The sequence below is a fragment of the Vreelandella nanhaiensis genome (assembly GCF_003990185.1).
GTDB lineage: Bacteria > Pseudomonadota > Gammaproteobacteria > Pseudomonadales > Halomonadaceae > Vreelandella > Vreelandella nanhaiensis.
In genome coordinates this window covers 56,175-171,517 of the sequence record NZ_RZHF01000015.1, presented here as the reverse complement: position 1 = coordinate 171,517, position 115,343 = coordinate 56,175, and the positions used below count along the sequence as shown (strand labels likewise).

110 protein-coding genes and 1 pseudogene (2 of these 111 cut by a window edge) are annotated in these 115,343 nt (G+C 53.7%); 50 read left to right on the top strand and 61 right to left on the bottom strand.

Features of this window, described 5'->3' with window-relative positions:
- Window positions 1-273, top strand: partial view of a sodium-dependent transporter gene (locus ELY38_RS11120; protein WP_127062237.1) — the 3' portion only. It extends 1,071 nt beyond the left edge of the window; the window shows 273 of its 1,344 coding nt (coding positions 1,072-1,344); its start codon lies off the left edge, out of view; it ends in the stop codon at window positions 271-273.
- Window positions 274-339: 66 nt separating this feature from the next.
- Here the strand turns inward: ELY38_RS11120 and ELY38_RS11115 are convergent, their stop codons facing one another.
- The gene (locus ELY38_RS11115) at window positions 340-558 is read right to left on the bottom strand and encodes a PA3496 family putative envelope integrity protein (RefSeq protein WP_126952443.1); all 219 of its coding nucleotides are present in this window, start codon (window positions 556-558) and stop codon (window positions 340-342) included.
- 271 nt (window positions 559-829) lie between these two features.
- On the opposite strand from ELY38_RS11115, the gene hexR reads away from it, so the two are divergent.
- The 3 genes from hexR to ELY38_RS11100 all read left to right on the top strand — a co-directional run bounded on the left by hexR (window position 830) and on the right by ELY38_RS11100 (window position 5,179).
- Window positions 830-1,684 (top strand): transcriptional regulator HexR, encoded by an 855-nt coding sequence (gene hexR / locus ELY38_RS11110; RefSeq protein WP_127062236.1) that lies wholly within the window; start codon window positions 830-832, stop codon window positions 1,682-1,684.
- Between the two features lie 84 nt (window positions 1,685-1,768).
- Entirely contained in the window at window positions 1,769-3,967 is a 2,199-nt protein-coding gene (gene uvrD, locus ELY38_RS11105) for a DNA helicase II (RefSeq protein WP_127062234.1), read from the top strand.
- Between the two features lie 123 nt (window positions 3,968-4,090).
- Window positions 4,091-5,179 (top strand): TRAP transporter substrate-binding protein, encoded by a 1,089-nt coding sequence (locus tag ELY38_RS11100; RefSeq protein WP_127062232.1) that lies wholly within the window; start codon window positions 4,091-4,093, stop codon window positions 5,177-5,179.
- A 95-nt stretch (window positions 5,180-5,274) separates the two neighbouring features.
- On the opposite strand, the gene ELY38_RS11095 is transcribed toward ELY38_RS11100, so the two are convergent.
- The gene (locus ELY38_RS11095; RefSeq protein WP_127062230.1) at window positions 5,275-5,688 is read right to left on the bottom strand and encodes an acyl-CoA thioesterase; all 414 of its coding nucleotides are present in this window, start codon (window positions 5,686-5,688) and stop codon (window positions 5,275-5,277) included.
- An 84-nt stretch (window positions 5,689-5,772) separates the two neighbouring features.
- On the opposite strand from ELY38_RS11095, the gene ELY38_RS11090 reads away from it, so the two are divergent.
- The 6 genes from ELY38_RS11090 (at window position 5,773) to cysZ (ending at window position 11,738) form a co-directional block, all read left to right on the top strand.
- Window positions 5,773-6,723, top strand: a complete 951-nt coding sequence (locus tag ELY38_RS11090; protein ID WP_246009129.1) for a PstS family phosphate ABC transporter substrate-binding protein — start codon at window positions 5,773-5,775, stop codon at window positions 6,721-6,723.
- A gap of 97 nt (window positions 6,724-6,820) precedes the next feature.
- Window positions 6,821-7,936, top strand: a complete 1,116-nt coding sequence (locus ELY38_RS11085; protein WP_127062229.1) for an ABC transporter permease subunit — start codon at window positions 6,821-6,823, stop codon at window positions 7,934-7,936.
- On the top strand, window positions 7,936-9,342 hold the full coding sequence (gene pstA / locus ELY38_RS11080) for a phosphate ABC transporter permease PstA (RefSeq protein WP_127062227.1): 1,407 nt from the start codon (window positions 7,936-7,938) through the stop codon (window positions 9,340-9,342). The genes ELY38_RS11085 and pstA overlap by 1 nt, the downstream gene beginning before the upstream one ends.
- The gene (pstB, locus tag ELY38_RS11075) at window positions 9,336-10,151 is read left to right on the top strand and encodes a phosphate ABC transporter ATP-binding protein PstB (RefSeq protein ID WP_127062225.1); all 816 of its coding nucleotides are present in this window, start codon (window positions 9,336-9,338) and stop codon (window positions 10,149-10,151) included. Before pstA ends, pstB begins: the two co-directional genes overlap by 7 nt.
- Before the next feature lie 45 nt (window positions 10,152-10,196).
- Window positions 10,197-10,922 carry a phosphate signaling complex protein PhoU gene (phoU, locus tag ELY38_RS11070; RefSeq protein ID WP_127062223.1) on the top strand — a complete coding sequence of 242 codons (726 nt, stop codon included), beginning with the start codon at window positions 10,197-10,199 and terminating at the stop codon, window positions 10,920-10,922.
- A 75-nt stretch (window positions 10,923-10,997) separates the two neighbouring features.
- Window positions 10,998-11,738 (top strand): sulfate transporter CysZ, encoded by a 741-nt coding sequence (gene cysZ, locus ELY38_RS11065; RefSeq protein ID WP_127062569.1) that lies wholly within the window; start codon window positions 10,998-11,000, stop codon window positions 11,736-11,738.
- Window positions 11,739-11,832: 94 nt separating this feature from the next.
- Here the strand turns inward: cysZ and ELY38_RS11060 are convergent, their stop codons facing one another.
- The 6 genes from ELY38_RS11060 to ELY38_RS11035 form a co-directional block, all read right to left on the bottom strand.
- Window positions 11,833-12,162, bottom strand: a complete 330-nt coding sequence (locus ELY38_RS11060; protein WP_127062221.1) for a hypothetical protein — start codon at window positions 12,160-12,162, stop codon at window positions 11,833-11,835.
- Window positions 12,163-12,705: 543 nt separating this feature from the next.
- Window positions 12,706-13,074, bottom strand: a complete 369-nt coding sequence (locus ELY38_RS11055; protein WP_185858965.1) for a hypothetical protein — start codon at window positions 13,072-13,074, stop codon at window positions 12,706-12,708.
- 300 nt (window positions 13,075-13,374) lie between these two features.
- Entirely contained in the window at window positions 13,375-14,667 is a 1,293-nt protein-coding gene (gene phoR / locus ELY38_RS11050) for a phosphate regulon sensor histidine kinase PhoR (RefSeq protein WP_127062220.1), read from the bottom strand.
- Between the two features lie 2 nt (window positions 14,668-14,669).
- Window positions 14,670-15,359, bottom strand: a complete 690-nt coding sequence (gene phoB, locus ELY38_RS11045; RefSeq protein WP_127062218.1) for a phosphate regulon transcriptional regulator PhoB — start codon at window positions 15,357-15,359, stop codon at window positions 14,670-14,672.
- A gap of 128 nt (window positions 15,360-15,487) precedes the next feature.
- Window positions 15,488-16,378, bottom strand: coding sequence for a 4-hydroxybenzoate octaprenyltransferase (gene ubiA / locus ELY38_RS11040; RefSeq protein WP_127062216.1), 891 nt, complete (start codon window positions 16,376-16,378; stop codon window positions 15,488-15,490).
- 35 nt (window positions 16,379-16,413) lie between these two features.
- Window positions 16,414-17,064 carry a chorismate--pyruvate lyase family protein gene (locus ELY38_RS11035; protein WP_127062214.1) on the bottom strand — a complete coding sequence of 217 codons (651 nt, stop codon included), beginning with the start codon at window positions 17,062-17,064 and terminating at the stop codon, window positions 16,414-16,416.
- Between ELY38_RS11035 and ELY38_RS11030 the strand changes: the two genes are divergently transcribed.
- The 5 genes from ELY38_RS11030 (at window position 17,063) to yccS (ending at window position 22,398) form a co-directional block, all read left to right on the top strand.
- Window positions 17,063-18,256, top strand: a complete 1,194-nt coding sequence (locus tag ELY38_RS11030) for an NAD(P)/FAD-dependent oxidoreductase (protein WP_127062212.1) — start codon at window positions 17,063-17,065, stop codon at window positions 18,254-18,256. The genes ELY38_RS11035 and ELY38_RS11030 overlap by 2 nt on opposite strands.
- A 106-nt stretch (window positions 18,257-18,362) precedes the next feature.
- A complete protein-coding gene (locus ELY38_RS11025; RefSeq protein WP_018918476.1) occupies window positions 18,363-18,635 on the top strand; it encodes an HU family DNA-binding protein in 273 nt (90 codons plus the stop codon).
- Window positions 18,635-18,991: a hypothetical protein gene (locus ELY38_RS11020; RefSeq protein WP_127062210.1), complete on the top strand. Its 357-nt coding sequence runs from the start codon at window positions 18,635-18,637 to the stop codon at window positions 18,989-18,991. The genes ELY38_RS11025 and ELY38_RS11020 overlap by 1 nt, the downstream gene beginning before the upstream one ends.
- A gap of 124 nt (window positions 18,992-19,115) precedes the next feature.
- Complete coding sequence (locus ELY38_RS11015; protein ID WP_127062209.1) at window positions 19,116-20,120, top strand: MDR family NADP-dependent oxidoreductase; 1,005 nt, start codon at window positions 19,116-19,118, stop codon at window positions 20,118-20,120.
- 91 nt (window positions 20,121-20,211) lie between these two features.
- Window positions 20,212-22,398: a YccS family putative transporter gene (yccS, locus tag ELY38_RS11010; RefSeq protein ID WP_127062207.1), complete on the top strand. Its 2,187-nt coding sequence runs from the start codon at window positions 20,212-20,214 to the stop codon at window positions 22,396-22,398.
- A gap of 17 nt (window positions 22,399-22,415) precedes the next feature.
- Here the strand turns inward: yccS and recG are convergent, their stop codons facing one another.
- Window positions 22,416-24,494, bottom strand: coding sequence for an ATP-dependent DNA helicase RecG (gene recG / locus ELY38_RS11005; protein WP_127062206.1), 2,079 nt, complete (start codon window positions 24,492-24,494; stop codon window positions 22,416-22,418).
- On the bottom strand, window positions 24,491-25,420 hold the full coding sequence (locus ELY38_RS11000) for a hydrogen peroxide-inducible genes activator (RefSeq protein ID WP_127062204.1): 930 nt from the start codon (window positions 25,418-25,420) through the stop codon (window positions 24,491-24,493). The genes recG and ELY38_RS11000 overlap by 4 nt, the downstream gene beginning before the upstream one ends.
- A 154-nt stretch (window positions 25,421-25,574) precedes the next feature.
- On the opposite strand from ELY38_RS11000, the gene ELY38_RS10995 reads away from it, so the two are divergent.
- The gene (locus ELY38_RS10995; protein WP_127062203.1) at window positions 25,575-26,456 is read left to right on the top strand and encodes an SDR family oxidoreductase; all 882 of its coding nucleotides are present in this window, start codon (window positions 25,575-25,577) and stop codon (window positions 26,454-26,456) included.
- Between the two features lie 117 nt (window positions 26,457-26,573).
- Here the strand turns inward: ELY38_RS10995 and ELY38_RS10990 are convergent, their stop codons facing one another.
- From ELY38_RS10990 to gmk, 4 genes are all read right to left on the bottom strand, one after another.
- Window positions 26,574-26,963, bottom strand: coding sequence for a RidA family protein (locus ELY38_RS10990; RefSeq protein WP_127062201.1), 390 nt, complete (start codon window positions 26,961-26,963; stop codon window positions 26,574-26,576).
- A gap of 160 nt (window positions 26,964-27,123) precedes the next feature.
- A complete protein-coding gene (locus ELY38_RS10985; RefSeq protein WP_127062199.1) occupies window positions 27,124-29,256 on the bottom strand; it encodes a RelA/SpoT family protein in 2,133 nt (710 codons plus the stop codon).
- A 25-nt stretch (window positions 29,257-29,281) separates the two neighbouring features.
- A complete protein-coding gene (rpoZ, locus tag ELY38_RS10980) occupies window positions 29,282-29,542 on the bottom strand; it encodes a DNA-directed RNA polymerase subunit omega (protein ID WP_127062198.1) in 261 nt (86 codons plus the stop codon).
- Between the two features lie 90 nt (window positions 29,543-29,632).
- Complete coding sequence (gene gmk / locus ELY38_RS10975) at window positions 29,633-30,265, bottom strand: guanylate kinase (protein ID WP_127062196.1); 633 nt, start codon at window positions 30,263-30,265, stop codon at window positions 29,633-29,635.
- Between the two features lie 158 nt (window positions 30,266-30,423).
- On the opposite strand from gmk, the gene ELY38_RS10970 reads away from it, so the two are divergent.
- A complete protein-coding gene (locus ELY38_RS10970) occupies window positions 30,424-31,119 on the top strand; it encodes an extensin-like domain-containing protein (RefSeq protein WP_127062195.1) in 696 nt (231 codons plus the stop codon).
- A 45-nt stretch (window positions 31,120-31,164) separates the two neighbouring features.
- Here ELY38_RS10970 and ELY38_RS10965 read toward each other — a convergent pair whose 3' ends face one another.
- Window positions 31,165-31,416: a hypothetical protein gene (locus tag ELY38_RS10965; protein WP_127062193.1), complete on the bottom strand. Its 252-nt coding sequence runs from the start codon at window positions 31,414-31,416 to the stop codon at window positions 31,165-31,167.
- 69 nt (window positions 31,417-31,485) lie between these two features.
- The gene (locus ELY38_RS10960; RefSeq protein ID WP_127062191.1) at window positions 31,486-32,688 is read right to left on the bottom strand and encodes an MFS transporter; all 1,203 of its coding nucleotides are present in this window, start codon (window positions 32,686-32,688) and stop codon (window positions 31,486-31,488) included.
- Window positions 32,689-32,897: 209 nt separating this feature from the next.
- Between ELY38_RS10960 and ELY38_RS10955 the strand changes: the two genes are divergently transcribed.
- Window positions 32,898-33,509 (top strand): DNA-3-methyladenine glycosylase family protein, encoded by a 612-nt coding sequence (locus ELY38_RS10955; protein WP_127062189.1) that lies wholly within the window; start codon window positions 32,898-32,900, stop codon window positions 33,507-33,509.
- On the opposite strand, the gene ELY38_RS10950 is transcribed toward ELY38_RS10955, so the two are convergent.
- The 3 genes from ELY38_RS10950 to ELY38_RS10940 all read right to left on the bottom strand — a co-directional run bounded on the left by ELY38_RS10950 (window position 33,506) and on the right by ELY38_RS10940 (window position 36,714).
- Complete coding sequence (locus tag ELY38_RS10950; protein ID WP_127062187.1) at window positions 33,506-34,381, bottom strand: pirin family protein; 876 nt, start codon at window positions 34,379-34,381, stop codon at window positions 33,506-33,508. The genes ELY38_RS10955 and ELY38_RS10950 overlap by 4 nt on opposite strands.
- A 317-nt stretch (window positions 34,382-34,698) precedes the next feature.
- Entirely contained in the window at window positions 34,699-35,433 is a 735-nt protein-coding gene (locus ELY38_RS10945; RefSeq protein ID WP_222845151.1) for a protein NO VEIN domain-containing protein, read from the bottom strand.
- A gap of 528 nt (window positions 35,434-35,961) precedes the next feature.
- A complete protein-coding gene (locus tag ELY38_RS10940) occupies window positions 35,962-36,714 on the bottom strand; it encodes a hypothetical protein (RefSeq protein WP_127062185.1) in 753 nt (250 codons plus the stop codon).
- 288 nt (window positions 36,715-37,002) lie between these two features.
- Here ELY38_RS10940 and ELY38_RS10935 point away from each other — a divergent pair, with 288 nt between their 5' ends.
- The 4 genes from ELY38_RS10935 to ELY38_RS10920 all read left to right on the top strand — a co-directional run bounded on the left by ELY38_RS10935 (window position 37,003) and on the right by ELY38_RS10920 (window position 40,500).
- Window positions 37,003-38,523 carry a hypothetical protein gene (locus tag ELY38_RS10935; RefSeq protein WP_127062183.1) on the top strand — a complete coding sequence of 507 codons (1,521 nt, stop codon included), beginning with the start codon at window positions 37,003-37,005 and terminating at the stop codon, window positions 38,521-38,523.
- Between the two features lie 475 nt (window positions 38,524-38,998).
- Complete coding sequence (locus tag ELY38_RS10930) at window positions 38,999-39,196, top strand: helix-turn-helix transcriptional regulator (protein WP_127062181.1); 198 nt, start codon at window positions 38,999-39,001, stop codon at window positions 39,194-39,196.
- Between the two features lie 317 nt (window positions 39,197-39,513).
- Window positions 39,514-40,173, top strand: a complete 660-nt coding sequence (locus ELY38_RS10925) for an inovirus Gp2 family protein (protein WP_127062179.1) — start codon at window positions 39,514-39,516, stop codon at window positions 40,171-40,173.
- A gap of 126 nt (window positions 40,174-40,299) precedes the next feature.
- A complete protein-coding gene (locus tag ELY38_RS10920; protein ID WP_222845150.1) occupies window positions 40,300-40,500 on the top strand; it encodes a type I restriction-modification system subunit M N-terminal domain-containing protein in 201 nt (66 codons plus the stop codon).
- A gap of 73 nt (window positions 40,501-40,573) precedes the next feature.
- Here the strand turns inward: ELY38_RS10920 and ELY38_RS10915 are convergent, their stop codons facing one another.
- Together ELY38_RS10915 and ELY38_RS10910 are read right to left on the bottom strand one after the other, a co-directional pair.
- Complete coding sequence (locus ELY38_RS10915) at window positions 40,574-43,096, bottom strand: S8 family peptidase (protein ID WP_127062177.1); 2,523 nt, start codon at window positions 43,094-43,096, stop codon at window positions 40,574-40,576.
- Between the two features lie 16 nt (window positions 43,097-43,112).
- Entirely contained in the window at window positions 43,113-44,099 is a 987-nt protein-coding gene (locus ELY38_RS10910) for an AAA family ATPase (RefSeq protein WP_127062176.1), read from the bottom strand.
- Window positions 44,100-44,288: 189 nt separating this feature from the next.
- On the opposite strand from ELY38_RS10910, the gene ELY38_RS10905 reads away from it, so the two are divergent.
- The 5 genes from ELY38_RS10905 to ELY38_RS10885 all read left to right on the top strand — a co-directional run bounded on the left by ELY38_RS10905 (window position 44,289) and on the right by ELY38_RS10885 (window position 52,548).
- Window positions 44,289-44,480, top strand: coding sequence for a hypothetical protein (locus ELY38_RS10905; RefSeq protein ID WP_127062174.1), 192 nt, complete (start codon window positions 44,289-44,291; stop codon window positions 44,478-44,480).
- A gap of 180 nt (window positions 44,481-44,660) precedes the next feature.
- Complete coding sequence (locus ELY38_RS10900; protein ID WP_127062172.1) at window positions 44,661-46,586, top strand: ATP-dependent nuclease; 1,926 nt, start codon at window positions 44,661-44,663, stop codon at window positions 46,584-46,586.
- Window positions 46,583-48,256, top strand: coding sequence for a UvrD-helicase domain-containing protein (locus tag ELY38_RS10895; RefSeq protein WP_127062170.1), 1,674 nt, complete (start codon window positions 46,583-46,585; stop codon window positions 48,254-48,256). The genes ELY38_RS10900 and ELY38_RS10895 overlap by 4 nt, the downstream gene beginning before the upstream one ends.
- 183 nt (window positions 48,257-48,439) lie before the next feature.
- Window positions 48,440-49,903: a site-specific DNA-methyltransferase gene (locus ELY38_RS10890; RefSeq protein ID WP_246009128.1), complete on the top strand. Its 1,464-nt coding sequence runs from the start codon at window positions 48,440-48,442 to the stop codon at window positions 49,901-49,903.
- Window positions 49,900-52,548 (top strand): DEAD/DEAH box helicase, encoded by a 2,649-nt coding sequence (locus ELY38_RS10885; protein ID WP_127062166.1) that lies wholly within the window; start codon window positions 49,900-49,902, stop codon window positions 52,546-52,548. Before ELY38_RS10890 ends, ELY38_RS10885 begins: the two co-directional genes overlap by 4 nt.
- Before the next feature lie 177 nt (window positions 52,549-52,725).
- Here the strand turns inward: ELY38_RS10885 and ELY38_RS10880 are convergent, their stop codons facing one another.
- The 8 genes from ELY38_RS10880 to ELY38_RS10850 form a co-directional block, all read right to left on the bottom strand.
- Complete coding sequence (locus ELY38_RS10880) at window positions 52,726-53,592, bottom strand: HNH endonuclease (RefSeq protein ID WP_127062164.1); 867 nt, start codon at window positions 53,590-53,592, stop codon at window positions 52,726-52,728.
- Window positions 53,585-55,246 carry an AAA family ATPase gene (locus ELY38_RS10875; RefSeq protein WP_127062163.1) on the bottom strand — a complete coding sequence of 554 codons (1,662 nt, stop codon included), beginning with the start codon at window positions 55,244-55,246 and terminating at the stop codon, window positions 53,585-53,587. Before ELY38_RS10875 ends, ELY38_RS10880 begins: the two co-directional genes overlap by 8 nt.
- A gap of 113 nt (window positions 55,247-55,359) precedes the next feature.
- Window positions 55,360-55,863 (bottom strand): RadC family protein, encoded by a 504-nt coding sequence (radC, locus tag ELY38_RS10870; RefSeq protein WP_127062161.1) that lies wholly within the window; start codon window positions 55,861-55,863, stop codon window positions 55,360-55,362.
- A 91-nt stretch (window positions 55,864-55,954) separates the two neighbouring features.
- The gene (locus tag ELY38_RS10865) at window positions 55,955-56,566 is read right to left on the bottom strand and encodes a lambda exonuclease family protein (RefSeq protein WP_127062160.1); all 612 of its coding nucleotides are present in this window, start codon (window positions 56,564-56,566) and stop codon (window positions 55,955-55,957) included.
- A 33-nt stretch (window positions 56,567-56,599) separates the two neighbouring features.
- Window positions 56,600-57,355: an ERF family protein gene (locus tag ELY38_RS10860; protein ID WP_127062158.1), complete on the bottom strand. Its 756-nt coding sequence runs from the start codon at window positions 57,353-57,355 to the stop codon at window positions 56,600-56,602.
- Between the two features lie 22 nt (window positions 57,356-57,377).
- Window positions 57,378-57,548 carry a hypothetical protein gene (locus tag ELY38_RS19085; protein WP_185858964.1) on the bottom strand — a complete coding sequence of 57 codons (171 nt, stop codon included), beginning with the start codon at window positions 57,546-57,548 and terminating at the stop codon, window positions 57,378-57,380.
- Between the two features lie 121 nt (window positions 57,549-57,669).
- A complete protein-coding gene (locus tag ELY38_RS10855; protein ID WP_127062157.1) occupies window positions 57,670-58,638 on the bottom strand; it encodes a DUF932 domain-containing protein in 969 nt (322 codons plus the stop codon).
- A gap of 114 nt (window positions 58,639-58,752) precedes the next feature.
- Complete coding sequence (locus ELY38_RS10850; protein WP_127062155.1) at window positions 58,753-59,061, bottom strand: hypothetical protein; 309 nt, start codon at window positions 59,059-59,061, stop codon at window positions 58,753-58,755.
- A gap of 113 nt (window positions 59,062-59,174) precedes the next feature.
- Here ELY38_RS10850 and ELY38_RS19080 point away from each other — a divergent pair, with 113 nt between their 5' ends.
- The 12 genes and pseudogenes from ELY38_RS19080 to dsbG all read left to right on the top strand — a co-directional run bounded on the left by ELY38_RS19080 (window position 59,175) and on the right by dsbG (window position 70,263).
- Window positions 59,175-59,339, top strand: coding sequence for a hypothetical protein (locus tag ELY38_RS19080; protein WP_185858963.1), 165 nt, complete (start codon window positions 59,175-59,177; stop codon window positions 59,337-59,339).
- 390 nt (window positions 59,340-59,729) lie between these two features.
- Window positions 59,730-60,152: pseudogene (locus ELY38_RS10840) on the top strand (pyridine nucleotide-disulfide oxidoreductase); the annotation flags it as partial.
- A 52-nt stretch (window positions 60,153-60,204) separates the two neighbouring features.
- Window positions 60,205-60,822: a CDP-alcohol phosphatidyltransferase family protein gene (locus ELY38_RS10835; protein WP_127062154.1), complete on the top strand. Its 618-nt coding sequence runs from the start codon at window positions 60,205-60,207 to the stop codon at window positions 60,820-60,822.
- A gap of 380 nt (window positions 60,823-61,202) precedes the next feature.
- Window positions 61,203-62,111, top strand: a complete 909-nt coding sequence (locus tag ELY38_RS10830; protein ID WP_127062152.1) for an MBL fold metallo-hydrolase — start codon at window positions 61,203-61,205, stop codon at window positions 62,109-62,111.
- A 32-nt stretch (window positions 62,112-62,143) separates the two neighbouring features.
- Entirely contained in the window at window positions 62,144-62,572 is a 429-nt protein-coding gene (locus ELY38_RS19410; RefSeq protein WP_246009127.1) for a protein tyrosine phosphatase family protein, read from the top strand.
- Between the two features lie 90 nt (window positions 62,573-62,662).
- Window positions 62,663-63,886 (top strand): NAD(P)/FAD-dependent oxidoreductase, encoded by a 1,224-nt coding sequence (locus tag ELY38_RS10825; protein ID WP_246009126.1) that lies wholly within the window; start codon window positions 62,663-62,665, stop codon window positions 63,884-63,886.
- A gap of 2 nt (window positions 63,887-63,888) precedes the next feature.
- Window positions 63,889-65,709 (top strand): SulP family inorganic anion transporter, encoded by a 1,821-nt coding sequence (locus ELY38_RS10820; RefSeq protein ID WP_127062150.1) that lies wholly within the window; start codon window positions 63,889-63,891, stop codon window positions 65,707-65,709.
- Between the two features lie 42 nt (window positions 65,710-65,751).
- Entirely contained in the window at window positions 65,752-66,210 is a 459-nt protein-coding gene (locus ELY38_RS10815; RefSeq protein ID WP_127062149.1) for a YeeE/YedE family protein, read from the top strand.
- Window positions 66,207-66,623: a DUF6691 family protein gene (locus ELY38_RS10810; protein WP_127062147.1), complete on the top strand. Its 417-nt coding sequence runs from the start codon at window positions 66,207-66,209 to the stop codon at window positions 66,621-66,623. The genes ELY38_RS10815 and ELY38_RS10810 overlap by 4 nt, the downstream gene beginning before the upstream one ends.
- Window positions 66,624-66,759: 136 nt before the next feature.
- A complete protein-coding gene (dsbD, locus tag ELY38_RS10805) occupies window positions 66,760-68,634 on the top strand; it encodes a protein-disulfide reductase DsbD (protein ID WP_246009125.1) in 1,875 nt (624 codons plus the stop codon).
- Window positions 68,631-69,455, top strand: coding sequence for a TlpA disulfide reductase family protein (locus ELY38_RS10800; RefSeq protein ID WP_127062144.1), 825 nt, complete (start codon window positions 68,631-68,633; stop codon window positions 69,453-69,455). The genes dsbD and ELY38_RS10800 overlap by 4 nt, the downstream gene beginning before the upstream one ends.
- Before the next feature lie 25 nt (window positions 69,456-69,480).
- Window positions 69,481-70,263 (top strand): thiol:disulfide interchange protein DsbG, encoded by a 783-nt coding sequence (gene dsbG / locus ELY38_RS10795; protein ID WP_246009124.1) that lies wholly within the window; start codon window positions 69,481-69,483, stop codon window positions 70,261-70,263.
- An 11-nt stretch (window positions 70,264-70,274) separates the two neighbouring features.
- On the opposite strand, the gene ELY38_RS10790 is transcribed toward dsbG, so the two are convergent.
- Window positions 70,275-71,582 (bottom strand): ATP-binding protein, encoded by a 1,308-nt coding sequence (locus ELY38_RS10790; protein WP_127062142.1) that lies wholly within the window; start codon window positions 71,580-71,582, stop codon window positions 70,275-70,277.
- On the bottom strand, window positions 71,579-72,256 hold the full coding sequence (locus ELY38_RS10785) for a response regulator (RefSeq protein ID WP_127062141.1): 678 nt from the start codon (window positions 72,254-72,256) through the stop codon (window positions 71,579-71,581). The genes ELY38_RS10790 and ELY38_RS10785 overlap by 4 nt, the downstream gene beginning before the upstream one ends.
- Before the next feature lie 255 nt (window positions 72,257-72,511).
- Between ELY38_RS10785 and ELY38_RS10780 the strand changes: the two genes are divergently transcribed.
- Complete coding sequence (locus tag ELY38_RS10780; RefSeq protein ID WP_422822330.1) at window positions 72,512-73,216, top strand: L,D-transpeptidase family protein; 705 nt, start codon at window positions 72,512-72,514, stop codon at window positions 73,214-73,216.
- 593 nt (window positions 73,217-73,809) lie between these two features.
- On the opposite strand, the gene ELY38_RS10775 is transcribed toward ELY38_RS10780, so the two are convergent.
- Together ELY38_RS10775 and ELY38_RS10770 are read right to left on the bottom strand one after the other, a co-directional pair.
- Window positions 73,810-75,048, bottom strand: a complete 1,239-nt coding sequence (locus ELY38_RS10775) for a tyrosine-type recombinase/integrase (RefSeq protein ID WP_127062566.1) — start codon at window positions 75,046-75,048, stop codon at window positions 73,810-73,812.
- Window positions 75,049-75,282: 234 nt separating this feature from the next.
- Complete coding sequence (locus tag ELY38_RS10770) at window positions 75,283-76,161, bottom strand: YicC/YloC family endoribonuclease (protein WP_127062139.1); 879 nt, start codon at window positions 76,159-76,161, stop codon at window positions 75,283-75,285.
- A gap of 128 nt (window positions 76,162-76,289) precedes the next feature.
- Here ELY38_RS10770 and rph point away from each other — a divergent pair, with 128 nt between their 5' ends.
- Entirely contained in the window at window positions 76,290-77,027 is a 738-nt protein-coding gene (rph, locus tag ELY38_RS10765; protein WP_127062138.1) for a ribonuclease PH, read from the top strand.
- A 71-nt stretch (window positions 77,028-77,098) separates the two neighbouring features.
- Here rph and ELY38_RS10760 read toward each other — a convergent pair whose 3' ends face one another.
- Window positions 77,099-77,866, bottom strand: a complete 768-nt coding sequence (locus tag ELY38_RS10760; protein WP_127062136.1) for an exodeoxyribonuclease III — start codon at window positions 77,864-77,866, stop codon at window positions 77,099-77,101.
- A gap of 141 nt (window positions 77,867-78,007) precedes the next feature.
- Between ELY38_RS10760 and pyrE the strand changes: the two genes are divergently transcribed.
- Window positions 78,008-78,673, top strand: a complete 666-nt coding sequence (gene pyrE, locus ELY38_RS10755; protein WP_127062134.1) for an orotate phosphoribosyltransferase — start codon at window positions 78,008-78,010, stop codon at window positions 78,671-78,673.
- Window positions 78,674-78,676: 3 nt separating this feature from the next.
- Here pyrE and ELY38_RS10750 read toward each other — a convergent pair whose 3' ends face one another.
- A complete protein-coding gene (locus ELY38_RS10750; RefSeq protein WP_127062133.1) occupies window positions 78,677-79,147 on the bottom strand; it encodes a tRNA (cytidine(34)-2'-O)-methyltransferase in 471 nt (156 codons plus the stop codon).
- A gap of 76 nt (window positions 79,148-79,223) precedes the next feature.
- Between ELY38_RS10750 and rep the strand changes: the two genes are divergently transcribed.
- The gene (gene rep / locus ELY38_RS10745) at window positions 79,224-81,293 is read left to right on the top strand and encodes a DNA helicase Rep (RefSeq protein WP_127062131.1); all 2,070 of its coding nucleotides are present in this window, start codon (window positions 79,224-79,226) and stop codon (window positions 81,291-81,293) included.
- Window positions 81,294-81,342: 49 nt separating this feature from the next.
- Here the strand turns inward: rep and ELY38_RS10740 are convergent, their stop codons facing one another.
- Complete coding sequence (locus tag ELY38_RS10740; RefSeq protein WP_127062129.1) at window positions 81,343-81,813, bottom strand: c-type cytochrome; 471 nt, start codon at window positions 81,811-81,813, stop codon at window positions 81,343-81,345.
- A gap of 418 nt (window positions 81,814-82,231) precedes the next feature.
- Window positions 82,232-83,158, bottom strand: a complete 927-nt coding sequence (locus ELY38_RS10735) for a GNAT family N-acetyltransferase (protein WP_127062127.1) — start codon at window positions 83,156-83,158, stop codon at window positions 82,232-82,234.
- 111 nt (window positions 83,159-83,269) lie between these two features.
- On the opposite strand from ELY38_RS10735, the gene ELY38_RS10730 reads away from it, so the two are divergent.
- The 3 genes from ELY38_RS10730 to ELY38_RS10720 all read left to right on the top strand — a co-directional run bounded on the left by ELY38_RS10730 (window position 83,270) and on the right by ELY38_RS10720 (window position 86,031).
- A complete protein-coding gene (locus tag ELY38_RS10730; protein ID WP_127062126.1) occupies window positions 83,270-83,950 on the top strand; it encodes a response regulator in 681 nt (226 codons plus the stop codon).
- Window positions 83,947-85,326 carry an ATP-binding protein gene (locus ELY38_RS10725; protein WP_127062124.1) on the top strand — a complete coding sequence of 460 codons (1,380 nt, stop codon included), beginning with the start codon at window positions 83,947-83,949 and terminating at the stop codon, window positions 85,324-85,326. Before ELY38_RS10730 ends, ELY38_RS10725 begins: the two co-directional genes overlap by 4 nt.
- A 102-nt stretch (window positions 85,327-85,428) precedes the next feature.
- Complete coding sequence (locus ELY38_RS10720) at window positions 85,429-86,031, top strand: CBS domain-containing protein (RefSeq protein WP_127062122.1); 603 nt, start codon at window positions 85,429-85,431, stop codon at window positions 86,029-86,031.
- A 117-nt stretch (window positions 86,032-86,148) separates the two neighbouring features.
- On the opposite strand, the gene nhaD is transcribed toward ELY38_RS10720, so the two are convergent.
- From nhaD to ELY38_RS10695, 5 genes are all read right to left on the bottom strand, one after another.
- The gene (gene nhaD, locus ELY38_RS10715) at window positions 86,149-87,615 is read right to left on the bottom strand and encodes a sodium:proton antiporter NhaD (RefSeq protein WP_127062121.1); all 1,467 of its coding nucleotides are present in this window, start codon (window positions 87,613-87,615) and stop codon (window positions 86,149-86,151) included.
- Window positions 87,616-87,769: 154 nt separating this feature from the next.
- Complete coding sequence (gene glmS, locus ELY38_RS10710) at window positions 87,770-89,599, bottom strand: glutamine--fructose-6-phosphate transaminase (isomerizing) (RefSeq protein ID WP_127062119.1); 1,830 nt, start codon at window positions 89,597-89,599, stop codon at window positions 87,770-87,772.
- 47 nt (window positions 89,600-89,646) lie between these two features.
- Window positions 89,647-91,017, bottom strand: a complete 1,371-nt coding sequence (gene glmU, locus ELY38_RS10705) for a bifunctional UDP-N-acetylglucosamine diphosphorylase/glucosamine-1-phosphate N-acetyltransferase GlmU (RefSeq protein WP_127062117.1) — start codon at window positions 91,015-91,017, stop codon at window positions 89,647-89,649.
- Window position 91,018: 1 nt separating this feature from the next.
- Window positions 91,019-92,140 carry an FAD:protein FMN transferase gene (locus tag ELY38_RS10700; protein ID WP_422822329.1) on the bottom strand — a complete coding sequence of 374 codons (1,122 nt, stop codon included), beginning with the start codon at window positions 92,138-92,140 and terminating at the stop codon, window positions 91,019-91,021.
- 9 nt (window positions 92,141-92,149) lie between these two features.
- A complete protein-coding gene (locus ELY38_RS10695) occupies window positions 92,150-92,950 on the bottom strand; it encodes an undecaprenyl-diphosphate phosphatase (RefSeq protein ID WP_127062115.1) in 801 nt (266 codons plus the stop codon).
- 199 nt (window positions 92,951-93,149) lie between these two features.
- On the opposite strand from ELY38_RS10695, the gene ELY38_RS10690 reads away from it, so the two are divergent.
- On the top strand, window positions 93,150-94,343 hold the full coding sequence (locus tag ELY38_RS10690; protein WP_127062114.1) for a cation diffusion facilitator family transporter: 1,194 nt from the start codon (window positions 93,150-93,152) through the stop codon (window positions 94,341-94,343).
- A 147-nt stretch (window positions 94,344-94,490) separates the two neighbouring features.
- Here the strand turns inward: ELY38_RS10690 and mgtE are convergent, their stop codons facing one another.
- From mgtE to argC, 19 genes are all read right to left on the bottom strand, one after another.
- Window positions 94,491-95,873: a magnesium transporter gene (gene mgtE / locus ELY38_RS10680; protein WP_127062112.1), complete on the bottom strand. Its 1,383-nt coding sequence runs from the start codon at window positions 95,871-95,873 to the stop codon at window positions 94,491-94,493.
- A gap of 262 nt (window positions 95,874-96,135) precedes the next feature.
- Window positions 96,136-96,564: a F0F1 ATP synthase subunit epsilon gene (locus ELY38_RS10675; RefSeq protein WP_127062110.1), complete on the bottom strand. Its 429-nt coding sequence runs from the start codon at window positions 96,562-96,564 to the stop codon at window positions 96,136-96,138.
- Window positions 96,565-96,588: 24 nt separating this feature from the next.
- The gene (gene atpD / locus ELY38_RS10670; RefSeq protein ID WP_127062108.1) at window positions 96,589-97,968 is read right to left on the bottom strand and encodes a F0F1 ATP synthase subunit beta; all 1,380 of its coding nucleotides are present in this window, start codon (window positions 97,966-97,968) and stop codon (window positions 96,589-96,591) included.
- 72 nt (window positions 97,969-98,040) lie between these two features.
- On the bottom strand, window positions 98,041-98,925 hold the full coding sequence (atpG, locus tag ELY38_RS10665) for a F0F1 ATP synthase subunit gamma (protein ID WP_127062106.1): 885 nt from the start codon (window positions 98,923-98,925) through the stop codon (window positions 98,041-98,043).
- A 67-nt stretch (window positions 98,926-98,992) separates the two neighbouring features.
- Window positions 98,993-100,537, bottom strand: coding sequence for a F0F1 ATP synthase subunit alpha (atpA, locus tag ELY38_RS10660; RefSeq protein ID WP_127062104.1), 1,545 nt, complete (start codon window positions 100,535-100,537; stop codon window positions 98,993-98,995).
- Window positions 100,538-100,553: 16 nt separating this feature from the next.
- Window positions 100,554-101,090 (bottom strand): F0F1 ATP synthase subunit delta, encoded by a 537-nt coding sequence (locus tag ELY38_RS10655; RefSeq protein ID WP_127062102.1) that lies wholly within the window; start codon window positions 101,088-101,090, stop codon window positions 100,554-100,556.
- Window positions 101,091-101,101: 11 nt separating this feature from the next.
- Window positions 101,102-101,572, bottom strand: a complete 471-nt coding sequence (locus ELY38_RS10650) for a F0F1 ATP synthase subunit B (protein WP_127062100.1) — start codon at window positions 101,570-101,572, stop codon at window positions 101,102-101,104.
- Between the two features lie 77 nt (window positions 101,573-101,649).
- A complete protein-coding gene (atpE, locus tag ELY38_RS10645) occupies window positions 101,650-101,877 on the bottom strand; it encodes a F0F1 ATP synthase subunit C (protein ID WP_018918432.1) in 228 nt (75 codons plus the stop codon).
- Between the two features lie 87 nt (window positions 101,878-101,964).
- Complete coding sequence (gene atpB, locus ELY38_RS10640; protein WP_127062099.1) at window positions 101,965-102,792, bottom strand: F0F1 ATP synthase subunit A; 828 nt, start codon at window positions 102,790-102,792, stop codon at window positions 101,965-101,967.
- 12 nt (window positions 102,793-102,804) lie between these two features.
- A complete protein-coding gene (locus ELY38_RS10635; RefSeq protein ID WP_127062097.1) occupies window positions 102,805-103,203 on the bottom strand; it encodes an ATP synthase subunit I in 399 nt (132 codons plus the stop codon).
- A gap of 193 nt (window positions 103,204-103,396) precedes the next feature.
- A complete protein-coding gene (locus ELY38_RS10630; protein WP_127062095.1) occupies window positions 103,397-104,326 on the bottom strand; it encodes a ParB/RepB/Spo0J family partition protein in 930 nt (309 codons plus the stop codon).
- 27 nt (window positions 104,327-104,353) lie between these two features.
- Window positions 104,354-105,121, bottom strand: coding sequence for a ParA family protein (locus ELY38_RS10625; protein WP_127062093.1), 768 nt, complete (start codon window positions 105,119-105,121; stop codon window positions 104,354-104,356).
- The gene (rsmG, locus tag ELY38_RS10620; RefSeq protein WP_127062092.1) at window positions 105,122-105,802 is read right to left on the bottom strand and encodes a 16S rRNA (guanine(527)-N(7))-methyltransferase RsmG; all 681 of its coding nucleotides are present in this window, start codon (window positions 105,800-105,802) and stop codon (window positions 105,122-105,124) included.
- Window positions 105,799-107,703, bottom strand: coding sequence for a tRNA uridine-5-carboxymethylaminomethyl(34) synthesis enzyme MnmG (gene mnmG / locus ELY38_RS10615; protein ID WP_127062090.1), 1,905 nt, complete (start codon window positions 107,701-107,703; stop codon window positions 105,799-105,801). The genes rsmG and mnmG overlap by 4 nt, the downstream gene beginning before the upstream one ends.
- 554 nt (window positions 107,704-108,257) lie before the next feature.
- The gene (locus ELY38_RS10610; protein ID WP_281274338.1) at window positions 108,258-109,028 is read right to left on the bottom strand and encodes an amino acid ABC transporter ATP-binding protein; all 771 of its coding nucleotides are present in this window, start codon (window positions 109,026-109,028) and stop codon (window positions 108,258-108,260) included.
- 11 nt (window positions 109,029-109,039) lie between these two features.
- Window positions 109,040-109,711, bottom strand: coding sequence for an amino acid ABC transporter permease (locus ELY38_RS10605; protein ID WP_127062088.1), 672 nt, complete (start codon window positions 109,709-109,711; stop codon window positions 109,040-109,042).
- Between the two features lie 109 nt (window positions 109,712-109,820).
- Entirely contained in the window at window positions 109,821-110,618 is a 798-nt protein-coding gene (locus tag ELY38_RS10600) for a transporter substrate-binding domain-containing protein (RefSeq protein WP_127062087.1), read from the bottom strand.
- A gap of 161 nt (window positions 110,619-110,779) precedes the next feature.
- Window positions 110,780-111,133 carry an iron-sulfur cluster insertion protein ErpA gene (erpA, locus tag ELY38_RS10595; protein ID WP_127062085.1) on the bottom strand — a complete coding sequence of 118 codons (354 nt, stop codon included), beginning with the start codon at window positions 111,131-111,133 and terminating at the stop codon, window positions 110,780-110,782.
- A gap of 158 nt (window positions 111,134-111,291) precedes the next feature.
- Window positions 111,292-112,326: an N-acetyl-gamma-glutamyl-phosphate reductase gene (gene argC, locus ELY38_RS10590; RefSeq protein WP_127062083.1), complete on the bottom strand. Its 1,035-nt coding sequence runs from the start codon at window positions 112,324-112,326 to the stop codon at window positions 111,292-111,294.
- 134 nt (window positions 112,327-112,460) lie between these two features.
- Here argC and ELY38_RS10585 point away from each other — a divergent pair, with 134 nt between their 5' ends.
- The 3 genes in view from ELY38_RS10585 to thiD are tightly spaced (at most 14 nt apart) and all read left to right on the top strand, a layout consistent with a single transcriptional unit that may run on beyond the window.
- The gene (locus tag ELY38_RS10585) at window positions 112,461-114,251 is read left to right on the top strand and encodes a chloride channel protein (protein WP_127062082.1); all 1,791 of its coding nucleotides are present in this window, start codon (window positions 112,461-112,463) and stop codon (window positions 114,249-114,251) included.
- 14 nt (window positions 114,252-114,265) lie between these two features.
- A complete protein-coding gene (gene hemJ, locus ELY38_RS10580; protein ID WP_127062081.1) occupies window positions 114,266-114,697 on the top strand; it encodes a protoporphyrinogen oxidase HemJ in 432 nt (143 codons plus the stop codon).
- Window positions 114,697-115,343 carry the 5' portion of a bifunctional hydroxymethylpyrimidine kinase/phosphomethylpyrimidine kinase gene (gene thiD / locus ELY38_RS10575; protein ID WP_127062079.1) on the top strand. 163 nt of this gene lie beyond the right edge of the window, so 647 of the gene's 810 nt are visible here — the first part of the coding sequence; its start codon is at window positions 114,697-114,699; its stop codon lies beyond the right edge, outside the window. Before hemJ ends, thiD begins: the two co-directional genes overlap by 1 nt.

Below are 115,343 nucleotides of genomic sequence, written 5' to 3'. Positions count from 1 at the left end.
CTTGGCGTGGCGGCGCTACTGTCGTTTAACGTGTGGTCCGAGGTACTGTTCTTCGGCCTTAATATCTTTGATTTCCTGGACACCTTCACCAGCAAGATTTTGCTGCCGCTGACGGGCCTGGGTGCAATTGTCTTTTATGCATTCTGTCTGGATAAGGAAGAGGCGCGCAAAGAACTGCGGCTGGATATCTACGACTTCACCTTGTGGAATCTTCTTGCCAAATACGTGGCACCACTTGGCGTGATCGTTGTTTTCCTGACCGGCCTGATCTAAGCCGATCTTTGCCCTGCCAAGCGGCAGGGCTGAATGTTTGTAAAGATAGCGAAACGACATATCAAGTTAGTGCAATTCGCTCTCTTGCCGTTCGTCATCGTCTGGCAAGGGGGCGATATCCCGATATAACTTCTGAAATTCCCGATGTAATTCAATCCCTCGACGTGCGCGCAAGTTGCGTTGAGCGGCACTCCTTTGGCGCTGAGCATGTTCATCGACTTCCATGCTCATGAAGATATCCAGCAGTTCGCTTTTAACTGAGGTGATTCGTTCGACGTTTCTCATGATCGACGTGCCTCTAGGTGAATATGCCTTTGTCCACCTGCATCCGTGACGACTGTTAAATGATGCAGTGCGACACTTCACTTCTTACTATAACCTACTTGACAAAATGATGACAAAGCGTGAACAAGTGCTTAAACGCGCTTTAAACGTATGAAGCAGGTTGCGTTTCATTGTTCATTTTTGTCGCCCCTCAGGCATACTGAGGGAAACGCCGTGGTGGACGGCAACGCGCCTTTATAAACAGGCGCATTGAATAACCGAGGAGCTGAACGTGAGTCGCGCCCTGTTCGATGAAATGAGACGCCGCATGGAGCACTTTCGCCGCTCCGAACAAAAGGTAGCGCGGTTTGTGCTGCGCAACCCCGATGAAGTCATTCATATGCGGATCGTTGATCTGGCGACGGAAGCCAAAGTCAGCGAACCTACCGTGGTGCGCTTCTGTCGTGCTCTGGGTTGCAACGGCTTTCAGGATTTCAAGCTGCAGTTGGCACAGATGCTCGCCTCTGGTAGCCAGTTCGCGCAGTTTTCGATGAACGATAGCGACTCCGTTGCCGAGTTCTCCCACAGTATCTTCGATTCCACCGTCGGCACGCTGCTCTCCGTGCGCGACCGGCTGGATAACGACGCCCTGGGCCAGGCGGTGAACGCGCTGACCATGGCCAACCGGGTCGAATTCTACGGCTTTGGCGCCTCAGGTGCGGTAGCGTTTGATGCCCAGCACAAGTTCTTCCGCCTGCAGATCTCCACCTCTGCCTATGCTGACCCGCATATGCAGAACATGTCGGCAGTAACCCTCAAGGAAGGTGATGTGGTGGTCGCCATTTCACAAACGGGGCGCACCAAAGCCCTGGTGGCCAGCGTGCGTCTGGCCCGTGAAGCGGGCGCCACGGTCATTGGCCTGTGCCCCAGCGGCTCGCCCTTGGCAGAAGAAGTCAGCCTGCCGCTGTATATCGACGTTCACGAAGATACCGAAATCTATACACCGCTCAGCTCGCGTATTGCCCACCTGGTATTGATCGATGTATTGGCCGTGGGCGTCGCCAAAACCCGGGGGCCCAAACTGGCAGAGCAGCTTAAAGCCGTGAAGAAAAGTCTCAATACGCTGCGCTACCCTGAAGAAAACTAATTCTTAAAGCTAACGCCTGTATGCACAGCCAGTTTACTGGCTGTGCTAGACTAAGCGCCCATTTTCGATCCGGCAGCGGCTTTTATGGACGACGTCACGGCGATACTCGATCAGCTCAACACTGCCCAGCGCGAGGCAGTCAGCGCCCCGCAGGGTAATCTTCTCGTGCTGGCCGGTGCCGGTTCCGGCAAGACCCGGGTACTGGTACACCGCATCGCCTGGCTAATGCACGCCGAAGGCCTCTCGCCCTATGCGCTGCTGGCGGTCACCTTCACCAACAAGGCCGCCCGCGAAATGCGCACGCGCCTTGAAGCGCTTCTGGGTCTGTCGCTACGCCATGTTTGGGTGGGCACCTTTCACTCGATTGCCCATCGCCTGCTGCGCACCCACTGGCAGGATGCGAGGCTTCCGCAGAACTTTCAGATCATTGATTCCGATGATCAGCTCCGGCTGATCAAGCGGCTACTCAAGGATTACTCCATCGACGATGAGCGATTCCCGCCACGCCAGGTGCAGGGTTTTATCGGCGGCTGCAAGGAGGAGGGCCTGCGCCCTCACCAGGTCAATGTGGATGGCGACGGCTACATGGCGCAAATGGTCGAGCTTTACGAGCGTTACCAGCTGACCTGCGAGCGCGGCGGCCTGGTGGATTTCGGCGAGCTGCTGTTAAGAAGTCTGGAGCTTTTGCGCGATAATCCGCCGCTTCTGAACCACTACCGCGAGCGTTTTGGCCACGTGCTGGTAGATGAATTTCAGGATACCAATACGCTGCAGTACGCCTGGCTAAAGCTGCTCACTGGACTACAAACGCCCATGACCGCCGTGGGCGACGATGACCAGTCGATTTACGGCTGGCGAGGCGCCAAGGTCGAGAACATCCGCCGCTTTGAAGAGGAGTTCCCGCAAACCCATACGGTGCGCCTGGAGCAGAACTACCGCTCAACCAGTGCCATTCTGGATGCGGCCAATGCCTTGATCAGCCATAACAGCGAGCGGTTGGGCAAGAATTTGTGGACTGACGGCGTCGAAGGTGAGCCTATTTCGGTCTACGCGGGTTTCAACGACTTGGAAGAAGCACGTTATATCGTCGATACCATCAAGGAGAAGGTCGACGAAGGCTTCAACCGGCGCGATATCGCGATTCTTTACCGTTCCAACGCCCAATCTCGGCTACTTGAGGAAACCTTGATTCGCCAAGGCATGCCCTACCGTATTTACGGCGGGCATCGCTTCTACGAGCGTCTGGAAATCAAGAACGCTTTAGCCTATCTGCGCCTATTGCTTAACCGCGACGACGACGCCTCTCTTGAGCGTGTGATCAATGTACCCACTCGCGGTATCGGCACCCGCACCGTGGAGATTCTCCGCCTGCGCGCCCGCGAACAGAGTATTTCACTATGGCAGGCGCTCCACGATGCGCTGCAGGACGGCACGCTGAAAGGTCGCGCCGCCAACGCCGTGCAGACCTTCGCCAACCTGATCGAGCAGTTGGACAATGACGCAGCCGGCCTGACGCTTTACGAAATTATCGACCACGTCACCGAACATACCGGGCTGATCGAGCACCATAAAAGCGAGCGCGGTGAGAAAGGCCAAGCGCGGGTCGAAAACTTGGAAGAATTGGTTACCGCCGCCCGGGCCTTTACCCAGGGCGATGCGTTTGAACTCCCAGAGGCTGGCGAGGGCATGGTCGCTCTAGAAGCCTTTCTTTCCGAGGCGGCGCTTAACGCAGGAGACCATGAAGCCGAGGAGTTCGAGGACAGCGTGCAGCTGATGACGCTTCACTCGGCCAAGGGCCTGGAGTTTCCGGTGGTGTTTATTGCCGGCGTGGAGGAGGGTCTGTTTCCGCATAAAATGTCGATTGAAGAGCCGGGGCGGCTCGAAGAAGAGCGCAGGCTTTGCTATGTGGGCGTCACCCGGGCCATGCAGAAGCTCTACCTGACCCATGCGGAAACCCGCCGCCTGCACGGCAAGGAAGTTTTTCCCCGCCCTTCACGCTTCTTGCGTGAATTACCGCCTCACCTGCTTGAAGAAGTGCGTCTGCGCGGACATATCTCGCGACCAGTGACCGCCGCGCGTACAAGTTTTGCTCAGCAGAGTATCGAGAGCGATGGCGACCTACCTGCCTTGCATGTGGGCCAGCGCGTTGGCCATCCAGTATTCGGCGAAGGGGTTATTCTTAACGCCGAAGGCGAAGGCGCGCGCGCTCGCGTACAGGTGAGCTTTGAAGGCGAAGGGGTCAAATGGCTGGTGCTGGGATTTGCCAAGCTGACGCCGCTGTAGGCAGGGCTTGGCCAGTAGGCGGTAGCTTGCCCAATAAAACATGATTAGCGCATACTGACGGGCGGACACTTGCGCTCACGTGCAATTACACAAAAAACATACTTTTTCGGAGTTATGCCCGCCATGCAACGCCGCCAATTTCTGAAAACCGCCGGTCTGGGTGCCGCCGGTGTCGCCGCCGCGCCTTTCGTAAGCAGTGCCCACGCGCAAGAAACCTACACCTGGGACATGGTCACGTCCTGGCCGAAAAACTTCCCGGCGCTGGGCACAGGTGCTAACGACTTCGCGCGCCGCGTTGAGCAGCTCTCTCACGGTCGTATGCAAATTCGGGTTCACGGTGCAGGTGAGCTGGTGCCTGCCTTGGAAGTTTTCGATGCAGTTGCCGCCGGAACCGCTGAAATGGGTCACTCCACGCCTTACTACTGGCGTGGCAAAGTGGCTGCTGCACAGTTCTTCACCGCCGTGCCTTTTGGCATGACCACTACCGAGATGAACGCATGGCTTTATCACGGCGGCGGCCAGGAACTGTGGGACGAAATCTACGCCAAGCATAATCTCAAGCCGTTTGCCGTGGGCAATACCGGCCCCCAAATGGCGGGCTGGTTCAAGAAAGAGATCAACTCTCTTGCCGATATGCAGGGCCTCAAGCTGCGCCTGCCAGGCCTTGCCGGTGAAGCCATGAACGGCATCGGGGTCAGCACCGTTAACCTGCCGGGCTCTGAAATATTTACCTCGTTGCAAACCGGCGTCCTGGATGCCGCCGACTGGGTAGGTCCCTACAACGACATGGCGTTTGGCCTGCATCAGGTGGCTGACTATTACTACACCACGGTGTGGAACGAACCGACTGCCGCCGTCGAGACGATGATCAACCTGGATGCCTGGAACTCCCTGCCGGAAGATCTGCAGGATGTCATCCGTGAAGCAGCACGTGCCTCCAACCTGGCCATGTTCACCGAGTTCGCCTATCGCAACGCTCAGGCGCTTGAAACCCTGGTAGATGAGCACGGCGTTCAGCTGCGCGAGCTTCCCGAAGATGTGATTCAGGCGCTTTATGAGTCGTCGCAGGAAGTGATTCAGCGTCAGGTGGAGAACGATGAAGACTCCCGCCGCGTTTATGAATCCTACTCGGCCTTCCAGAAGATGATGCGCCCGTTCAGCGATATTGGCGAATATGCATACTTTAAAGGTCGCGAGCAGGCAGGCAATTAAGAGTTATCAATTATCGATCACGTTTTAATTAGCATGTTAAACAACAGGGGCGCTTAGGCGCCCCTGTTGTTACCGTAGATATCGCAGGGCAGGCATCAGCTGTGAACGGCACGAATACGTCCATTATCGTCCAGTGCTACCCTCACGAACCGCGCTTCGGTCACCTTTTGGCGCTCTTCAAGGCGCCGGCCATGGGGCGGTCGAACCCAAACCTCAACGGTGATCCGGATTGAGCTATGACCAATTTCCTGCACCTGCGTGTAAAAACTTACTACTGAACCCACACGCACCGGGCTCAGGAAATCCATCGACTCAATAGCAACGGTCGCTGTTCGCCCACCGGCCTCACGTCCAGCAGCCAGTTCTGCGGCCTGATCCATATAATTGACCAGCCATCCACCCGGAATATCACCGTAAAGGTTGGTATCCTGTCGTGAAGCCAGTAGTTTTAGGGTGAGCTGACCCTGAGGTGCTGGTACGTCATCCAAATCGGTTTCCAGAAGTGTCATAAGTCGGTCGCTTAAGGAGGTTATTGTTGTGACATTGCTGCATCGCAATATAAAGGCGCTAGTTAATCACAAGAGGAAAGACGTTTGAAGCGTATAGGCTTACTGAAAAACAAGACATATCGCCTGCGTTTTACTCTCGTTATGGCGCTAATGCTATGCGCACCAGTGACCTGGGGGCAACCACAACCGGTCAGCGGCACCTTGAGCGCCATTGGCTCGGACACCATGGCCGGCCTTACGTTACGCTGGGCAGAAGCGCTAACCAACCGCTATCCCGAGATAAACGTGCAGTTTCAAGCTACCGGTTCTGCCAGCGTGCCGCCCGCCCTGACCGCTGGAACCACGCGTCTGGGGCCTATGTCGCGCCCTATGGATGATCAAGAACGCCAGGCGTTCATTGACCGCTATGGCTATCCGCCGCTGGCGCTTAAAGTGGCCAAGGATGCGCTTATTCTGGTGGTACATCGTCATAACCCTTTGCAAGCCATTACCCGCCAGCAGGCCGATGCCATCTTCTCCACCGGGCAGGCGTGCGGTGCAGAAACGCCTATCCGGCACTGGCATGAACTGCCCGCAACGCGCGACTGGCCCTATGGGCATATTGCTTTGCATGGACGTAACCTGGCTTCCGGCACTCATGGGCTTTTTCAGGCCAAAGTACTATGTGGGGGTAATTTCCGGTCTGACATCAGCGAACACCCCGGCTCATCTGCGGTAATCGCCGCCGTTGGCGAATCGCCCAATGCCATGGGGTATGCGGGCTACAACCATTTGACGCCGATGGTTCATGCCCTGCGCCTTATTACTCAGGAAGGGACTGAGATCGCCCCTACAGAGCAGACGATTCAGCGCAACGAGTATCCCCTTTCACGCGACCTTTACCTGTACGTTAATTTACCTCCAGGCGAGTCGTTGCCCCCTGCCGATCAGGCATTACTGACGCTCATTCTGTCTGAAGAGGGCCAGCAAATTGCCCGCGCTGCCGGTTTTGTGCCGTTGTCTGAAAATGATTTAAAAACCCAGCACACCTGGTAGGCCACTATCATCTAACTGTCATAAAAATGACGTAAAGTAAGGAGAATGTTTATGCAGACGGTATTTGCAACGCCCGTGACCCTTCTATGATGTTGACATGATCCCACCCCGTGCGTCTGTTGCTCACCAGCCGCTACGCCAGCTTAAAAACCGTGTAGCCACCAGCCTTATTACCGCTGGAGGTATTGGCGTGTTGCTGGCCATTCTGGCTATTGGTGTATTTCTATTCTGGGAGACCCTGCCGCTACTAGCGCGGGATGAGACATTGGCTTTCGCCAAACTCTCGCCGCTGGCCTGGGGCACATTAAAGGCCGCCCTTGCCGCCATGCTGTTTGCCCTGCCGATTGCGCTGGGGGCCGCCATGTATTCGGCCCTGTTCATGTCAGCGCGCCTGCGCAGCCGCATTAAACCAGCCCTTGAGATGATGGAAGCTATCCCCGGCGTGGTGGTGGGGTTTATTGCAGGCCTGATACTAGCCCCCTGGGTTGAGCGCAACCTGGCCAGTACGCTGGTGCTGCTGGTGTGGTTACCGCTTAGCGCAGGCCTGGCTGGCCTCCTCTGGCATCTGCTAGCGGCACGCTGGCGCCAGCGCCTGCCGCTCTCTTGGGCCGGTTTATGGCTTCTGCCGTGGCTTGCCAGCATGGTGCTGTTAGCGCTGTGGCTGACACCCCAGATGGAAGAGTTGTTCCTCGGTGGAGATTTGCGCCGCCTGCTGGAACGACACTGGGGACTGGATTACGCCACGCGCAATGCGCTTATTGTTGGCATTGCCATGGGATTTGCCGTTATCCCCAGCATCTATGCGCTTGCGGAAGATGCGCTTGCCGATGTGCCGACTGCCTTGATGGAAGGGGCTCAGGCGCTCGGCGCCAGCCGCTGGCAGGCGCTCTGGAAAGTCGCCCTGCCAGCGGCCGGGCCCGGCATTTTTTCTGCGGTGATGATTGGCGCTGGGCGCGCGGTAGGTGAAACCATGATCGTACTGATGGTCAGCGGCAATACCGCGCTGTTGAGCGCAAGCCCCTTTGAAGGCATGCGCTCCATGGCTGCCGCCATTGCCATCGAGCTGCCTGAAACATCTCCTGGAGAGCTTACCTACCACTATCTGATACTCGCAGCCTTGGTGCTGTTTATCTTTACGTTCCTGGTCAATACACTGGCCGAGGTGGTTCGCTTGCGCATACGCCGCCGCTACCATAAAGCAGGGCAGCGCTGATGAGCTTTTTCGCCGCCACTCGCAGGCGTCTGATGGACAGGCTCTGGCCCTGGTTATGTGCCGCCAGCGTCGCCCTGTCGCTACTCATGTTGACGGCCTTGCTTACGCTGTTACTGGTACGCGGGCTGGGGCACTTCTGGCCTGCCACCCTTGAGGAGATCACTCTGCGCTCTGGTGACGTGGTGGCGGGTCAGGCGATCCGCGAAACCCCACTACCCCAAAAGGCAGGCAATGAGCGTCTCTATTTCACAGGCAACCGCGATATCGATGGTGCCAGTTGGCGCTGGGTCGATGTGGACAACATTACTGCGCGTACCACGCCTGCTGATCTCATCCGTCTGGAACGCGCGCCCTGGGGTGACTTTATAGGCCGGCTGGAAAGCTTGGAAGTTGACGGGCAACGGTTAACAGGCCAGGCCGCCTGGGACCGCTTAACCGCAGCCTTGGCGTTGCCTGCCGACCGGCGCCCGGCAGGGCAGCTGCTGCTGATAACGGCCGAAGGCCAGACGCTGAGCCAGCCGTTAAGCACGATCAGCAAGGCACTGGCACCTAACGCCATGTTGTGGTGGCAGAAAACACGCCTCTGGGGTAGCAGTGTCTGGCAGTTTTTAAGCGAAGGTCCGCGTGCAGCCAACACCAGCGGCGGCGTCTGGCCTGCCATCTTTGGCACAGTGCTGATGGTGATTCTGATGTCGGTGATTGTGACGCCCTTCGGCGTACTGGCCGCCATTTATCTCAATGAAATTGCCCATCAGAACCGCCTCACCCGACTGGTACGCATTGGCGTGCGCAATCTGGCGGGCGTGCCTTCGATTGTCTACGGCGTTTTCGGCCTTGGCGTGTTTGTTTACGGCATCGGTGGGACGCTAGACACCTGGTTCTTCAGCGCTACGCTGCCTTCGCCTACCTTCGGCACAGGCGGCCTGCTGTGGGCTTCATTGACGCTTGCGCTGCTAACCCTTCCCGTGGTGATTGTGGCCACCGAAGAGGGGCTTGCCCGGATTCCCGACGCTCAGCGCGAAGGCGCCATGGCGCTGGGAGCCACGCGCCTGGAAATGCTTACCCGCGTCGTGCTACCCATGACGGTGCCTGCCATGTTGACCGGGGTCATACTCGCGGTTGCCCGCGCCGCAGGTGAAGTGGCCCCGCTCATGCTGGTAGGCGTTGCCAAGCTTGCTCCCCAGATGCCGGTCGATGGCGAATTTCCCTATTTGCACCTGGAGCGCAAGTTCATGCATCTTGGCTATCATCTGTTTGATACCGCCTTTCACGGTGAAGACGTCCAGGCCGCCATGCCATTGGTGTATGCCACGGCACTTCTTTTAGTCTTGATTGTGCTGGTGCTTAATCTAACTGCCATATTTCTGCGTCATTATTTCAGGCGCCAACGAGGAAACGAATGCTAGCGTCATTTGATTCAGCCCCTGCCTCACAGGCGCCGGTGACGCACTTTTCGCCCGAGCACTGCGCCCTGAGTATCGACCGATTCAACCTCGCCTATGCGGGGAAACCGGCGTTGCGTGAGCTTACACTGAGCGTGCCGCGCCACCGGGTGACCGCCTTTATCGGTCCTTCAGGCTGCGGAAAGTCGACTCTCTTGCGTGCCATCAACCGGCTGCACGACCTTAATGAAAGCGTTGAACACAGCGGGAATATCGAGCTTGAGGGGCAGGATATCTACGCACCCCAGACAAACGTGACCGAGCTTCGCCGTCGGGTCGGGATGGTGTTTCAAACGCCCAATCCTTTTCCTATGTCGATCTATGAAAACGTGGCGTTTGGCTTGCGCTTGCAGCAACGCCTGCCCAAGCGACAGCGCGACGACATCATTGAATGGGCGCTGACCTCGGCGGCCTTGTGGGATGAGGTGAAGGATCGTCTGCACCGTTCAGCCTGGCAGCTATCGGGCGGGCAGCAGCAGCGTCTGGTCATTGCTCGAACGCTCGCCGTTCAGCCTGACGTACTGCTGCTGGATGAACCGGCATCGGCATTGGACCCCATTTCAACCCTAAAAATCGAAGAGCTGATTCGCAATCTTAAATCGCAGCTAACCCTGGTTCTGGTGACACACAACATGCAACAGGCGGCGCGCGTGTCAGATTACACTGCCTTCTTGCAGGATGGTGAGCTTGTTGAATATGGCCCGACCGATCAGGTGTTCACCAACCCGCACTTGCAACGCACTGAAAACTACATCACCGGCCGCATGACTTAAGCCTACATAGTCCAGGCCTAACTAACCCAACACCAGGAGCGCTCAATGGATATTACGAGCAACACCCACAGCCAGCATATCTCGCGCCAGTTCAACCAAGAACTGGAAGAGCTAAAAACCCACCTGATGGCCATGGGTGGCCTGGTGGAAAAGCAGGTTCAGGACGCCGTGCATGCCTTGCTGGAAGGGGATACCCGCCTGGCCGAGAAAGTGCGCGATAGCGATCGTCAGGTGAATGAACTACAGCTGCAGATCGATGAAGAGTGTACGCGCGTATTGGCACGCCGCCAGCCTGCCGCTTCTGACCTGCGCTTGGTACTTGCAGTCATTCGCGCCACCTCAGACCTTGAGCGCATCGGCGATGAAGCCAGCAAAATTGCCCGTAATGCTCTACTGCTGAGCGAAAACACCAGCTCGGTGCGCGGCTTGATCGAGGTTCGTCATATCAGCGAGCACGTGCGCAAGATGTTGCGCGACGCACTGACGGCCTTTGCCCGCTTCGACACCGAACTTGCCATGCAGGTTGTCCATGAAGATGAGCTGGTTGATGACGAGTATGGCAGTGCCATGCGCTCGCTGATGACCTTCATGATGGAAGATTCACGCGCTATCAGCTCGGTGTTAAGCATCATGTGGGTACTGCGTGCGCTGGAGCGTGTAGGCGATCACTCCAATAACCTGGCCGAATACGTAGTGTACTTGGTGAAAGGCCTGGATATCCGCCATAGCGACCCGGGCACCGTGGATCAAAAGGTACTCAAAAAGCCTTGACCTGTAGGGTATTTCCTCTTGCAATACGTCTGGGCTGATATCAGCCTGGACGTCTGTTTATGAGGAAATATGGCTATGTTGGATGCGGTGACAGCGCTTAGCCGGGGGACGCGCCTGGTATATCAGAAGGGGTTGAGGCGGTATATTTTTCTTCCCATCCTCGTCAATGCCATTGTTTATGCCACCATGCTAAGCGTCGTGGTTAGCCGCTTTTCGGGCTGGCTGGATCATTGGATGGGGTTAGTGCCTGGATGGCTCGACTGGCTCTCCTGGCTGATCTGGCCGCTGTTCATGGTTAGCCTGCTGGCCGTGATATTTTTTACATTTACGCTGATTACCCATCTGATTGCCGCCCCTTTTTATGGGTTTTTGGCCGCCAAGGTGGAAATTCAGGCAACCGGTCGAATCCCGCTGGATGATCGCGGGCTCGCCAAGACCGCTTTAGATGCCGTAGGCAGGGAATTGATCAAGCTAGCCTATATAGCTCCTCGTGCCATTGCGCTCTTTATCGTCAGCTGGATTCCAGGGCTGAATCTTTTTGCTCCCCTGCTATGGGGGCTGTTTTCAGCTTGGGTAATGGCCATTACCTATCTGGATTACCCCATGGACAATAACAAGGTGGCGTTTAAAGACATGCGTAAGCGACTATCCAAACGCTGGTGGCAAAGCCTAAGCTACGGCGGCTTGGTAACACTGGTTACCTGGATACCGCTCGCCAACCTTTTTTTGATTCCAGGGGCAGTAGCCGGCGCCGTATTGATGTGGGATCAACATTACCGCACGGCACGCGAACTCACTCATCAAAGCCACTCGTGACCTAGCGTCTTATAACGAGCTAACGCTATAAAACCCAAAGGCCCCGCATATGCGGGGCCTTTTACGTTGGATCGTACGCTTGTGCTATCAGCACTTACCAATCAGTGCCGTCACCTTCATCACGCGTCAGGTCAGAGGTCTGATACGAATTAGTATTATGGCGGCGGCCACCATTTTGGTCTTGATGACTGGTCGGCGTGTAGTTGGTGTTCATACGATCACGCTCTCCATGGTTAAGCTCACTAGCGGAATAGCGGGCACTGGATGTAGCGCTGGAATGCGGTTTATCAATTACGTCGCTACCCACTGCACGATCTTTGTTAAGCTCGATTGAGTCATGAGCGAAGGCTAGCGGGCTTGAAATCAGGCCAATAGAAACACCTAAAATACCTGCTTTTTTTACCATGTCTTTAAATAACATCATTCTATCTCCTTAAAATATCGGCGCTGCTTGAGATGACAACTGACTTTTCAAGTGCAAATTTAAGCGGCCATTGCCTTCGACTTTAGTACTGCACACTCAATGCCAACAGTAAAAAAAATAACAAAATCTAATATTAATCATTAGCTTAAAAAAATAATGGACGCAAAATATCTTCAATTTAAATGATAGCGCGCTAATATCTTGTGTAAAAATGACACATGTGCCATTTTTTATGAGTTGAAATAGCTCATTGATAAATTACTGGCTGCAGTGCGTGAAAATACCGTATGTGCGAATTCTGTACCCACAAAAAATCAGACCCCGCCGAAGCAGGGTCTTGATCAGTCATACTCTGGACAATATCTAACGCTAGCTTCCTCTCCTTATGCGGGACGCCAACCTTGGCATTTACCCTGACTAACGCTGTGACTGTCGCTTGATTCGTTCCTTGAATCGTTGAGCATCCATACTATAGGACATCCATGCCCCAATTTCGCTCAATCCTTAAGCTCAAATCTTTCATCAATTAGTCTTAACTAATATTTACTGATCGGTAGTTACTGAACTGTTTTCCTTGGGCAGGTCATCAGACTCGAATGATGTATCACCGCCTGAGGTTTCACCTGTTGGACCAGAATTCATTGAGTCATTCTGTGTGGCAGATGAACTGGTTGAGTTCATGGAGCCCTGCGTATCGGTTGCTGCATCGCCTTCTTCGTGGATCAATTCATTTTGATCATAAGTGGCTGATCCTGCACCAGAATTCGTAGAATTTGTCTCCATCGGCTCTTGATCGGGAGAAATATTGCCGCTTGGGTCAGCTGGCTCTTGAGCAAAGGCAAAAGGGCTTGCCACAAGACCAAATGTTACACCTAAAATGCCAGCTTTCTTGAGTAGTTCCTTGGACATCATGTTCCGTCTCCTAGATCGCTGTGAATACCGCTTAATTCAAGGAAGTGCCATCCTGGCTTACCAATTCCTGCGGTAATCTTCCTTGTCTAGTGTATTGCAGATGCAATGCCAGAAAATGCCATGATTATATATATATTTTTAAAAACAGAAGCTTATGGTTAACACCCGTGTACCAAAACGTGTGATAAGCGATGGTTTAAGCCATCATTGAGTGGCTATAAATGACACATGAGCAGCCCTTGACCATAATTAACTGTCAGAGTGACACACTTATACAACAGTTATTATGCAGGATCTGCTTCAAGCTTGTATTAGCCGGTTGGCGGGAAAGATACAGCGGAATAGTGCGCCCTCTTCGGGGTGGGACTCCACCTGAAGCTGTGCCTCATGACGCAGTAACACATGTTTGACGATCGCAAGCCCCAACCCTGTACCACCGGTCGCGGTACTGCGCCCTTTATCGACGCGATAAAAACGCTCGGTCAGACGCGGAATATGTACAGGATCGATACCGTCGCCGTCATCTTCTACCTCAATGCAGGCGCCACCATCGACCATGGCAGCCCACCGCAAGGTGATCTGGCTGCCCGTAGGAGTGTAACGCACGGCATTGAATGCCAGATTGGAGATAGCGCTACGCATTTCCTGTTCGCTGCCCAGTAGCTGGGCATCGCTTTCGATAACCACATGCACAGCATGCTTACCGTGTGACAGAGCCAGCGCATCCTGGCGTATGCTGTTTAACAATTGCTCAACCGATAGCGGCTGATGGTCCTGGCCACCCTGATCAATCTCCAGCCGAGACAGTAGTAGCAGATCATTGACCAGATTCTGCATTCGCTGCGTCTGATCCTGCATCTGTTCAATGCCACGTCCCAACCGGGGCGGTAGCTGATCAGCCAGATCACCATAGGTTTCCAGATAGCCCGAAAGCACGGTAAGCGGCGTACGCAGCTCATGGGACACATTGGCCACGAAGTCACGTCTCATCTGCTCAAGGCGGTGCAGACGGGTAATATCCCGGGCCATTACTAAGCGCTCGTCATCGCCATAGAGGGTAATCTGGTATTGCAGAATGCTGCGCTCGTCGATAGGTGAGGGCAGCGTGAGCGGCTCACTATAGTCGCGTGCATTGAAGTAGCTGATAAAGCCCGGGTCGCGCAATAAGTTGGTGATATGCTGGCCACGGTCATGGGCTGTCTGCAATCCTAGCATCTCGGTGGCCGCGCTGTTCCACCATTCAAGGTCACCATGGCGGTCAAGCATTACGACGCTATCACGCATGGCCTCAGAGGACTCTTGAATACGCGCTAACGTAGCCCGTAAACGACCTTGGGTAATACGCTGGCTTTTTTGATACCGATAAAGGCGATCTAGCAGCTCACCCCACATACCGCTGGCTGCCGGTGGTTCATCGTTTGGATTAAGCGTTAACCATTGAAACAGCGCGCGCAGCTGGCGTAGATGATGAAACAGGCATACGCCCAATCCCGCCGCCAGCCCCAGCCCTGCCGAACCTAATAACCAGCCCAGGCAAACTCCAATAGTCGCTAACCAGGCGATACGCCACAGCTCACGACTCCACAGGCGCATGGTTAGACCCGGGCGGAGAAACGATAACCGGTACCCCGTACCGTCTGAATAAGGTTTTGATGCATTTCACCCAACGCTTTACGCAGGCGACGGATATGTACATCCACCGTGCGCTCCTCGACATAGACATTGCCGCCCCATACCTGGTCCAATAATTGGCTGCGGGTATAAGCACGTTCCTGATGGGTCATGAAAAACTGCAGCAGGCGGTATTCCGTCGGGCCCATTTCCAGGGCTTTGCCGTGGGCACTGACCCGGTGGCTGACCGGGTCGAGGAGCAGACCGTTGATCTCAATTGGATCTTCAACGCCACGCGGCGTTGCGCGACGCAATACCGCTTTCAGACGGGCGACCAGCTCGCGGGGGGAAAAAGGCTTTGTGATATAGTCATCCGCGCCCGATTCAAGCCCTTGGATCTTGTTATCTTCCTCGCCTTTTGCCGTCAGCATGATGATGGGCAATTCGGCAGTCGCCTCTTCGCGTTTTAGTCGTCTTGCAAGCTCAATACCGCTAGTCCCTGGCATCATCCAGTCAAGCAGCAGTAAATCAGGCTGATGGTCGACTATCATGGCATGAGCATCCTGGGCGTTATCCGCTTCAAGCACGCGATAGTCAGCCATTTCCAGCGCCACGGCGATCATTTCGCGGATAGGCGCTTCGTCATCGACAATCAAAACGGTCTTGGCGGTCATCCCAGGGCCTCACGGTGTTCAATGAAAGATAATTCCATGACATAACTGTGACAATAACACCATGACTTGATGACACTTCCATGACAAGCGCTACTATATCACCAAGCCCTTTCCCCGCCCTGTTTTGACTATCCAGCAACCGGCCACCAGCTTAGCCCAATACCGGCAAAGATCAGCAGGCCCGACCAGTGATTATTTAAAAAGGCCTGGAAGCACGGGTCGCGCTCACGGTGGCGAATCAGACGCTGCTGATGAATAAAAGTAGCCGCCATACCGGCAAGCCCTAACCAGAAGAAGCCGCCCAGTTCCACGCGCAGGCCCACCCAGGCCAATAGGCCAAGCGTTGCCAGCTGCAGCAAGCCAATGATCAAACGATCGGCATTGCCAAACAGCACCGCGGTCGATTTAATGCCAATTTTCAGATCGTCATCGCGGTCAACCATGGCGTACTGGGTATCGTAGGCCACGGTCCACAACACGTTGGCTAAAAACAGAATCCATGCATCAAGTGGGACATAGCCAAGCACCGCACCAAAGGCCATGGGAATGGCCCAGGAAAATGCCGCCCCCAGCACCACCTGCGGGAAGTGAGTGTAGCGTTTCATGAACGGATAAATAAACGCCAGCACCACACCGCCTAGCGATAGAAACACCGTAAACCAGTTCGTTAGCAACACCAGAATAAAGGCAATGGCGACCAGCCCGATAAACAGCAACTGTGCTTCGGTTTCACTGATGCGCCCGGTAGCTAGCGGGCGGCTTTTAGTACGCTTCACATGGCCATCAAAGTGCCGATCGGCATAATCATTGACCACGCAACCCGCCGCACGCATGACGTAAACGCCTGCCACGAAAATCAGCAATACGTTACGGCCCGGCACGCCTTCAGTGGCGATCCACAGCGCCCATAGGGTCGGCCACATTAAAAGCCAGGTGCCAATTGGCCGGTCCAGGCGCATCAGCTGCAAGAAGTCGGCGACCCGCGCCCACCCGGTTGGCCGCAACAAAGAACGATCCATGTTTACCTCACGAAAAGAAGAGATGCCGAGCAAGCCTAACGCGAAGGCAAGCGAAGATCATCTGCCATGGTGGTTAAAAAGTACTCCTGCACCAGCAATGAAAGCCCGCCATGCTGAAACACCGAGCGCCGCCCCCAAAGGCTCTGCGCGTTGGTACACGTCGGATACACAAAGCGCGGCGCGCAGACACTCGCCTCAAGCGGGCTACGCGCCAGGTCGGGCTGCTGAAACAGCCAACTACCCAGCGAGCGCTCACCCAACCGATCCAGGTGCTGACCCTGCAGCTGCGTTAATGGCGCAACCGAACGTGCAACTACCCAGGGAGACTCGCCCACACAAAGAGCCACCTCTCGCAACCAGGCATAACGGCGGTATCCAATATTTAGCGCCTGGGCTTCATCTTTCCAAGGCATGCCCACCCCTTGGCGTAGTAAGCGCACGCGAAATGGCTGCTCGCCCCCGGCCGCCACCAAACGAGCGGTCAACGAATCGGTAGAGGCTACCCACTGCCACCAGGGGGCGCTCATAGCCGGTCGCACTGCCGCTATGGGTCGCCAGACAGGAAAAGCGAGCGTTTGCCGAAAAGATGAGGTCGCCACCGGGTACTCCTGGGCAAAAAACGGGAAGGCTAGTGTAACATGACGGTCTTTCAGGCTTTTATTGAACCGACAATTTGGGGATGGCATGCCCGCATCACATTCGCTTGACGCCACAGCCGATCACGCCGACCTGATTATTGTAGGCACGGGCATGGCAGGCACAGGACTTGCTCGTGCGCTACGCCGCGCAGGCGACAGCCGTTCAATCATCCTGATCAGCGCAGATAGCGGTGATGATTACAGCAAGCCGCTACTTTCAACCGGCGTCGCCAAAAGGTTGTCGCCAGACAGGCTTGCCCAGCGCTCAGCCACCGCCCTTGCCGACGAGCTGAACGCCCGGGTAATCACCCGTATGCATGTTGAGCAGATAGCGCCCGATGCACAAACGGTTAGCTTGAGCAATGGCCAAACACTTCACTACGCAACGCTGGTACTGGCCACTGGAGCTGCCCCTCAGACCCCGTTTTCCATTCCGGAAAGTGCTTCCCAGCACTTTTTTACCGTTAATAATCTAGACGACTACCGCCTGCTGCGTACCACGCTAGACAAGCGGACCACCCGTGTGGCTATTATTGGCGCAGGGCTGGTGGGCTGTGAATTTGCCAATGACCTCCACGCAGGTGGTCATCAGGTGAGTCTTGTAGCACCAGAAGCCACACCGTTAAGCAGACTTTTACCCGAGCCGCTCGGCACCGCCTTGAGCCGTGCGTTTCAAGACGCCGGTATAACGCTTGCGCTTAACCGCACGATAGCCGGTATCGCCCCAGGCAGCGATAGCCACGTTCGGCTCACGCTGGATAATCACGCCACGCTGGACGCGGACCTTGTTCTGCTGGCAACCGGCCTTGTGCCCAGGACCGCACTTGCAAGCTCAGCAGGGCTTGCCGTATCCCGTCACGGCATCCAGGTAGACCGTCACTTGCGCACTTCTAACCCGCACATCTATGCACTCGGTGATGCAGCCTGCATAGCGGGCATCAACGCCATGTATGTACAACCCCTGCAGGCCAGTGCCAAAGCACTGGCCGCAACGCTTATGGGAACTCCCACCCCGGTCAGCTTCGGCGCCTGGCCGATCATCGTCAAAACGCCCCTGCTGCCGGTCGTGGCTTACCCACCCGCAACTTCCCCCGCGCATTGGCGAATTGAAGGAGAAGACGGTGATATGAGCGCTCTTGCAGAAGATAAACACGGGAATTTAGTCGGTTTTGCGTTGACAGGGGGCTGCGTGAGACGGAAAGTGGAGCTTTCTAGAGCAGCACCTGCACTGCTAGGCTGATTTTCACCGCGTTCACGACTAGGCTAGATAAGCTAACTCAGCCTGGGTGACGCATTTAATAACACTGTTATGCATTACGCTTAATATTTCACTAGGGGAATTCCTTATGCGCAAACCTGAACTCGCTGCCGCTATTGCTGAAAGTGCAGACCTGTCCAAGGACAAAGCTGGCCAAGTCCTGAATGTAATTCTGGATGAAATCACCAACAGCGTTGCCAAGGGCGAAGATGTGGCTCTGATTGGTTTTGGCACCTTTACCGTACGTGAGCGTGCAGCGCGCACCGGCAAGAACCCGCAAACGGGCGCTCCTCTGCAGATTCCGGCCAGCAAGAACGTCGCCTTCAAGCCGGGTAAAGCGCTTAAGGATGCCGTTTCCTAATGAAGCTAAAGCTTGCGCTGTGGCTGTTGAGCCTTATGCTCAAGCGCGCCCTGCGCCGCAAGCCGCGCTTTCGTGAGCAGTTAGAGCGAATGCGCAGTCTCGACTGGGGCATTGCCACAGAAGACCTGAAAGTTGCCCGTTACTATCGAATGACGCCGAAAGGCATCACCTCAGCTGCCGGTTTACCGGTCGATCTGGATCTTGAGCTACGTTTTCGCGATCAAGACACCGCGTTACGTATTCTCAGGAAGCCGACGCAGCAGGCTTTACTCGATGGAATGATCAACGGCGAGGTTCGTCTGGTAGGTGACTCCGCCGATATGAACAAGCTGCAAAAGCTGTTGAAGTACCTGTAGAAGTAACCATACAGGTACTGACTAATGACAGCTTGCCCGTCACCCTAAGGTGACGGGCCCCCTTCCGATTTTCCTCTTTTATTCGCGGTAATGTTCATGCTGTGAATACAGCGAAAAGATAGCCATGACCGCATGCATAACGACGTTAGGTTTAAGACTTTCATGCCAGCCAAAGGGCAAACTACGCCCTGAGCATATAGAAAAGGCGTTCGTTCAACTGCCAGCAAGAGCGCAATTACTGCTAAAACCCCGCTATATCAGTGTTGACCCCTATATGCGCACCCGCATGCAGCCTGAGGGCTATGATTATATTGAACGCTGGAATGCGGGCAGCCCGCTATCGGGTTGGACATTAGCCGAGGTTATTGCCAGCAATATCCCCGCTTTTAAGCCGGGCGACTTGGTTGTGGGGCATCTTCCTATGCAGGAGATTATTGCCTCTGATGGAAAAGGCCTGGCGGTGATCCCGGCAGGGAGCGACCCAACCGCTTTTTTGCACCCTTTGGGTATGACAGGATTTACAGCCTGGGTAGGCATGCAACTGATTGGTCAGCCAACGGAGCAAGACACCGTGCTCGTTAGTGCAGCGGCGGGGGCCGTGGGCTCCATTGCGGCGCAATTGGCTAAACGCTTAGGGGCAAAAGTCATCGTTACTGCCGGACGGGCTGACAAGCGTGACTGGCTGCGTCATAAAGGTTTTCAAACGGTGCTTGATCACCGCCACGCTGACTATGCCGAGCAGTTACATAACGCCGCTCCTTCAGGTATTACACTTAATTTTGAAAACGTGGGCGGCCGGGCTTTTACAGCGGCAATTGAAGCGATGAAGGCGAATGGACGTATCGTACTGTGCGGTTTAGTAAGCCAATATCAGTCTGAACAGCCCCGCCAAAGCCCCCACAACTTTGCTCAATTGGGACAGAAAAGAGTCTCGGTGCATCCTTTTGTCGTACCTCACTACCTCGACTATTGGGATGACTTTCAAAAATTTATGGCGCCGCTTGTGGCCCGCGGCGATATAAACTGGCGGTTGGATACCATATCAGGTGGTTTGGATAGCATCGGTCTGGCACTGATCGGTCTTCTTCGCGGCGATAACCTGGGTAAGCGTGTCGTGGAAATACCTTAAAAGACACTGCAAGATACAGTTTGAACCATAGCAGTGGGCCACTCATAACCGTTATACTAAAGTCTAAAAACGACCCACAACAAGAGTCTCTATGCCCACTTTTTCACTGCCGCTACGGCGTCTTTGGACCCTGGACAAGTTTGCTTACAGCCTGCGCGTTTTTCTGGCATTCAGTGGTGCGCTGCTCTTCAGCGTCTATTCGGGCAATATTGCGCTGGTCATACCGCTATTTCTGGGCATTATTGCCTGCGCCCTTTCTGAAACCGATGACAGCTGGCAGGGCCGTCTCCAGGCGCTGACCGTCACGCTTTTATGCTTCACCCTCGCCTCCTTTGTGGTTCAGTGGCTGTTTCCGTGGCCGTGGCTGTTTGCTGTGGGCCTCGCGGTTTCCACGTTTACCTTGATCATGCTCGGGGCCATCGGCCAACGCTATGCAACGATTGCCTCGGGTACGCTGATTCTCTCAATCTACTCAATGATCAATATCGAACAGCACGGGGGTGTTGATCATGAGGTGTCGGTTCGTCAGCTGCAGCTGATTGCTGGCGCGGCCTGGTACGGGCTTATTTCAGTGCTCTGGTGTGCGCTGTTTTCGCGCCAGCCGCTCAAGCAGAGCATGGCGCGGCTCTACAAGGCGCTGGGCGAGTTCCTGATCTTGAAATCGGCGCTGTTTGAACCGGTGCGGGGTGTTGACGTTGAGGCCCGGCGCGTGGCCCTGGCGCGCCAGAACGGCAAGGTGGTGGACGCACTCAACCAGGCCAAGGAGATGATTTTTCGCCGCTTGGAAGGCCAGCGCGGCAATCGTAAACTTAACCGTTATTTACGCATCTATTTCATTGCCCAGGATATTCACGAGCGGGCAAGCTCGACCCACTACCCTTATAGCGCGCTTACCGAAGCCTTTTTCCATCACGATGTCTTGTTTCGCTGCCAGCGGCTTCTGGACCAGCAAGGTCGTGCCTGCCGCCAGCTGGCCAAGTCGCTGCTGCTCAACCGGCCATTTGACCACCGCCAGAGCGAGGAGGCCTTGGCCGACCTGCGTGCCTCAATTAATAACCTGAGCGACCGGGGAAAGCCTGAATGGCGCCCGCTGATGCGCCCGCTCAATGCCCTGGCGGATAACCTGGCCACTCTTGAGGGCCAAATTGCCAGTGCCCACAACCCCGACATGGACGACGATCGCCGCGACAGCACTCTTTTTGATCGCTCACCTTCAAGCCTACAGGAGGCCTGGAACCGAGTTCGGCTTAACCTGACGCTGGGCTCGCCCACCTTTCGTCATGCCATACGTCTATCGTCAGCGCTATTGGCGGGTTATGGGCTGCTTCAGTGGCTGGACCCTGAACAGGGCTTCTGGATTTTGCTGACCACGCTGTTTGTCTGTCGGCCCAACTTTGCCACCACTCGACGCTTTCTTTCCCAGCGGATTACAGGCACGGTACTGGGCTTGGTCGTCGGTTGGGCATCCATTAGCCTGTTTCCCCAACCAAGCGTGCAGAGCATGATTGCCGTGGCTGCAGGCGTAACCTTTTTTGCCAACCGGGAAAAGCATTACATCATCGCCACCGCCTCAATCACGCTGCTGGTGCTGTGCAGCTTCAATCAGGTAGGCGACGGTTTTAACCTGATCTGGCCGCGGCTGTTTGATACTCTACTGGGTTCGCTGATTGCCGGGCTGGCGGTGTTTTTCATTTTCCCTGATTGGCAGGGGCGCAGGCTCTACCGTGAAGCCGCTAAGGTGCTCACTAGCCATCGCCTCTACCTGGATGAAATTGTCCGTCAGTACCAGGAAGGTAAGCAGGATGGCTTGGCCTACCGCCTGGCACGCCGCAACGCCCACAACGCCGATGCCGCGCTTTCCACGCTGCTTACTAATATGCTCCATGAGCCTGGGCACTACCGTAAACAGGATGCGGATGATGGCCTGCGGTTTCTGGTACTCTCCAATACCTTACTAAGCCATCTTTCCGCTTTGGGCGCCCACCGCCATCAGCTGGCCGAGGATGAAAGCGACAAGGCGCTGGTGCCCGTTGCGAAACGCATGAGCGAAATGTTGGAGCATCTGGCGGAACAGCTCGATAAGCGCCAGCTAACCGAGACGCTAACCGAGCAGGCAGACGAGCTGATAGCCCAGTTGGATGAACAGGATGGGGCTACTGCCGACGAGCAGGCGGTGGTGGCTTACCGCCCGATTCAGAGCCAGCTACGCTTGATTGGCGAGCAGTTGGCGCCGCTGGGCGAAGCGGCCAACCGGCTTATCCGCCCGGTTAAGGGCTGATAAGCATCTGCGAGGCTTCATACCTGCCCGTAACGTCCGGCGGCCTCGCCCAGCCAGCGGCGCACTAGCACAGCGGTCACTTGCGGGGCGTGCTGCAGTTCGCTGGCAAGTGAGGCCACGCGCTCCAGCAGGTCGGCATCACGCTCAAGGTTAGCAATTTTCATCTGTGCCAAGCCGGTCTGGCGAGTGCCCAATACCTCGCCGGGGCCACGAATTTCCAAATCCTTCTCGGCAATACGGAAGCCATCGGTGGTTTCACGCATGACGCTTAAGCGCTCACGGGAGCTTTTGGAAAGCGGTGGATGGTAAAGCAACACGCAGAAACTTTCCGTACCGCCACGCCCGACGCGCCCGCGCAACTGATGAAGCTGGGAAAGCCCCAGGCGCTCCGGGTTCTCGATGATCATCAGGCTGGCGTTGGGTACATCCACCCCTACTTCAATGACCGTGGTAGCCACCAGCAGATCCAGCTCACCTTCTTTAAAAGCCGTCATTACCTCAGTTTTTTCACTAGGCTTCATGCGCCCATGGACCAGACCAATGGCCAACTCCGGTAGCGCTTCGGTCAACTCTTGGCTGGTCACTTCCGCCGCCTGGCACTGCAAAGCTTCGGATTCTTCGATCAGCGTACACACCCAATAGGCCTGACGGCCATCGCCACATGCCCGGCGAATACGCTCAACCACCTCGGGACGGCGCTCGTCAGACACCACCACGGTTTTTACAGGCGTTCGCCCCGGAGGTAGTTCGTCAATGACCGACACATCCAAGTCCGCATAGGCGCTCATTGCCAGCGTGCGAGGAATGGGCGTGGCGGTCATGATCAGTTGGTGCGGCGTCAGCCCCCCCGCTTCGCCCTTTTCACGCAACGCCAGCCGCTGGTGAACGCCAAAGCGGTGCTGTTCGTCAATAATCGCCAGCCCCAGACACTGAAAGTGAACATCTCCCTGAAACAGGGCGTGGGTACCTACCACCATGCGCGCCCGGCCATCGGCAATCGCTGCCTTGGCATCCAGGCGGGTTTTGCCCTTCAGCTTGCCTGCCAGCCAGGCAACTTCAATGCCCAGCGGCTCAAACCAGCTTTTAAACGCGCGGTAGTGCTGCTCAGCGAGGATTTCGGTAGGCGCCATAATCGCAGCCTGGCAATTGCCAGCAAGTGCGGCCAGCGCTGCCATGGCGGCCACCACGGTCTTACCTGAGCCCACATCGCCTTGTACCAGGCGCAGCATAGGCGCGGGCCGGCTGAGGTCCAGAGCGATCTCCTCCAGTACCCGCCGCTGAGCGCCGGTCAGTGCAAAGGGTAGCTGGGCCAGAAAGCGTGCCTGCAGGCTGCGCCCGGAGGGAAGTACCGGCGCGCCATCGGCCTGGATGCGCAGGCGCACGTCACGCAGGCTGAGCTGGTGGGCCAATAGCTCTTCTAACGCCAAGCGGCGCGTGGCAGGGTGCTGGCCCAGAGTCAGCTTGTCGATATCCACATCAGGCGGTGGCTGATGCAACAAATGCAGACAGGCGTGGAGCCCCGGTAGGTGAAAGCGCTGACGAAGCGGTTCGGGTATCACATCAGGCAGCGCTTCGGGCGCGCTATCTAAAAGCTCCAGCGCCTGCTGTGTCAGCGCCCGCAGGCGCGCCTGGTTCAGCCCTTCCGTGGTCGGATAAATAGGGGTGAAGTACTCATCGACTGATGTTTCTCCGGCGCTGTTTAGCCGGTACTCAGGATGATAAATTTCCAGCCCCGTTGCCCCCGCCCGCGCTTCGCCAAAAGCGCGCACAGAAGCGCCTGGGCGCAGTTGCTGCTGCTGAGCAGGCGAAAAGTGAAAAAAGCGCAGGCTTAAGATACCGCTACCATCACGCAGGCGTACCAGCAGGCTGCGCCGTCGCCCTTTTACCACGTCACAGGCGGTTATCTCGCCCTCTATAACGGCTTCCTGCCCTGCCCGCAGCAGGCCAATGGGCGTTAATCGGGTGCGGTCCTGATAGCGCAGGGGCAGGTGGAAAAGCAGGTCGCTGATATGCTCAATGCCCAGCCGCGAAAGCTTAAGCGCCAGAGCTTCACCTACGCCCTTAAGCGCTGTTACGGGGCTGGTAAGATCGCTCATGAGCGTGCTTTAACCGCTTGGGCAGGCTGCTGGCAACGGCTGATCGCATCCACCAGGGCATCAATCGCTTTAGGCCGTGGAAAGCTTGCCCGCCAGGCGATCGCAACCGTGCGTGAAGGCGCGGGATCAACAAACGGGCGACTCTCTAGCATGGCGTTTTCATATTGATCGGTACCTAAAGCAGACTGGGGTAAAACGGTGATACCCAGCTTTGAGGCCACCATGTGCCGAATGGTTTCAAGCGACCCGCCTTCGGCAATAAGCGTGTTATTCGGGCTGTTAAGCTTTTGGGTAATCGCCGGGCACGCCTCAAGAATCTGGTCTCGAAAGCAGTGACCTTCGCCCAGCAGCAGCAAGCGCTCCTCCAGCAGGTCCTCTTTGCGGATCGCGTCACGCTCGACCCAGTGGTGATTAGCAGGCATGAGTACTTCAAATTGCTCTTCGTAAATAGGCTTGGTCACGATATCGGTATCAGTAAACGGTAACGCCACGATAATGACGTCCAGTTCACCATTTTTCAGCTTAGCACGTAACGTTCCGGTCATACCTTCTTCAATATACAGCGGCATTTGCGGCGCGATATCGGCAAGTGCCGGAATAAGATGGGGGAAAAGATAAGGCCCGATGGTATAAATGGCTCCTATACGCAGCGTATTGGAGAGCTGGTCCTTACCTGCGCTTGCCATCTCATAGATCAGCCGGCTCTGTTCCAGCACACGCTGGGCCTGGGCGATTATCTTCTCGCCAAGCGGGGTTACCTGGATGGTCGACTTGGAGCGTTCAAACAGTGGTATTTCAAGCTCGTCCTCCAGTTTTTTCACCGCCACCGACAGAGTGGGCTGTGAAACGTGGCAGCGTTCTGCCGCACGGCCAAAATGGCGCTCTTGAGCAAGGGTTACGATGTAGCGAAGTTCTGTTAAAGTCATAATGGCGCCAGTGGGCATCCTCTCGTAGCAGCTCGTGACTAATATCATGACCCTCAGCGGGACGGAAAGGGACAGGCAAACCCCTGCTGACCTTGTCACATCTTGCAGGGACTTTGTATCTAATAGGGAATATTTATCAAAAGGAGTGGATAAGGTGAAGCTAACGGTACTGATTATCGGTTGTGGAGATATCGGCATTACCTTAGGGCGCGAGCTGATTGCCGAAGGGCACCGGGTCGTTGGCGTACGGCGCAACATCGCTGCCTTGAAAAACACTGGTATCGAGCCATTAAAACTGGACCTTAATGAGCTTGAAGAAGCCGGGGCCTCTGCCCTCCCCCAGGCGGACTACGTGATTTATAGTGTAAGCGCCGACCGCTTTGAAGAAAGCGCCTATCAAAGCGCCTACCCGGATGGCTTGAAAAACGTATTGAGCGTGATGGAGCAGCATGACAAGCCGCCACGCCGGGTGTTCTTCGTATCGTCCACCAGCGTATATGGCCAGCAGGAAGGTGAAGAGGTCAACGAAGATAGCCCCATTGGTCCGACAAGTTTTTCAGGCAAGCTGATGTATGAAGCCGAGCAAACGCTGCTTAATCATCCGCTGCCGGGTACCGTGGTGCGTTTTTCAGGCATCTACGGCCCAGGCCGTGACCGCTTGATCCATCAGGTGGCTGAAGGCCGCCTGGCTGCCGTCACGCCGGTCATTTACTCCAACCGTATCCACCGGGACGACTGCACCGGTATTTTGGCGCACTTGATTCGCTGCCAGGAGAAGGGTCAGCCTATTGCCGACCTTTATCTGGGAAGCGACTGCGAACCGGTTACCCTGCACAACGTGATGGCCTGGATCGCCAAGCAGCTCAAGGTGGAATCCACCGATACCATGCAGTCGCCACTGCGCCGTCGGGCCAGCAAGCGCTGTAACAATCAGCGTATTCTCGAAACCGGCTATGAGTTTAGCTACCCAAGCTATCGCGAAGGCTACGCGCAAATACTCAAAGAAGGTGGCTTTCTGGAAGTTCAGAAAGCATAAAAACGCTTCACCTTAGAAGATTATCCACAAGCAAACACCGGCCCTGATGGCGCAAACCGCGCCGGGCCGGTGTTTTTTTATAGCGTATTAGCTGCCAATAGCGAGGCAATCAGCCACTTAGTCGCCAATGACCATGACGGCTTCGGCTTCCACCTGGCTGCCTTTGGGTAGAGCTTTCACACCTACCGCTGCGCGAGCAGGAAACGGCGAAGAGAAGAATTCTTCCATCACCTTGTTAACGATGGCGAAATTATCAAGATCAACGAGGTACAGGTTCAGTTTGACGATATCGCTCAGGGATCCTGCTGCTTCTTCACATACTGCTTTCAGGTTGGTAAAGACCTGGCGCGCCTGAGCTTCAAAATCCTCAGACACTATCTCCATAGTTGCCGGATCAAGCGGGATCTGGCCGGAAAGATATACAGTATTGCCCGCTTTGATAGCTTGTGAGTAAGGGCCAATAGCAGCTGGGGCCTTTTCAGTATTGATTACAGCTTTATTGCTCATGCGATCTGTCGCTCCTCTAATTGTTTAGCCGTCATCATTGTTTAGCGTTAATGATTCCACCTGCTTATAGGTAGATGACTCTGGCTATCACGTTATTAATGGCCGCTATAGCACAACGTGGCCGATGCCTGAGCGTGGTCGGCCAAGGTGCTTGATGGCTCTAATTGGTCATACGTGTAATTTTGCCCACATTAGGCAAGTTACGGATGCGCTTGATGATACGCGCAAGATGCACGCGCCCTTTCACAGACAGCGTAAGATTCACCGTGGAGAGGCGCGCATCGCGCTCTTCAATACCGATACGTTCAATATTGGCATCGGCATCGGTAACCAGCCCCGCAAGCTCGGCGACCAGGCCGCGGCGGCTTTCGATTTCAATGCGTAGCGCCACCGGGAAATCCTCGTCAATGGATTCAGACCACTCCAGCGTAAAGAGCTTTTCCGGGTCGTTTTTATGCTCGACCAGGTTGCGACACTCAGCGCGATGCACGACCAGCCCCTTGCCCATGGAAAGATGTCCCAGCACCGGGTCGCCTGGTAGCGGGTGACAGCACCTGGCAAAGTTAATTACCATGCCTTCGCTGCCACTGATCAGCACGGCTTTTCCGTTATCAACCGCCACATTGGCCTCGTGACGCTCCCCGTGGGCAATATCCACCAACCGCCGGGCCACCACATGCGCCATTCGATTGCCCAAGCCAAGCGACTCCAGCAAAGACTCTTGGGAGGCTGCATCCAGCTCCTTAACCGCCTGCTCAAATACCGCTTCATCCAGCTCTTCCAAGCTGGTTTCAAAGGGCGTGAGCGCCTTGTTAAGCAGCCTTCGTCCCAGCGTGATCGCTTCGGTCTGCTGTTGGTGCTTCAGGGCATGGCGAATGGCGGAGCGTGCCTTGGCAGTTGATACAAAGCTCAGCCAGGCAAGGTTGGGGCGTGCGCCGGGGGCGGTGATGATTTCCAGCGTCTGGCCACTTTCCAGGCGTGTTGAGAGCGGTGCCAGGTGGCGGTCAATCCGGCAGGCAATACAGTTATTCCCGATATCGGTATGCACGCTGTAGGCAAAGTCGATCACCGTGGCGCCTTGGGGCAGCTCCATGATGTCGCCTTTAGGCGTAAATACATAAATATCATCAGGGAACAGGTCGTTCTTGACGTGCTCGATAAATTCCAGCGAGTTGCCCGCGTGGCGCTGCATTTCCAGAAGGCCTTTGACCCAGGCGCGTGCCCGGGCATGACTGCCTTCGGCAATCGGATGGGTCGTCTGCCCCGCCTTGTAAAGCCAGTGCGCCGCAATGCCGTTATTGGCCATGGCTTCCATTTCACGGGTGCGGATCTGGACCTCAATCGGCATGCCGCGTGGCCCAAACAGCGTGGTGTGCAGGCTCTGATAACCGTTGGCCTTGGGGATCGCAATATAGTCCTTGAAACGCCCCGGCACCGGTTTATACAGGTTGTGCACCACGCCCAGGATGCGGTAGCAGCTGGCCACGTCTTCAGTGATGATACGAAACCCGAACACGTCCATGATTTCCGCAAACGGCTTACGCTGGTCGCGCATCTTCTTGTAGATCGACAGTAGATGCTTCTGGCGCCCGACCACCGTGCCCTGAAGTACTTCGTCATCCAGGCTTTGCTGCAGGGAGGCCTGAATTTCACGCATCGCACTTCGCCGATGCCCACGGGCACTGGCAACGGCGCGCTTGATGCGCTCGGAGCGCATGGGGTGAATCGCCTGAAACGAAAGGTCTTCAAGCTCGATGCGGATAGTGTTGATACCCAGCCGCCCGGCGATACGCGCGTAGATTTCTAGGGTTTCCCGGGCAATACGGCGCTTTTTATCCGGCCTTAGCGCTCCGAGTGTGCGCATGTTATGCAGGCGGTCGGCAAGCTTGACGATAATGACGCGGATATCCCGCGACATCGCCAGCACCATCTTCTGAAAGTTTTCCGCCTGGGCGACGGCTTTATCTTCAAAGGTGATCTGGGTCAGCTTGGAGACACCATCCACAAGCTCCGCCACCGGTTTACCGAACTGGGCAGCCAGGGCTTTCTTGGAAACACCGGTATCTTCGATGACATCATGCAGCATGGCAGCCATCAGGCTTTGATGGTCCATGTGCATATTGGCCAGGATATTGGCCACGGCGAGCGGGTGCGTGACATAAGGCTCGCCTGAACGCCGACGCTGCCCGTCATGGGCCTGCTCAGCGTAATAGAAGGCGCGTTTGACCTGTTGGATCTCGTCCGAGGGTAAGTAGCCGCCGAGTCGATCGGCCAGGTCATCAATGGTGAACATTTACCGCGCCCCTAGTCTATCAGCCTTAATCGTCGATCTGAGCGCTGGGCGCTATGGCAGGACGCACGCGAACAGGCGCTTCCACCGGCTCATCAAGTACCGTGTGATCGACCAGGCCAGCGGCAATTTCGCGCAACGCCATGACCGTGGGCTTGTCGTTTTCCCAGGCCAGTTGGGCATCACGCGAGCCACGCGCCAATTGGCGCGCGCGCTGGGTGGAAATCATCACCAGCTTGAAGCGGTTTTCGACATTTTCCAGACAATCTTCAACAGTTACGCGAGCCATGGGGGCCTTCCTGTAATGACGACGCCGGGCCAGCGTTGTTGAATAACGCCACTGACCCAGCGAAAAAGAATAGTGATAGAACCTGATAGATTACTCGACGCTGGGCGCCTGTGACAAGAGCGCTTCAAGCAGCGGGGCATGACGTTTGCTCATGGCGGCCTGAGTGAGGCGGCGGCTAATCACCAGTGACTGCAATTCCTCAAGCGCGGTGGTGAAATCATCGTTAATCACCAGATAGTCATACTCGTTAAAGTGTGACATTTCGCTGACCGCATCGCGCATACGCCTTGCAATTACCGCGTGCTCATCGGTGCCGCGGCTTGCCAGCCGGCGCTCCAGTTCGGCCCGCGATGGCGGCAGGATAAAGATGGATACCGCCTCCGGCATCTGCTCACGTACCTGCTGTGCGCCCTGCCAGTCGATTTCCAGAATCACATCCTGGCCTGCCGTCAGTAGCGTTTGCACCGCTTCCCGCGATGTACCGTAGTAATTATCGAAGACTTTGGCATACTCAAAAAAGTCGCCGCGCTCAATCATCGCCTCAAAGCCGGCTGCATCAGTGAAATGGTAGTTGACACCATTCACTTCACCTTCGCGCCTCGCACGCGTGGTATGCGATACCGACACCTGAATGCCATCAAGACGTTCAATCAGCTCGCGGACCAAGCTGGTTTTGCCAGCACCCGACGGCGCGGAAACAATAAAGAGCGTACCCTGGGACATGAAGCGCTTCCCTAGTTAGCAAAAATAGTGAGTGAAAAAGTAGCGAAAAGATAGTTGGCAAAGCAAGCAATAACGCAGTGGCGAGCTTATAAAGGAGCGCAGTATCGCACACCCACCACGTGGACTGTAGCGTTTGCGTCAAGGCACAGGGAGGTTGAATGCGCAGTACGCTGTTTTTTTTGTTATTGATTAGTCTGGGGGTTGCCATTCAGAAAGGCATCATCGAGATCCCGCGCCATTGGGCTCCCTGGGCACCGCTTTATATTGATGACCCCATCACGCCCGTCACACAGCTAAAGCTCAAACGTCTGGAAGGCGATAGGCAGGCATGCTTGGCCGCTCTGGATACCGTACCGGATAACGAGCTGCGTTACACCCCGCTTGCCGATTACTCGCCCACCGCGAGCTGCCCGCTGACCAATATCGTACGCATGCAGTCCAGCAGCGTGCAGTTTAACCAAAGTTTTGTGGCTACCTGCCCGCTAGCGCTTGCCTGGGTAATGTATGAACGCCATGAACTGCAACCCGCTGCAGAAGCGATAATAGGCAGCCGGGTTCGTCAGGTGGATCACGTAGGCAGCTTTGCCTGCCGTAATATCTACCACCGCGAAAACGCAAGGCGCAGCGAACACGCCACCGCTGAAGCGCTGGATGTCATAGGATTTCGGTTCGAGAACGGTCAGCGTATTACTCTGATCAATCATTGGGATGATGGGGGCGAAGCGGGAGAGTTTTTACGCGCGGCAAGGGAAGGCGGCTGCCAGACTTTTGGCAATGTGATTGGACCAGACTACAACGCCGCGCACGCCGATCACTTTCATATGGGTATGCGCGGCTTTCGGATATGCCGCTAGCTATATAGTGCCTGATAGCCAGATTGCAGCACAGTAGCCGGACCTTTAATCCAGGCTGATATCATCTTCGTCAGTCAGGGCGCCTGTTGCGGCACCGGCACCCGCGCCCAGCACTGCACCACCGCCAATACTGCCGCCAGTGGCAGCCGCAGCGCCAGCACCTACCGCTGCACCCACGCCAGCGCCACTTGCCGCGCGCTCGCCGGAAGTTGAACCACAGCCAGCCAGGCCTATCGTCAATGCCGCGATAGCACTTAGGGTCAAAATACGCGAAGTTTTCGTCACTTGAGTATGCATAGGGTCACCTCCTTATGGGTTGCACCCTATACACATTAGAAACGATTGGATAATTTCGCCACTTTACCGCTACCGGGTCTGAACGACTAACTGGTCCGGGCTGCGTTTTTCAAGCCATCTGCCGAAGAAGAAAATAGCCAGCCCACAGAGCGCCAAGCCTGTGCCAACCGGACCCGTGCTCGACCAATCAAAGCCTGCACTGATCACCAACCCGGCAAGCCATGCACCCAGAGCATTAGCACCGTTGAACGCAGCATGGTTTAGCGAAGCTGCCATGGTCTGAGCATTGCCCGCCACATCCATCAAGCGGGTTTGCAGTGACGGAGCAAGCGCCATACAGGTGCCTACCAGGCCTACAAACAAGAGCCCTGACCAGACGTAATCGGCAGCAAAATAGTACCCACCCTGAATCACGGCGCACCAGATCAGGATGCGCGGAATAGCGCGCATCAGGTTCTTGTCGGCCATGCGTCCACCGACCAGGTTGCCGATAATCGAGCCAATGCCAAAAATCACCAGCACCAGCGGGCCCAATGCCTCACTCATGCCCGCCTGTTTCGTTAATGTCGGCATCACGTAGCTGAAAATCGAAAACATGCCGCCACAGCCTACGCAGGCAATGGCAACCGTCACCAACACGCGCTGTTTCACCAGAGCTGACAGCTCGCGCAGCGGGCTAGCCAAGGCATCGAATGGCTGTACGGGTACCCAAAGCCGAATCAATACGGCCGTCAGCAAGGCAACGCCACCCACACCAGCAAAAGCGATCTGCCAGCCAAACTGATTCCCCGCCCAGGTACCCAGCGGCGCACCAATCAAAATAGCGGTCGTCAAGCCCAGCATGACCCGCGAAATGGCCCGGGCGCGCTGGTCAACCGGCACAGCCCCCGCGGCAACCAACGCGGCTACGCCAAAGTAAGCGCCATGCGGCAGGCCCGCAATAAAGCGCAAACCTACAAACGACCAGAACCCTGGCGCCATGGCGCTGGCAATATTGCCTACGGCAAACACCAGCATCAAAGCGATCAGTAGCGCCCGTTTTGGCACGCGTGCAGCCAGAGCGGAGATCAGCGGAGCCCCCACCACAACGCCCAACGCATAGCTGCTGATCGCATAGCCGACTTGCGGCACACTGACCACCAGATCGCCCGCGACGCGGTTCATCAGCCCCATGATCACAAACTCACTGGTGCCGATACCAAACCCACCTAATGCCAAGGCGAATTCAGCCAGACGCGGGTTACGCGCCAGCCCTTGGGTCGACTCTTGCATTTTTTCTCCCAACGCACGCCCGGCGTGCTGCTCTTGCTAATGGCTAACAGATAATGATCGCAAGACTAGACGAAAGTATAAATATGTTCAGCAAAATATTAGCAGGCGAATATTTCACTTTAACAGGCTCCCCATTGAAGCAAGCCCAGGTTTGAAGGCTTAATAAACACAACAGCGCCTATCGATGTTACGCATGAGGAAGGCCGTTCATGACACCTGAAACAATCGAACACGCCATGCAGGCGTTAGCCAAGGCAGACCCGGATATTGCCCGAGCCCTTCCACTGGTGGGCGCGCCTTCACCACGCGTGCGTGATAAAGGCTTTGCAATGTTCTTCTCCACCATTGTCAGCCAGCAGCTTTCCACCGAAGCGGCCCGCGCGATTATGGGCCGCGTGAATACCCTGCTGCCCGAGCTGCACGCCAAGGCGGTGATTGACACCGAAGGCCAGGCGCTACGCGATGCGGGGCTCTCCTGGCGCAAAATCGAGTACGCCAAGGGGCTTGCGGAAGCGGAGCTTGCCGGCACCTTTAGTGCCGATGGCCTGGAACATCTAAGCGATGAAGAAGTCATTGCCACGATTACCCAACTGCGCGGCTTTGGTCGCTGGAGCGCTGAAATCTATCTGATGTTCTCGCTCAAGCGCCCGGATATCTTTCCTGCCGATGACCTGGCGCTGCGCGTGGCGCTGGGCCGCTTGAAAAGGATGGATGACAAGCCCACGCCCAAGCAGGCGCGCCAAATGGTGGAACATTGGGCGCCCTGGCGCAGCGTGGGGTCGCTGTTTCTGTGGCACTACTATCGCGGCGAGCCCCTTTAGGCGTTCAGCCCGCCAAATTTGCCCGCCTGGTAGTCTTGAACTGCTTGAACGATCTCGTCACGTGTATTCATCACGAAAGGACCGTGAGAGTAAACCGGCTCGTCGATCACATCGCCATGACCAAACAACAGCTGGGCGTCGCTTGCGGCTTCAATCACCAGGCTTTCACCATCCCGGTCCAGCTCAACCAGTTGATGTGGCTTGGTTGGCTCACCACTCACGCTAACGTCGCCATTCACTATATAGAGAAACACCTGCCGCCCTGGGGCAACGGGCAGCTGCTCGCGCGACCCGGCAGGCAGCTTAAGCGTCGACATAAACACGTTGGTTAACGTCTCGATAGGACCGCGCGTATCATCCCACTCTCCGGCGATTAGATTCATTTCGCCACCGCCCGGCAGCACAACCGCAGGGATTGAATCCTGTTGAAGCCCCACATAGCGCGGCTCGCTCATTTTCAGGCGCGCGGGCAGGTTGATCCACAGCTGCAGAATTTCCAGCGGGCCGCCCTCGCGCAGAAACTCAGGGGGCGAGATTTCCGCATGCACAATACCGCTGCCAGCGGTCATCCACTGCACGCCACCTTTATGAATCACGCTCTGGTGCTTGGCGCTATCCGCATGGGCAAGCGAGCCTTCCAGAATAAACGTCACCGTTTCAAAGCCACGGTGCGGGTGTGGGCCAAACGGCAAGCCTTGATTGTTGGCCGGGTAGGTCTGCGGGCCGTGGTGGTTCAGAAACAGAAACGGGTCGAGCTGATCGAGTTTTGGCCCCGGCAGCGGCCGCCGGGTGATCAGATCGCCGATATCATCGCGTTGGGCCGGGTGTTGGGTGATGACCTGGCGCACTGATGAAGTAGTAGATGATGACATAAGGCACTCCTTTCAAAAATCCCCTCAGCTTAAAATCTGAGGCGGGCGATGTTGAGCGAATAATTTGCCCGGTTTTGTTGAAGGAAATTGGTAGAAGCTTTCTAAACAGCTGACCGAACGGCTGAGCAAGGGCATCCCAATTCGCGGCGCCGTGCGTCTCGAATTGAGCTGAACTCACTACCGCACGCTGCTGCGAGTGGAAAATGCTCAAGCCCGAAAAAGGGTTCTAACGTTGGCCCTCAAACCTCAGCAGTTTTTAATGAGGCGGCCAGCGGCTGCTACGTTAATAATTAGTTTTTTTGGATTCCTCGGCTTAATCAACGCACCCCCGCCCGGTAGCTATCCGGCTCGAGCCAAAGCTGCTCGCGTAGGTCGCCTTTTAGGCAAAATAGCTTCGGCCCTTTGCGAAAGTTGAACAGCCGAAACAAGTGGTAGTGCTCTGAATGAACACGCGAGCAGTCGAGTTCATTGGGCGTGATGAAAAATACACTTTCTTTGGCAAACGCCGTGGTTTTGACCTCGATCAACCGGTCTCGACCATCGGGTTCAAAGGAGCGAATATCGAATCCCAGCCCATCGCCTTGGGTAATAGCCACGTGTTCGACACACTCGGCAAGTTTTTCTTTGCCAGCTTTGATCAGACGGTGCTGCTCAAAACGTATTACCAAATTTTCGCCCGCAAGCCCCAGTTCGCGGTTGCGGGTTTCCCGAGCCAAGTAATCACGTTTTTGCGGCGGGCGAACCGAATAATGAGCTTGAGATTCGCGAACGCACCTTTGCGGCTGTAATGTTTTAGGAGGCTCAACGATGATGTGTTCGTCAACGGTGCCAGTAGTATCGATCACCGGGAGGTCGGCGGCCGAACGCGCTGCGCGGTCGACGAGTTCGCATTGCAATAATAGCTGCTCGACAACCTCGACCAGACTTTGCTGATAGTTGCTGCGCGGCTTATAGCCATCCACATAGGGGCAGTTGGCATCGCGCAGCACCGCACTGATATTGGCGTGCTTGAATTCGATAGCGCCAGCCGAGCGACCATCCAGCCGTGCCATGAGTGCTCAATTGAGCTCGCGCTTGTTATAGCTTTGCCCGCTTAGCTCCGCCACCAGCATCTGCCGGTAAGTGAGAACGGTCGCCTCGACCTCGCTTGTACCCCAGGATGTCGCTCGACTCATATTCTTCACTCAATATTTTGAATCTCAAAATTGAATATAAAGTTATTTCATATATTAAACAGCATCTTAAAAATTAAAAACCATCGTATCAACAAGACTACTACCCGATATACTACCCACATATAAAAGCTATACACTACTGCTGAGAGACTCTGCGCTGACGGCTGGGCTATAGTGAAGTGAGTCGGCGTCGTCCCTTTCTCATTAGCAGCCGAGCAAATTCGCCATTCCTTCATCAGATAGCCCGCCTTCAATATTTTTACAGAACCCTCCACGCTTACCTTCACTTTTATCGCTCTCGTATCTAAAGGCCAATATTGGCACGACGCAATTTCTCCGGAGTTCGTTGATAAAAAAACTCAAAAGCGTCATCAATACGTATTAATACGATCATGCCACGTGCCGCTATGGCTCGCCTGGTATGGTCAGGGCTTCAGCAACCTGTTTTCGCGCCTGAACCAGGTTCGCTAGTTGCTTTGATAGCGACTCGCCTTTGAAGCGAACGAGCGTTAGGTTCGTCAAATGGGACTCTAAAGCGGCCAGGTGTGGCTCCATTAATGCTTCGTACGTTGCTATGTCACCAGCCTCTAGAGGCAAGCTGTCCGAGCCCCCAACCTTCGCCTCTAAGGAGCATCGCTGATCAATGTGCTCTGCCACTGCCGTCAGCAGTGTTTCAATCACACGTTGATAGGCCTGTTCGCGTTCCTCGTAGTTTGCTCGCTGGTTTTTTAATTGTTGTTGATAGGCTGCTTTGGCCTTCTGGGCGTTTGCTGTCGCACGTTGATGATCATGCCAGGCGTCGGCAATCACCGTGCTCAATACCTTTACTTTCGTTTGATGACGCTGGTTGGCGAGCTTTTCTAGCTTCGTCAAGGTAGCGACAGGCAACATAAACGTCGCCGACTTTTTATCGCGTTGTTGACGTACCTTTTTTTGCCGCCAAGCATTCCGCAATTTTCCATAGTGCTCGCGGAACCATGGGTCATTCATGTTTGTTTCAATAGCGTTGATTAAATGGCTTGCTGGCTCATGATGAGCAGAGCCACCGCCCATGAACACTTGTTGGAACACAGGGTGCTTGCGACAGAGATACTCAGCGATCCATCTCAGTTGGTCTGGGTCGTTAGGGTCAATCCATGCATAGGGATTCGTGAACATAAGACACTGTAGGCACGTGGGTAGGTGGAGAAGGCGAAGCGTACAGGGCAACGTGGAGCCAAACGTACGTCGAGTATATGGTGCTTACCGCCTAGGCTCAACGCACCGTCTGAAAAACATGACACTATTATGTGACTTAGTAAAGAAACTTAGTTATGCAACTTAGTTTTATAACACGTCGTGTGACTACGTCACTATATAAAACATGCTTATCTTTTTTATCTTCTTAATAAAGGGTATTGTTAGCGAGGTTAAATTAAAAAGTGACCCGTTGGCTTGGAGCGTGGCGTGGACTATCAGCTTTTCTATTATGAAGATATACAGCTACCAGCCGAGGCACGCTGGTTTCTATGGCAGTGGGAACGCTATACGGGCTTGCATACGCCTATCGACGCGACGGTAAACGACTTGTTGGCCCGGTTGAAGATGCCACTTCGCCAGGGACAAAAGACGTTGCTTGAGCTAAAAAAAGCGGGTGTTGTCGAAGCGATTCCGGTAGCAAAGGGACGGGGGCGGCCGAGCTACAGGTATAGCGTCGCGTCGACGTTGCTTACGACCTTAAAAGCCCTACCCAACGAAGAGCCCCCTTTATCAGATCTCATTGAGTACATCAGTCAATATGAACCGCTTACTGTCAGCGTATCGACCAAAACACCATCACAGGACGTAGAAAAGGCCAAGGCTTCTTTGCAAGGACCATCGGAAAACGGTAAGGAACAAAAAAAACTACCCTTATCGGTCAGAGAACCGAATTTAAACCATAGCCATCGACGCAAAAAGCAGCTAACACGTGCCAATCGTTGGGTAGTGATGGTGTTGTTAGCACATTCAGAGGTGCCTGGCATCGTGACTGACCTGAGTCATATCACTTTGCAACGCTTGACGGGTATGTCGACCAGCCAGCTGGCAGGCCAGCTTAAGAAGCTCAAAAAGTTCGGTGTTATCGCGTATCACCAGCCGGGCCAGGCAGGCAAGCTGTTAGGAAAACGCATGACCTCGATCTACTCGCTAAACCTTGCCCACCCATTGCTCGGGAAGCCTGAGATTAACGCCGTGTCACTTTACTTTCCTACGCCAAGCGAGAATCTTGCTACCGAATTAAATCATGGCCTTATCGATGCGCTGATGGTTTACGGCGTCTGCTTGAAATATAAAGAGATCCTGATTGAGAATCTTAACGAGCTCAATGCCATGAGCACCGCCACAAAATGGTCAAATCAAGCTGCCATGCCTGCTTATATTGTTAAGCGGTTAAAAGCGATAGAGAAACTCGGAGAAAAGCTTACTAAGAATCAAGAGGCCCACTCACAAGCCGAAAAGCTTCTGCCGCCGCTGCGCCACCTATCCTCAACGGTCAGGGTGTTCGCTGAAACATGTAACGCCTCGCAGACAGAGTGGTTGCGTGCCCATGTCCATGCCGAGGCGATGCAAATGCTATCGACGCAATGGTTGTATTTATGGGATGACGATGGTCCCCTACCCAATACACCCGATGCTCAAGTGGACCTGGATGCGGCATTACGTCACCAGCTTGCACATCACTTGGCAAAGAATTTCCATCGCCAATTAAGACAGCATGCTGAAAAGCACCATGATATTGAATTTGACGCATTAAATTACACGTTAACTCCCATTCACGACCACGATGGTGACCGGCTTCGCGGCTGGGCCTTGCAGTGTTTTGCGCTACGCACCAATGGTGTGGGCTATTTACCGGACGTTATAGTAAATGGCACATCGATTCTATTCAGCCTGAGGAGGTATTGGCAGACGCATCGTCAAAAGATCATATCAACACAGCCACATTGACGCGTTACACGTAACAGCTCCCAAAACAGTGCAAACCCTGATCAACCGGATTTGAAAACTGCATAGATGATTGGTCGCGTAGGAAAGCTGTTGAAAAGCGTTCTGATCGTCAAGATAGAAGTAATACACGTAAATTTGATCGGTGATACTTTTGGCGACGATGTAAGCCAAGCCGTACATTCAATCCAACGGGCATCCATTGGCAAAGGTCCAAGCGCGGATCAGGTTGTTATATAGGTTGTTATCGCTATAGGCCTCTTCACTTTCTCGCCAATACACTTTTAATGTGTCGAGATGTGGTGCAGCTCATTACCAGTGAAGAGCAGTAAAGCGTGGCCTGTTCAACAAGGAATCAAACGAAGTCGTGCCTGCGACTGGTGTGCCTACCGTCTCCTAGGCCTCAGTCGTCGAGGGCACTCTCGAATTAAAAAATACTCACCAGCCTCATCTCATGAACGAATAACAGGAGTTCGTCATGAGCAACCGACTAATCCGCATCAAAGAAGTTATGGATCGCACTGGGCTGGCTAGATCGACGGTCTACAAATACATCAGCCTTGGGCAGTTCCCTCACCCCATCAAGTTGGGTACCCGAGCCGTTGCTTGGGTCGAACGTGAAGTTGAAGCTTGGATTTGTGAAAGCATCGAGCGCAGAGACGATAAAGCGCTGTAGAGATTAAACCAGCTTTTGATAATTTAACTGAAGAGTTGATTATCTAATAGCCGCTACTCACTCCCGCTAGCGCCCGTCTACATCCGTCGAGCTGCTATCAGCCTTTTTAACCCTTGTTTAATTATTATTAATATTAATGTAATTAAAGGGTAGAGGGAGGGGCATCGAGCCCCGCACCGAAGTAGTCGTCCAAGATCGAAGCATCGACAAACCATCATCGTATTGAATCCAGCAAACGCTGGAGGATACGTCGTGCCTGCCATACACGCCCATGCCTTGTCGGTAATGGGCAGTTATCCACGTATCGGAGATTGAAAATGATACAACGACTAACTTCTAACCCTAACGTGCACTATCACTATTCACCCTTATTCAACGGGATGCCCGTTCAAGTAAAGTATTTGCCAATGGTGACTGAGTACCTAGAAAAGCTACAAAAGACACTCGAGAATGCGTTAGAAGACTATTCTCGGGTACTTGCTATACGTGTTGAACCGGTCATCCCCACAATGATAAGTGACCAAATGACAATTGTGGATCACATGCTTCTGATGCCAAAGTTCATAGCTTCTCTCAGGGCCATTATCAAACATGATCTGAAACGCAGGCGTAAAAGTAACTGGGTGCCTGATACCAAGGTACGTTTCGTCTGGACTCGTGAAGTAGGTGATAATGGTAAGATGCATTATCACTTTTTCTTGATACTCAACCGCGGCTCCTATTTTATGCCTGGCAAGGCATGCTCTCCCAATGAGAACCTTATCAGCCGTGTGTCACGCGCTTGGTATAGTGCTCTAGGAGTCGTTTGGAATCCTCAAGAGCCATGGATTTATGTGCCTGACAATCCGTTCTATGGGATTAACCGAGGTGACGAGAGTAACTTTCAGGAGGCGTTCTATCGCGCTTCTTACCTTTGCAAAGCTGATACGAAACAGTACGGGCTAGGGATACGTTCATTCAGTACCAGTCATAACTGAATGATCTTAAGCTCTAACAACTATTTTCTCTGTAACAACAGTGATGAGCTAATAAACTCGGCGCACTATTTTGTGGGGACTATGTATCAGCTATGCCCACAGGTACTGCCATACATGGAATCATCAATGAGCTACACCGTTACGCTGCAACAGCTGGAATCCTTCTTATGGGAAGCCGTCGATATCCAGCGCGGCAATATGGATGCGTCCGATTACAAGGATTACATTTTCGGCACGATGTTCTTGAAACACCTGTCAGATGCCTTCGAAAAAGCCCAAGAGTCGGTAGTTGAGTATTATCTCAGCAAAGACAAAAACGAGGCCTAAGCGTGAGAGCTAGCCGAACCCTAACCCGCCTCTGAGGGATAGGTATTGAACATTGCGTATCGGTGCCGCCTTCTTAGGTCTCCACCTGCACACGGGTTTGAATCAGGCTCTCAACCTCAGAGTAGATATCCACCTCGCTATCCGGTACGTCGATACTGACGACCAAGCTAAAACGGACATGATTTCGCCAACGCTCCTCCCCCGCTCGGTATTTCCACCAGCCACCCACGGGATACACCGCTAGCGTGTGCATATCGGCTAGATCCGCCGCTGAACCTGTCCATGTATCAGAATGAAGTGAGCCGTATGTTTTTAGATTAGTACCAAATAGCCAGCCACTTTTGTCTCCCTCTACGCCTTGATAATCTTCAACTGTATCGTTAGCAATCTTGTTGATTGCTGCTCGAAAATTTCTCAAGGGTTGTCCGGGATTGGCCACTTTGAAACGCAGGCCGTGGGATTGATAGCTGTAGCGCTGGCGGTAGCCTCTACGGCCTGGATTCGGCTCAATAAAGTACGAAAGCGTCACTCGTAATTTAATATTTAGCTCTGGCGGCAGTTTGCGCAATTCTTCGAAAGGCCAAGGCAACTGGTAAAGCTTCATTTCATTCAGCTTTGGATTATCAGAGACTTTGGCGCTTGGCTTGGAGAAGGGCTGCAGAGTATCCTGAACAATCAGTGTCAGGGCGTGATTAGCGCTATACCTTGCACGCTCTAAGCTAGGGACGCCATGACCAACGCTTCGCAGCATTGTCTTGGCAGCATTAGAAGGCGGCTGTCCTTTTTGGAGCAAATCAAAGCGCTTCCACATTCTGGGTGTCCATTCCGCCGAATGAACAATCAACCCACGTATTGTTTCCGGCCAGTAACCAGGGTATTCCGCCATTAATAGTGCGGCTTGCCTGGAAACCAGGGCACAGGCGGCGCTGGTATCCTTAGTGGTTTCAAATAACTGCCCGCTGGCTCTACCTGAGGTCGTTAGTAGCGACACAACGTCAGCATCTGACACTTCCGTGCCGTCAGATGACAGCAAACGATTACCGCCTTCTGCCACCACATCCGGCTTGTAAGGCGCTTGTTTTTTCCAGCCCCAATTAACTGATGACCGACTAGCGGGAGCAACATCTCCTGATTTAGCAAAGGGTGCCCAGCCGGCAAAGCTTGGGTCATCATTGATTGTTTTTTCTGTGTAAGCGCCAACGGTTAAGGCGTTCCATGCTTGGGCCGGGTCTTCAATGTCTGCGAGGTGTACTTGATCCCAGTAATCCACTGTCGCGTATAACGCTTGGTTGTTACCAGCCGAAATTACAAACAGCCGCTGTAAGTCGTCTTCCAAGCCAAAAGCGAACTGATCAATTTCGGCAGACCAGGACGAAGGCTGCCCGCTGATCGAGTCAGCGGGCGAGGTAACAGCCAGAGAAAAAACGCGGGAAAATTCCGGATTATCAATTTCAAGCTTCGCTGCGGTGCCTACCGTAATAGCACCGTAAAGCTCAGGATCGTTATCGCCAGCCGGTGGCAGTATGCGGCCAGACTCAACTCTGTAAGTGAGCCAAATCTCGTGGGTATCGAGTAATGACTTATCTAGCTCACCCAACGCTGCCAGCCCCGCTTGTCTGGAACCGTGATCATTATAGGGCGCAAGGGGGTAGGTAGGCTGGTAGTCATCATAGAGAGGCCAGCTGGGCTCCCACGCTTGTGCTAATTGCTGCGTAGTAACCTGGCTTAACAGTGGATGGTGGTAGTTTATCCCTGTATCCAGGACCGTAATAGCCGTGGTTGTATTTTCGTCTAGCCGTATCCGATCTGCTAGCTCACTGGCCCACTCGTGCTGTCCTTTGGCAGCCATGGAAATGAACGCATTTGGGGTTTGCTTGGCGCGACGCAGCTCTTCAAGGTTGGCAATAAGTTCGGGGGCTGACTCAAGCTGTTCAACGGTCGCCTTGATAAGGATAACAAAACTATCAAAGAAGCTAAGCGAGGTGTTGCTTAGCTCAGCGTCGAGCCGCTCCGCAAGCTGCTCAGCAACTTCTCTAGCGGATAGGTCTGTCGCCCGCTTTTTCAGCCACAGCTCCCACCACATAGGCTGATCTGCTGATTCGGGAAATAGCTCTTGAGCATCTGTCCAGAAGGAGCGTAAATCTGCCAGTTTGATTTCAGCGATGCTGTCAATAAGTGTTTGATTTAATGGCAAGCCACTTTTGGGGGAATTTTCATCTAAGTACCGACTCACCTTAGCCAGGAAAGCATTCCGCCGCGATTCAGGAATAAACACTACGGCGATTTCTTGATCGTCAATTTTGGTACAAGAACGTAGATGGAAATCCTTATTATCAAGCCTATCCAATGGAAGCTCGACTCCTGAAAATCCTACTATTTCAACGTAAACACCTGTTTCAGCAGTAATAGGTGCCAACGCCCCAGCTTGGTGAGCCTGATGCCTAGTCAACACACTGGAGTATTGCTGTGCTAAGGCAGTGCCGTGTTGATACCTATCTTGAAGAGCAATTTTGGGGTTTCTACCTCGGCTGCGGGACTGAAAGTCTTCTCTGCTACCTACACCGTTTACCAGTAAATGCGGTTTCCGATCCGCCATGAAGCACCCTTATCGCTTATTGTTTTCCGTTTTGCCGGCGTTGCACGGCCTTTGTAATCATTGCAGTGGTGATGTTGGCATCATGGCGTAAGACCGCTTCTTTGGCAGCGTCTTCACAGGCTCGGGTGACGTCCGCTGAGCTTAGCCCGCAGGCAGCATGGGTGATTTCATCCCAGCCTAGGTGCTCAGTCTCAAACGCGGAAAGGCGGTTTTCAATCAGTTGCTTGATTTGCGCCTGGCCAGGCTTTTCGAACTGGATAATGTCATCAAAGCGCCGGTAGAGCGCTTTATCCAAAAGCTCTGGGTGATTGGTCGCCGCCAAAATAATGCTTTCAGAGGTGTCCTGTTCGACAAACATAAGGAACGAGTTCAATACCCGACGTATCTCACCAACATCGTTTGTCGCACCCCGCTGGGTGCCAATCGCGTCAAATTCGTCAAATAGGTATACCGCCCGGGTTTGTTTGATGTGATCAAAAATCAACCGAAGCTTAGCGGCGGTTTCGCCCATAAAACGAGTGATCAAGTTATCCAACACGATGGTGTATAGCGGAAGCTTCAGTTCTGAAGCCAATACGGCGGCCGAAAGGGTTTTACCCGTACCTGGAGAGCCGGTAAATAACAGCTTGCGCCTTGGAGAAAGGCCAAACTGAGCCAGGCGGCTTTTTTGTCGTTGCTCCAATAACACCTTATCTAACCGCTCATTCACCTCACTCGACAGCACTAGCTCATTTTTACGAGCGCTGGAATGTGTCAGCTCCAAAAGCCCCTTCAAATCGCCCTTGGGATGCTGAGCGAGCGGGGTTGGCTTAGAGGGCGCAACAGTAAGGCTTTTGGACGCTTTCTGTGAGCGCTCGATGGTTTCTTTGAGCTCATTGGCCAGCTTATGGTGGCCTTTGCGAGCTTCTTTGGCCGCGACTTGCAAGGCAATAGAGTAGAACCGCTGATCATCATGATCAGCGTGGCTCTTCAATAATGCTTTGATTTGCTCTGCCGTCGCCATAAGTTACCGGATGCGTTTGTGGAAAATGCCCAAGCTGGACTGGCTTTTTGATTGAATAAAGTATAACGCGTTCACTGAGGTGCTTCACAAATACTTGCTGCGAGATGCTCGCCGATAAGGTCGTCCACGGCTGATTCGGTGTCAGTAGCATGCTAGGCTGAGCGGAAGGTATGGCAAACAATAACTAATTTGCTTCAAGATGAAGTCGAAAAGATCGAACTGCCCGCCGTTGCTACGCTCCAGCAATTAGGTTGGAGCTATGCTCCCGGTGCAGGGTTATCTCCTTTGCTTCTTATCAAGGGCACGCCCACGACCGAAGAGCATAGCTACTGCCGTGATGTAACTCTGTTTAAAGGGTTGGAGCTGCCCTGTGGCGCTTGAACCCTTGGATCATTGAAGAGGACTTGCTCAAGGCCCTGCGGCGAGACTTCCCATCATTACGCAGTCCAACCATACGATCTATCAGCAGTTGATTAACTACCCTGCGGTAGAACAAGACGTGGGTAAAGAGCGAAAAGGTCAGGCGGTCAACGAATAAATAAAATAGGATCAAAAACCTATATGAAACTTCAATCAATTCGTCTATCAAATTTCCAGTCCTTTGGAGTAGAGCCTGTTGAGCTCAGGCTTGAAGAAATTACTTATCTGATTGGCCCCAACGGCTCAGGTAAGACAGCAGCGCTACAGGCTCTATGCCGCCTGTTTGCTTTTGACCCGTCCTTGCGCCGAATCCTACGATCGGATTTTCACGTCCCCTTCGATGAGGAGAACGTACCAGAAGAACGTCAGCTCTGGATAGAAGCCGATTTTCTATTCCCGGAACTGGCGGAAGATGAAGACAATAGCACCGTTGCTCCACACTTTGGCCACATGCGCCTCGACGAGGAACATGGCATACCTAGAGTTCGTTTTCGTCTTAATGCCAACATGGGACAGGATGGAGACATTGAAGAAACCTTAGTTTATGTGTTGGACATTGATGCAGATGGCTCGCCGCTCAGTACAGCGCAAGTGCACCGAGCTGAGCGTAATCATATTCATGTCCACTATCTGCCCGCCCGCCGCGACCCGGCTGACCATATCGCTTACGGTGCCAATGCATTGCTCGGTCGTATGTTGCGTGCAGTGATCTGGGATGCCGAGCGCGATGCCATCAAGGATCTCACTGACCAAATCAGCAATAGCCTTGCTTCCAACCCATCCGTAAATGCACTCAGTACAAGCTTGAGAGCAGCATGGGGCGCTTTACACAAAGGCAGCTTTTTTACCGATCCGAAAATTACCTTTGTGGCCTCTGAGGTTGAAGCGCTATTGAGGCATATGTCGGTTTCTTTTTCACCGGGGCACGATGAACAGTTGGTGGACTTCTCACGCTTGAGCGATGGCCAAAAATCGATGCTCTATTTGTCCCTTGTGCTTTCGTCACAAGCCATTGGTCGCGCCGTGCTGGCTGAAGAAGACACATCATTCAATGCCGACAAATTGCGACCGCCTGTCTTTACACTGGTCGCAATCGAAGAACCGGAGAACAGCCTTTCGCCACATTACCTCGGACGAATCGTTAATGCTCTCAATGTGATGTCCGGCAACGGCGATGCGCAAGCCCTAATTGCTACTCACGCCCCATCAATGCTACGACGCGTTGCTCCCGAACGGATTCGATATCTGCGTCTAGCCGAGGGAAGAACTTCGCATGTTACCCATATTCACTTGCCCAGCACCACGGATGAAGCACACAAGTTTGTACGTGAGGCCGTGCAGGCCTTTCCGGAAGTCTATTTCTCTCGTCTTGTAGTATTGGGAGAAGGAGACAGTGAAGAAATTGTGCTTCCACGACTTCTTCAGGCGAAAGGTGCTCCAGTCGATGAGTCCGCTGTATCGATAGCGCCCTTGGGCGGACGACACGTTAACCACTTTTGGCGATTACTTTCTGCTCTACAGATTCCCTACCTGACTATGCTCGACCTGGATATCGCGCGTTATCAGGCTGGATGGGGACGAATCAAATATGTGAACGATCAACTCGATAAGTTCGCACCAACTAAGGCACTACCTTCTGATTGGACATTACCCCGATGGGACGCGATCGAAACCCCAATTCGAACACATCATTTTTTTTGTGAAGGAAAGAAAAACGTATTCCTCGAACTGGAAGCTAGAGGAATATTTTTCTCTGACCCCTTGGATCTAGACTTTTCAATGCTCCTCGCCTATCCGAACGCCTACGGTGTCGTAAGAGAAACACCTGATGAGTCAACGATCAGAGCTATCCTCGGAAAAAGTCATCACAACCCAAGCCAATACAGCGAGGAAGAACAGAAATTATTCGGCACTTATCACCGCAGCTTCAAGCTTGGCAGCAAACCGGCAGCGCATATTGATGCGCTCGCCAAGCTAAGTGATGAAGACCTGCTCGCGAACATGCCTAAGTCTTTCGCCCGCTTGGCTGATGCCGTGATAACCAAGCTTGCCGAGTTACCCGAATGATAACTATCGATGTATGGCACCCCGCTGATGGGTTAATACTTGAACCCAACGCTATGCGTGCAGCTAAGGAGCAGGTGCACTGTCTAGCTCTCACGGCTGGCCCTGGGGCCGGTAAAACCGAAATGCTTGCCCAACGAGCAGACTTTCTTCTGCGCACAAGTACCTGTCGTTATCCCAAAAAAATTCTGGCTATCTCGTTTAAAGTCGACGCCAGTAGCAATCTGAAAGAAAGGGTTAAGCACCGCTGCGGTTTTGAACTGGCATCACGATTTGACAGCTACACCTTCCATGCTTTCGCCAAGCGCATTATCGACCGCTTCCGGTCGGTGCTGACGGGTGAATATGCTCTAGATATCGGCTACAAAATTGCTGATCGAAAACCAGGTCCCTCAAGAAGCCTGATCGAGTTTTCCGATCTAGTGCCGTTGGCAATTCAGATTTTGCAGAAATCAAAAATGGCTCGTAACGCCATTCGTCAGACCTATAGCGATGTTTTTCTAGATGAATTCCAAGATTGCACAAACCTGCAGTACGAATTGCTAAAGCTCGCTTTTCAAGGAACCAATACTCGTCTAACAGCCGTGGGCGATACCAAACAAAAAATTATGGGTTGGGCGGGCGCACTAGACGGTATCTTTCAGAACTTCATAGCTGATTTCGAGGCGATTCCGCTCAACATGTATCGCAACTTTCGCTCGAAGCCACGTCTACTGCGCCTGCAAAATGAAATCATTCGTGCACTTGATCCAGCGTCCGTTATGCCCGATGAACAGCTTGTAGGCGATGAAGGCGAGGTGTTCGCCTGGCACTTCAAAGACAGCTTCAATGAAGCGGAGTACCTAGCGGATTTGATTGATGGCTGGATAAAAACAGAACAGCTACCTCCTGCAGAAATTGCTGTTCTCGTCTCCAAACAGATCGATCTTTATGCCGATCACCTCATGACTGCTCTGGATGCACGCAGTATCCCTTTCCGCAATGAGCAGCAAATGCAGGATATCACGGTAGAGCCCGCCGCCCGTTTGATTGTGGACTATCTTTCTTGCCTCTACGGCCAGCGCGAGCCAAAAGCCTGGATTCGTCTAATGAATCAGTTAGTTCCCTTCGCGGATGAAGACATCCAGTCGAATGCACGTAAGGATCTTGATCGACTGATCAAGCAACAACGAAAAGAGACAGTCATTGCTGATCTGGTTGCAGGGCCTTTTTCTGACTGGTGGGAGTTTGTTCGAGCCTTTTTGAAGCAAATCAGTCTCGAAACCCTCGTAGCGCTGTCGCCGGACTATGAGTCCCGTGATCGACTCAAAGAGATCATCCAAAGCACTAAGAAGCATATCGAAGAGTTGCTCAAGCTTGAACCCGATTTACCAAAGGCCCTTGAGCGTTTTTCAGACGATCAAGCGGTACGTATCCTGACTATCCATAAGAGCAAAGGTCTTGAATTCGATTCGGTTATCATCATGGCCGTTGAAAACGAAATATTCTTTGGAAATCAGGCTGAAAACCGCTGCGCATATTTTGTCGGGGTTTCACGCGCGAAGAAGCGACTGATTCTTACCCACGCTGATCACCGCGAGCGGCCAACTGGAGCCAAGCGATGGGATGTGATCCGCTCTCCTCAGAATGAGTATCTTGGCTACGCCATACCGTCTGTAAAGCAACAACGATAAGAAAAATGCTTACTTAATGCCTAACAAACCACTTTAGAACTTATCCTCTACAAAAGGTATTATGTGGCCAAAAGTCAAGCCCAAGAAACACGCTGATGAGGAACACACGAGCATATGCCCATACTGCGATGGTTGACCCGAGACGAAGACGTGCGTGCCTCTGAAAAGGTGCCCTACCGCCTAATGGAGGAAGCGCCCGAGCTTAGCTATGGTGACCAAAATGCCGGGAACATGCTTATCCAGGGCGATAACCTCGGCGCCCTCAAGGCACTGCTGCCCTATTACGCCGGGCAGGTTAAGTGCATTTATATTGACCCGCCCTACAACACCGGCTCCGCTTTCGAGCATTACGACGACAACCTCGAACATTCCAAATGGCTGGCCATGATGTGGTGCCGTTTGGAGCTACTACGGGAGCTGCTAGCTGAGGATGGTTCGATATGGATCAGTATTGACGAAGATGAGCATGCCTATTTAAAAGTTATCTGCGACGAAGTGTTTGGTAGGCGAAAATTTGTGACTACCAACGTCTGGCAGAAACGCTATGCGCCAGACTCGCGTGTTGCCATAAGTGATGCTCATGAATACGTGCTCTGCTATGCAATGGAGCCACGCTCCTTTAAGGAAACTCGAAATCTCATTCCGCTTGGCGACGCACAAACTAAACAGTTCAAAAACCCCGATAAAGACCCACGAGGGCCTTGGAAGGCAGACAACTTTACTGCTCCTGGTCACCGCCCAAATCAAATGTATGAAATTACACTTCCTTCTGGACGTATTGTCACCCCCCCTGGTGGTAGGTGCTGGCGTGTTACACGAGAAGGTTTTGAACGCTTTCGCAAAAATGAACAAATGTATTACGGCCCTAACGGTGATGGCGCGCCTTCAGTTAAACGCTTCTTAGCAGAGATGCCAGGCATGGTACCGTGGACATGGTGGCCTCATACAGACGTAGGACATTATCAAGAAGGGAAAAAAGAGAACCAAGCTATTTTTGGTCATGATGACACTTTTGGTACTCCTAAACCTGAGCGCTTGATTGAACGCATTCTCCAAATAGCCACCAACCCAGGCGACCTTGTACTTGATAGTTTTCTCGGCTCCGGCACCACTGCCGCAGTGGCCCAAAAAATGGGCCGTCGGTATATCGGTATCGAGATGGGCGAACACGCCGTCACACATTGCGTTCCCAGGCTTAAACAAGTTGTTGATGGTGAGCAAGGTGGGATATCTGAGGCACAAGGCTGGCAAGGCGGCGGTGGCTTCCGCTTTTATAGGCTTGGCCCGCCCGTGTTTACAGAAGAGGGGCAAATTCAGCCCGATATTAAATTCCCAGTACTGGCTGCGCATATCTGGTTTACGGAGACGAGCACCTCATGGCCAAAACCGCATGATCAAACACCGTTCATCGGCTGCCATTACGGCCATGGCTATGCCCTTCTATACAACGGTATTTTAGGCGATAAAGCGGCTTCCAATGGGAACGTACTGACCCACAAGACGTTAGCCATGATTCGAGCTTCACAAGGCGATTTTGAAGGGCCTATGACAATTTACGGCGAGCGCACCATGCTATCAGAGGCAACGCTTAACGCTGAGCAGATCGAGTTCAAGCAAACCCCTTACGATGTTAAGGCGCGCACATGAAGTTAAAAGATTACCAACACGCCTCGCTTGATACTCTGAAAACCTACCTGGAAGAGGCGCGGGTGGTTGGCCCGCAAGAGGCGTACAAAAAAATTACCGAAAAGCCTGAAATAGCGTCGCGGCTCCGGGGTTATCCTGCGAAGTATACGCCGATAAAAACGCTACCTGATACGCCCTATGTATGCCTACGCTTACCCACCGGCGGCGGTAAGACGATCCTCGCCGCCCACTCGATTGGCATAGCCAAAGATGCTTGGGTAGAGAAGGACTTCCCTTTAGTGCTGTGGCTTGTTCCCACCAACACCATTCGTACTCAAACGGCTGAAGCACTCAAGAACCCTCGCCACCCCTACCGCAAAGTACTGGACGAGGCGTTTGGTGGGCGCGTGCGAATCTTTGATATTGGCGATTTCACTCACATCAAACCGCATGATCTGCACTCCAATCTCTGTGTGGTCGTCGGCACGGTACAAACGCTGCGCGTAAGCAATACCGATGGGCGCAAAGTCTATGCCCATAACGAGGAAATGGAGCCCCACTTCTCAGCGGTTCCGCCACAAACGCCGGAACTAGAGCGCACTGAGAAGGGCAATATCAAATTCAGCTTCGCTAACCTGATGCACCTTCACCAGCCGCTGGTCATTATGGATGAAGCTCATAAGGCCGGCTCCAAGCTCAGCCAAGAAGTTTATGAGCGTATCAACCCGACCGCGCTCATCGAATTCACCGCCACGCCCAAGGGGTTTAATAATCTACTTCATTCAGTTACGGCCCAAGAGCTGAAAGATGAAGAAATGATCAAAATGCCCGTGGTATTAGATGAGGCTGAGACATGGCAAGGCGCGGTTAACTCAGCCATTCTGAAGCGTGCCGAGCTGCAAGAGTACGCTGAACGCGACCGTGAAGCTTATATTCGCCCCATCGTGCTCTTTCAAGCACAAAAAAAAGGCGAAGAAGTCACCGTGGAGGTGCTGAAGCAGCACCTAATCGACAATGAGAATATTGATCCAAATAAAATCGCCGTGGCCACAGGCGCACAGCGCGAATTAGACGGCATCAACCTATTCAAGCCCGATTGCCCTATTGAGTACGTCATCACGATCGAAGCGCTCAAAGAAGGCTGGGACTGCTCTTTCGCCTATGTTTTCTGCTCGGTGGCTAATATTCGCAGCTCCACCGACGCTGAGCAGCTCTTGGGCCGCGTGCTTCGCATGCCTTACGCTCAGAAACGTAAAGAAAAAGCGCTGAATAAATCCTACGCTAAGCTGGTTTCAAAACGCTTTATGGATGCCGCCCACAGCCTGCGCGATAAGCTCATTGACATGGGCTTTGAAGAGAGCGAGGCAGAGGACAATATCGAAGCCGAACAGCTCGGCCTTGATGATGGATTATTTGGGCGGCAGCCTCAGTCCACCCCGACGATGAAAGTCGCCATTCAGGCTACTCAGGAAGAAGCCAGTAAGATGAACACGGCAGTGCCATCGAAGGTGCAAGTGACTTTCGATGAGGGCGGCAAGAGCCATGTGGAAGTAAAAGGCTTCCTCAAGCCCGAAGAAGCCGACATATTGATCAACTATGCCCCTGAATCGGTTAAACCCCAGCTTCAGCAAAGCATCAACGAACACCACGCTAAATATCAACATGAGATACCGCCCTGCCAGAAGGGAGAAACCTTCACGCTGCCCCGCTTGATGGCCTACGTGCAGGGGGAGCTGGTATTTGGTGACCCGGATATTCTCATGGAGCAACACGAGTGGTCGCTTGCTGACCACCCTGCTCGCCTGGAATCATCCGAATTCAGTATCGTGGATACCACGAATACATTTGAAATTGATTTAGACGGCAACCGCGTCACTATTGGCTCTGGCGATACCGCTGATCAGCTCACCATGAACGTCGAAGTTGACGACTGGACGCCAACCAGCCTAGTGCAATGGCTAGATCGCAAAATACGTACACCTTGGCTGAGTCAAGCTGAATTACTGGCCTGGCTAAGTGACGTCGTGACCTACCTAACACGTGACCGCGAGTTAAGCTTGTCGCAACTGATGCGCTGCAAGTTTATTCTCGCTCGCAAGCTGTCTGAAAAAATACATGGCTTCCGCCAAGCGGAGCGCGAGAAGGTCTACCAAGCCAACCTGTTCGGGCCTGATGCCCATATTGAAGTCTCCTTTGAGCAAGGTTTCACCTTCTTCGATGAGATGTATGCGGGGATTCCAAAATATCGCGGCACTTACCGGTTCAAAAAGCACTTCATGGGGCCTGATGATGTGCCTGTATTTGATTCCAAAAAGGTCAATGGCGAGGAAGAACAGTGTGCCTTCATGATCGATTCGCACCCGAGGATAAAATACTGGACGCGTAACGTCAGCAAGCACCCAAATTCGTTCTCACTGCCGACCTCCACAGACAAATTCTATCCCGACTTTGTCGCTCTGCTCGACGATGGCCGTCTGCTTGTCGTGGAATACAAAGGCAAGGATCGCACACCCGAGGAAAGCCGCGATTCACGCGAGAAGAATCTTATAGGCCAACAATGGGCAAAGGCTTCCAATGGTAAGGCTGTCTTTGTGATGGCCACTATTGAAAAGGGAGATCCCAAAGAAGTGCGCGAGGCGATTGATTACGTTTTGCATCGGCAATAAATGTGAAGGAGGCATTACATCACTATGCCTCCCCTCCTACTTCGAACTTTAACTGTCAAGCAGATAGCAATAACTACTATCGTCTATATTTTATTTTACTACTTTTAGTAAAAAATAAGATTACCTATTTTAGTGGATAACTAGCACAAATTTAATACTTTATTTAGTTTATATTTTCTAAACTAGCGGGCCACCAGGTAATCGCCCTGGCATATATAACTGGTTAAACAACCATTGTAATACAGGCCTATCAAGTAAACCTGCGATAAATATAGAATTCCAATTATTTTTACCACGATGTATGTCATCCAACATATCGAGTTCCTCTTCTAGGATCTGCTTAAGATCATTACGTGTTTGCGGATTATTCTTAAGCGATCTCACAACAAGACTTGGCTTTCTGCAAATATCAGCCCATCTATCCTTAAGATACCTTTGCACTGCCGTTTTCTTAACAATTGAGCGAAAATGGAACTCGATAGCTACATATTCTGGATGCGTATCGTCTATACATAGGCGAAGCCCTACTTTTGGTACCGGCCCAAGATCCTCAAAATGTGCTTCAATTAACCTCTCGGATAAGCAATGGTCGAAGTATGGGTGCAGAATTCGTTCGTCTGCATTAGTTCCAATAACAAGCTCTCCCCGTCTATTGTTACATTTACAAGCTGGTACGAGATTAAGGGAATAGATTGCAAACCCACCATATTTACTTTTCGGCAATAAATGATCAAGAGTTCCACCATGTAGTGAACCACACATGGGGCAAACGAGATACTCACTTTCCTCACGTAGTTCAGTAATATGCTTAAGATCTTGTGGGGGTTTTCTAAAGTGGGCCTTGAGGTGTTTTTCTACAACAGGAGAAGTAACTACAGATGTAATATGAGAAGCATTACCTTGCAAGGCTTCATATTGCCGATATCCTTGTTGAATACAAGTAACGAAACTTTGTAGGCTAGGATAGCTCCCGACGCCTTTATTGTTGGCTAAGTTCTGCAATGCAATATAGTCATCATAAGCTGGACGCGGAATATTATTCATTAGCTTTTTTGGCCTCCATCGATTCTCTTAAAGAACCCAGCATTTCTAGCGAGAGATCGTTTTTATAGAGAGCGTATAATTCTTCCCAAGAGTTGAATCTTTGAAGTAGACGCTTCTCAACCTGTGAGGCAAGCTGTGATGGCTCATCCTCACCAAAAACAAAGTAAGAGATAGCCCCGACATCTGCACCAAAGGTTCGTAATGCAGGTATCTCTATTTTCACGGAGCCGTCCATATCCTGTCGAAGCACTGTAACTTGTTCCTGAAACACCTCTCGAACGAAATACGCTGAGTGAGTCGCGATAATTGCAGCTGAACCAGTTTGGTCAAGTAAGCTATCTAACAATGAAACAAACTGGCTGATGAAATTTGGATGTAAATGAGTTTCTGGCTCATCCAATAAGAGCAACGATCCATTCTCCACATTTAAGCTAGCTTGGGCGGCGAACCTAAGAAATGAGATCTCACCACTACTTAGTGGATAAGCAAATCCATCTATTTCTCGGATAGGCTCCTTTCGGGTATCAACCGCAGCAAAATTTTCCAGAGACTTCTGCTCACCCCCACTCCATAATTCACAAAGAGGGATAGGATCATGTTTTTTATCTTTCACAGGTAAACTGATTTGATCCCAGTGCTCAATCGCTTTCAACGCCTCTAGAAATATATCCCACCGAGAATAGCTTCCAATATTCTCTTCTGAACGTGCAACTTGGAGCACCTGATCAGCTACACCATTGCCTTTACGCGAAGTCCTCGCACGATTGAGCGAAAATCGACGATACCAAGTTCGAGGCCTTTTTCGCTGATCACTTGGAAAAACAGATCCAGTTTCATTAGTTGGTGCAAAAGCTAAAATACGGTTAACTAAAACCCTTCCTCCAGTAACTCCATCTATAAGTGACCCATCATCGGCTAGAGCAGCTTGAACTATCCGCCTTAACGTTTGACTTTTTCCAACACCATTCTTCCCTATAATCACTGCGATGCGTTTGGGAAGATCTGCTTCATGATCAAATCGAAATTTAAGATCATGTGGATTCTGTCGACCAGGTAATTTAAATTTAATAGAAAGCTCTTTAGAAAGCTTATGGAACTCTTCATACTCTAATCCTTTTAATACTGAACCAGCATTTTTATAAGTAAAGTAAGAGTCAGAGTTACGAACAAATGATTTTAAGAAAATATCAGTATTAGTGGCTGACCTTACTCCAAAACTATGGCCAAACTCACTAAGAGCCACAAGATCATTAATCACTTTTAGAACTTCAATAGAGTTAACAACGCCTATATTTCGTACAGCATTGCGGTAATCTTCCATGCTCGGCAACATTGTAAAAAACTTATGAGTGTCAGTCACAGCAAGGGTTAAACCGTCATTATCATTTAGTAATTTTTCTACGGCCTCCACCCCATTGGGCTCTTCTAATGTTTCTGTTATAAAGCCTATAAAGGCTATAGTTGAATGATAAATACCGCCTTCTAGATGAATGCTAATATTGACCTTGGTGCGGTAGCCGAAATCATTCCAACTTTCTTTTTTCGGAACAATAAGCACTGTGTTCGGAGAAAGCTCTTTAGGCAATAAAGATCGAGCTCCAAAAACAACTTTTATTAATCCTTCATCGCTTTCATTTTCACTAGCAGGAACCATAACCCTTCACTTGCCTCTTAATAAGTACAGAAAGTCCGCAGAACAATACTCCGATCTACAGTGCTTAGTTTTTTGAGAAAAATACTACAGATACGGACTACTACTATACTTTTTCATATAGATAAAATCCCACGCTCTGCAAAAGATATGCAACCTTCACTTCCTACTACCACGTGGTCAATCACCTTGATATCTATTAGTCTCAGCGTCTCCTGCAGTAGTACAGTAATCCGTCGATCTGCATCGCTGGGTTCGGGATCACCGCTTGGATGGTTATGTACCAAAATTACTGCAGCAGCGTTGTAAGCAAGTGATGCCTTCAGTACTTCGCGTGGATAAACAATGGCCGCATCGATGGTGCCACGAAACATTTCTTCAAAACGGATAACCCTATACTGGCTATCGAGGAAAAGCACGCTGAATACTTCATGTTCATAGTCCTGAAGTAGTAGCTGCAGGTGCTCAAATGCCTGCGATGGCTGTGTAATTTTGCGGCCTTTAGCAAGTTTGCGTCGCGTGAAGCGCTTGGCCATGGTGATGATGTCGTTTTCGGTAACGGGAGAAGTGACTAGGTAAGTGCCTACCATTTCCCCGGCTTTGAGTTTGGTGTGTTTCATGAATGTCTCCAAAAAATAAAAAAATGCCGGGGTGGTGGCCCCGGCCTCTATGGCGTTAGATAGCGTGTTGAATTTTGAGGTATGGGCTCCATCACGCGGCCATCACTTGGCTCAAACGTCGTTCCATCTCCTCATGGAATGCTTCGACCCGCTCAGCGATCGTGCGGATCATGATGTCGTCACGGTAGGCGCGTTTGATAAACAGCGGCATACCGGGCCAATAGCTCACGAAGTCGATCCATTCCCGTTCACTGACCCATAGGCCGCCCTGGCATTGAGGTACGTGCTCATCGGGTATTTCGCCACTGAGCAGCACCTCGATCTGGAACTTGGGCAACTTGGTTTTGATCTCAAGCAGACCGTTAGCGCCTACCAAGCTGTCGGGGGAGTAACCCACATTGTGATTAAGGATGATGCCTACTTCGTGTGGCTTGGGTTCTCTAGTGGTATCACAGTAGAGCGCACGGGCTATGCCTTCCAGCGTATGCCCACGTCGGGTATGCGCGTTGCCCTGAAACGACTCGGCCAGTTCCCCGATAATTCGCTCACCGATTAACTGGTGCATGTAGGTAATCGCCCCGGTACCAAACCCACACGGGCCTTTACCCTTAACCAGCAAGGCTTTGAGCTCCGACATGGTGACGCGACCTAGCCGCGCCGCCAGCCACTCTGGGGTGCCTTGCTCCATAGTAAGCACTTGCATGGAAGCCTCCTGCCATAAGGGGTAGAGCGTTGTTTACTTAACCGACCGCTTAGAAAGTGAAGCGCGTAGCTTGTCGAAGTCAGCCTGAGGGACTTGCACGGCTGAACCGTATTTACCACTGAACCATTCCTGGGTTGTAGCAGGGCATTGGCTAATGAGCCGCTGGATCTGTCCAGCCTGAAAGGGTGTCACTAGTTTAATGCCCACTTTGGTACTGGTCTTGCCGTTATCGTCCTGACCACGTGTAGTGATATTGAGCAGCGCGCAGAGCACGTAACGCTTGCCGTAGCTGGTGGATGAGCCAAACGCCTGCACAGCATTCTTGTTACCGCTTATATCGGCAGGCAGCAGCATACTCGTCTCTTCACGGTGGCCATCCTTATGCATCAGCACACCGGTCACTTCGATACCACGCTCCTGTGTCCTGATACGAAAGCTCACTGCAAAACCGTGTTTCTGCATAATGGGACGCACGGTATCGACAATATCCTCCAAAGTGGCATAGCAGCCGTTGTTGGTTTGCCCTCGCTCTTCAATGCTGGGCAGCTCGGTCTGCATAGCAGCCATGGCAGCGCTATAGGCCATCATGGCTTGACGATCCATGACTCGTTCCTGCATTTGCAGCAAGCGCTCCATCTTGTCGATATCGACATCGGGGTTAAGCGCGGCTCGCTCAATCACTTGGATGATGGCCGTGCTCTCGGCAAGGTGAGACGAGGGTCCTGCAGGAACGGCTTGTAAAGAGGAAGCAGATGAGTCGTGTTTTACCACATTGGTTTTGGTTGCCATGACAAGGCTCCTTCAATAGAGGCTAAAAATCGGCGGGAAGCTCACTGGGGGGGACGGGGCGTAGGTGCAACTCGGTGCGATACAGCTGTCCCTTTGCCATCACGTAGGTCTCTACATAGGTTTGATCCTGGGTGAGCAGCCGTTCCGTCAACTGGGTTAATGCGATATCTAGGTCGGGGCTAAGAGAGGCCATAATGGGCTCCACGTAAAAGGCAAAAAGCCCAGCCTGTTAGGGGCTGGGCTTATCGCGCTATCCAATGAGGGGTAAGACAAAAAACAGGAAAATCAGCACTAAAACGATGAGAAACAGCATGTCAGCTCACCAGTGCAAGGGCTGTTTGTAACGCCTCTTGCTTCAACTGAGCCCCTTGGCCAAACCACGCTGAATCCAGGCGGGTATCGTTGCTACGCGCCCGCTTGTCGTGATCCACGTACTCGGTGACCGCATTGAGCAAGCCCCAGGCGGTGTCTTTGGCCGTGTCGAGGTGGGAACCGCGGCCTTCACCGTGGTAAAGCTTCTGCACCTTGTTGAGTGCCCGGTAATTGGGCAGCTTGGAAGGGTCGTCTATTGGCTTATCGATACCGCAGAGCACCGACTGAAAATACTGCTGAGCCTCGCGGTGGTCGATCTTGCGTTCGGCTAATGCCTTCATGCGGTACATGAAGTCATTCCATTGCGAGACCGAGATGCCCAGTTGGCTTTTCACCGCACGGGGATCAAACTCCGACCGGTGGGGCACCTTCACTGCTTGGGATGTGCCATCGACGGCAATCTGCAGTGTGTTATTGCATACCACGCGCACCGTAGTTGGGGTGGCCATAGTGGCGAGGGTGCCATCGCAGGAGGTGGCCAGAAGTAGGTAGTCATTGACCTCATCCTGGCCTTTCAACGAAGTGCTTAAACCACTGCGTGCTAAGGCCCAGAACTTACGCCCACCTTTGAGCACACCAGCGGTTTCCAGCTCATACCCGGCGTACTCCGTCAGATCGCGGTAGAACTCCAGGATCTCTTCAGGCTGCACTACCTTGTAGCGCTGGGATACCACTGACAGAGGTGCCTTGGTATCCGAGCGGTAAAGCACCTTCTGCTCAGGAAACGAGTGAATGCTGCCTAGATGGCTAGCACCTTCAGCAATAAAGCGCACTGGCGCTTCTTCAATGTGCCAGTTCATACCGGCCTGTTGTTGCCAGACCTCTAGCGGTTGTTGGAGAGACAGCTGCTGCCCCAGGCCGTGCCAAGGGGTTGTACCGACATAAGCCATTTGTTCAACGAGATGTGCCATGAGTCATTCTCCAGACATAAAAAAAGCGCTGGCAATCGCCAGCGCTATTGAGTGAGTAAAAGATAAAACCAAACAGGCTCGACTTAGTCAGCGACAGCCAAAGGGGGGGCGGGACTATCGAAAGGTGTGCCCACAGGCAAGGCACAGCCAAGGGGTACCAGTGCCGGGTGGCAGCCACTGGGCAAATAAAGACGACGTTACCCGAACACCTGACTGACCACCGGTCACCGCGCCGATCATGGCAGCCGGGAGTTTAGCGAGTGGAAAACGCACCGTAGCCAGTGAAAGCGTTTGGGGCGCTGCCGTCGTAGGCAAAGCGCCGATAGCACCGCCCACGACGCATCCGCTGACCACGCCAATGCGTTGGGCGGTATCGAGATTAATCAGGCGGGTAGCGGCGCAGCGTTTACAGGGTGGAGACATTAGCAATACTCCTATGCATCACAAAACGGTTCGTGGGATGGATTCATAAGAGTGATATAGGTCTGTAATTTTTTTGGCTTTTGCTCTTGAGGTTAAGGTCGGAACGAGACTCGATGCTGGGCGAGGATATGCATCATGGCGATCTGCTGATGGTGGATCGCAGTCTTGAGACGCTATGTCGCCAGCATCATTTCACAGAAGTCAGTGGCTATTCATGGCGCAGCGGGCCAGCCTCTCGAGCGAAAAACTCGTCGTCAGAAGCGACCTCTCGACGATGAGGCCGAGCACGTCATTCAGGCTCGATATCTAGCGAGGCAAATCGTGACGCCCGCGCGATAGCACGATTTGGATAGTGACCCCGCCTTTACATGATGGCGCCTTAATTTTGCGCAGCAAGATGTCCATAGCAATGAGTCGTGGCAATACCCTATCTGATGGATTGGGTATTGCGCTTCTTGTTTGAACTCAAGTCGGTGAGACCGCTTGCTCGTTTGCATCGATCCGCTTATGGCACTGGTCCATGGCGATCATGGGGCTACAGCGTTATCGCCAATCTGTTGAAATAAAACGTCCAGCTCTTCAGCGACTTTGGATAACTCAGTGGTCTGCTCGATGATATAGGGGGCGAAAACATGACTGGGGATTTTCCAGGAAAGCGTTGCACTATCCGCATCATGCCTGCCGTGACCTACCTACAGCCCGAAGTGGCACGGGTCGGGCTCAATGAACGTGAAGCCAGGGCCCGAGGCATCGATTTCGACGTCACGCGCTATGCCATGGCCGAGAGCGATCGGGCGATCGCCGAGCGGGCTACCACAGGGTTCGTCAAGATTCTTACCGTACCCGGCAAAGATCGTATACTCGGCGCCACCCTGGTCGGCGAAAACGCCGGTGAATGGCTGGCGGAGCTGACGCTGGCGATGAAGCACAATATTGGGCTCAACAAACTGCTGGGTACTATTCATCCCTATCCGACGCTATCAGAAGCCGTTAAAGGCTCTGCAGGAAGATGGAAGAACGCGCACAAGCCAGAACGCGTGCTGGGCTGGCTGGCACGCTATTTCCAATGGCGGCGCGGGACACGTCGTTGATACCGCCCTGCCACGCCGTCGGAATCGTTGAACGTCCATGGAGGACGAAAGAATGTTGGACCGGTTTGCGAACCCGTATTTAGAGAAGCCGTTGAACTGGATGGCAAAAGGCGTCATTGCGCTTGGGATGCGGCCCGATTATGTCGCGCTGATTGGCTTCGGCCTTGGCATGCTCGCGTTACCCGCCCTGGCGACGGAGCATTACGGGCTGGCGCTCGTATTTATTGTGCTGAACAGATTGGCCGATGGGCTGGACGGTGCGGTGGCCAGAGCGACCACGGCCAGCGACGCCGGCGGCTTTTTGGATATCACGCTCGATTTTATCTTTTACTCCAGCGTGCCCCTTGGTTTCATTCTGGCCCATCCGTTACAGAACGCGGCGGCCGGCGGTGTACTGATGTTGAGCTTTGTAGGAACGGGTGTTTCGTTTTTAGCTTCCGCTATCTTTGCAGAAAGGCACAACATCACGAACATCGATTATCCTAACAAGTCCTTCCACTATGCCGGCGGGCTAATGGAAGGCGGCGAAACCCAACTATTTTTTATCATCATGTGCCTATTTCCGCTGTATTTTCCCTGGCTAGCGCTCGTATTTGCGCTACTTTGCGCGCTGACTTCCGGCCTTAGAATTTATGCAGGCTTCAAGACGTTAAGCGCCTTATCGTCGTGACGACGACGCTATGAGCGCGGCTTCCAACGATTATCCCTACCAGAACAACTCATGCGATGACGCGGCTATTGGTACCACATCGAGAAATAGTGAACACCAGCACGTTGGATAATGGGCCGACACTCGCCAAGCACAGGGAAGTGGTCAAGGTTGTCTGAGAATACCCAATCTAAGAAGCGGGCCTCCACGAAAGGTGTCCTGGACCGAACTGATCTATCTACCCAAACCGTCTTGTTTTAATCGCCGCCTCCTGTTGTCAGGGGGCGGCATTTTTTTGGTGGATCATTGCTTATATTCCAAAAAAAGCTATGGTTATAACTACTGTTGCTTTAAAGCTTATACAACGCCAGCGATTAAAAACCGTTTTTAGGAGCTTACGCATGAAGACTTTTGCCCTGTCCCGCAGTACTGGAGGAGGCGCACCCGACGTAGCCGGTTTTTTCGATTCACGTACGTTTAGCGTGCAGTACGTAGTCAGCGACCCCGCTACCAAGCGGTGTGCGATTATCGACCCGGTACTGGATTTCGATGAGAAATCCGGCGCGACGGCAACGTTTAATGCTGACACCTTGTTGGAATACGTCGCCAAGGAGGGTCTGACGGTTGAGTGGATTCTGGACACTCACCCTCATGCTGATCACTTCTCCGCTGCGCAGTACCTAAAAGAGAAAACCGGTGCGCCAACGGCGATTGGCCAATACGTCACTCAAGTGCAGGCGCTGTGGCAAGAGATTTACCACTGGCCAGACATGCCCACCGACGGCCGTCAATGGGACACGCTGTTTACAAAGGGCGATACCTTTCATATTGGTGAGCTAAGTGCCCGTGTGCTGCATTCACCCGGCCATACGCTGGCCTCAATCACCTATGTGGTCGGCGATACGGCGTTTGTTCACGATACCCTGTTCCAGCCGGATTTTGGCACCGCACGGGCGGATTTCCCAGGCGGCAGTGCCAAAGCACTTTGGAACTCTATCCAGCAAATTCTCGCTCTGCCCGACGAGACACGGCTGTTCACCGGCCATGACTATATGCCGAATGGCCGCGAACCAAACTGGCAAAGCAGCGTTGCCGAACAACGCGCCAATAACCCTCACCTGGCGGGCAAAAACGAAGAGAGCTATATCGCGCTGCGTCACCAGCGAGATAGCGAATTGCCCATGCCCAAGCTGATTTTGCACGCGCTGCAAGTCAATACTCGCGGGGGACGCCTGCCAGAGCCCGAAGCCAATGGTAAACGCTATTTGAAAATTCCTCTGGACGCCCTGGAAGGCGCCACCTGGGATTGAGACCCGTACTCCCCACGAGATGAGGTGCAACCTTGCAAACCAGACCTTTAGAACAAGGCGTTGAGATAACCTCAGCGCTAACGCTCGATGAATTGGATCAGGTAAAAGCCCTTGGTTTTAAAGCGGTGATATGTAACCGCGTACCGGGAGAGAGTGATGACTTTCCAGATGAGGAGAGCTACCGCCACAAGGCTGAGCAACTTGGCCTTGCCTGGGTACATATTCCCGTCAAGCCTGGCGAATACAGCCAGGAAGATATTCAGAGGTTCGCCGACTCCTTGGCGCATCTTCCACGCCCTATTCTGGCGTTCTGCCGCACAGGTAAGCGGGCGACTCACTTGTGGGCCTATGCTCGACGGCAATCGGATCAGTGTGAGTTGGCAACATTATTGGCAGCCGCAAAAGAGGCTGGATTTGACCTGGAAGATCATCGACAAGCTCTTGAGAACCAGAACGCATAAACGTCTGCTAAATAAAATTAAAGTGATGGTTAGCCGTCCGGATGTTCAATGCGAAGAGCCCGTTAATAATTATTATATTTTGGAGCCCTTATGAATGCCCAGCAAACAACAACCTACGATGTGGTCATTATTGGCGGCGGTGCAGGCGGTATTTCGGTCGCTGCTAGTTTATTCAATCGCCAGTCAGACTTGTCCATCGCCATTATTGAGCCCGCAGAAGACCATTTTTATCAGCCTGGCTGGACCATGGTGGGTGGCGGTATTTTTACTCAGGAATCTACTCGTAAGCCTATGGCAGAGGTGATGCCTAAAAAAGCCACTTGGCATCAAACTACTGCCAAAAGCATTAGCCCTGATGCCGAGAGTGTCATGCTCACAAGCGGCCAGACGCTGGGCTATCGACGCCTGATCGTCGCACCAGGGCTTGTGGTTGATTGGAGTGCTATCAGCGGACTTGAAGAGACGCTTGGCCACAACGGCGTAACCTCGAACTACCGCTATGATCTTGCACCTTATACATGGTCACTGGTGAAGTCGCTGACCCAGGGCAAAGCGCTGTTCACTCAACCACCGATGCCTATCAAGTGTGCCGGTGCTCCTCAAAAGGCCATGTACCTGGCCTGCGACCACTGGCGAAAACAAGGCAACCTTGGGCAGATTGAAACTACATTTTGCAACGCCGGTGAGGTGCTGTTCGGCGTAAAGGATTACGTGCCTGCACTACAAAAGTATATCGAGCATTACGGCATTGAAACTGCTTATAAAAATCGCTTAACTGCGGTAGACGGTGCTGCAAAAGTAGCGCAATTTGAAGTCGCAGGCGAAAACGGTTCGCAAACAGTTGAGCGACCGTTCGATATGCTCCACGTAGTACCTCCTCAAAAAGCCCCCACTTTAATTGCTGAATCGGGCCTCGCTAATGCAGGCGGATGGCTCGACCTGAATGCCAGTACGCTGCAGCACGAACGTTATCCCAATATTTTTGGACTGGGTGATGCTAGTGGCACTAGCAATGCCAAAACGGCAGCCGCGGTGCGCAAGCAGGCCCCGGTAGTCGCGCAAAATGTCCTGGCCTCGCTCAATGATAAACCGCTTAGCGCAGCGTATTACGGCTATGGTTCATGCCCACTCACCGTTGAGAGAGGCAAAATTGTGATGGCTGAGTTTGGCTATAACGGTCAATTACAGCCAACGTTTCCTAAATGGGTCAACGACGGCACTCATCCCACCCGCGCTGCCTGGCTGCTAAAAGCCAAAGCGCTGCCGTGGATTTATTGGAGGTTAATGTTACGGGGCAAAGAGTGGCTTAGCTAATTATGATGCTGGAACGTTGGGTCCCGCTCATTGGGTGTCTGAAATCCTACAACCGAACGTTACTCTCACAGGATGCACTGGCGTCAGTGATCGTAACGCTGATGCTGGTGCCTCAGGCGTTAGCGTATGCGTTATTAGCAGGGTTGCCGCCAGAAATGGGGCTGTATGCCAGCATGTTGCCGCTAGTGCTGTACGCCATTTTTGGTACCAGCGCGACGTTAGCGGTCGGGCCGGTGGCCGTTGCGGCACTGATGACGGCCTCAGCATTAAGTAGTTTTGCGACTCAAGGAAGCCCGGAATACGTGGGGGCTGCGTTAGTGCTAGCAGCGCTTTCAGGGCTAATTCTTATCGCCATGGGCGTTTTACGGCTGGGTTTTTTGGCTAACTTTCTAAGCCATCCAGTGATCTCGGGGTTTGTGACTGCCTCGGGTATTTTAATTGCGGTGAGCCAGCTAAAGCATATTTTGGGCGTTGAGGCGTCAGGTCATAACGTCATTGAGGTGTTGAGTGCACTGTTGAACCAGTGGCAGCAGGTAAATGCCATTACACTGCTCATTGGCTTGAGCGTGTGGGGATATTTGTGGGTGTGCCGCAAGTGGCTAAAACAGTGGCTAAAAATGGCCGGTGTTTCCGCTAGTGTGGCGGTGCTGCTGGTTAAGGCAGCACCCATTTCAGCGGTCATAGTGACGACATTACTGGCTTGGCTGTTGAACCTGGAGCAGCGCGGTGTGAGTTTGGTCGGCTTTGTGCCCAGCGGTATGCCCACGATTGCGCTTCCTGACCTTGATCAATCACTGTGGCTGGGGTTACTCCCCGCCGCGCTGCTGATCAGCCTGGTAGGGTTTGTTGAGTCGATTTCCGTGGCTCAAACGCTTGCCGCTAAGCGTCGCCAGCGTATTGACCCCAATCAAGAGCTAATTGCTTTGGGCATGGCCAACCTGGGCGCAGGCGTAAGCGGTGGCTCGCCGGTCTCCGGTGGGTTTTCTCGGTCGGTGGTTAATTTTGAAGCAGGCGCGGTGACACCGCTAGCAGGCGCCTTCACCGCACTGGGAATCGTGCTCTCAACACTGCTACTGACGGACCTGCTGGCGTTTTTGCCTACGGCGACCCTGGCCGCCACTATTATAGTGGCGGTCGGCACATTAATTGATCTCCCTGCAGTAAAACGTACCTGGCTGTACTCCCGCAGCGATGGTATTGCGATGGTGGTAACGCTTTTGCTTACCCTGATGCACAGCATCGAAATCGGCATTATAAGCGGCGTATTGCTGTCATTAGGGCTGCACCTTTATCGCACCAGTCAGCCCCACAGCGCGGTAGTCGGTCGAGTGCCTGGCACCGAGCACTTTCGCAACGTAAAGCGCCATACGGTTGAAATCGACGAACGGCTCGCCATTCTGCGAATAGACGAAAGCCTCTATTTCGCCAATGCACGTTACCTGGAAGATACGGTCATGGAATTGGCGGCACGTTCATTGTCGCTGCAGCATATCGTTCTGACTTGCCAGGCAGTGAACGTGATTGATGCGTCAGCGCTGGAAAGCCTGGAAGCGATCAATGGGCGTTTAAAAGACGCAGGCGCGACACTCCATTTGGCCGAAGTAAAGGGGCCGGTAATGGACCATCTAAAACACACGTCGTTTTATCATGAGTTAACCGGGCAAGTGTTTTTCACCACCTATGAGGCTTGGCGCGTTTTGCACCATCAAGGCGATGTACTCTCTTCACCGGCTTTGGCCGCTAACGAGGCTAGGCAAGTCGCCAATAGCCACCAACCCCCCTCTTTTGTTGACGATAGTGTCGATAAAAAAAGGGGTGAATAAGTCGGCGGTATGCATCATCACTTAACACGAGAGGAGTATATCGTGAATTTTACGGCAAGCTTTCAGGGACTGATCGGCGGTGTTCTGATCGGCCTCTCAGCGACCTGGCTGATGGCTACTCTGGGGCGTATTGCGGGTATTAGCGGCATTATCGGTACCCTCATCACTACCCGCCCAAGGGGCGACAGCGCTTGGCGGTTGGCCTTTGGTATAGGACTGGTGAGCGGCCCCGTACTGGCACTGTTCATTGGCGGGCTCGGCAATGTAGCCGGAGCTCCAAATGAAGTGATCGGCCAGCCAAGTGGGGGTATGCCATTAATGTTGGTCGCTGGCTTGCTAGTGGGCCTGGGGACCGGTCTGGGAAGCGGCTGCACTAGCGGGCATGGTGTTTGCGGTCTCGCTCGGCTATCAGTGCGCTCCCTCGCCGCCACCGTTACCTTTCTCATCGCTGCGATTATTACCGTCTTCGTGGTTCGACATGTCATGGGAGGCAACGTATGAAAACGTTGGTGGGTTACATTGCAGGCTTGCTTTTTGGTCTGGGCCTGACCATTTCCGGCATGACGGACCCGGCGCGGGTGCTCGGCTTCCTGGATATTGCCGGTGCCTGGGACCCGACCCTGATGTTCGTGCTCGGTGGCGCGGTGATCACGAATTTTATTGGTTATAGGTTGGTGCTGCGTCGCCCGCACCCCTTCTTTGGTGAGTGTTTTCAACTGCCCACTCGACAAGACCTGGATATTCGCCTGATCGGCGGAGCCTCACTGTTTGGCATCGGGTGGGGGCTTTCTGGTTATTGCCCCGGTCCAGCCTTCGCCTCCATCATCGGGCTTTCCGCACCGCTGTTCGCCATGCTTGTAACCATGGTAATGGGGTGGTTCATGGCACGCGCGATCACCCCTAAAACGGCATAGCGTTTGGAATATCGTCACCCAATAAGCCACCCGGCAGGAAAACCTCATTTTCAGTTAATCCCCATCAGCCATCCTATCCAGCATTGAATCAGGGGTGCTGGAAATGCGAGAGATGAACAGGCCGATACAAGAGGCCATGTACTTTAAGCTAGTACAATGGGTGTTATTACTGGGGTTGCTGAGCGTTACTACAGTAGCCACCGCACAATCTTTTTTTGGCCAGCAGGAGAGCGTTCTTCCTCCAGAGCAAGCCTTCAAGCCAACACTTAGTCATGATGGCGAATCGCTGAAGATCGATTGGCAAATCGAACCCGACTACTACCTTTACCGTCATGCTTTTTCCGCCGACGCCGAAGGACGTGAGCTAGCGCTGAATATGCCTGACGGTGAAGCCATTGAGGATGAATACTTTGGCCGCTCTGAGGTTTACCGCCACTCATTGAGGATGACCACTCAGCCTGGTAACGCCGACACCATCACTCTTCGTTGGCAAGGCTGTGCCGATGCGGGCCTTTGCTATCCACCTCAAGAAAAGACCTTTGATTTAGCACCTGCTGGTCAGGACATTTCTGAAACGAACGAGCCCTCCGTTGCCACGAATGCTCCCGGATCTGAAGAAAGCTCCACTTCCGACCTGAAAAATACGATGGCAGAAGACCAACAACTGGCAGCGCAACTGGCGGGAGGTAACGGGCTCTGGACGCTGGCGGCGTTCTTCGGTATGGGGCTGTTACTGACATTCACGCCCTGTGTATTGCCGATGATACCGATTCTGTCGAGCCTGATCGTGGGAGGACGAAAGGTAGGCGAGAACCACCGGACGGCAGGCTTTGTAATGTCTGTTGCCTTTGTCCTTCCCATGGCGGTCACCTATGCCCTACTCGGCGTGGCTGCTGCCATGGCAGGTGCCAATCTACAGATACTGTTTCAGAGCGCCTGGTTTATCGGCCTGTTCTCGCTACTGTTTGTCGTTCTCGCCCTGGCCATGTTCGGCTTGTTTGAATTAGAGCTACCGAGCGCGCTTCGCCAGCGCCTTGATGCCGGCATGTCGCGTCAACGCGGTGGGCGCTTGAAAGGGGTTGCCATCATGGGGGTGCTCTCTGCACTGCTGGTAGGACCCTGCATGACCGCACCTTTAGCGGGAGCGCTATTGTTCATTGCTGATAGTGGCAACCCCTGGCTTGGTGGTGCAGCCCTGTTATCGCTTGGCCTGGGGATGGGCCTACCACTGATCCTGATCGGCACCGTGGGTAGTCAGCTGCTGCCTAAACCCGGTGCCTGGATGGTTCGCATCAGAGCGATTTTCGGCTTTGTATTACTGGGGATGGCGATCTGGTTTGTGGATCGCGTAGCACCTGATGCCATTATTCTCGCGCTATGGGGCGCACTGGGGCTGGGTTTTGCCGTTTCGTTAAAGGCCATGGCACGGGGAGACAATGCCTCAACCGTGGCCTCTCAAATAGCCACCGCAAGCGCATTCATCATCGGATTATGGAGTGCACTAGTGTTAATCGGCGCTGCCGGTGGCGCTTCTGATCCCTGGCGCCCGCTAGCGGTTTATACGTCCACCAACGATGGGTCAACCACTGAAGCGTCGTCATCAAACGCCGAACAACCGCTTACCTTCGATGAAGTCGACGATTTGGCCACGCTTAACGCCCGTGTTGCCCAGACCGAGGTTAGCGGCCAGATGACACTCGTCGAATTTACGGCCGACTGGTGCATCTCCTGTGAAGTAATCGAACAGGAAGTTTTCACTGACCCAACTGTTCAAGCCGAACTGGAGAATGTGCAACGATTAAGGATCGACGTAACTGACTATGATGCGTCTGACAAGGAGGTCATGGAGCACTTCGGCATCGTTGGGCCGCCGACGCTGATGTGGTTCGGCTCTGACGGGCAGGAGCGCCGCGGTGCGCGCATTATCGGCGAGCTAGACGCTGACGACTTTCTGGAGCGCTTCGCTGAAGCCAAACAAACCGGCAGTAATATCACCGGGGGGGGGGCATGAGTCCTCTAGATCGCAGCCTCGCCATCGGCCCGTTAGGTCTGAGCGTGGGGCAGCTTTTGCTGATTCTTTCGATAGTTGTCGCACTGATCGTCGGAAGCTGGCTAGGCCGCCGTCGAAAGGTCTACGTCGGCGATAGCGTCTTCAATTCTGTGCTCTTGGGAGTCATCGGGGCACGACTCTTTTTCATCGTTCAATATGGGGGGAGCTACGACACGTTCTGGTCTTGGCTCGACATACGCGATCGCGGCTTCGAGCCGCTAGCGGGCGTTGTCGTCGCTTTGGTGTATCTGGTTTGGCGGCTATGGCGCCAACCTCGCGAGCGAAGGCCACTCGGGATTGCCGTAATATCAGGGGCTTTGACCTGGTCGCTGACGGCGGGTGCACTGGCCCTCATGGTATCTCAAGGTGCTAGCATTCCTCCGACGCCGTTAACCACACTTGATCATGACGACGTGACGCTTCCCGCTGTGCTAAGCGAAGCCAATCGTCCCATGGTGGTCAATCTTTGGGCCAGTTGGTGCCCGCCGTGTCGACGCGAAATGCCTGTATTTGAGCAGGCTCAACAAGAGCGAGACGACGTGACGTTCGTGTTCGTCAATCAGGGCGAGAGCCTCAGCACCGTTAATGCCTTTTTACAGCAAGAGTCACTCACCCTCGATAATGTCTACCTCGACCGGAACAATTCGCTCGGCCATGACGTGGGTGCCATGGCCATGCCCACCACGCTTTATTACAACGCCGATGGCACGCTTATCGACACCCACTTTGGAGAGCTGTCTCGCGCCACGCTCGATCGCAGCCTTGAGCTTTTCAACCTCTAACTTACTCACTACGGAGATAACGCACATGTCCGCTTTCTATACCTGTATGACGCCGCTACGACTCACACTAACACTTGGGGCTGGCATCGCGCTGGCGACAAGCTTGCATGCGACTGCCGGTGAGTGGCCTGACCCCATTCAACAGCTCCAACAGCAAGGTCTCACGATTCATGGTGAATTCGATGCGCCCGACGGGCTTACGGGGTATGCCGGCAGTGCTCGTGGTCAGACTTTCGCGGCATACCTCACCTCAGGAGGCGAGCATGCTGTGATAGGTACACTGATTAACGCAGAGGGTCAGGACGTTTCAGCTGAGCGGCTAGAGCAGCTCGTCAACGGCCCAAGAAATGCCGAGCTATGGCAAGAAATGGCTGATCAACACTGGGTGCGCGATGGTGATAAAGAGGCACCCCGCATCGTATATACCTTTAGTGACCCCAACTGTCCTTACTGCCGCCAACTGTGGGAAAGTGCCCAACCCTGGGTTGAAAGTGGCGACGTTCAGGTTCGTCATTTGATGGTAGGTATTCTCAAGGCAGACAGCCCAGCAAAGGCAGCCGCGATACTCAATGCGGATAATCCTGGCGAGGCGCTGGCTGAGCATTACCGCAACGATGCCATGCCTGAAAATCAAGGAGATGACCAAAGCGAGCAGTGGGTTAGTGAAAACACCCAGCTAATGCGCGATGGTCAACTCTTTGCCACGCCTGCGACCTTTTATCAGGATGACAACGGCAACGTGCACAGTGTGATGGGGGCCCCCTCGCCAGATAAGCTTCGAGCCATTATGGGGAGCGATACACCTTGACCTAAGTGGGTTCAACCCGAAGGTAATTGAAGCGTTACCCTTAGCCCAACACCATTGCCAGACGCGAACGTCACCCTGCCTTCTGCCCGGGTGACAATCGCCTCGACGATCGAAAGACCCAAACCACTGCCTTGAGGATGATCTCCCCGATGAAAGCGCTCCGTCAGTCGGGAGAGGTGTTCGGAAGGAATGGTTTCGCCTTGACTAGTAATATCGATGACGGCCATTCCCTCTGATTCCTGCGCGGCAATCTCTATCGGCGCACCACGCGCACCGTGACGCATCGCATTTTCGAGCAGGTTGCGTAGAACCGTCACTAGAAGCGACTCGGATAGAGCCACATGCACTTGGTTAACGCCTTGGGGATAATGACAATGATCACTGCTACCGGTTTCTGTCATCGCCGTCATCAGCGCCCTCCCAAGAAGAGTAGGGTCAGGACGACGGCCGCGCGTGATGTCCTCACTTTCCATTCGCGCCAATAGCAATAGCTGACCCAGCGTTTTCGTTAGTCGATTTACCCCAGCTTCAGCTTGCTGCATCGCTTCGTACTGCTGCTGGCCGTCGACACGCCTCGCGATTTGCAAATGTGTGCGAACGGCGGTTAACGGTGTTCGCAGCTCGTGGGCGGCATCGTCGGTAAAGCGCTGCTCCCATTCGAGCATACGACGCGTTCTTGCCAGCAGTGTATTGAAACTATCAATCAGCGGGCGGATTTCACCAGGCAACCCATGAAGAGGCAGCGCTGAAAGATCATTATGTTCGCGCAGAATGAGTCGCTGTTGTAACTTGGCAAGCGGCGCAAGTCCTCGTGTTACACCCCACCATAGCGCAACAAGACTACCCACTAGCGCTAGTAGAAACGGGTAAAGCGCGGCCCGACGAACCTGCTGCAGCAGTGCTTCTCTCTCTTTCAGACGATCTGCCACCGTAATACGTTTGTCGTTATCGACTAACGTGTAAACACGCCAGCGCTGCCCGTTGTGCTCGCGATAACGATATCCCTCAGCCTCAACAGCAAGCACGTCGTTCATCTCAGGGTGGGTGCCCGCCACCACTTGGCCACGAAGTGACGATACTCGACACGCAATACCATCGAGTGAGGGAATAACTGACGTTCCGTCTTCTTCACCGTTCCAAGACGTTGCAGGCACGCGATCCAACAGACCTGACACCATCCGCGCCGATTGCGCCAGTCGCTGGTCAAGTGAATGCTCAAGCTGGGTCGACAGGTCGCGCATTGACCATGCCGCCGTGATACCCCACAGCAGCATAAGCGTAATCCCAAGTGTGGCAACCAAACGTAAGCGCAGATTCATGAGGTCGCATCGCTGTTGTATTTGCCAAGCCGATAACCCACACCCCGCACGGTTTCGATCACGTTGCGCCCCAGCTTGCGACGCAGTTGATAGATGTGCACATTAAGCGCATTACTTTCGATCTCATCATCAATACCGTAAAGGCAGTCCTTCAATTGATCGGCGCTCAGAATTCGCCCACGAGCGCGAATCAGAGCTTCCAGCAGCATCAACTCACGTCGCAACAAAGCGACTGGCTCACCCTCAAGCGTGACGCTACGTGTAACGGGGTCTAATGCCAGGCTACCGTAACGTATGGCGTGGTCCACTTGCCCTGCCGTCCGGCGCAAGAGCGACTGAAGTCTGGCGGTTAACTCGTCAAGATCAAACGGCTTGATCAAATAGTCGTCTGCGCCTCCCTGAAGGCCTTCGACCCGGCTCGCTACCGCATCTCGCGCCGTCAACATCAGCACTGGTGTCGCCACGCTCGATCGACGCCAATGCTTCAATAACGTCAAACCATCTCCATCGGGTAACCGGCGGTCGAGAATAACAGCATCGTAGTTAATTGTGGCTAGCGCGCCCTTTGCAGCATCCAGGGTGGTGACGTTATCAACCACAAAGCCGCTCAGTGCCAATCCAGCTTCGACGCCAGCCGCTACCGGGGCATCATCCTCGACCAGTAATACCCGCATACTTACTCCTCAAGGGCATGGGAAGTGGTTTCTATCAGCAGTATGCCATTCAAGGATGAAGTTAATATGAGGCAGCCTCCATTTTGCAGCCGACAGATCAAAACATGCCAAGAGCCACCATCATCCGCACTTCATTTACAGTTAATGTTCATCATGCCTAATGAGCTTTTAGTCGTATAGTGAGTAACGTTTCTTATGAGCTCTTGCTTTGTAAAATCTACATGCGGCGATTGTCTGCTTCGCTACGTATTCATAGTGGCATTGTGGCTTGTTTCAGTTCCAGCTTTTGCCGAGCCATCACTGCCACTAGGACATTACCCGTTGCCTGAAACCGGCAACATCGTGGGCGAGACCTATACCGTCAACGTAGAGGACGAAGAGGATACCCTGCTCGATATTGCTCACGCACACGGTGTCGGCTACGAGGAAATTCGACGGGCCAACCCCGACATCAGTCTTTGGGTTCCCGGTAAAGGAACGCAGGTTCAGATTCCGGCGCAGCACATATTGCCGGATGTGGAGCGTAAAGGAGTGGTGATCAATATCGCGGAGCTGCGGCTTTACTACTACCCCGAGGTGCAAGAGGGAGAAACACCTCGCGTTGAGACCTATCCCATTGGCATCGGCCGTGATGGATTCGATACGCCATTGGGGATTACCAAAACCACTATGCGCCTTGAGAATCCTGCCTGGTATCCTCCCGAATCCGTTCGCCAGGAAGCGGCTGAACGCGGCGACCCACCGCCTAACGTCGTTCCGCCAGGCCCCGACAACCCCCTCGGTCAGCACGCCATCTTATTAGATATCCCTGGCTATTTAATCCACGGCACCAATCAGCCAGATGGCATTGGTATGCGCGCCAGTAGAGGCTGCATCCGTATGCATCCCGACGATATTAAAGCCGTATTTGAGCAAATACCCAACGGTACTCAGGTCAATATTATTGATGAACCGGTTTAGCTTGGCTGGGATGCCGACCAGTTGCCTTACGTGCAGCCATTTACTTCGCTTGATGACCAAAAAACCAGCATAAGCGACTTGTTGGATATCGTTAATAATGCCGATGAATTGCCGGATACAAAGCGCTCAAACATTGATTATGAAGTGATACAGAACGCGCTTAGAAGGGGTAGTGGACGTATAGAGCTGTTAACCGTGAATTCATTAACAATTGCTTCTACAGTTTCAAGTGCTTCTGAGCACCTCCTCAAGAATATCAAAGCTGAGAGAAGGAGATCCCATTCGCTTTTTTGATCTTTCTTTTAGCTTATTGAAGACATTTGGCAGGAGCGTTACGGATCGCAGAAGTAGGTCTTCCCCGAGAAAATTTTGGGCTGTTTATGGTAGTTGGCGAATTTTGATCCATTGTCCAACAGGGATCGTATTTGCTCCCTCAATTGAACCGAAATCCAGAAAATCTGACTTGGCAATCGTTTCGTCACGTTCCAATCGGTACGTCGGCGCTAGCCCTCATGCCTCTACTGTGCGATCCAAAGTGCTGTGGTTATTCCATAAGCCCAAGTTCAGAGACGTGTGGAAATGGTAACGATCATTCAGTGAGGCGTTTTTTGCTTATCTGAATTAATGATGGGCGCAACCAGTTCTGAAACCTTAATTAGCGCCTGTTTCCGTTCTTCGTAATAGTCATACCGATCATAAATACCTTCGACACCTTTGAGTTTGTGATTCAAGCAGCGCTCAGCAACGTGGCCAGGCACTCCTAACTCAGCCAATAAGCTGCGACAGGTGCGCCGTAGGTCATGCACCGTAAACTCGGTGAGTTCACCCATTTTGTTCTCGGGCTGCTGCTTCTTGCCTGGCTCCTTACCAAATAGCTTGGCGATAGCTCGATTCAGTGTGTCCTTGCCCATATGGGGCTGCTTGCTACTCCGGCGGCTAGGAAATACGTAAGGCGAACCACAAGCACGAATCTGCAGCTCGTCCAGCCAGGCCACAGCTTGTGAAGGTAAAGGAATCGCTATCCCAACACCCGATTTGCTGCGCTCTCCGGGTAAATTCCATTTCGCATTGCTCAGATCAAATTCCGACCATTTGGCTTCTGTTAGCTCTGTTTTGCGTACTCCTAGTACAACGAGTAAAGCGCAAGCGAGATAGTTGTCACGCGTGAAGCTAATACGGTTCTCTTTGAACACAGCAAAAGCTTGACTGAGCTCATCAATGCTTAGCGCCCTATCGCGGCTTTTCTCGACACCACCCGCATCGTTGACGTTGAAAGCGGAGGCGGGATTATAGGTAAGCAACCCTAACTTGATGCCATGGTTAAAGAGTTGCTTTAAGTACATTAAAGCGTCATTTGCAATGGTTGGCCGACCGCTACTGGTCACTTTTCTGACGATGGTTCGGATATCCATAGGCGTAACGCTACCCAGCGTTAGCGAACCGATAGCGGGAGCAATATCCCTTTCAAATACGCGCTTCGGAATATTGGGGTGTTTGAGTCGCTTCTCTAGTTCCTGATACCAGTCGCCGAACAGATCCTGCACCGTACTGATGGTTATGTTTTCTTCACGTTTGCGCTCTGTAAACGGGTCCTTACCGCTACGAATTCCTTTCTGAATTTCAACCACGCTTTCACGAGCCTCAGCGAGTGACAGGTGAGAGCATTTACCCAGTGTCATACCACGACGCTTGGCCGCGAACGTGTAACGGCACATCCAGTAGGCAGTGCCTGCCTGAGGAATCATCAAGTACAATCCGTTGCCATCACCATAGCGCCCTGGCTTGGATTCTCTGATCAATGACTGGACTTTCTTGGCAGTAAAGCTTCCCATCCCCACTCCACTAACGCTTCAATTTTTTACGATGGTTCAATAACTTGTGACAAAAATGGGTAGTATTCGCACAGATTTCTGCCTCTATGGTGGGTAGCATGGCATTTTACTACCCACTTTACTACCCACTTAGCGGTGGCTTAGGCTGGATTATGGTAGACAAGCATAGACAACGCTTGATATTAAATAATTAAAAAACAATATCTTATATATCCAAGCAGACAACCATAGACATTACTCAATATTCTGAATCTGCTCGCGCATCTGCTCAATCAGCACTTTAAGCTCCACCGCACAGCGCGTGCTTTCGGCCACCACTGACTTGGACGAGAGCGTGTTGGCTTCGCGGTTGAGCTCCTGCATCAAAAAATCCAGGCGGCGGCCTTTGGGACCTTTTTGGACGAGCTGGCGGCTGACTTCCTCTACGTGGGCCGTTAGACGGTCAAGCTCTTCGTCTACATCGGCTTTTTGTGCGACCAGCACCAGCTCGGCTTCCAGACGCTGGGGGTCAAGTTCGGTTTTGGCAATTTCCAAGCGTTCCAGCAGCTGGGCGCGTTGGCGCTCCAGAATGTGTGGCAGTAGACCTTTAACGATAGCCACCTGCTTGCTTACCGCTGCCAGGCGGCTAGCGATCATTTCAGCAAGCTTTTCACCTTCCCGGGCGCGGGCATCGATAAGCTCATCCAGCGCTTGATCAAATAACGTTTTGGCGGCAGCTTTGATGGCGTCCTGATCTAGATGTTGGCTTTCCATTACGCCGGGCTGGTTTAAAAGTTCAAGCGTAGTGGGCGCAAGCGCGCTGGGCACCTGGCGCTGGATAGCCACCAACGCATTTGCGACTTCTTTTAGGCGCTGGACATTCACCGTAGGCGCCTGAACGGCCTCCGTGCTTTCAAAACGCACACTGCACTCCACTTTGCCTCGCACGAGGCGCTGACGCAGTGCATTGCGCAGCACTGGCTCAAAATCACGTAGGCTTTCGGGCAGGCGAAAATGAGGTTCCAGATAACGCTGATTCACCGAGCGAATTTCGACTTGCAGCGTGCCCCAAGGGGCGGCCTCCTCGGTGCGAGCAAAAGCGGTCATGCTGTGTACGCGACTTGAAGTGGCCATAGTGGTTATCCTTTGAGAACGCATTTTCATCAGTCTACCCGATAAGGGCAGGCTTGAACGTTAAGACGTGTACAATGGAAGGCTTTTCCTAGTTACGCGCTTATGTGAAGTGCTTTTTGTGAGGTGCTATGCGTCCTGATGTTGTTCGCCCCAGCGGTCGCGAGGCCAACCAGTTGCGTGAGATTCGCCTGACCCGTGATTACACCCGACATGCCGAGGGTTCCGTATTGGTTGAGTTTGGCGATACCAAGGTGCTGTGTAATGCCAGTGTGGAAGCGGGCGTGCCACGCTGGCTGCGTGGCAAGAACCAGGGCTGGATCACCGCGGAGTACGGCATGCTGCCCCGCGCGACCCATTCACGCAGTGGCCGCGAGGCAACGCGCGGTAAACAGGGCGGCCGCACGCTGGAAATCCAGCGTCTGATTGGTCGTAGCCTGCGTGCCGCAGTGAATCTGAAAAAACTGGGTGAATTCACGATTACCGTGGATTGCGATGTGATTCAGGCGGACGGCGGTACGCGTACCGCATCGATTACCGGCGGCTGTGTAGCACTGGTGGACGCCATTCGCTACCTGCAGCGCGAGAAGAAAATCAAGGGCGACCCCTTCAAGCAGCTGGTCAGCGCGATTTCGGTGGGTATTTATAAAGGCGTACCGGTGCTGGATCTGGATTACCCAGAAGACAGCAAGGCTGATACCGATTTGAACGTGGTGATGACCGAAAGCGGCGAGTTGATTGAAGTGCAGGGCACGGCTGAGGCGGGCGCGTTCAACCGGGCAGAGCTAAACGCCATGCTCGATCTTGCTGAGAAAGCGGGTGACGAGCTACGCGAAAAGCAGCGTGAGGCGCTGGGTATTCGCGGTTAGGCATTTTAATCGCCAACGCAATGAGCCGACCTAGGTCGGCTCATTGGTTAACGACGACGCGGGAAAGATGCTTAAAGGGCGAGATCGTACTCGACAATCAGCGGGGCGAACTCGGAGAAAGTTGCCTCTTTATCGATCCATGCGTCTACCACGTGGCGGCGGAAGTTGGGGCCGACTAACTGATAGTCGATCCGCCAGCCTTCCTGGCGATCACGGGGCACGTCCTGATCGAGCTTCGGCCACCAGGTGTATTCGCCAGCGTCGCGATTGATTTCGCGGAAGGTGTCGATAAACCCTGTTGGGCCAAGTACCTGATCCATCCAGGCGCGCTCTTCGGGGCGGAAACCAGAGGTGAGCTGGTTATCCGACCAATTGGCCAAATCAACCGTTTTGTGGGCAACGTTCCAGGTACCACAGATGATGTATTCGCGGCGTTTGCGCGACATCTTCGTCAGGTACTCCTGGTACTGCTCCATAAACGCCTGTTTAGCTTTCTGGTCGCTGCCATCGGGCATCAAAAAGGTGGCAATGCTGAAGCGGTCATAATCCGCTTGTAGAAATCGCCCTTCGTGATCGCACTGCGGAAAGCCCAGGCCATACATGATCGCCTTGGGAATTTTACGGCAGTAAAGCCCGACACCTGCGAACCCATCCTCTTCAGCATCCAGGAAATAGCCTTCATAGCCTTCCGGATAGAGGATATGGTCACCTAATTCAAAACTTTTTGCCTTGATGTTCTGCACGCAGACCACATCGGCGTCCTGCTGAGCCAGCCAGTCTAGGAAGCCACGGTCGACGGCATCACGTATACCATTAACATTGATGCTGGCAATTTTCATAAATCGTCCCTTTTGCGTCGCTGCTGTATGATACCCGACGTTTAGACGTTTGGGTAAATAGACCAACTCATTCTTGCTATTTACCTGCGTTTTATTGTCGCCTTTGTGCTGACATAAACCATCCACCTAATGAGGAACGCCGTGGCTATCACTCTACAACCCTATCAGCGCGAATTCATCGCCTTTGCCATTGAGCAGGGCGTTCTCAAGTTTGGTGAGTTTACGCTTAAATCCGGGCGAGTAAGCCCTTACTTCTTTAACGCTGGCCTGTTCCAGACCGGCCGGGCACTGGCCAAGCTGGGGCGCTTTTATGCCCAGGCGATTATGGACAGTGACCTGAATGCCGACGTGCTGTTTGGCCCGGCGTACAAGGGCATACCGCTGGCGGCAGTGACTGCTGCCGCCCTGGCAGACCATCACGATAAGGATATGCCCTACGCCTTTAATCGCAAGGAAGCCAAAACCCACGGCGAAGGCGGCAGTATTGTCGGTGCACCGCTATCAGGCGATATATTGATTATTGACGATGTCATCACTGCGGGTACTGCCATTCGCGAAGTGATGGGCATTATTGAACGAAGCGGCGCCCGCGCAGGCGGTGTGATTATTGCCCTTGACCGCCAAGAGCGCGGCCAGGGCGAGCAGAGCGCCATCCAGGAAGTCCAGGCCGAATACGGCATGCCGGTCGTGAGCATTGTTACCCTTGAGCAAGTGCTCACTTACCTGGAAGAGCATGCAGGCGGTGAAATGCTCGCCTATGCAGAAGCAGTGCGCGCCTATCGCGACTGCTACGGCATTGCTTGCTAAGCACTATTCAAAAAGAGCGCCAGCGTAGCCTTGCTGGCGCCACGCCTCATAGCTCACAATAGCCACCGCGTTGGAAAGGTTCAGGCTGCGATTATTGGGCTGCATGGGAATGCGCAGCTTTTGGGCGTCGGGCAGTGCCTGATGCACATCGGCGGATAAACCGGCCGTTTCAGAGCCGAACAGCAGCACATCGCCAGCAGCAAAATCAGCTTCGCTGTGAGGTCGCGTACCCTTGGTGGTAATCGCCCAGATACGCCGCCTCTGCATCGCGCTTTGAAACGCAGCAAAATCAGCGTGGCGGGTTACATTGGCCAGGTCGCGGTAATCAAGCCCCGCGCGGCGCAGCTTTTTTTCTTCTAGATCAAAGCCGAGCGGCTCGATTAAATGTAAACGACAGCCATTGTTGGCTACCAGGCGCATGATATTACCCGTATTGGGTGCCATGCGCGGCTCAAACAGCGCTATTTCAAACATTACCACCTGCCTATCCAAGTTATGCGCGAAGAAACGCCTGATTGTAGATGAAAAACCGCAAAGGATAACGTGTCTAATGACGCCCTCGCCCCCGCAGTCCATTCTTAGCCGCATCAAGCGCCTCAACCCGCGCCAGCAGGAAGCCGTGCGTTATATCGATGGCCCATGCCTGGTATTGGCGGGTGCGGGTTCCGGCAAAACCAGCGTCATCACCACCAAGATTGCCTATCTGGTACAGGAGTGTGGGATGAGCGCGCGCCGGATTGCGGCGGTCACGTTCACCAACAAGGCCGCCCGGGAGATGAAAGAGCGCGTTGGGCAAATGCTCAAAGGCAAGGAAGGTCATGGCCTGACAGTTTCGACCTTTCATACGTTGGGGCTCAATATTATCCGCGGCGAGTTAAAAACCCTGGGTTATAAACCGGGTTTCTCACTGTTTGACCCGGAAGATGCCAAGGCACTGTTACGTGACCTGATGAACAAGGACGCCCAAGTAGATGCCGAGCAGATCAACTCGGTCCAGGCCAAGATTTCCCAGTGGAAGAACGACCTGGTGCTACCCAGCGACGCGCTTTCCTTCGCCGCTGATGACGATGAGCATTTTGCCGCCCGGGTGTACGAAGCCTATAACCGCCATTTGAAAGCCTACAACGCGGTGGATTTCGATGACCTGATTCTGCTGCCCGTGGTGCTTTTAAAAAACGATGCCGAGGCACTTGCCCGCTGGCGGCGCAAGATTCACTACATGCTGGTGGATGAGTATCAGGACACCAACGTTTCCCAGTATTTGTTGGTGAAGCTTTTGATGGCCGAGCGCTCTACCTTTACCGTGGTAGGCGATGATGACCAGTCGATCTACGCCTGGCGCGGCGCGCGCCCCGAGAACCTGATTACTTTGGGGGAAGACTTTCCGCGACTGAAGGTAATCAAACTAGAGCAGAATTACCGCTCAACCGGAACGATTCTGCGCGCTGCCAACACGTTGATTGCCAATAACCCTCACGTTTACGATAAAACCCTGTGGTCGGATATGGGCGACGGCGCGCCAATTCGAGTGATTGTGAACCGCCACGAAGAGGCGGAGTCTGAACGGGTCGCTAGTGAAATGCTTACTCGGCGTATCAAGGAAAAGGCTGAGTGGCGGGATTTTGCGGTGCTTTACCGTGGCAACTTTCAGGCAAGGCTATTGGAGCTCAAGCTCCAGCACTATCAAATCCCCTATAAGCTTTCTGGCGGCACGTCGTTTTTCTCGCGCAACGAGATCAAGGACACCATGGCCTACCTGCGCCTGCTGATCAACCCCGCCGACGATAACGCCTTTTTGCGGATTGTGAACGTACCGCGCCGAGAAATTGGCCCAGGCACGCTAGAGAAATTGGCCAACTACGCCACCGATCGGTCTATCTCGCTGTTTGCGGCCTGTCACGAGCTGGGTCTGGAGCAGACATTACCCACCCGCGCAGTGGAGCGGCTTAGCCGCTTTACCCATTTTATCGATGGCGTGCGCAAGCGGATGGATCAGGGCGATGCGATTGCTGCCATTCGCGATATGCTGCGCGACATGGATTACGAGGCGTGGCTTTACCAGAACGCCAGTGCCCCCACTATTGCCGAACGGCGCATGGCTAATGTGTGGATATTGATCGACCAGTTGGAAAAATCGCTCAACCGCGACCCGGAAGAGGATAGTGCGTCAGAGGCGACCGAAACCGATAGCGTGGAGGCGGCGATTTCCCGCTTAGTGCTGCGCGATATTCTTGAGCAGCAGGCCGAAGAGGACGACTCAGACCGCGTGCAGCTACTTACTATGCACGCCTCCAAGGGGCTTGAGTTCCCGCACGTTTACCTGCTGGGACTGGAAGAGGATCTGCTGCCCCACCGCAATGCCATTGAAATGGGCACGGTGGAAGAGGAGCGCCGTTTGGCCTACGTGGGTATTACCCGGGCGCGGCGCACGCTGACGTTAACCCTTGCCCGCCAGCGCAAAGCCTACGGCGAGCTGATGGACTGCCAGCCTAGCCGTTTTCTGGATGAGCTGCCTGCGGAAGATTTGGAATGGGAAGGCCGGGCAGATAAAGAGGATCCTGACAAGAAGCAGGCACGGGGCAAGGATGCTATTGCAGGTTTGCGCTCTTTACTTGGCTGACGGCTTTAAATTATCCACAGGCGGATTTGTCATTACGTCTGTGGATAGATTACTCAAGCTCGTCGATCATATAGTCGACAATCGCCTTGATCTCGTCATCGCTGAAATTGAAGCGGCCGCCCTTGGGTGGCATGGCACCAATTCCGTTGATCGCATTGGCATAAAGTTTTTCAGTCCCCTGAGCAAGCCGCGCGGTCCAAGCGGTGCTATCACCCGTCGCCGGCGCACCCGCAATACCTGCCGCGTGGCAGGCACCACAGCTCGCCTTGGCGTATAGTGCTTCACCGTCGTATTGGGCGACTTCTTCTAGGCTAGGCTCGTCTGACGCAGCAGCTTCAGTCGCATCAGCCGCTGTATGCTGGGTCACAGCGCGTTGGCACTCCTGCCCTTGCAGGCAGAGCCTGCCAACCGGCGCGAGACGCTCGGCAAGCGCTTCATCTTCGGCTTCTTCGTCAGCAAGCACTACACCTGATAACATCCCAAAAGCCACTATCCCGCCCAATATACATTTGAAATTCACCCAGCTCTCCTTAGCTTTTATCACCACGACAACAAGCTCCAACCCTGCACCGATAACAGCGTTCCAAGAAAATAGTATCTTCTTTTTCACAGATAGCAGAACAAGTTTTAATGCCGAATAGCCAAGAGGGCGATAGGCGAGAGTCGCCTATCGGGGATGAAATAGAAATGTCTAAGCGAAATTTAAATGCGGTCGTTTAGAAGATCAGTTTAAAGACGCCGGTAAGGGTAAGAAGACCTACGGCAAAAATAAAGATAATAACCCACAGCAAAATTTTCATAGCGTTTCCTCCGTGATTAAAAAAGCATTCCTGAATACAGCGCCCTCAGTATAGAAGAAAAATCAAACGACACTCTTGAAATTACCTTCTGAACAGGAAAATTCATGTGCTTCTTCATAGGCTTGAAGCACTAAGTCATTAGCCTCTCCAAGCAAACAGACGCTGTTCAGCATAACGGGAGAGTCCTGCCTGCAGATAAAGGCATAGGGCAGGTGTATTGTTGGCATCGACCGTCAGTATCATCTCGGTCGCGCCTTGGCTAACCGCCCGTTTAAAAGCCGCTTGAAGCACCTTTCGGCCTATTCCCTGGCCGCGCCATTGCGGCACGACGCCCATCAATAAAAGCTCCCAGCAGTGTTCAGGCCCTGGTGCCAGCAGCAGCACGCCTACCCGCTCATTACCCAGGTTAACGCTATACCAGTGATGTGGAGCCTCCGGGGCCTGGTTATAAAAACCAGCCAAGAGCGCTTCACTGGAAAGCGACTCCCGCAGCGCCGGGCAGTCCAGCGACCCCTGGCTGATTGAATCTAGCAAGGAGGTTTGCGCAGCCGCGTTCAGCTTGGAAAAAGCTTCCAGCCTGATGGGCGTTGGCGATAGCGTGCCAAGTTCAATGCAGGCTAGCTCAGGTGCCAAGGTAACAGATAGCAAATTGATGGTTAAATGATGTAGTTCGGCCAAGCGTATCATGCTATGGGCGAGCAGCGTCGTCTCCCAGACATAGTGGCTGGGCGGTAGTACCACATGGCAAAGGGTGACTCCCTGCTCGGTTACCCAGGCACGGGCTGCAGCCAGCAAGGCCTGGCCTACCGGGCCACCCCGGCGGGGAAGCCATAGCTGGGCCGTGGTATGGGCTAACGGTTGAACCCAGAGCGCACCGGTGATCCGCCCCTGCTGCTGATAGACCCATAGCCCATCCCAGGCTGGCTGTTTGGCCGAACGCAGAGCGGCATTGAGTGCTGGCTGCAGGGCAGGCTCATGTACCGCGGCCAGATGCAGCAGCGCTTCCCGGCGAAGTGTTAAAGGGCAGACAGCCACACAATCGCTATCAACAGTGGGTTTCGTCATTAATCAAGGCGCCATCGCATTGCTTTCGTTGATGTTAATCCTGACTGACTCCCCCTAACGATGCTACCTTTTGTTACCTATTACCGGGCCATTACAGGAGTAGCTGACACCATGCGCATACTGCTGGTTGAAGACGACGCCAGCTTGTCTTCGGGCATCCGCCTGGCGCTCAAGCCGGAGCACTATACCGTTGACCATTTGAATAATGGCAACAGTGCCCTTTTGGTACTCACAGAGTCCGAACCTTTCGACGCGATGATTCTCGATTTAGGCCTGCCCGGCCTGGATGGCCTGCAAATTATCAAAGCCGTGCGCCGCCAGGGCAGCCAGATCCCCATTCTGGTCCTCACTGCACGGGATGGCATCAACGACCGCATCGCGGGGCTGGATGCGGGGGCCGATGACTACCTGATCAAGCCTTTTGAGGTAGGGGAACTCAAGGCCCGCCTGCGTGCGCTATTGCGCCGCAGCCAGGGCCAGCTGGATAACCACCTGGAGTGTCGCGGCATTCGTCTGGACCCGCTAACGCTAAGCGTTAGTTATCAGAACCAAAATATTCCCCTTTCGCGGCGCGAATTTACCCTGCTGCAGGAGTTTATGGGCCACCCGGACCGGGTATTTACCCGCGACACACTAACCAGCCTGATTTATGGCTGGGATGAAGACGTGGAGAGCAATGCCATCGAAGTCCATATCCACCATCTGCGACGCAAGTTATTCCCTGAGGTGATTCGCACGCTGCGCGGCATTGGCTACGTGATGGACAAGACACCGCCAGGAGGCGAACGGTGAACTCTATCCGCCGGCGAACGCTGGGGCTGACGCTGCTGCTGTTTTTATTCAGCATCATGGTGATCAGCGTAATCAGCTATCGCTACACCACTCATGAAATCCAGCAGCTGCATGACGCCAGCCTCGCCCGCCACGCCCATCTTTTGAGTGAACTGATGCAGGCCCCCCTACCACCGACCTATCGGCAGGCACTCCTAAAAAGGGTGGAAAGCACACTGCAAACCGAGCCGCGCGCGCCCAATATGCTGGTGTTTCAGCTTTGGGAGGGTGATGAATTATTGCTCCGTTCGGCGGATGCGCCGCTACGCCCCCTTGCCGAACCGTTTTCTACAGCCCAGGGTGGTTATGCAAGACAGCAGCACCAGGAGCAGACGTGGCAAACCTATACCCTGCCATTGGCTGGCGGTACCCGCCGAGTGATCGTGGGTGAGCGCGACGATGTGCGCCTAGGCTTGATCAAGCGGGTAGCGTTACGCACCTTGCTGCCTGAGCTTATCGGCTTGATTGTATTGGCTTCGCTACTTTGGTGGAGCATCGGTTGGGGGCTTGCGCCGCTGTCGCGAATGGCAGAGCAGATTCGCAGCCGTGACCCGCATAACCTCCAACCGCTCAAGCTTTCACCTCTACCTTACGAACTGGCCACCATTTCTGGTGCGCTTAACCGCCTGTTAATGCGTATCCAACGTTTGCGGGAGCGGGAAAAGCGCTTTATCGCCGATGCTGCCCACGAGCTGCGCACCCCGCTTGCCGTGCTTGATCTGCATGCGCAAAACGCCTTGGCCGCACAGACCCCGCAAGACCGTGAGGAGTCGCTTGATCACTTGCGCCAAGGTGTTGTCCGAGCCACTCATCTGGTCAGCCAGCTGTTAACCCTGGCACGGCTTGATCCCGATGAAGCCCGCCCGCCGTTACGTTCGGTGGATGCACTCTTCGAAGTGCGTGATGCGCTGGCCAAACTGCTCCCTCTGGCCCAGCAACAACAGCAATCGCTTCAGCTGGATGCCGATGAAGCAGGTCCCTGGACATTAAACGAGATACCCGGCGCGCTGGGGACGCTGATTCAAAACCTGGTAGGTAACGCTATTCAGCACTCCCCCCCTAACGGCAATATTCATGTATACCTCAAGGCCACGGAGGAGCACATCACCTTAGTAGTTGACGACCAAGGCCCTGGTATTCCGTTATCGGCGCGCAAGACGGTGACGGCACGCTTTCATCGGTCAGGGCCTAGCGCAGGCTCTGGGCTTGGGTTGTCTATCGTTGAACGGATCATTGCCCAGCAAGGCGGCATACTGGCGTTTGATGATGCGCCGGGAGGTGGTTTGCGCGTTCAGGTAACCCTTGAGCGGCGCTTATCTTCAGGCCAGTTTTTGTGATCATTTTCGAGTCTTAAGGTTGTGGTAAGAATTAGCTGCAACTCTGAAGGTACCAGACCAGCGGGCAGTAAGCCGTTGGCCCCCATAACAGGAGGTACCTTGATGAACCAAGTGGCTTTTTCTCCCAAATCTTTAATTCAGTTCAGCACGACACCGCGCCTTACCTCACCTGAGGCCAAGCGTTTAACCATTGAGAGTTCAGCGCTGGAAGTTCTTACCGACTTTCAGATCCTAAAGCCTCATTCGGTGACAACTGACATGCCTGTGGATGAAGCCCATCTTAAAATGCGCCACAGTGGTGTACGGCTACTGTTTGTGACCGATAAGCAGAGCCACTGCCTGGGCATTCTTACTTCCCGAGAGCTGATCGGTACTCGTCGTATCAACTTGGCCATGCAGCAGCGTCATCTTGATCGTCACGAAATTACTGCTGAAATGATCATGACGCCTTGGAGCAAGCTAAGTGCCATGACGTTGGAACAGCTTTCCGCCCTGACGATTGAAGACCTTGTCTTGATCATGGAAGACGTTACCGAGCAGCACCTGTTGATTACTCAGTACGATGCTCAGCATGAGCTGACCATTCGTGGTCTGGTCTCAGCCACTGATATTCAAAATGCGGTAGGTAAAGAAGTGAACACTGTGGTTCCCATGGCGCGCAGCTTTGCCGATATCTGCCAGGTGATTACCGGTCACGACCTATAGGATTAACTAGCCAGTTACACGCTAGTTATTATTCCTGTTATATAAAAACGTCCCTTACCGGTAACGGTAAGGGACGTTTTTTAGTACCGTAACAATCGGTTTATCAGAACCGGCTTATCAAAAGAGGGACGCGTTAATCAAAAGATGAGTCGCGATACTTGCCGCGTAGCCCAACAAAATGGCGGGCACCCAGCGCAAGTGAACCATAAAGGTATAAATACCCCGAGCCTGGCCCATCAAGGCAACACCCGCAGCAGAACCCATGGAGAGCAGGCTGCCGCCTACGCCGGCGGTCAGGGTGATCAACAGCCAGTTGCCTTCCGACATATCCGGCGCCATTGAAAGCACCGCAAACATCACAGGAATGTTATCCACGACTGCCGAAATAAGACCTAACGCCACGTTAGCCCAAACCGGGTTCCAACCGCCGTAAAGCGTTTCTGACAGCAGGCTTAAGTAGCCCATAAAGCCAAGCCCACCAACACACAGCACAACCCCGTAGAAAAACAGCAAGGTGTCCCACTCCGAGCGGGCAATACGGCTAAAGATATCAAACGGCACCACGCTACCCAGCTGCTCCAGCTTCTTCCAGTCGCCCCGACGAGAATAACGTTCCCGCTTGCGCTCCAGCGAGCGCGGTAGGCTGCGACGCAGGTAGTAGCCAAAAAACTGTAAAAGCCCCAGGCCGAACATCATGCCCATGGCAGGTGGCAAATGCAGAACCGAGTGGCAGAGAACTGAAATGGCAACGGTAATCAAAAACAGCACGATAATCCGCCGCGCCCCCCGCTTGAGCCAAACGGTTTCGGTAAGGGCCGCAGGCTGGCGGTTAACAATAAAGAAATTCATGATGACCGAAGGCACCATGAAGTTAACAATCGCAGGCAATAAAAGTACAAAGAAGCCGCTAAAAGGCACCTGTCCTGCCTGCCAAACCATCAATGTAGTGATATCCCCAAATGGGCTAAACGCGCCCCCCGCATTAGAGGCCACCACCACGTTAACGCAGCATAAGCCAATAAACTTTTTGTCGCCTTCGGCTACTTTGAGCACCACCGCACACATCAACATGGCCGTGGTCATGTTATTGGCAATCGCTGAAATACCAAACGCAAGAAAGCCGGTAATCCAGAAAAGGCTACGGTAACTAAATCCCTTGCGCACAAGCCAAGCACGCAGCGCATCGAATGTACGCCGCTCTTCCATCGCGTTGATATACGTCATGGCTACCAGCAAGAACAGTAGCAACTCGGTATATTCAAGCAGGGTTTCACGAAATGCGATTTCCGATACTTCAGGCATCCCAGCCTGAACGTATACCCATGCCACGATAGCCCAAATAAGCCCCGCTGCCACCAGCACGGGCTTTGATTTGCGCATGTGGATAAGTTCTTCAGACATGACCAAAGCGTAGGCAAGTATGAAGATGGCAACACAGGTAATACCGGCAAGCGACAGGGTTAAATCAAGGGGGCCAGCATCGGCATAGGAGAGAGTAGGAAAGGCAATAGTGCAGAGAGCGATCAACAACCAAGCGACCCGGCGAGCTGAGAGCCGGGCAGCAAGGGCGTTTGGTGGTTTCATGACAGCGTGATCCTGACAGTTTGGGAGAGAGACAGCGCCACGATGATAAGCACGCTAACTAAATGCGGCAACGCAGCGACCGCGCATATGGTGCGGCTTAATGCCGCACCATGTAAAGCGGTTTTTTGAAACTTCCCTAATTTCGCTTACGCCATCATTCGACCGTCACGCTTTTCGCCAAGTTGCGCGGCTGGTCCACATCGGTGCCTTTCAAAACCGCCACGTGGTAGCTCAGAAGCTGCAGGGGAAGGGTATATAAAAGCGGTGCCAGCGCTTCATGAATATGCGGCAGTTCAATGACCTGGATATTGTCTTCAGGCTTGATACCCACGTTTTTATCGGCAAATACAAACAGCTGACCGCCGCGGGCGCGTACTTCCTGCAAGTTGGATTTAAGCTTTTCCAGCAAGTCATCATTGGGTGCGACCGAAATGACCGGCATCTCGCTATCCACCAGCGCCAACGGCCCGTGCTTTAACTCGCCTGCAGGGTAGGCTTCTGCGTGAATGTAAGAAATCTCTTTAAGCTTGAGCGCACCTTCCAACGCAATGGGATAGTGGGCACCCCGGCCTAAAAATAGCGCATGGTGTTTTTCAGCAAAGGCCTGAGAAAGCTGTTCTATCTGGCTATCCAGCGCCAGTGCCTGCTCACAGACGCTGGAGAGCGTCTGCAGCGCTTCCACAATACTCGCATGCTCTTCCTGGCCCTTGGCCTTGCTGACTGAAAGCGTCAGCAGCATGAGCGCAACCAGTTGGGTAGTGAAGGCTTTGGTCGAGGCAACACCGATTTCAGGGCCCGCACGGGTCATCAGTGTCATATCAGACTCACGCACCAAGGAGCTTCCCGGCACGTTACAGATCGCCAGTGTGCCTACATACCCCAAGGTTTTGGCAAACCGAAGCGCCGCCAGCGTATCGGCCGTTTCACCCGATTGGGAAAGCGTCACAAACAGGCTGCCTTCGGGCACGACCGGGTGGCGGTAACGATATTCTGATGCCACTTCAACCTGCACCGGCACGCAGGCATAACGCTCAAGCCAGTAACGCGCCACCATGGCAGCATGATAGCTGGTGCCACAGGCGATGATATGCACCTGGCGCGTTTTCTGGAAAAGCACCTGAGCATCGGGGCCAAAACTCTCTACCAGTACGCTGCTGCCACTCAACCGTCCTTCCAGAACGGCTTGAATGACCGAAGGCTGCTCAAATATCTCTTTTTGCATGTAATGACGATAGTCGCCTTTACTGGCGGCACCATCGCCATGCTCAAAAATATGCACGGGCCGGGTTACCGGATTGCCGTCACGATCTATGATGCGAAGGGCACCCTTTTCACGCAGCTCAACTAGGTCGCCCTCTTCGAGGTAAATAAACCGATCAGTCACCTGCAGCAGAGCGAGCGGATCAGAGGCTAAAAAAGCCTCATCGATACCTATGCCCACTACCAGCGGACTACCCTGGCGAGCCCCCACCACTACACCCGGCTCCTTGCTACTCATGACGCCCAGGGCATAGGCGCCGCCCAGACCATTAACAATTTCCTGAGTGGCGTCAAACAGGCTGAAGCCGCTTTGCAGTTTGTCGGACAGCAAGTGAGCGATCACTTCGGTGTCGGTTTCAGAGCTGAACGTGTAGCCGCTGGTTTGCAGAGTCTCTTTTATATACTCGTAGTTCTCAATGATTCCATTATGTACGACGGCTACTTGCTGACCGCTATGGTGCGGGTGAGCGTTGGCTTCTGACGGTTTACCGTGGGTAGCCCAGCGGGTATGAGCAATGCCGGAAAAGCCCGGTAGAGCTGCCTTGGCAAGCTCGTCTCCCAGTGCGGCCACCTTGCCCAGCGCGCGATGACGGGTCAGCTCGCCTTTATCGTTCAACACCGTCATACCGGCTGAATCGTAACCGCGATACTCCAGGCGTTTAAGCCCTTCCAACAGTATTTCCTGCACGTTACGTTGCGCAACAGCCGCGACGATGCCACACATAAATGAATCTCCTAAAACGTGTAAAAAGCGGTGGGTGTACCAATAGTCTACTTATCGGATTTGACGGGGCGCAGCCAGCCGACTTTTTCCAGCTGCTTGCTGCGCGTTACCGTCAGCGCATGCTCACTGACATCCTTGGCAATGGTCGACCCGGCACCTACCGTCGCCCCTTTGCCGATAGTCACTGGAGCTACAAGCGCACTGTTGGAGCCAATAAAAGCGTTATCACCTATTTCGGTATGATGCTTATTGGCACCGTCGTAATTGCAGGTAATGGTACCGGCACCCACATTTACATCACGCCCCAAGCGGGCATCACCGATATAGCTTAAGTGGTTGATCTTACTACCTTCACCTACTTCTACGTTTTTGGTTTCTACAAAGTTGCCGACCTTGGCGCTGACGGCCAGGCGCGTACCGGGGCGTAGCCGCGCATAAGGGCCAACTTGGTTACGGCCCGCAGCGACCGTGCTATCTATCACGCTATGACTATCCACACTGCTACCAGCGCCGATAGTGCTATTTTTGATTACACAGTAAGGCCCTACGCGTACGCCTTCACCAAGCTCTACAGTGCCTTCAAACACGCAGCCAACATCGATAAATACATCGTGACCACAGGTCAGGCTACCCCGAACGTCAAGCCTTGCCGGGTCGGCCAGCGCCACACCCTGCTCCATTAACTGGTTAGCTATCTGTATCTGATACGCTCGCTCCAGTCGTGCCATTTGCGCACGATTGTTAACGCCTTCTACTTCAGCAGCGCTGGCAGGCTGTTCTGTACATACCTTGATGCCGTCATTAGCGGCCATTTCAATAACATCAGTCAGGTAGTACTCGCCTTGGGCGTTATCGGCGGAGAGCCTCGGTAGCCAACGCTTTAACTGAGCGCTGGTCATTGCCATGATACCTGTGTTGCACTCGGTAATCGCAAGCTCGGATGCGCTGGCATCCTTCTGCTCGACGATAGCCACCGCCTCGCCCATGTCATTGCGCACGATGCGCCCGTATCCCGTCGGGTCGTCCAGGGTGACAGTCAAAAGTCCCATATGCTGTTCATCCACATGGGCTAGTAACGCGCTTAACGTTTCGCGCTTAATTAACGGCACATCGCCGTAGAGCACCAGTACAGTTCCGCTACCCAGTTGATCCAGCGCCTGGGCAACCGCATGCCCCGTGCCTTTCTGCTCGGCCTGCACGGCGAATGTCACGCTCTCATCGGCCAATGCCTTGCGCAATTGATCAGCACCATGGCCGATCACTACATGGGTACGCTCTGGCTGTAAGCCTGCAGCAGTTTCCAGTACGTGAGTCACCATGGGTTTTCCCGCCAAGGTATGCAGCACCTTTGGCGTTTGTGAGCGCATCCGCGTGCCTTTGCCTGCCGCAAGAATCACGACATCCAGTTCATTGTGCATCCTAATTACCTTCTTTTATCGAGCGCGCGTTAGAGGCAGTCCATGGCTCAATGCCCAGCTCGTTGACTAAGTCTTCGCCAAAATAGTCAACAAAGGAAGGGCTTACGATACTTTGCCAATGTTCACCATCGCGTAGCAACATTAAAACACTCAGATTATGGTCTACCGCCATTCTCATCCCGGCCTCACTACCCACAACTAGTAATGCCGTTGCCCAGGCATCGGCCCACGCATTGGAGGGGTGGAAAACCGATACTGAAGCAACGTTATGTGTTACCGGGCGGCCGGTACGTGGATCGATGGTATGGGAAAACCGCTGGCCATCGGCTTCGAAGTAATTGCGGTAATTACCGGAAGTGGCCACCGACATATCATGTAGCGGCACAATATGCTGGGCATGAGGCGCGCCGCTTTGCGGAGTCTCAATCCCCACACGCCATGGGGTCTTTTGATCATCGCGGTAACCGTGGGCCAGCATATCCCCGCCCAGGTTGACGAGGTAACCTTTGATCCCCTGCTGATCCAGGTATGCGCCAACGCGATCAGTGGCGTGACCTTTGGCAACACCGGACAGGTCGACATAGGCATTGCGCTCACGGCGTGCCTGCATGGCCTGTGTATCCACTTCCACCGCGTCAAAGCCGACCTGAGCCAACCGCTCGGCAAGCAACTGCTCCGACGGTATTTCCTTTGGCCGCGCTTCAGGTCCAAAGCTCCACAGATTAACTAGATCACCCACAGTTACGTCAAAGGCGCCATCACTTTTTTCTGCCACCGAGTGGCTAATCGCCAATACTTCAATAAGCGCATTGGAGAGCGGTTGCCATTCATCCAGTGGCGCCTGATTAAAGACGCTTAGCTCAGAATCATCGCGATAGGTCGACATAGCCGCATCAACGCTTTCAAGTTCGGCTAAAAACCCGGCTTCCAGGTTATTAGCCTGCTCCTGGGTCAAAGGGTCGTTAATCGTTACCTGGTAAAAAGTACCGAAAATTCCCCCTTCCAAACGTACCGGTGAATCAAGAGGACGATCCTTTTCAGAACAGCCCACCAAAAGCATAAGTGCGGCAGCGATGGCCGCTTTTTTCATTAACCGAGTCGACTTGGGCAATGATGAAATCATGAATTCGCTCTAAAAATGAAAAAACCAGATAAGCCACGCACCGAACAGCACGCGATATACAACAAAAGGCTGCATGCCTATTTTTTTAATAAAGACCAAAAAGTAGTGAATACAAAGATAGGCAATCACGCCGGATAACAGCGTGCCGGCAAACAGTGAGAACCAGTCAATGGCCTGAGGTTGGCGGAGAAGCTTGATGGCTTCAAGCCCACCCGCTAGAACGATGACCGGAATAGAGAGTAGAAAGGAGAAGCGGGCGGCCCCCTCACGACTCATTCCCACCATTAGCGCTGCCGTCATGCTGATGCCGGAACGTGAGGTGCCAGGTATCAAGGCCAGCGCCTGGGAAAAGCCAATAATCAGTACTTCTTTCCAGCCCATCTGATACTCGCTTTTAGTCCCTCGCTTGAAGTAATCGGCATAACCCAGCAATAGTCCAAAGCCAATCAGGCTGATACCAATCACCAGCGTTGAGCGCATATAGTTTGAGATGACGTCTTGAAGCAAAAAACCGATGATGCATACCGGCAGGGTAGCGACGATGATCCAGAGGCCCAATCGGGCATCTTCATTAACCGCTCTGCCTTTAAAAACCGCCAAGCTGCTTTGCACTATTTGCAGGATCTCTTTTCGAAAATAGATAATAACGGCGGTCAGGCTTCCCACATGGAGCGCAACATCAAAGGCAAGCCCTTGATCCTCCCATGAAGTAAGTACCGGTACTAAAATTAAATGCGCGGAGCTTGAGACAGGCAAAAATTCAGTAAGGCCTTGCACCGCGGCAAGTACCAGTATTTGTAACCACTCCATGGATCATCCTATTTATCAAAGGGGTTATTGAATGACAGTGGCACACAAGGATACACCTCCATCAGGCGGTTGTCCGCCATGGGCCATCGTCGTATAACGTTACGTGCAAGTGAATACTTCATCTTAAAGGGCTTAAGAGATTACAAAGCGGTGCGCTACAATACGGTTTTACCGAACGCGTGCCCCTGTCAGGTATTCCATGACTCAGACCGTTGAAACGCCAGTGGTTCCCAATCGCGAGCAAGATAGCCAAACCGCCAAGCGCGTCACCTATATCGGCGCCTGGCTTGATGGCCTGCTAAGCGTTGTGAAAGTCGCGGTGGGATTTCTTGTCGGATCGGCCGCGCTAATTGCCGACGGCATTCATTCGCTTTCCGACCTGGTGACCGATGGGTTTGTGCTGGCGGCTATTCATTATGGCCGTCAGGAGCCAGATGATGATCATCATTATGGCCATGGGCGTATTGAAACCCTCACTACTTTACTGCTTGGCAGCGTACTCATTTTCGTGGCAGGCGGCATCGCCTGGTCAAGCCTCAGCCGCTTATTTAGTGGTACCGAAGTCACGGCCCCTGGCCTCTGGGCGATCGTGATCACATTTATTGCCCTTCTCAGCAAAGAGTGGATATTTCGCTACACCATGCGCGTGGCCAAGCGTATCCAGTCGCGGTTACTCGAAGCCAACGCCTGGCACTCGCGTAGCGACGCCCTCTCCACAGCGGTGGTGCTGGTCGCCTTGATTGGCGCTCAGTTTGGCGCTGGCTGGCTAGATGCCGTGGCAGCTATTGTGGTGGGGCTGCTGGTGGGTAAAGTGGGCTGGGATCTCTTGTGGGAGTCGGCCCGGGAGCTGGTCGACACAGCGCTCCCCGAGGATGTACAGCAGCAAATGCACGACGTTGCCTGCAGCGTGCCCGGTGTGGATAGCGTACACGACCTGCGTACCCGTCAATCGGCGGGTTGGGTCATGGTAGACCTGCATGTCGTGGTTAGGCCCAAGATTACCGTGTCTGAAGCCCATGAAATCGGCAATGAAGTCAGCCGTCGTCTGCGCCATGAATTCCCCCTACTGACAGACGTTATTTTCCACGTTGACCCGGAAGACGATGCCGGAGAAGGCGATCCAAGCCGCTTGCCCGGCTTGCCCTTACGTCCTGAAGTAGAGGCTGCGCTTAACGAGCGTTGGTACCGTCATCCCGTGTGGCGCACGTTGAATGAGCTGCAGCTGCACTATCTGAATGACAAGGTATCGGTGTCACTAATCATTGACGATGCGGTTCACCAGCCCCCCCAGTGTCTTGCCAGCCAGCTCAAGGGCCTGGCCAGCGACATTGAATGGTTGGGTCACGTTGAGGTGATGTTCATTACGCGAGCTGCCAGCAGCTCAATGCGCTGAATACTTAGAGCAGTATCTTTAGAATTACACAGCTACGCCTGCCTTAGTACCACCCTTGTATGAACGCGTCGTCATGCGCTCCCATCTCTCGCCGCTGATCAATCGCGGCTGGGTACGGCGCTAGAGCCGTACCCACCTGGCTGAGCACTAGAGATGGGAGAGAATCGCCGTCGCAATGGTGAAGTAGATCAATACGCCTGTAGCATCGATCAAAGTAGTCACCAGTGGCGCGGAGGCTGTTGCCGGGTCAACCTTGAAGCGTTCAAGTACAAAGGGCAGGCACATCCCGATCAAGCTGCCAAACAGCACGATCGTCACCATACTTAGCGCTACAATCATGGCTACATCGTTGCCGCCGCGCAAAATGCCAATCGGGGTAACCGCAATGGCCATGGTAAGCCCCAGTGAGCCGGCTACCAGCAGTTCCCGGCCCAGCATCTTGCTCCAATCCTTTACTCCTACATCACCCGTTGCCATCCCGCGCACCATCAGTGTAGCGGCCTGAGCACCGGCATTACCGCCACTGCCGATCAATAACGGCAAGAAGAACACCAGGGCCACCTGGGCGGCAATGATATCTTCAAAGTAGGCAATGCCCGCGCCGGAAAACAGGTTGGCAAACACCAATAAAACCAGCCATGTCACGCGTTTGCGGTACAGACTCCAAATCGGTACGCGGCTCACGCCGTCTTCCAGCTGGCCGATTGACATCCCTTTATGGAAATCCTCGGTAGCCTCGGACTCCGCGACATCCATGGCATCATCGTGGGTCACAATACCCACCATTCGACCATCCGCATCGATCACGGGCAGCGCAAGTAGGTCGTAGCGTGCCACGATGCGCGCCACCTCTTCCTGTTCTTCATCCACTGCGGTACTGATCACATCCTTGATCATGATGTCATCCACCACCGCACCTGGGCGTGCCACCATCAGCTGGCGCAGCGACATCGTCCCAATTAACTCACCGTCACTGTCTAATATGTAGAGCTGATAGACCGTCTCTGCATCAGGCGCAGTTTGGCGTACGCGCATCAGCGCCTGCGACACCGTCATGCCACTGGCTATGGCCACATAGTCAGAGGTCATGATGGCGCCGGCCGTTCCTTCCTGATAACTTGCCAGGCGTTTGAGATCTTCACGCTCCTGGTGAGCCATGCGACGCAGCAATGCCTCGCGGCGGTCATCGTCCAGAAGATTGAACAAGTCAGCCCGTTCATCAGAGCCCATCTCTTCCAACAGCTTAAGCACTTGGGTATCGCTTAACTCACCCACCACTTCAAGCTGACTCTCACCGGGCAGGTAACCCAGTACATTGGCCGCACGCTCGTTTGAGAGAACATCCAGAACCGACAGCGCCGCCGGTAGCTTTTCATCCTCTTCGATGAGCTCTTCAAGCACCTCTCCGATATCGGCTGAGCGAACCTCGGCCAGGCGCTCAGAAATTAGGTTTTTACTCGGCTCGTCCTTTACCAGCTCGTCGAGCAGCTCGGCCTTCAGTTCCTGCAGGTTTTCATCATTCAATGCCATCGCTCTCCCCCTTCTGACAAAGTACGGTTGCAAGATCTATCTCAAGTACTATCTCAAGTACTATCTCAAGTACTATTGCAAAGTATCGTTACACATACTGTTACCAAACACCGTTATAAAAACCTGATACAAAACATGACTGATAAAGCGTGGCAGTCGGAATGCATAATGTCACTGTGTACGCATCATAGTACCAGACAAAAAAAACGCCCCTTAAACCCTAATCCGGGTTCAAGGGGCGTTCGAACGCCAGGGGCGTTTTTTAGCCTTTACCCGCCTTCTTGCGCAGCTGCTGAATCGTTCGCAGCTGGGCAACGGCTTCGGCAAGTTCTGCTGCCGCGCGGGTGTAGTCAAGCTCAGCTGACTTCTCATTAAAGGCTTTCAGCGCTTGCTGACGTGCTTCTTCGGCAGCGGCCTCATTCAGGTCGCTTGCACGGGAAGCGGCGTCGGCCAGGATCGTCACGACGTCGGGCTGAACTTCCATAAAGCCGCCCGAGACAAAGAAGTTTTCTTCCTTGCCGCCATCGTGAATCACACGAATCGGACCCGGCTGAAGCTCAGTCAGCAGCGGAGCGTGACCCGGCAAAATACCCAGGTCACCCATCATTCCAGAAGCCACTACCTGCTCAACGGTGCCTGAGAAGATAGATGCTTCAGCGCTGACGATATTGCAAGTAAAGCTATTCGCCATAGCGAATCCCCCTAATAGACGGGATTACTTCTTCATCTGGTTGGCTTTTTCGACCGCTTCGTCGATGGAGCCGACCATGTAGAAGGCCTGTTCCGGCATATCGTCGTATTCACCTGCGAGAATGCCCTGGAAGCCACGGATAGTGTCTTTCAGTGAAACATACTTACCGGGTGAACCCGTGAAGACTTCGGCCACGAAGAACGGCTGCGATAAAAAGCGCTGGATCTTACGCGCCCGGGCAACGGCCAGCTTGTCTTCATCAGACAGCTCGTCCATGCCCAAGATAGCGATAATGTCTTTAAGCTCTTTATACCGCTGCAGAACACCTTGAACACCGCGAGCGGTGGTGTAGTGCTCTTCGCCGACAACCAGCGGATCTAGCTGGCGCGAGGTAGAGTCCAGCGGGTCGATGGCCGGATAAATCCCCAACTCAGCGATCGAACGTGCCAGTACCACGGTGGCATCCAGGTGAGCAAACGTCGTCGCCGGCGACGGGTCGGTCAAGTCATCGGCAGGTACGTAGACCGCCTGTACAGACGTGATAGAACCAGTCTTGGTCGAGGTGATACGTTCCTGCAGAACACCCATCTCTTCAGCCAGCGTCGGCTGATAACCTACCGCTGACGGCATACGGCCCAGCAAGGCAGATACTTCAGTACCCGCCAGGGTGTAACGGTAGATGTTGTCGACGAACAGCAGAACATCACGGCCTTCATCACGGAATTTTTCCGCGATGGTCAGGCCGGTCAGCGCTACACGCAGACGGTTGCCGGGCGGCTCATTCATCTGACCGTAAACCAGCGCCACCTTGTCGATAACGTTGGATTCGGTCATCTCGTGATAGAAATCGTTACCCTCACGCGTACGCTCACCTACACCGGCAAATACTGAGTAGCCGCTGTGTTCGGTGGCGATGTTGCGGATAAGCTCCATCATGTTAACGGTTTTACCAACACCGGCACCACCGAACAGGCCAACCTTACCACCCTTGGCAAACGGGCAAACCAGATCGATTACCTTGATACCGGTTTCTAGAAGCTCGTTAGAAGCAGCCTGGTCAGCATAGCTTGGCGCCTTGCGGTGAATCGGCATCCGCTCTTGCTCACCGATCGGACCCGCTTCATCAATCGGTTCGCCGAGTACGTTCATGATACGGCCCAACGTTTCCTTACCTACAGGTACGGAAATGGCGGTACCGGTATTTTCCGCGGTCATGCCACGTTTCAAGCCCTCAGTGGAGCCCATGGCAATTGCGCGTACCACGCCGTCGCCCAGCTGTTGCTGGACTTCGAGGATGGTCTCTTTCTCGGAGACCTTCAGCGCGTCGTAGACCTTGGGCACAGAGTCCCGCGGAAACTCTACGTCAATCACCGCGCCGATGATTTGTACGATACGTCCGCTCATCTTGGTTCCTCTCAAAAACCTGCAAATGAAACCTGTCTGCCGGGAGCCTCTTGAACATTAGCTCCCTGGGCGTTATACGGCTGAAGCGCCGCCGACAATCTCGGAAATTTCCTGGGTGATAGCTGCCTGGCGAGCCTTGTTATAGACCATTTCCAGATCATCAATCAGGTTGCCTGCGTTATCGGTGGCACTCTTCATGGCGATCATACGGGCTGCCTGTTCGCAAGCTCCGTTTTCGACTACCGCCTGATAAACCTGTGATTCGACGAAACGAACCAGCAGGCTATCAAGCAACGCCTTGGCATCCGGTTCATACAGGTAGTCCCAACTTCCGGGACGGGCGTTTTCTTCGTCGTGCTCGCTGACACCCATATCAGGTGATAGCGGAAGAAGCTGACGAACAACCGGCTTTTGGGTCATGGTGTTAACAAATTCGTTATACACCACGAACAGGCGATCGAGTCGTCCTTCGTCGTACGCTTCGAGCATGACCTTGACACTACCGATCAAACCCTCAACAGTCGGCTTTTCTCCCAAACCGCTCTTGGCCGCAATCAAATTGCCGCCATAGTTACGGAAGAAAGCGCCGGCCTTTGAGCCAAGGGCACAAAAGTCCAGCTCAGCACCTTCCTGTTTCCAGGCCACGGCATCTTTCACCACAGCTTTGAACAGGTTGACGTTTAACCCGCCGCACAGGCCACGGTCGGTGGAAACCACGATATAGCCAACACGCTTCACCTCGTTACGCTCGACCATGTAGTCGTGCGTGTACTCGGGGTTAGCGTTAGCCAGGTGGCCTACCACGTTACGGATCTGCTTGGCGTAAGGCTGGCTGGCCTTCATTAGATCTTGTGCTTTACGCATTTTCGATGCAGCTACCATTTCCATGGCGCTGGTGATCTTCTGCGTATTCTTGATGCTCCCGATCTGGGTGCGTATCTCTTTTGCAGCTGCCATAGCGATCTACCCTTCGTTCGTGGCTCTCAGAAAGTAGGCAAGCCCGCCTGTAAAGGCGGGCCAGACATTACCAGCTCTGAGTCGCCTTGAACTTCTCGAGACCCGACTTCATGCCGTCTTTAATCTCGTCGTTGTAGTCGCCGGTCTGGTTGATCTTGTCGAGCAGATCGCCATGCTCAGACTTCATGTAACCGTGCAGGGCACGTTCGAAGTCCAGCACTTTGTCGACGCTCACGTCATCCAAATAGCCTTCATTGGCGGCGTACAGCGAGAGAGCCATTTCTGCCACAGACATCGGCGAGTACTGGTTCTGCTTCATCAGCTCGGTAACACGCTGACCGTGCTCAAGCTGCTTACGTGTTGCTTCATCCAGATCAGAGGCAAACTGCGAGAACGCCGCCAGCTCACGATACTGAGCCAGGGCCAGACGTACGCTGCCGCCAAGCTTCTTGATGATCTTGGTTTGCGCAGCACCACCTACACGAGAAACCGACAGACCTGCGTTAATCGCCGGACGAATACCGGAGTTGAACAGGTTGGTCTCAAGGAAGATCTGACCGTCGGTGATCGAGATCACGTTGGTCGGAACGAACGCGGAAACGTCGCCACCCTGGGTTTCGATGATCGGCAGTGCGGTCAATGAGCCGGTTTTGCCTGTCACTTCGCCATTGGTGAATTTCTCAACGTAGTCGGCGTTAACGCGCGCGGCACGCTCCAGCAGACGTGAGTGGAGATAGAAAACGTCACCCGGGTAAGCTTCACGGCCTGGCGGACGACGCAGCAGCAGGGATACCTGACGGTAAGCCACAGCCTGCTTTGAGAGATCGTCATACACGATCAGGGCATCTTCACCACGGTCCCGGAAGTACTCGCCCATGGTGCAGCCAGAGTAGGCGGCCAAGAACTGCATGGGTGCCGGGTCAGCGGCGCCCGCGGCCACCACGATGGTATGCCCCATCGCGCCGTGCTCTTCAAGCTTTCTTACTATGTTGGCAATGGTCGATTGCTTCTGACCAATGGCCACATAGACACAGGTAACGCCCTTGCCTTTCTGGTTGATAATCGCATCGATCGCGATGGCCGATTTACCAATCTGGCGATCACCGATAATCAGCTCACGCTGACCGCGACCGATCGGCACCATGGAATCGATGGATTTCAGACCCGTTTGGATCGGCTCATCAACCGACTGGCGGGTAATAACGCCCGGCGCTACTTTTTCTACCGCGTCGGTCATCTTGGCGTTGATCTCGCCCTTGCCGTCGATCGGGTTACCCAGCGCATCGACAACACGGCCAATCAGCTCAGGGCCTACCGGTACTTCAAGAATGCGACCGGTACACTTGGCGGTCATGCCTTCTTCAAGCAGCAGGTAGTCACCCAGGACAACGGCACCTACGGAGTCGCGCTCCAGGTTGAGTACCATGCCAAAAACGCTGTTGGGAAATTCAATCATTTCACCAAACATGGCATCTTCGAGGCCGTGAATTTTCACGATACCGTCGGAAACGCTCACAATGGTGCCCTGATTACGGGCTTCGGATGCGACGTCAAGCTTTTCGATTCGCTGCTTGATGATGTCGCTGATCTCGGAAGGATTCAGTTGCTGCATGCCATGTCCCTCAGACTCAAACGGTCAGCGCTTCAGAAAGGCGGTTCAATCGACCACGCACCGAACCGTCAATGACGGTATCGCCGGCACGCAGGATGACACCGCCAATAAGCGACTTATCCACCTGAGTAGTAATGGAGATTTCGCGATTCAGACGTTTCTTGAGCGCGTTTGCTAGCTTGGTCTGCTCTTCAGCTGTCAGCGCATAGGCTGACGTTACCATGACCTCAATGCGCTGCTCATGCTCGGCACGTAAATGCTCGAACTGCTCAGCAATTGAAGGCAGGGCCGTTAAACGACCTTGATCGGCCAGGGCATCCAAAAACCGAGTTAACGAATCACTCTGCTGCTCTGGAAACATCTCAATGAGCAGGGCAACTTTCTTTTCGTTCTCGATTTTCGGGCTGCCCAGCAGACGACGAACCTCGTCATCTGCCACGGCGGCGCCTAAATACCCCAGCGCCTGTGACCAGCTATCAAGCGCATCATGATCACGCGCGTGTTCAAACGCCGCCTTAGCGTAAGGACGAGCGACGGTATGTAATTCCGCCATAATTCACCTCCTTACAGTTCAGCGGCTAACTTATCAAGCAGCTCGCGATGCGCTTTCTCGTCGACAGAGGCTTCTAGAACACGCTCAGCGCCAACGATTGCCAGGTGAGACACCTGGGCACGCAGCTCTTCTTTCGCGCGATTAATTTCTAGCTCAATCTCGGAACGGGCGCCCGCCATTAGACGTTCACCTTCTGCGCGGGCCTGCTCGCGGGCTTCTTCGATCATCTGAGCAGAGCGCTTGTTGGCTTGCTCAAGGATTTGAGAAGCTTGTTCCTTGCTCTCACGCAGCGTCTGCTCTGCCCGCTCTTGAGCAAGCTCAAGATCACGGGTAGCACGGCTGGCTGCATCCAAGCCATCAGCAATTTTTTTCTGACGCTCGTTAAGCGCGTTGCTGATCGGAGGCCACACGTACTTTATGCAAAACCAGACAAAGATCGCGAAGGCGATCGTCTGCCCGATAAGCGTCATGTTGATATTCACAGGGATGTACCTCTGACAAGTTCGTGGCGACCGGAGTGAAACAAAACCGAGCGGTTAACCGCCCGGTAAAGCTATCATTAACCGGCAACAACGAAGATCAGGTACATCGCAATACCAACACCGATCATCGGTACAGCGTCCAACAGACCTGCCATGATGAAGGTTTTGGTTTGCAGCTGGTCACCCAGCTCCGGCTGGCGTGCGGTAGACTCAAGCAGTTTGCCGCCCAGAATAGCGAAGCCAATACCAGTAGCCAGTGCGCCTAGACCGATGATGATGGCAGCAGAAAGATAAACCATTTCCATGATGTTGCTCCTGAGTTTAAGTTTTGGTTAAGGGTTGTGGGTTAATGAAACGGGTTCTTGAAATCGGCGTACGTGACATCGGTCACGTTAATGGTGCTCGTGCGCCGCGCTCAGGTACACCACCGTCAATACGGTGAAGATGAACGCCTGCAGCGTCACAACAAGAATGTGGAAGATCGCCCACGGCACATCCAGTACCCAGATGGCCCAGAACGGTAGCATCGCGATCAGGATAAAAATTACTTCGCCTGCGAACATGTTGCCGAACAGACGCATCGCCAGACTGAACGGCTTGACCAGCAAGGAGACGACTTCAAGCACCAAGTTGAAGGGAATCAGCGCCCAGTGATTGAACGGGGTTAGCGAAAGCTCCCGGGCAAAACCGCCCACGCCTTTCACCTTGAAGTTGTAGTAAAGAATCAGGCCAAATACGCCCAAGGCCATGCCTAGCGTGGCATTTACATCGGTGGTAGGTACAATTTTCATGTAATCCACACCGAGCTTGCTAAACAGTACCGGGAAATAATCCACCGGAATAATCTTTAGCGTGTTCATCAACAGAATCCACACAAACAGCGTAAGCGCCAGCGGGGCAATATTAGGATTGCGCCCGTGGAATGTGGACCGGGTCAAGTTTTCAATAAACTCAACCACCATCTCTACCGCATTTTGCAGGCCACCCGGCACACCGGTTGTTGCTGCTTTACCCGCTTTACGGAACAGCCAGATGAACAAGAGCCCCATGGCGATCGACCAGCCCATGGTATCTAGGTGGATCGCCCAAAAGCCCATTTCAACGGCTTCTTCAGCCGAGTGCGCCAGCGACCAGCCATTCACCGGGTGATGCCCAAAGGTCAGGTTCTGCAAGTGGTGCTGGATATAATAAGTCGTCGAGACTTCGTTTCCTGCGGCCATAGAGATATCACCTCAATCAAGTGTACGATGCCTGCGCATAAACAAGGGGGTTAACCCATGCATCAGAACAACCGCCACATAAGCACTAAAAAAGAAAGCGGGGTTTGAGGGGGGCACTACCACGAACACTGCGCTAAACAGTGCCACCGTCAAACCAAACTTGCCTGCTTCGGCGCGAAACAGATTAACAGCGCTTGATGGCCTGCGCCTACTACGCAGGATACCTAACCTCTGTATAAAGAAAGCCTGGGGCAGCAAGGCGACCAAAACTCCCGATATGACTGATAGCACGCCGGCGGTGCCCGCTACCGGATAGGCCGCCAACATACCGGCCAGTGCGACTATTAGCTGCACCGTAGTAAGCCGAATGACATAAGCCTTTCGTCGCTGGGTTTCAATACGCTGTTTCATTACCCAGCACCCTGGTAGCGAACGGTTGTTCAATTACTATGCATGAACAACCTACACAAATCTTGCGCGATTATAGGGAAGCGCTATCACACCTTCAACCGAAGTTGCGCGTATTTAACGCGTTTAGGTAGAGTCTTGCTACCAAAGGGTGAAAAAAAGGCGGCTTCTAACGACATCTTAGTAAGCCTGCTATTTATTTGATATGCGCGAGAATGCCATCCAACTCATCAAGACTTGTATAGCGGATAGTGACTTTACCTTTGCCCTTGTTGCCATGGTCAATAGAAACTGGCGCGCCAAGCAGCTCGCCTAGCTGAGTTTCAAGACGTGACACATCCATAGGCTTAGTGGGCCGGGCAGGGCTTTTAGGCACTGCCTGGCTGGTTTGGACTTTCTTGACCAATGCTTCGGTTGCCCGCACCGTTAAATCACTATTGACCACCTCATGAGCTACCTGGCGCTGCTGGGCACTGCTTAGAGAAAGCATAGCGCGGGCGTGGCCCATATCCAGGTCACCGCGCTCCAACAGTGTTTGCACCTCTGGGTCCAGCGCCAGCAGACGCAGCAAGTTGGCGACCTGAGTGCGCGACTTCCCCACCGCATCGGCAATCTGCTGCTGTGTCAGCTCAAACTCATCGCCCAAGCGCTTAAGCGCCAGCGCTTCTTCAATGGCATTGAGGTTTTCACGCTGAATATTTTCAATCAGGGCCAAGGCCAGCGCCACTTCATCGCTGACTTCACGAATGACCGCCGGAATAACGTCAAGCTCGGCCAGCTGGGCTGCACGCCAGCGCCGCTCACCGGCAATAATTTCGTAGCGATCCTCGCCTACCGGGCGCACCACAATGGGCTGCATTACCCCCTGGGCTCGGATGGAATCTGCCAGTTCCTCAAGGGCCTCAGGCTGAATATCCCGGCGCGGCTGATACTTGCCGCGCGCTAGTTGACCAAGCGGCAGGCGCTCCAGGCGCTCAGGGGCAGCTTCATTGGGTGCCACGACTGGGGATGCCTCGTAATGGGCTTCCAATGCCGGGCTACCGGTAAGTTCCAGATTGTCACGGCGACGAGCGCCCGCACCAATTAGGGCATCCAGGCCACGTCCTAGCGCGCGTTTACGCGTCATTCGCTTTCCCTCGGACTGATCAATACGTTATAGCGATAACCGACGAATCATTTCTTTTGCCAGCACGCGGTACGCCTGGCTGCCCCGTGAGAAGCGGGCATATTGCGTAACGGGTAGCCCATGACTTGGCGCTTCAGCCACTTTAACGTTACGTGGAATCGTTGTTTTCAGCAGCGCATCGCCAAAAAAGTCGCGTAGCTGCTTGTCCACTTCACGGGTCAAACTCGTACGTTTGTCGTACATGGTACGTAGGATACCGGCAATCGCCAGATCGGGATTAACACTCTGCTTGATCTGTTCAACGGTATCCAAAAGTGCCGATAGCCCTTCCAGGGCGTAAAATTCACACTGCAGTGGAATCAATACACTGTTGGCTGCGGTCAAGGCGTTGACCGTCAGCATATTCAGCGAAGGCGGGCAGTCAATCAACACCACGTCGTAGTTATCGGTAACCGAGCCTAACGCCAAGGTCAGGCAGCTTTCGCGCTTATCCAGGTCAAGAAGCTCAACTTCCGCAGCCGTCAAGTCACCGTTACCCGGCAAAACGTCATACTTAACTGGTAGTTGCCGGGCGATGGTATCGGTGGCCGTTGCTTCACCCAGCAACACATCGAGAACACTTTTGTCGAGTTCGTGTTTGTCGATACCACTGCCCATGCTGGCGTGTCCCTGGGGATCAAGATCCACCAGCAGTACTCGCCGATCAAGCGCGGCGAGACTGGCTGCCAGGTTAACGGCCGAGGTGGTCTTGCCCACGCCGCCTTTTTGGTTGGTCAGGGCAATGATCTGGCTCACTTACTCAACTCCTTCCTGGGGTTCAGAATCAACGTTCAGAATCAACAGCTGTCGCTCGGCCGTTTCAAAGGGGACTTTCAGCAGGTGGCGTGTTGTCAGCCGAACACCACTTGGCAACTGGCGCAGTTCCTCATCGGCGCCAGGCCCTTTCATGGCCAGCCACTGCCCGCCTGCCTTGGGCAGCTCACGGGTCAAGGTGACAAAATCAACCAGGCTTGCAAACGCCCGGGAAATCACCTGATCAAAGAGCTGGTCACTGAATGCTTCCACCCGCGCCTGGCTCGGCGTCACGTTAGTCAACCCAAGCTCCATAACGGCCTGACGTTGAAAGCGGACTTTCTTGCCATTGCTATCCACAAGCGTTACCGCAAGGTCAGGGTTCAGAATGGCCAGCACAATGCCCGGCAAGCCTGGCCCTGCGCCTACGTCCAGAAGCCGTGGGCCAGCAACATGGGGGGCCACAGCCGCGCTATCCAACACGTGACGGGTTACCATCTCGTTAATATCGCGAACAGCCGTGAGGTTATAAGCCTTGTTCCACTTGTGCAATAGGGCGACAAACCCAAGCAGCTGTTCACGCTGATGATCGCTCACCGAAAGGCCAAGCTGCCCCAGCCCCGCATCCAGACGGGTGGTCACGCTTGCCGGCAGGGTATTGAGCAGTCCCGTTAACCCACTCATCCGTTGGCCACCTCCGGAGAGGCGATCAGGCGGCGCTTTTTAAGATGCACCAGCAAAATGGAGACGGCAGCCGGGGTAACGCCTGAAATACGTGCCGCCTGGGCCAGGGTTTCCGGCCGGGTTTCAGCAAGTTTTTGGCGGATCTCGTTAGAGAGCCCTTCCACCCGCTGGTAATCCAGGTCAGCGGGAAGCGGCATCGCTTCATGACGCTTGAGCTTGTCAATCTCGCCCTGCTGACGCTCGATATAGCCTTCGTACTTGGCCTGAATCTGAACTTGCTCGGCTACTGCCTCATCATCGATCAGAGCGTTATCCAGGCCCGGCAGATCTGCAAGATCGGCATAGCTAAGCTCAGGACGACGCAGAAGATCACTCAAGCGATATTCACGCGTTAGCGGTTTGCCGGTCTTTTCGGCAATCTTGGCCGCTGCCGGGCTTGTTGGCTGTACCCAGACACTGGCGAGGCGGGCGGTTTCACGCGAAATGGCTTCACGCTTTTCGCTGAATGCTTTCCAGCGTTGATCATCGACCAGACCCAGCTCGCGGCCCTTCTCGGTCAGGCGTAGATCCGCGTTGTCTTCACGCAGCAGCAGACGATACTCCGCCCGCGAGGTAAACATGCGATAAGGTTCTTTGGTACCCAAGGTGATCAAGTCGTCGACCAGTACGCCTAGGTAGGCCTCGTCGCGGCGCGGATACCAAGCGTCCAACTGCTTGGCACGCCGGGCTGCATTCAACCCAGCAAGCAGGCCCTGAGCGCCAGCCTCCTCATAACCCGTTGTGCCATTGATCTGACCGGCGAAAAACAGGTTGTGGATAAATTTGGTTTCCAGCGAGTGCTTCAAGTCGCGCGGGTCGAAGAAATCGTACTCAATGGCATAGCCCGGGCGCGTGATATGGGCGTTTTCCAGCCCCTTGATCGAGCGAACCACCTGTAGCTGTATGTCAAAGGGCAGCGAGGTGGAAATACCGTTGGGATAGAGCTCGTGGGTATCGAGACCTTCCGGTTCGATAAACACCTGGTGGCTCGACTTATCCGCAAAGCGGTGCACTTTGTCTTCAATCGACGGGCAGTAGCGGGGGCCAATGCCTTCGATCACTCCTGAATACATTGGCGAGCGATCAAGATTGGCCAGAATTAGCTCATGTGTACGTTCATTGGTATGCGCAATGTGGCAGCTGACCTGTCGAGGATGCATTTCCCGCGAACCAAGGTACGACATCACAGGCGTTGGGGTATCGCCAGGTTGCTCTTCAAGCTGGGAAAAATCCACGCTTTTGGCATCGATGCGCGGTGGCGTGCCAGTTTTTAACCGGTCAACCCGAAAAGGTAGCGCGCGCAAACGCTCGGCCAGGGCGTTGGAAGGTGGATCGCCTGCTCGGCCACCCCGGCTTTGATCCAGGCCAATATGGATAACGCCGCCTAAAAACGTGCCTGTCGAAAGCACGACGGATTCGGCATAAAAACGAATGCCGGTTTCCGTGACCACGCCACGAACAGTATCGTTATCCACAACCAGATCGCCTGCGGCCTGCTGGAAAATGGTCAGGTTGGGCTGGTTTTCAAGCATGCCCCGGATTGCCGCTTTATAGCGGATCCGGTCGGCCTGGGCACGTGTAGCACGTACTGCAGGACCCTTACGAGCATTTAGCACACGAAACTGAATGCCGCCCAAATCAGTGGCAAGCCCCATTGCGCCACCCAGTGCATCGATTTCCTTAACCAGATGACTTTTGCCAATGCCACCGATGGCCGGATTGCACGACATCTGGCCTAACGTCTCGATGTTATGGGTGAGCAGCAGGGTTTGACAGCCCATACGAGCAGAGGCCAATGCGGCTTCAGTTCCCGCATGGCCACCGCCGATGACAATCACGTCAAAGCGGTCGGGGTAATTCAAGAGACACCTCTTCTTGTGCCAATTGGCACGGATGATGGGAGCCGATGGATAGGCCCCAGATTCAATAAGCCCGCCAGTATAAACCCCCTGTGGGTAACCGTCAGGTTTTTCCACACCTCAATTCATCTATCTGTCTCTATTAATAACAACATAAAAATAAAATAAGAGAAGTTCTGTTAATGTTGTAACTACTAGTGTGGACAGTTTCTGTGCATAACACGATTATTAGCATAAATTTCAGCTGTTTAAATTGTTCACATTTATGTGATTAAGCAGCGTAGTGCCTGCGCAGAAGCGGTGTGGCCCCTGTGGATGAAAAAGCGACTTACCCACACCACTCAAAAATAACCGCTTATCCACCTTCCCATACCGGGTTTGTTACCGCACCTGTGAACAAGTCAGTCCGTCAATTTCTTATTGTCTTGAAGGTCCTGTTAATGGGGGGTAGGGCCTGGTGAAGAAGAAAAATCAAAAAACATTATCCACAGGCAAAAAAATGGCCTGTCACAAGGACAGGCCATTAAAATTCAGGGTAAAGCGAGCGTTTTTATCGATTAATGCTTTAACACGCGGGCCAGAAATGAACGGGTTTGCTCATTTTGAGGCGTGCTAAAAATCTGTTCAGGCGTTCCCTGTTCGGCAATTACCCCCTTGTGAATAAAGATAACGCGGTCAGCCACTTCACGGGCAAAGCCCATTTCATGGGTAACGATCACCATAGTCATGCCTTCTTTGGCAAGCTCACGCATTGCATCCAGCACTTCACCTATCATCTCCGGGTCCAGGGCCGAGGTAGGCTCGTCAAACAGCATCAAACGTGGCTCCATGGCCAAAGCGCGTGCCAGTGCCACCCGCTGCTGCTGGCCACCGGAGAGCTGGCTTGGGTACTTGTTGGCCTGGTCGGCAATGCCTACCCGATCAAGCAGACGTTTAGCCGTGGCGACCGCATCTTCCCGGTTCCAGCCACGTACTTTCATGGGGGCCAAGGTAATGTTGTCGATAACGCTGAGATGGGGAAACAGGTTGAACTGCTGGAATACCATGCCGACTTCGGTACGGATAGTCTGCAGCGCCTTGCTGCTCTTGCCATCGGGTTTCAGGGTATTGCCATCAACGGCCAGCGTGCCCGACTGAAACTCTTCCAGGCCGTTGATGCAGCGAATCAGGGTCGATTTACCCGAGCCGCTGGCACCGATAATCACGACGACTTCGCCTGGCACAATCTCAAGGTCGATATCATCGAGTACATGCAGGCTGCCAAAGTGCTTGTTGAGCTTCTGCATACGCACAATAGGCGGCGTTGTAGGTGACACAGTATCGGTCATTGTACGTGTCCTTATTGGCCGGCAATGCCTCTGCGCTCAAGCTGGCGCAGAAGAATGGAAAGGGTCCAGGTGATCGCCAGGTACATCAGCGCCACCATGAAATAGACCTCAAGGGCGGTAAACGTGGTGGCGATGTAAATCTGCCCCTGGCGCACCAGCTCACCCACGCCAATCACGGAAAACAAAGAGGTGTCTTTAATACTGATAATGCCCTGATTACCCAGCGGTGGAATCATCCGACGAAAGGCCTGGGGCCAGATCACGTAGCGAAACGCCTGAACACGCGAAAGCCCGAGGGAAAGCGACGCTTCGCGCTGGCCACGCTCGATTGATTGCACGCCGCCACGAACAATTTCGGAAATGTACGCACCCGAGTTGACGGCAATTGCGGCGATACCCGCCACCAAGGCATTAATGGGACTACCTAGCAGTTGGGGCAGACCATAGAAGATAAATAGCACTTGCACGAGAATAGGCGTACCGCGAAATATTTCTATATAGACGACGGCAACCCAGCGTAACCAGCGGATCGGACTGATGCGCAACAGGCCAAAGAAAATACCGATAAAGAAGCCAAACGCCAGACCACCAAACGAAATCAACAGCGTCCAGGGAATGCCCGGTAGCAGATAGGGGATCGACGCGATTGCGGCCGACCAATCAAACTGAAAATCGAAGTCCACGCGTTATCTCCAGGAGGGAAAAGCGACGTTATAACGACGAAGGGCCGGGGGAATGGCCGCCCGGCCCTGTGCCAAGTAGAGAGTGGTGAGAGTAAGCCTGTAGGCCTATTTACTCTTCGCTGGGCGACACTTCGCTGGGCGCTTCACCAAACCATTTTGCGTAGATCTCGTCGTAGGTGCCGTCTTCACGCATGGCCGCGAGTGCTTCATTGGCAGGCTCAACCCACTCGCTGCCCTTATGAAAAACGATGCCGTACTGCTGGCCTTCATACAAAGGGCCAACCACTTTCGTACGGCCCTCTCCGCGGGTCTGGGTGAAGTAGGCGACGTTGGGGGAGTCGTAAAGCACTGCATCGACGTTACGACCCATCAGCGCCATGTACATATCCGCCGTGCCTGGATAAGGAGTGATGTCTGCATCGCTACCTAATTCCTGCTGGAGAAAGTCATAACTGGTAGAGCCGATCTTGGTGCCAATCGTTAAGCCCTGAAGATCTTCGAGAGAAGAAACGTCTTCATTATCGGCGCGAACAATAATTTGCAGACCTGAGTCATAGTACGGATCCGAGAAATCAACAATCTGTGCGCGCTCATCGGTAATCGTGATGCCGGCAATGGCAATTTCCTGGCTACCGGTTTGAACCGCCGGAATGATGCCGGAAAATTCCATGGTAGTCAGGTTGACGTCGAAGCCGGCTCGTTCGGCGATTTCATTGATGATATCCATATCGAAACCGACCATCTCACCGGTTTCTGGATCCATCATTTCAAAGGGTACAAAGCTTGGGTCGGTGGCGACGTTAACAGTCGATGTTTGGGCCATGGCAACAGTGGCACTGCCAAGACTCAGGGCAATAGCGGACGCGATAGCTGTTTTTGTTACTATTTTAGTGACTGTGGCTTTCATTAGTTTTCCCGTATTTTATTAGCTCTGAAGCGTTTTAAAGAGGCGATAATCTCTTTAGAACGCCGCATGAACGATTATTGACCTATCAACCTTGGCGAGAAACCGGCAAGGCGTCAAGTCACGGGGAACACGTGTTATTAACGCTACAAGGGTTAACAGCCCTAGACCATAAAGGAAGCGCCACAACCGCAAGTGGTGGTGGCATTAGGGTTTTGAACACGAAAACGCGCGCCAGCAAGGCCTTCTTCGTAATCGACCGTGGAGCCGACCAGATACTGGTAAGAGAGCGGGTCAACCACCAGCGTGGCGTTGCCGAACTCAATCACCGTATCGTCTTCGGCGACACTATCGGCAAAGTCAAAACCGTACTGAAAACCCGAGCAGCCGCCGCCAGTGACGTAGACACGAAGCTTCAGTGCGGGGTTATTCTCTTCATCCATCAGTGCGCTGATACGTTTGCGCGCACTATCGGAGAGCATTAAAGGGGTTGGAACAAAAGCTTCTGCACCGCTCATGGGTACCTCCCGCGAGCTTTAAGAACGAATAATCGGCATTGGGGGGTAATTATGGGTAATTCCGAGCAAAAGGGTCAACTATTGTATTGACGCATCCAACAGAGGGCAATTTGACGTTGCCCTCTGCAAGGGTGGCTAAGCTTTTAAGATATTAGCGCTTAAGGCATGAGCGCCGGGGCGGTGAGGCCCATGGTTTCATCAAAGCCAAACATCAGGTTCAGGTTCTGAATGGCCTGGCCTGAGGCGCCTTTCACCAGATTATCGATGACCGACAGTACCACTACCGTATTGCTGCCTTCCGGACGGTGTACGGCCAGGCGGCACGTATTGATGCCTTTTACGCTGCGCGTTTCGGGGTGGCTTCCCGCGGGCATGACATCCACAAACGGCTCATGGGCATAGCGCTGCTCAAATAGCGCTTGAAGATCTTCCGCGCGGGCGGTGAGCTGGCTATAAAGCGTGGCGTGAATCCCGCGAATCATGGGTGTCAGGTGGGGCACAAAGGTTAGGCCCACCGGGCTTGTCTGCATGTCATTAAGCCCCTGGCGAATTTCGGGTAAATGACGATGACCCGAGGCGCCATAGGCTTTGAATGACTCACTGGCTTCCGCCAGCAGAGAAGGCACTTTGGCACCGCGGCCGGCACCCGTGACGCCGGACTTACAGTCGGCAATCAGCTGTTGTGGATCAATCAAGCCCGCCTCCAGCAGCGGCAGATAACCCAGCTGAACGGCGGTCGGGTAGCAGCCGGGAACAGCGATCAGCCGTGCGGTTTTGATTTTCTCACGGTGCATTTCAGGCAAGCCGTAAACGGCTTCTTCCAAAAGTTCGGGGGCGCCGTGGGCCTGGCCGTACCACTCGCTCCATACCTTGGCATCGCGCAGGCGAAAGTCGGCCGAAAGATCGATAATGCGCGTGCCATTCGCTAGAAGCTCGCCAGCCAGGGCGTGGGCAACCCCGTGGGGCGTGGCGAAAAAGACCGCATCCAGGGCGCCAAGCTGTTTTGCATCGGGCTCACTGAAGGCCAACGTATCATAGTGGCCACGCAGGTTGGGGTACATATCGCATACTTTGACGCCCGCTTCCGAACGCGAGGTAATTGTTTCAACATGGACGTTGGGGTGCTGGGCAAGTAACCGGAGTAGCTCAACGCCGGTGTAACCGGTACCGCCAACAATGCCGACCTTAATCACAAACCACTCCTTGCGAGTATCGCCTTTGGGACATGTTAATAATTAACAGCCTAAACAGGTTGCCGCAGGCTGTCGAAGTGTATCGGTGTATGATACACAAGAGGACTACAACACAAGAGCAAAGGACGGTCTTCGTGGCGCGTTTTTCTCGGTCTGATTTCACCCTTGAGAGTTTTCGGCGCCAATTGGCCAATGTTGATGCTCTGCCGCAGCTTTGTGTGCTGGGGCTGGTATCCGGGGTGATTACCGGAGCGGTGATGGTCGCCTTTCGGCTGTTACTGGAAGCTGGTGCTGTGCTTTACATGCCGGAAGGTAATCCGGAAGCGTTTGAGGGGCTGCCTCCCGGGCTGCGTTCGTTGCTACCGCTTGTTGCCGTCAGTTTAATTGGCGTGCTGCTTTATCGTCAGAAAGCTTCTGCCCATAAACTGGGCGTTGGGCATGTCATTGAGCGGCTTTCCTATCATCAGGGGCGTTTTCCGCTACGTAACTGGTTGAATCAGTGGTGGGTGGGTGTGGTGTCAGTACTTGGTGGGCTTTCTGCCGGTCGGGAAGGCCCTGCTATTCATCTAGGCGCTGCCGCGTCAAGCGGGTTGGGGGTCAAGCTCCGCCTACCTAACAATAGCTTGCGCGTGTTGGTGGCCTGCGGTACGGCGGCGGGTATTTCCGCATCATTCAATACTCCCATTGCCGGGGTCATCTTTGCCATGGAAGTGGTCATGATGGAGTACACCCTAATGAGCTTCATGCCGGTCATTCTGGCATCTACCATGGCGGCAATGGTCGCCCAGGTAGTGTACGGTAATGAGCCCGCATTTCGCATCCCCGAGGTCGCCCTTGGCTCGTTGATGAACCTGCCTTGGGTGGTCATTCTGGGCCTGATAGTGGGTCTGCTGGCTGGGCTTTTCATTCATATTTCGCGTAACACACACCTACAGCAATGGCCTTTATGGCTTCGTCTGAGTGCTGTGGGTGTGGCAACCGGCGTTGTGGCCTGGTGGTTTCCCCAGGTTCAGGGTATCGGCTACGACAGTGTGGCGGGTGTCTTGAATGATCAATTGGAGATCAAGGTGCTGCTGGCGCTGATGATTGCCAAATTACTGATCACCGCGCTGACCGTATCCGGAGGCATACCCATCGGTATTATCGGCCCCGTACTGGTGGTAGGTGCAGCTACCGGGGCGCTGATTGGCATGCTGGGTGGTTGGCTGTGGCCTGACAAGGCGGCCGACCCTAGCATTTTCGCCATGTTGGGTATGGCCGCGATGATGGGGGCCGTTCTGCAGGCCCCATTGGCGGCCCTGATGGCCCTGATGGAGCTGACTCACACACCCAGTATCATGCTGCCGGGGATGCTTGCGGTTGTGGTGGCCTGCTTGACTGCGCGCCAGCTCACCGGCTGCGAAGGCTTTTTTATCAGTGCCGTGCGCTATGGTTTGCACCCACTTCAGCAGCCTTTGATGCAGGCGCTTTCTCGCGTATCGGTGCCAGCGGTGATGGAGCGTAGCCTGGTGCGCACCGAGCGCCTGATAACGGTTGATCAGGCCCGGCGGCTTCTTGAGTCTAACCCGGTATGGCTAATTATTGAGCGTTCAAGCGAAGAAAAGACCGTGCTGGCCTTGAAGGGTGCAACACTTGCACGCTGGCTCTTGGAGCATGATGAAGCGTTAGAAGACAAGGCGCCACCCGAGCATGAGCAAGTGGATTTACTGGAAATTCCCGGCCAGCGCCTTGAGCTGGCGCCCATCGGCTTACAGGCAACGCTTTCCGAGGCGTTCCTGAAGCTTCAAGATGATGCCCTGGATGCACTTTACGTTGTGCACGGCTATCGGCCAAAGCAGCAGCGAATTTCAGGTATCATCACTCGCGGCGCCATTGAGCGTTACTATTATTACGCCGACCCAAAAGATAATGATTCAGCCGTGTAAGTTAAGGAGAGACAATGTACATATGGTTAAAGGCCTTGCATTTGATGGCTATGGTGACCTGGTTTGCCGCGCTGTTTTATTTGCCGCGGCTTTACGTGTATCACGCCATGGCGCGGGATAAGAACGACGATCAGTCGATGGCGTATTTCAAGACCATGGAGCGCAAGCTGTATCGCGGTATCATGACGCCCTCGATGATTCTGGTGCTGATCTTTGGCGGCGCGATGCTGTACTTGGTGCCCGGCTGGTTTAGCCAGGGATGGATGCACGTCAAGCTTACCTTTGTTGTCCTGTTGATTGCCTATCACCACGTTTGCCTGATCTATTTAAAGCAGTTTGCCCAGGACCGCTGCACGAAAAGCCATACGTTCTTCCGCTGGTTTAATGAAGCGCCGGTGGTTGCCTTGGTGGTGATCGTGCTCCTCGCCGTTGTGAAGCCTTTTTAATGCGCCAACCTCTTGCTCCTGTTGTTCTAGTGCTGGCTGGCCACGACCCGACCGGCGGGGCGGGCTTGGTCGCGGATAGTGAAACGATCGCCGCCTGCGGCGGCTGGGCGGTCACTATTCCAACAGCGTTAACGGTACAAAACTGCCACAATGTGACGCGCGTCGTCCCTGCTGATCCTAGTCTGATGCGACAGATGGCCGAAGCGTTAAGCGAGATGCAAATTGCCGCAATCAAGGTAGGCTTGCTGGCGGATGAAGCGACGTTAAGAGCGACCGAGCAGATTATTCGCCGCTTTCCGGGTATTCCCGTGGTGGCCGACCCGGTGCTTAAAGCCGGGGGCGGTGCTGAATTATCCACAACTCAACTGCAAAAGCTCTATGGGGAACGCTTACTACCCCTTGTGGATATCTTAACGCCCAACCGGTTTGAACTCGCCCAGCTAACGCCTGAGATAACCGCGCCTCTGGATGATACAGCGCGCGCCGTCGCGCTTTTATCCCAAGGCTGTCAGGCTGTTTTAGTAACCGCGACCGACGAGCCGGTGCCAGGTAATGAGCAGCAGGTGGTACACACGCTGCATTCACCCGATACGACACGCCAGTGGCAGTGGCCACGTTTGCCTGAACAGTTTCACGGCTCGGGCTG

Coding starts and splice junctions, on each gene's coding strand:
- ELY38_RS10955 (WP_127062189.1), top strand. CDS start 32,898: ATGACACCTGAAACAATCGAACACGCCATGCAGGCGTTAGCCAAGGCA.
- gmk (WP_127062196.1), bottom strand. CDS start 30,265: ATGTCCCAGGGTACGCTCTTTATTGTTTCCGCGCCGTCGGGTGCTGGC.
- rep (WP_127062131.1), top strand. CDS start 79,224: ATGACGCCCTCGCCCCCGCAGTCCATTCTTAGCCGCATCAAGCGCCTC.
- atpG (WP_127062106.1), bottom strand. CDS start 98,925: ATGGCAGCTGCAAAAGAGATACGCACCCAGATCGGGAGCATCAAGAAT.
- ELY38_RS10830 (WP_127062152.1), top strand. CDS start 61,203: ATGAAGACTTTTGCCCTGTCCCGCAGTACTGGAGGAGGCGCACCCGAC.
- ELY38_RS10875 (WP_127062163.1), bottom strand. CDS start 55,246: ATGGTTCCTGCTAGTGAAAATGAAAGCGATGAAGGATTAATAAAAGTT.
- ELY38_RS11025 (WP_018918476.1), top strand. CDS start 18,363: ATGCGCAAACCTGAACTCGCTGCCGCTATTGCTGAAAGTGCAGACCTG.
- yccS (WP_127062207.1), top strand. CDS start 20,212: ATGCCCACTTTTTCACTGCCGCTACGGCGTCTTTGGACCCTGGACAAG.
- ELY38_RS10850 (WP_127062155.1), bottom strand. CDS start 59,061: ATGTCTCCACCCTGTAAACGCTGCGCCGCTACCCGCCTGATTAATCTC.
- recG (WP_127062206.1), bottom strand. CDS start 24,494: ATGAGCGATCTTACCAGCCCCGTAACAGCGCTTAAGGGCGTAGGTGAA.
- ELY38_RS10790 (WP_127062142.1), bottom strand. CDS start 71,582: ATGAATCTGCGCTTACGTTTGGTTGCCACACTTGGGATTACGCTTATG.
- ELY38_RS10880 (WP_127062164.1), bottom strand. CDS start 53,592: ATGAATAATATTCCGCGTCCAGCTTATGATGACTATATTGCATTGCAG.
- ELY38_RS11030 (WP_127062212.1), top strand. CDS start 17,063: ATGCCCGCATCACATTCGCTTGACGCCACAGCCGATCACGCCGACCTG.
- ELY38_RS10885 (WP_127062166.1), top strand. CDS start 49,900: ATGAAGTTAAAAGATTACCAACACGCCTCGCTTGATACTCTGAAAACC.
- hemJ (WP_127062081.1), top strand. CDS start 114,266: ATGTACATATGGTTAAAGGCCTTGCATTTGATGGCTATGGTGACCTGG.
- atpB (WP_127062099.1), bottom strand. CDS start 102,792: ATGGCCGCAGGAAACGAAGTCTCGACGACTTATTATATCCAGCACCAC.
- ELY38_RS10695 (WP_127062115.1), bottom strand. CDS start 92,950: ATGGAGTGGTTACAAATACTGGTACTTGCCGCGGTGCAAGGCCTTACT.
- ELY38_RS10965 (WP_127062193.1), bottom strand. CDS start 31,416: ATGCATACTCAAGTGACGAAAACTTCGCGTATTTTGACCCTAAGTGCT.
- ELY38_RS11020 (WP_127062210.1), top strand. CDS start 18,635: ATGAAGCTAAAGCTTGCGCTGTGGCTGTTGAGCCTTATGCTCAAGCGC.
- ELY38_RS10920 (WP_222845150.1), top strand. CDS start 40,300: ATGAGCTACACCGTTACGCTGCAACAGCTGGAATCCTTCTTATGGGAA.
- mgtE (WP_127062112.1), bottom strand. CDS start 95,873: ATGGCATTGAATGATGAAAACCTGCAGGAACTGAAGGCCGAGCTGCTC.
- ELY38_RS10990 (WP_127062201.1), bottom strand. CDS start 26,963: ATGAGCAATAAAGCTGTAATCAATACTGAAAAGGCCCCAGCTGCTATT.
- ELY38_RS10865 (WP_127062160.1), bottom strand. CDS start 56,566: ATGCAAGTGCTTACTATGGAGCAAGGCACCCCAGAGTGGCTGGCGGCG.
- ELY38_RS19085 (WP_185858964.1), bottom strand. CDS start 57,548: ATGGCCTCTCTTAGCCCCGACCTAGATATCGCATTAACCCAGTTGACG.
- dsbG (WP_246009124.1), top strand. CDS start 69,481: ATGTCCGCTTTCTATACCTGTATGACGCCGCTACGACTCACACTAACA.
- erpA (WP_127062085.1), bottom strand. CDS start 111,133: ATGAGCGGTGCAGAAGCTTTTGTTCCAACCCCTTTAATGCTCTCCGAT.
- ELY38_RS10820 (WP_127062150.1), top strand. CDS start 63,889: ATGATGCTGGAACGTTGGGTCCCGCTCATTGGGTGTCTGAAATCCTAC.
- ELY38_RS10735 (WP_127062127.1), bottom strand. CDS start 83,158: ATGACGAAACCCACTGTTGATAGCGATTGTGTGGCTGTCTGCCCTTTA.
- ELY38_RS10825 (WP_246009126.1), top strand. CDS start 62,663: ATGAATGCCCAGCAAACAACAACCTACGATGTGGTCATTATTGGCGGC.
- ELY38_RS10940 (WP_127062185.1), bottom strand. CDS start 36,714: ATGTTCACGAATCCCTATGCATGGATTGACCCTAACGACCCAGACCAA.
- ELY38_RS10960 (WP_127062191.1), bottom strand. CDS start 32,688: ATGCAAGAGTCGACCCAAGGGCTGGCGCGTAACCCGCGTCTGGCTGAA.
- pstA (WP_127062227.1), top strand. CDS start 7,936: ATGAGCTTTTTCGCCGCCACTCGCAGGCGTCTGATGGACAGGCTCTGG.
- pstB (WP_127062225.1), top strand. CDS start 9,336: ATGCTAGCGTCATTTGATTCAGCCCCTGCCTCACAGGCGCCGGTGACG.
- ELY38_RS11115 (WP_126952443.1), bottom strand. CDS start 558: ATGAGAAACGTCGAACGAATCACCTCAGTTAAAAGCGAACTGCTGGAT.
- ELY38_RS11100 (WP_127062232.1), top strand. CDS start 4,091: ATGCAACGCCGCCAATTTCTGAAAACCGCCGGTCTGGGTGCCGCCGGT.
- uvrD (WP_127062234.1), top strand. CDS start 1,769: ATGGACGACGTCACGGCGATACTCGATCAGCTCAACACTGCCCAGCGC.
- cysZ (WP_127062569.1), top strand. CDS start 10,998: ATGTTGGATGCGGTGACAGCGCTTAGCCGGGGGACGCGCCTGGTATAT.
- ELY38_RS10900 (WP_127062172.1), top strand. CDS start 44,661: ATGAAACTTCAATCAATTCGTCTATCAAATTTCCAGTCCTTTGGAGTA.
- ELY38_RS10775 (WP_127062566.1), bottom strand. CDS start 75,048: ATGGGAAGCTTTACTGCCAAGAAAGTCCAGTCATTGATCAGAGAATCC.
- rsmG (WP_127062092.1), bottom strand. CDS start 105,802: ATGAGTGGGTTAACGGGACTGCTCAATACCCTGCCGGCAAGCGTGACC.
- ELY38_RS10835 (WP_127062154.1), top strand. CDS start 60,205: ATGTTGGACCGGTTTGCGAACCCGTATTTAGAGAAGCCGTTGAACTGG.
- ubiA (WP_127062216.1), bottom strand. CDS start 16,378: ATGGATCGTTCTTTGTTGCGGCCAACCGGGTGGGCGCGGGTCGCCGAC.
- ELY38_RS11000 (WP_127062204.1), bottom strand. CDS start 25,420: ATGACTTTAACAGAACTTCGCTACATCGTAACCCTTGCTCAAGAGCGC.
- glmU (WP_127062117.1), bottom strand. CDS start 91,017: ATGCACAATGAACTGGATGTCGTGATTCTTGCGGCAGGCAAAGGCACG.
- ELY38_RS10730 (WP_127062126.1), top strand. CDS start 83,270: ATGCGCATACTGCTGGTTGAAGACGACGCCAGCTTGTCTTCGGGCATC.
- ELY38_RS10635 (WP_127062097.1), bottom strand. CDS start 103,203: ATGAAACAGCGTATTGAAACCCAGCGACGAAAGGCTTATGTCATTCGG.
- ELY38_RS10750 (WP_127062133.1), bottom strand. CDS start 79,147: ATGTTTGAAATAGCGCTGTTTGAGCCGCGCATGGCACCCAATACGGGT.
- ELY38_RS10985 (WP_127062199.1), bottom strand. CDS start 29,256: ATGTTCACCATTGATGACCTGGCCGATCGACTCGGCGGCTACTTACCC.
- ELY38_RS11085 (WP_127062229.1), top strand. CDS start 6,821: ATGATCCCACCCCGTGCGTCTGTTGCTCACCAGCCGCTACGCCAGCTT.
- ELY38_RS11055 (WP_185858965.1), bottom strand. CDS start 13,074: ATGATGTCCAAGGAACTACTCAAGAAAGCTGGCATTTTAGGTGTAACA.
- atpE (WP_018918432.1), bottom strand. CDS start 101,877: ATGGAAATGGTTTATCTTTCTGCTGCCATCATCATCGGTCTAGGCGCA.
- atpA (WP_127062104.1), bottom strand. CDS start 100,537: ATGCAGCAACTGAATCCTTCCGAGATCAGCGACATCATCAAGCAGCGA.
- ELY38_RS11095 (WP_127062230.1), bottom strand. CDS start 5,688: ATGACACTTCTGGAAACCGATTTGGATGACGTACCAGCACCTCAGGGT.
- rpoZ (WP_127062198.1), bottom strand. CDS start 29,542: ATGGCTCGCGTAACTGTTGAAGATTGTCTGGAAAATGTCGAAAACCGC.
- ELY38_RS10810 (WP_127062147.1), top strand. CDS start 66,207: ATGAAAACGTTGGTGGGTTACATTGCAGGCTTGCTTTTTGGTCTGGGC.
- ELY38_RS10720 (WP_127062122.1), top strand. CDS start 85,429: ATGAACCAAGTGGCTTTTTCTCCCAAATCTTTAATTCAGTTCAGCACG.
- ELY38_RS11015 (WP_127062209.1), top strand. CDS start 19,116: ATGACCGCATGCATAACGACGTTAGGTTTAAGACTTTCATGCCAGCCA.
- ELY38_RS10700 (WP_422822329.1), bottom strand. CDS start 92,140: ATGATTTCATCATTGCCCAAGTCGACTCGGTTAATGAAAAAAGCGGCC.
- ELY38_RS10930 (WP_127062181.1), top strand. CDS start 38,999: ATGAGCAACCGACTAATCCGCATCAAAGAAGTTATGGATCGCACTGGG.
- rph (WP_127062138.1), top strand. CDS start 76,290: ATGCGTCCTGATGTTGTTCGCCCCAGCGGTCGCGAGGCCAACCAGTTG.
- ELY38_RS11035 (WP_127062214.1), bottom strand. CDS start 17,064: ATGCCATCCCCAAATTGTCGGTTCAATAAAAGCCTGAAAGACCGTCAT.
- ELY38_RS10610 (WP_281274338.1), bottom strand. CDS start 109,028: ATGACCGATACTGTGTCACCTACAACGCCGCCTATTGTGCGTATGCAG.
- ELY38_RS19080 (WP_185858963.1), top strand. CDS start 59,175: ATGCTGGGCGAGGATATGCATCATGGCGATCTGCTGATGGTGGATCGC.
- phoR (WP_127062220.1), bottom strand. CDS start 14,667: ATGCGCCTGTGGAGTCGTGAGCTGTGGCGTATCGCCTGGTTAGCGACT.
- ELY38_RS10800 (WP_127062144.1), top strand. CDS start 68,631: ATGAGTCCTCTAGATCGCAGCCTCGCCATCGGCCCGTTAGGTCTGAGC.
- dsbD (WP_246009125.1), top strand. CDS start 66,760: ATGTACTTTAAGCTAGTACAATGGGTGTTATTACTGGGGTTGCTGAGC.
- ELY38_RS10925 (WP_127062179.1), top strand. CDS start 39,514: ATGATACAACGACTAACTTCTAACCCTAACGTGCACTATCACTATTCA.
- ELY38_RS10675 (WP_127062110.1), bottom strand. CDS start 96,564: ATGGCGAATAGCTTTACTTGCAATATCGTCAGCGCTGAAGCATCTATC.
- ELY38_RS10600 (WP_127062087.1), bottom strand. CDS start 110,618: ATGAAAGCCACAGTCACTAAAATAGTAACAAAAACAGCTATCGCGTCC.
- atpD (WP_127062108.1), bottom strand. CDS start 97,968: ATGAGCGGACGTATCGTACAAATCATCGGCGCGGTGATTGACGTAGAG.
- ELY38_RS10860 (WP_127062158.1), bottom strand. CDS start 57,355: ATGGCAACCAAAACCAATGTGGTAAAACACGACTCATCTGCTTCCTCT.
- phoU (WP_127062223.1), top strand. CDS start 10,197: ATGGATATTACGAGCAACACCCACAGCCAGCATATCTCGCGCCAGTTC.
- ELY38_RS10950 (WP_127062187.1), bottom strand. CDS start 34,381: ATGTCATCATCTACTACTTCATCAGTGCGCCAGGTCATCACCCAACAC.
- ELY38_RS10690 (WP_127062114.1), top strand. CDS start 93,150: ATGACTCAGACCGTTGAAACGCCAGTGGTTCCCAATCGCGAGCAAGAT.
- ELY38_RS10910 (WP_127062176.1), bottom strand. CDS start 44,099: ATGGCGACGGCAGAGCAAATCAAAGCATTATTGAAGAGCCACGCTGAT.
- ELY38_RS10855 (WP_127062157.1), bottom strand. CDS start 58,638: ATGGCACATCTCGTTGAACAAATGGCTTATGTCGGTACAACCCCTTGG.
- ELY38_RS10760 (WP_127062136.1), bottom strand. CDS start 77,866: ATGAAAATTGCCAGCATCAATGTTAATGGTATACGTGATGCCGTCGAC.
- nhaD (WP_127062121.1), bottom strand. CDS start 87,615: ATGAAACCACCAAACGCCCTTGCTGCCCGGCTCTCAGCTCGCCGGGTC.
- glmS (WP_127062119.1), bottom strand. CDS start 89,599: ATGTGTGGCATCGTCGCGGCTGTTGCGCAACGTAACGTGCAGGAAATA.
- ELY38_RS10770 (WP_127062139.1), bottom strand. CDS start 76,161: ATGGCCACTTCAAGTCGCGTACACAGCATGACCGCTTTTGCTCGCACC.
- phoB (WP_127062218.1), bottom strand. CDS start 15,359: ATGACCGCCAAGACCGTTTTGATTGTCGATGACGAAGCGCCTATCCGC.
- ELY38_RS10655 (WP_127062102.1), bottom strand. CDS start 101,090: ATGGCGGAATTACATACCGTCGCTCGTCCTTACGCTAAGGCGGCGTTT.
- ELY38_RS10890 (WP_246009128.1), top strand. CDS start 48,440: ATGGAGGAAGCGCCCGAGCTTAGCTATGGTGACCAAAATGCCGGGAAC.
- ELY38_RS10915 (WP_127062177.1), bottom strand. CDS start 43,096: ATGGCGGATCGGAAACCGCATTTACTGGTAAACGGTGTAGGTAGCAGA.
- ELY38_RS10895 (WP_127062170.1), top strand. CDS start 46,583: ATGATAACTATCGATGTATGGCACCCCGCTGATGGGTTAATACTTGAA.
- radC (WP_127062161.1), bottom strand. CDS start 55,863: ATGAAACACACCAAACTCAAAGCCGGGGAAATGGTAGGCACTTACCTA.
- ELY38_RS10785 (WP_127062141.1), bottom strand. CDS start 72,256: ATGCGGGTATTACTGGTCGAGGATGATGCCCCGGTAGCGGCTGGCGTC.
- ELY38_RS11060 (WP_127062221.1), bottom strand. CDS start 12,162: ATGATGTTATTTAAAGACATGGTAAAAAAAGCAGGTATTTTAGGTGTT.
- ELY38_RS10970 (WP_127062195.1), top strand. CDS start 30,424: ATGCGCAGTACGCTGTTTTTTTTGTTATTGATTAGTCTGGGGGTTGCC.
- ELY38_RS10945 (WP_222845151.1), bottom strand. CDS start 35,433: ATGGCACGGCTGGATGGTCGCTCGGCTGGCGCTATCGAATTCAAGCAC.
- ELY38_RS10630 (WP_127062095.1), bottom strand. CDS start 104,326: ATGACGCGTAAACGCGCGCTAGGACGTGGCCTGGATGCCCTAATTGGT.